Raw genomic sequence first — 112,842 nt, 5'->3', positions numbered from 1 at the left:
TGGCGGGGTGGAATGCGGCCCCGGCGTGGTGCGCGTGCGCGACAGCCTGACGCTGAAGGCCGGCCAGTGGTTCGCGGTGGTGAGCCCCGGCGCCGGCGGCTACGGCGCGCCGGCCGAGCGTGACCGCGCTGCGGTGACGCTCGACATCGCCGAGGGCGTGATCGACCTGCCCACCGCCCGCGAGATCTACGGCTACTGACGACGGCGCGGCGGCCGGTCGCCGGCCGCCGCCCACCCCTGGTTCCGTTCGTGACGGCGCGCCGCCCGCGCGCGCCCTGGGCTGCCGCCCGCGCGGCCGCGGCCCGATGCCCGCAGAGACGCCGACCTTTGTTCGCTTCCGGGCCAGCCGCGCCATGCGGCCTTGCCCCGCTCTACCGGAGACATGGACATGGCCGACCTGACCCGCCGCTCAATTCTCGCCGGCGCCGCCGCAGCGGCCATGGTGCCGATGCTGCGCATTCCCGGCGCCCAGGCCCGCACGCCGGGCATCCTCACCTTCGGCATCTCCAGCTTCCCGCCCAGCGTGCAGCCCTGGGCCAATGCCGGCACCGCCTCGGCCACCGTGAAGCTCGCCCTCTATCGCGGCCTCACCTCCTACGGCCCGGACGGCAAGATCCGCGGCGAGCTGGCGGAGAGCTGGGCGCCGGACGGCAAGAACGCCTGGGTGTTCAAGCTGCGCGACGCCAAGTTCAGCAATGGCGAGAAGGTCACGTCCGCCGACGTGAAGTGGACCATCGAGCAGGTGGCGGGCGAGAAGTCCACCGCCTTCCAGCGCACCGAGATGCAGGGGGTCGAGAAGATCGAGACCCCGGACGACAAGACCGTGCGCCTGGTGCTGAAGCAGCCGACCGTGACGCTGCCGCTGCTGATGGCCAGCTACCACATGCCGATCATGTCGAAGGCCTCCACCGCCAGCCAGCAGATCGGCGCCGGCCCGTTCATCCTGAAGGACGCCGAGCGCGGCGTGTCCATGGACCTGGAGGCGAGCCCGCACTATTACCGCCCCGGCATGCCCAAGCTGAAGGGCATCCGCATCGTCGTCTATGCCGACGAGAACCTGCGCGTGGCCGCGCTCCAGAGCGGCGACGTGGACCTGATCGAATACGTGCCGTGGCAGGCCATGGCCAGCATCGAGAAGGACCCGGCCCTGAAGCTCGACGCCGTGGACGGGCCGTTCATGTCGGTGATCTTCAACGGCTCGCGCCCGCCGTTCAACGATGCCCGCGTGCGCAAGGCGGTGGCCCACGCCATCCGCCGCGAGGAGATCGTCAAGAGCGCCTTCTTCGGCCGGGGCGCGCCGCTGGCGCACCTGCCGATCCCCAAGGAAAGCGCCTTCTTCAACCCCGACCTCGTCGAGGGCTGGGCCTATAATCCCGACCTGTCGAAGAAGCTGCTGGCCGAGGCCGGCTTCGGCGGCGGGCTGAACTGCAAGCTGCTGTCGACCGCGCAATACGGCATGCACAAGGACACGGCGGAAGTGGTGCAGCAGCATCTGGCGGCGGTCGGCATCAATGCCGAGCTGAACCTGCCGGACTGGGCGACCCGCGTGTCGCTGGGCAACCGCGGCCAGTACGACTTCGCCATCATGGGCACCTCGGCCGACAGCAACGACCCGGACGGCCTGTCCGGCTATGTGGACGGCAGCCTCTCGCCCTCCTACGTGCGCAGCTACAACCTCTCGATCCCCAAGCTCACCGAGCTGTTCCAGGCCGGGCGCGAGGAATTCGACGAGGTGAAGCGCAAGGCGATCTATCACGAGCTGGAGCAGGTGGCGATCGACCAGGTGCCGATGGTGGGCCTCGCCCTGCGCAGCCAGGGCTACGCCATGCGCAAGGAGGTGACCGGCTTCAAGAACATGCCGGGCGCGCTGACCTTCTATTCCGGCGAGACCTTCGAAACCACGACGGTCGGCTGAGCCATGGCGGAGCGGGGACGCATGCGCGCCACACGCTGTCTCCCGCCCGCGGGCGGCAACGGAGCGCGCGCCCCTCACCCCGCGCGGCTGTGCCCCCTCTACCGCGCAGTGGAGGAAGATCTGGGCCCGCAGCGGGCGGGCGGGGCGCACCTCCCTCTCCCGGGCGCGACCGTGCTCCCTCTCCCGCTTGCGGGGGAGGGTTGGGGTGGGGGCGCCGCGCCAGCGGCGGGGACGCACCGACCCCGCACGCCGGCTCCCACCGCACACCGCCCGCCTTCTCCGAAGCTGCGCTTCGGCCCCCTCCCTGCCCTCCCCCGCAAGCGGGAGAGGGTTCTGCCGCACGCCCGCAGGATGGCGTGCACGCCGCTGCCCATCCGCCTTCGCCTTGAATCCGCCGCCCCTCATCCCACGCACCCGCGCCCCCTCCCCCCTTGCGGGGGAGGGCTGGGGAGGGGGGTGACGCGCCATCCCCCCGCGACCGGCCGCAGGTCCCGCGCGGGCCAAAATCCCTTCACCCTCACCCCCGGGAGGCCGTGACTGATGCTCGCCTTCGCGCTGCGCCGCACCGGCATCGCCCTCGTGCTGGTCTGGCTGGTGGCCACACTGGTGTTCCTGGTGATCCACCTCATACCGGGCGATCCGGCCGAGCTGCTGCTGTCCCAGGGCGGCGTCGCGCCCGACCCGGCCGCCGTGGCCGAGCTGCGCGAGCGGCTCGGGCTCGACCTGCCGCTGATCCAGCAATATTTCACCTATTGGGTGGGCCTGCTGCACGGCAATTTCGGCACCTCGCTCCAGGACGACCATCCGGTTGCCGCCGAGATCGCGCTGCGCCTGCCGCGCACGCTGGAGCTGATCGGCGGCGCGGCGGTGCTGGCGCTCGCCATCGGCATGCCGTTCGGCACGGCGGCGGCGCTCAGGGTGGGCGGCCGGCTGGATCGCGTCGCCAGCGTCATCGCCGGCGTGGCGCTCTCGGTGCCGGTGTTCGTGGTGGGCACGCTCGCCATCCTGATCTTCGCCCAGAAGCTCGGCTGGGTGTCGGCCGGCGGCTACGTGCCGCTGGCGCAGAACCCCGGCCGCCATCTCGCATTGCTGCTGATGCCGGCCGGCACCATCGCCGTGGGGCTCGCCGCCGTGGTGTTCCGCGTTACCCGCTCCTCGGTGCTGGAGGTGCTGGGGCGCGACCATGTGCGGGCGGCGCAGGCGCGCGGCGTCGGGCCGCGCCTCATCATCCTGCGCCACGTGCTGCGCAACGCGCTCTCCCCCGTGCTCACCGTGGTGGCGCTGCACCTCGGCGCCCTGCTCGGCGGCACGGTGCTTGTTGAATACGTGTTCAACTGGCCCGGCCTCTCCGGCTACCTGGTGCGCTCGGTGGAGGCGCGCGATTATCCCGAAGTGCTCGGCATCGTGCTCGCCATCTCCATCCTGTTCGTGTTCCTGAACCTGGTGGTGGACCTCGCCTACGCCGCCCTCGATCCCCGGGTGCGCCACGCATGAGCGCTTCTCTCGCCTCCCCCCGCTTCCACCGCCTGGTGCTGCCCGGCGCGCTGCTCGCCTTGGTGCTGCTCACGGTCGCCGCCGCTCCGCTGCTGCCGCTGGCCGACCCGGTGAAGCAGCAGGTGTCCGAGCGCCTGTCCACGCCCTCCCTCGGCCACCTGCTGGGCCAGGACGAATACGGCCGCGACGTCTTCTCCCGCATCATCTGGGGCGGGCGGGTGTCGCTGTCCGTCTCCATCCTCGCCGCCGCCTGCGCCGGGCTGATCGGCACCCTGCTCGGCCTCGTCGGCGGCTATTTCCGCGGCGTGGTGGAGCTGATGAGCGTGCGCCTCGCCGAAGTGGTGCTGTGCTTCCCGCCCATGCTGCTGGCGCTGCTGGTGGTCACCCTGCTCGGCCCCGGCGCGGTGACGCTGGTGCTGGTGCTGACCATATTGTTCACCCCCGGCTATGCCCGCGTCGCCTATGCCGAGACCCTGTCCGCCCGCACGCTGGACTATGTGACGGCGCAGACCGCGCTCGGCGCCACCTCCGCGCGCGTGCTGTTCCGCACCGTGCTGCCCAACATCGCCCCGCCTTTGCTGGTGCAGTTCTCGCTGACGGTCGCGGCGGCCATGATGCTGGAGAGCGGGCTCTCCTTCCTCGGCCTCGGCGTGGTGCCGCCCTCCCCCTCCTGGGGGCTGATGATCCGCTCCGCCCGCTCGGTGATGGAGCAGGCGCCGCTGCTGCTGCTGTGGCCCTGCCTGGCGCTCGCCGGCACGGTGCTGCTGCTCAACGTGGTGTGCGACCGGCTGCGCGACGTGATGGACCCGCGCGGCGCGGCCATGGGGGTGATCCCCGGCTTCCTGCGCCGCGCCCGCTCCGCCGCGCTGCCGCAGGCCACCACCGAGCCCGCCCCCTCGCTGGTGCGCATCGACAACCTGACGCTCAGCCTCAAGACCCCCGCCGGGCCGCTGAACGTGGTGCGCGGCGTCTCGTTCGGCGTGGCGCCGGGCGAGACGGTGGCGCTGGTGGGCGAGAGCGGCTCGGGCAAGACGCTGACCGCGCTCGCCGTCATGGGGCTGCTGCCGCCGGTGGTGACGCCGGCGGGCGGCTCGATCCGCTTCTCGCGCCGCGACGGCACGGTGGCCGACCTGCTGCATTTGCCGGAGGGCCAGATGCGCCGGCTGCGCGGCAACGACCTGTCCATCATCTTCCAGGACCCCTCCGCCAGCCTCAACCCGGTGCACCGCTGCGGCAAGCAGGTGGCCGAAGCCATCCGCGCCCATGGCGGCGGGATGACTGGCGAGGGCTCGGCCCGCGCGGCGAAGGCCAAGGTGGTGGCGCTGTTCCGCCGCGTCGGCCTGCCCGATCCGGAGCGGCGCGCCGGCGCCTTCCCGCACGAACTGTCCGGCGGCCAGAAGCAGCGGGTGATGATCGCCGCGGCGGTCGCCAACACCCCGCGCCTGCTGATCGCCGACGAGCCCACCACCGCGCTCGACGTCACCGTGCAGGCGCAGATCCTCGACCTCCTGGCCGACCTCAAGGGCGAGAGCGGCAGCGGCCGGGGCCAGGAGGGCAAGGACACGGAGGGCAAGGACACGACGGGAATGGGCCTGCTGTTCGTCACCCACAATCTCGCCGTGGTGCGCCAGATCGCCGACAAGGTGGTGGTGATGTATGCCGGCGAGGTGGTGGAGGAAGGCCCGGTGGCCGAGGTGTTCGCCCGGCCGCGCCATCCCTACACCGCCGCTTTGCTGGCGAGCGCGCCGGAGAGCGAGGCCGAGGAGCTGACCGCCATTCCCGGCACCGTGCCGTCCCCGGCCGCGCTGCCGCCCGGCTGCCGCTTCGCCCCGCGCTGCGGCTTCGCCACCCCGGCCTGCGACAGCACCCCCCCTGCCAGCATCGAGGTGGCCCCCGGCCGCATCGCCCGCTGCATCCGCTGGATGGAGGTGGCATGACCGCCCACATCATTCCCCCGCTCAACCCGCCCTTACCCTTCCCCGACCGCGCGCCGCTGCTGCGCGCCGAGGGCCTGACCCGCGGCTTCAAGGGGCGCGGCGGCCTCTTGGGGCGCGGCCATGAGGTGCTGGCCCTGCGCGGGGTGGATTTCGCCTTGGCGCGCGGCGAGGCCGTGGGCGTGGTGGGCGAGAGCGGCTGCGGCAAGAGCACGCTCGCCCGCGTGCTGCTGCACCTCACCCCGGCCAGCGCCGGGCGGGTGCTGTTCGACGGCCAGGACCTCGCCCGGCTGCCCAGGCGCCAGCTCCGCGCCCTGCGCCGGCGCATGCAGCTGGTGTTCCAGGACCCGTTCGCCAGCCTCGACCCGCGCCGCTCCATCGGCGACCAGATCGCCGACGGCATCCTCATCCACCACCTCGCCGCCCCCGCCGAAGCGCAGGCGCGGGTGGCCGACCTGCTGGCCCAGGTGGGGCTCGACCCCGCCCATGCCGGCCGCCTGCCGCACGAATTTTCCGGCGGCCAGCGCCAGCGCATCGCCATCGCCCGCGCGCTCTCCACCGATCCCGACGTGCTGGTGGCGGACGAGCCGGTCTCGGCGCTGGACGTCTCGGTGCAGGCGCAGGTGGTGAACCTGCTCAAAGACCTGCGCACCCGGCTCGGCCTCGGGCTGATCTTCATCAGCCACGACCTGCATGTGGTGCGCCACCTCTGCGACCGGGTGGTGGTGATGTATCTTGGCCGCGTGGTGGAGGAGGCGCCCGCCGCCGCCCTGTTCGCCCAGCCGCGCCATCCCTATACCCAGGCGCTGCTGGCCGCGACGCCCTCCATGCATGCCGCCCCCGGCGCCCGCGCGGTGCTGTCGGGCGAGATGCCGAGCCCGGCCAACCCGCCCTCCGGCTGCGCCTTCCGCACCCGCTGCGCGCGGGCGCAGCCGGCCTGCGCGGAGGCGCTGCCCGAGCTGCTGCCCGCCGGCCCCGGCCGGCGCCTCGCCTGCCCGCCCGCTCTGGCGGACCTCGCGCACGGAGCCGCCCATGCTTGATCCCAAGGGCCGCGTCGCCCTCGTCTCCGGCGCCACGCGCGGCATCGGCAAGGCCATCGCCGCGCGCCTGTCGGCGGCCGGCTACCACATCAGCGCCGGCGTGCGCGATCCGAGGCGCGCCAGCCTGCCGGAGGGCGTCCACGCCGCCCGCTTCGATGCCGGCGAGCCCGACGGCGCGACAGCCTGGGTGGCCGAGGCCCATGCCGCCTTCGGCCGCATCGACGTGCTCATCAACGCCGCCGGCATCAATCCCGTGGCGCGCTTCCTGGATGCGGACGAGACCGCCTTCGACGCGCAATGGACCATCAACGCCAAGGGGCCGATGCGGGTGATCCGCGCCGCCTGGCCGCATCTCATCGCCTCCGGCAGCGGCCGGGTGGTGAACGTGGCCTCGCTGTCCGGCAAGCGCGTGCGCAACGAGAACGTGGGCTATGCCATGAGCAAGTTCGCCCTCCTCGCCCTCACCCACGGCGTGCGCCAGCAGGGCTGGGAGCACGGCATCCGCGCCACCGCGCTGTGCCCCGGCTTCGTGGACACCGACATGACCGCCCATGTCACCAAGGTGCCGCGCGCCGCCATGACCCGGCCGGAGGACATCGCCGCGCTGGTGGAGACGCTCATCGGCCTGCCCAACACGGCGAGCATCGCCGAGCTTCTGGTCAACTGCCAGAGGGAGGACATGCTGTGAGGCTGAAGCGGCTGCGCGACGCCGGCCGGGCGCCGATCGCCCTGACCCTCGACGGCGCGCCGGTCAGCGCGCAGGACGGCGACACCCTGCTCACCGCTCTGCTGGCGGGCGGCGCCGGGCATCTCAGCCCCAACCTGTTCGCCCAGGAGCCGCGCGCCGGCTTCTGCCACATGGGCGCCTGCCAGGATTGCTGGGTGGCGGTGGACGGCCTCGGCCGCGTGCGCGCCTGCGCCACGCCGGCCGCGGACGGCATGGTGGTGAGGCGCCTATGAAAGTGGCGGTGGTCGGCGCCGGGCCCGCCGGGGTCCGCGCGGTGGAGCAACTGGTGGCGGCGGGGCTCACCCCGCTCTGGCTCGACGAGGCGCCCGACGGCGGCGGCCGCATCTACCAGCGCCCGCCCGCCCAACTCTCCCGCGACGCCCGCCGCCTCTACGGCTTCGAGGCCAAGCGCGCCACCGCGCTGCACGCCACGCTCGACGCCTTGAAGGCCCACGCCGACTGGCGCCCCAATACGCTGGTCTGGCATATCGATCCGCACCGGCGGCGCCTGGAGGTGCTGAGCGCGGGCACGCAGGCCACGCTGGATTTCGACGCCGCGCTCCTCTGCACCGGCGCCATGGACCGGGTGGTGCCGGTGCCCGGCTGGACCCGGCCGGGCGTGACCACGCTCGGCGCCGCGCAGATCGCCCTGAAGACGCAGGGCTGCGCCATCGGCGACAAGGTCGTGCTGCTCGGCACCGGGCCGCTGCTGTGGCTGCTGGCCTATCAGTATCTGAAGGCCGGCGCCCGCCCGGCGGCGGTGCTGGACACCACCGCCTTCGCCCACAAGGCGCGCCACGCCCCCGGCCTGCTGGCGGGCGGCGCGGTGTTCTGGAAGGGGCTTTATTACATGGCCGCCGTGCGCGCCGCCGGCGTGCCGGTCTATGAGGGCGTGCGCCCCCGCGCCATCACCGGCGCGGGCGACCAGGTGAGCGGGCTTGCCTTCGAGACCGCGCGCGGCGCGGCGCGCACGCTGGCCTGCGATGCCGTGGCGCTGGGCTGGGGGCTGAAGCCCGAGGCGCAATTGGCCGATCTCGCCGGCGTGCCGTTCCGCTTCGATGCCGACCAGCACAATTGGCTGCCGGAGCGCGACATCGCCGGCCGCACCCCGGTGCCCGGCATTTATCTCGCCGGCGACGGCGCCGGCATCGGCGGGGCCGACGTGGCGGAGCGCGCCGGCGCCCGCGCCGCCTTGGCGCTGCTGGAGGACACCGGCCGCCCGGTGCCGCAGGACACGGTGGCCGCTCTGGACGCCGCGCTCGCCCGCCTCGCCGGCTTCCGCACCGCGCTGGAGCGGACCTTTCCGTTTCCGGCCGATCTCGCCCGCGCCGTGCCGGACGCCACCCTGGTGTGCCGCTGCGAGGCCATCACCGCCGGCGACCTGCGCGCCGCCGGCGGCACGCCGGCCACCGGCACCGCGCGCGAACTGAATCGCGCCAAGGCCTTCACCCGGCTCGGCATGGGCCGCTGCCAGGGCCGCGTGTGCGGCCCGGCGGGGGCGGAGATCCTCGCCGCCGCGCTGAACCGCGAGGTGGCCGCCATCGGCCGCCTGCGCGGCCAGCCGCCGGTCAAGCCGGTCCCGCTCGCCGAGGCGGCGGAATGAGCGGCGCACCCGACACCCTCGGACACCACCCTGCCCTTCCGAAGCTGCGCTTCGGCCCCCACCCTGCCCTCCCCCGCGAGCGGGAGAGGGTTCTGCCGCGCGACGAGGGGATGGCGCGCGCTCAACGGCCCACGCGCCGCCGCGCTCTGCCAGGCGCACCCCTGCTCCCTCTCCCGCTTGCGGGGGAGGGCTGGGGTGGGGGCGCCGCGCCAGCGGCGGGGACGCAGCACGGCAGGCGCGGATAAAATGAGCACACGCGCAACAGACGGGAGCGCGGCATGAGCGTCACCGATACCGAGGTCCTCATCATCGGCGCCGGCGGCGCGGGCACCTCCGCCGCGCTGCACCTCGCCCAACGCGGCGTGCCGTGCGTGCTGCTGGAACGCGGCCTCGTCGGCGGGCAGGCGTCGGGCGTGAACTATGGCGGCGTGCGCCAGCAGGGCCGCCACCCGGCCGAACTGCCCATCGCCCGCCGCTCCATGGCGCTGTGGCACCGCCTGGTGGAGATCGCCGGCACCGACGCCGAATTCACCGTCAGCGGACACCTGAAGCTCGCCCGCACGCCGGAGGAGGAGGCCGAGCTGGTCGCCTATCTGGACGTCGCCCGCGCCTACGACCTGCCGCTGCGCCTGGTCGGCCGCAACGCGCTGCACGTGGACTATCCCTGGCTCGGCCCCAAGGTGATCGCCGGCTCGCTGGCCCCCGAGGACGGCGCCGCCAACCCGCGCCTGCTGGTGCCCGCGCTCGCCCGCGCCGCCCGCGCCGCCGGCGCGGTGATCGAGGAGCACGCCAAGGTCACCGAGCTGGCCTTCGACGGCACGCTGTTCCAGGTGGCCGCCGGGGAGCGCCGGTGGCGCGCCGCCTGGCTCCTCAACACCGCCGGCTTCTGGGGCGGGACGGTGGCGGCGGCGTTCGACGAGGCCGTTCCTGTGCAGCCGCTCAGCCCCAACATGATGGTGACCGAGCCGATCCGCTACTTCATCGAGCCCAATCTCGGCGTGGTGGGCGGCAATGTCTACCTGCGGCAGATCCCGCGCGGCAACGTCATCATCGGCGGCGGCCACGGGGTGAGCGATCCCGCCGTTCCCTGGTCGCGCCCGGCGGCGGAGGAGACCCGCGCCGCCATGGCGCTGGCCACAGCCCTGGTGCCCAGCCTTGCCGGGGCCTGCGTCATCCGCTCCTGGTCGGGCATCGACGGCGAGATGCCGGACCATATTCCGGTGATCGGCCCGAGCCGCACCACCCCGCGCCTGATCCACGCCTTCGGCTTTTCCGGCCACGGCTTCCAGCTCGGCCCCGGGGTCGGCGCCATCCTCAGCGAGCTGGTGCTGGACGGGGCCACCGACGTGCCGCTGGCCCCGTTCGACATCGGCCGCTGGACAGCGCGGGCGGCGTAGGCGATGTAGCATGCGCAGTGGTGGGACACGGCATTCATCGAAGATGCATGGACATGTTCCGAGCAGATTATTTCATCAAATCGTCGCTGTTATTCTTGCGGCTGGCCTTTTCCTCAAGCATCCGCGGGCTCGTTTCGGGCCACGCCCGGCCACGGCCCCGGCAACGGCCGCAGCCGGGCGCCGGAGGCGTCGGCGGACGACGTCGCGACAGCTTCGAGCGCGAGCTCCATCATCTCAGAGACCAGCAACGCATCGAATTGACCGGCCGCATTCTCTCCGATACCTACCTGTTCGCCGACACGCTCCAGTACATCAGATCCGGGCATGAGCTGCGGGACGACGAGAATACCTATATCGACCCGCCCCGGAACAGCCCGATCGACTGGACGGCGGAGATCTACAGGCGGCCGATGCGGCGCATCCGGGAACGGCTGGACTTCATCGAACGGTTTCTGTCCATGGAGCCGCTGGCGGCCTTCTATCTGGGCGAGGATGCCCGGCTGACGTTCCGCAAGCTGCGCACCGCCTCCACCTGGCTGCGCACCTCGGCGACCAAGCTCTGCGACCTGCACGAGCACGGCTATGACATCCGCGCCGCCGAGAATTTCGGCATCCGGAGCATCATCCAGTACAAGGCGGACGTCTGGGCCGCCTATGCCAGGGCGCGCGATCTGGACCGGGTGGGGGATACCCTTGAGGAGGCCGTCGCCGGCATCGAGACGCTGTCCCGCGCCGTCCTGAGCGCGTGAGGGACGCCGCCGGACGGAGCCCGCGCCCGGCCGGCGCAGGCCGGGGGCATCGGCGGCCGATGTCGCAAGCGGGGAAGTCCGTGTCGATCCCGGTTCGCCACACGCGGTCGCGGGGCAGCCGCCGGGCGGGAAAATCCCTGTCGCAAGACACGGTGTCGCAAATGGGAAAGTCCGGTCCAACGGCGCACGGCGATGCGACACTCTGTCTGGAACGGGTGCGACGCCCATGGCCGGCCCGCCGCAAGGCCGGCCCCGGCGCCCCGTCAATCGAACACCCGCGTCACCGCGCCCCGTACCCCCTTGCGTCCCGCCGGGGTGGCGGTCTTGCGGAAGGCGGCGGGGGTCGCGGCGAACTTGGCCTTGAAGGCGCGGCCGAAATGCGAGCCGTCGGCAAAGCCCAGCTCGGCGGCGATCTGCGCCGCCGAGAAGGCGGTGTTGGCCAGCATCCAGCGCCCGTGCCTGAGACGCAGCGCCAGGTAGCTCTCCTGCGGCGTCTCCCCCAGCCGCTCGGCGAACAGCCGCTCCAGCTGGCGCGGGCTGAGATTGAGGCGGGCGGCGATGCGGGCGACGGAGAGCGGCTCGGCGAGGTTCTGCTCCATCAGCAGCAGCGCGCGGGAGACGCGGTCCTCCAGGCCGATGCTCTCGGCCACCGGCGGGGCGGGCTGGGCGCTCTCGGCCGGGCGCGGCCGGTCGATCAGCAGGATGTTCAGCGCCTTCTGCGCCGTGGCCGGGCCGAGGTGGCGGGCCACCAGGAAGGCGGCGAGGTCCGCCACCCCCGCCCCGCCCGAGCAGGTGATGCGCGCGCCGTCCACCACGAACAGCCGGTCGGCCACCGGCACGAGGGCGGGGAATTCCTCCAGGAAATCGCGGTAGTGGTACCAGCTGACACAGCATTTGCGCTGGCTCATGAGGCCGAGCCGGCACAGCACGAACGAGCCGGTGCATACCCCGACCAGGGTGACGCCGGCCCGCGCGGCGGCCTCCAGATAGGCGGCGAGCGCGGGCGGCAAAGGCGGCATGCCGTGCAGCAGGCCGCCCACCACGACGATATAGTCGAAGCCCTCGGGGTCGGCGAGGTCGGCGCCGGGCTGGATCTCCACCCCGCAGGAGGAGCGCGCCGGGCGGCGGCCGGGGGTCATCACCTGCCAGGAGCAGGCGATGGGCCGCGAGCGGTCGCCCTCGTCGGCAGCGAGGCGCAGCACGTCCACGAAGCTGGAGAAGGCGGTGAGAGTGAAGTTGTGCATCAGCACGAACCCCACCCGCAGCTTGGCAGCGGGCACCGCGCGGCGGGCCGGCGGGCGGGCGGCGGCGTCCGGGCTCATCGGACGGCCCCGGCGGGAACGGGAATAGGGCAAGGATGTCGCATTTGTTCCAGATCCTAGGCGCACCGGGCCGAGATGCAAGACACCCCTTCGGGCAAGGTCCATGCTGCCGAGGCGCGGCGTGCCGATCCCCGCCCTCGCGCGGGCCCTGGCCCGGGCTGCCTTATGGCCGCCCGGTTCCGGCCCTTGACAGTGGGCGGCCCGGCGTCCGGCGGAGAGGGAAGCGATGATCAGCGTGTTCGACCTGTTCAAGATCGGCGTCGGCCCCTCCTCCTCCCATACCGTCGGCCCGATGGTCGCCGGCAAGCGGTTCCGCGATGCCCTGCCGGCCGGCACCGCCCGGATCACCGCCGAGCTGTTCGGCTCGCTGGCCTGGACCGGCAAGGGCCACGCCACCGACCGGGCCGTCTGCCTGGGCCTGCTCGGCGCCGTGCCCGCCACCCTGGAGCCGGACGACGTGCCCGCCCTGATCGCCCGCCTGGCCATCGAGAAGGCGGTGGACGCGCCGGACGGCGGCCGCGCCGGGTTCGATCCGGACGCCGATTTGATCTTCGATTTCAAGACCCTGCTGCCGCGCCACACCAACGGCATGCGGTTCCGCGCCTATGACGGCGACGGCGGGATCAGCGCCGAGCGGATCTTCTATTCCATCGGCGGCGGCTTCGTGGTGGCGGACGGCGAGACCCAGGAGGTGGCCGAGCACCCGGTGCCCCACCCGTTCGACTGCGCCGCCGATCTGCTCACCGCCTGCGCCCGCACCGGCCTCTCCATCGCCGAGGTGCAGATGGCCAATGAGTGCGCCCTGAAGCCCCGCGCCGAGGTGGAGGCCGGGCTCGACGCCATCGCGGGGGCCATGTTCGCCTGCATCGACCGGGGCTTGGCGGTGGATGGCAGCCTGCCGGGGCGCCTGCGCGTGAAGCGCCGGGCCAAGGCGATCCGCGAGAAGCTGGAGGCCGACCGGGGCCTCAACCAGCGCCCGCCGCACGAGATCATGGACTGGGTCTCGGTCTTCGCCATCGCGGTGAACGAAGAGAACGCCGCCGGCGGACGGGTGGTCACCGCCCCCACCAACGGCGCCGCCGGCATCGTCCCCGCGGTGCTGCGCTATGCCAGCGACTTCTGCCAGGAGGTCGGCCCGGAGGAGGTCCGCGCCTTCCTGCTGACGGCGGCGGCGGTGGGCAGCCTGATCAAGCGCAACGCCTCCATCTCGGGCGCCGAGGTGGGCTGCCAGGGCGAGGTGGGCTCGGCCGCCTCCATGGCCGCCGCCGGGCTGGCGGCGGTGCTGGGGGCGAGCCCCGAGCAGATCGAGAACGCCGCCGAGATCGCCATGGAGCACCATCTGGGCATGACCTGCGACCCCATCGGCGGGCTGGTGCAGATCCCCTGCATCGAGCGCAACGCCTTCGGCGCCAACAAGGCCATCGCCGCCGCCTCGCTGGCGCTGCGCGGCGACGGCATCCACCACGTCTCGCTCGACCAGGTGATCGAGACCATGCGCCAGACCGGCGCCGACATGCAGTCCAAATACAAGGAGACCTCGCAGGGCGGCCTCGCCGTGAACGTGCCCGAGTGCTGATCCGCGCCGCCTGAGCCGGCCCAGGTCCCGCCCTACCCTGGTCCCGCCTGCCCCACGACCCGGCCCGCGCCGGGCCGAACGCCGTCGCTTGCCCATAACCCCTTGCCTTCCAACAAGAAGAGGACGCCCATGAACGTGCAGATGAAGCCCACGTCCGCCCCCTTCGCCGATCCGGCGGTGTTCGATGCCATCGGCGCCGAGCTGCGCCGCCAGCAGGAGCAGATCGAACTGATCGCCTCGGAGAACATCGTCTCGGAGGCCGTGCTCGCCGCGCAAGGCTCTGTTCTGACGAACAAATATGCCGAGGGCCTGCCGGGCAAACGCTACTATGGCGGCTGCGAGCATGTGGACGTGGTGGAGGAGATCGCCATCGACCGGGCGAAGCAGCTGTTCGGCTGCGGCTTCGCCAATGTGCAGCCGCACTCGGGCGCCCAGGCCAATGCCGCCGTGCTGATGGCCCTGCTCCAGCCCGGCGACACGCTGCTCGGCATGTCGCTCGCCGCCGGCGGCCACCTCACCCACGGCGCCCCGCCCACCTTGTCCGGCAAGTGGTTCAAGGCGGTCGGCTACGGGGTGAGCCCGGACACCGCGCTGATCGACTATGATGAGGTGGAGCGCCTCGCCCTGGAGCACCGGCCGAAGCTGATCATCGCCGGCGGCTCGTCCTATCCGCGCATCATCGATTTCGCCCGCTTCCGCGCCATCGCCGACCAGGTGGGCGCGCACCTGATGGTGGATGCGGCCCATTATGCCGGGCTGATCGTGGCCGGGGCCTATCCCTCCCCCTTCCCGCACGCCCACATCGTCACCACCACCACCCACAAGACCCTGCGCGGCCCGCGCGGCGGGCTGGTGCTCACCAATGACGAGGCGCTGGCGAAGAAGCTCAACTCCGCCGTCTTCCCCGGCCTCCAGGGCGGGCCGCTGATGCACGTGATCGCGGCCAAGGCGGTGGCCTTCGGCGAGGCGCTGACGCCGGAGTTCCGCACCTATGCCCTCCAGGTTGTCTCCAACGCCCGCGCGCTGGCCGCGCGGCTGACGGACAGGGGCGCGGCCATCGTCTCCGGCGGCACCGACAGCCACATGGTGCTGGTGGACCTGCGGCCCTTCAACGTCACCGGCAAGGCGGCGGAGATCGCCCTGGAGCGGGCGGGCCTCACCTGCAACAAGAACGGCATTCCGTTCGATCCGCGGAAGCCCGCTGTCACCTCCGGCATCCGCCTCGGCACCCCGGCCGGCACCACGCGCGGCTTCGGCCTCGCCGAGTTCGAGCAGGTGGGCGACATGATCGCCGAGGTGCTGCAAGGGCTTGCCCAGAGCGGCGAGGCCGGCAACAGCCTGACCGAGGCGCGGGTGCGCGATCAGGTGGGCGCCCTGTGCCGGCGCTTCCCGCTCTATCCGACGCTGTGAAACCGGGGCGCCCGGCCGACGCCGGGCGCCCGCTCAATCCGGGCGTGGCCCGGTATAGACCGCGCGCGGCCGGATCAGGGCCTGCGTCGCCCGCTGCTCGCGCGCATGGGCGATCCAGCCCACGCAGCGGCCGATGGCGAACAGCAGGAAGGCCGAGCCCTCCGGCAGGCCGAGCGCCCGCCGCAGCGCCACCAATGCGAAATCGATGGATGGCGGCTGTCCGGTGAGATCGGCCACGCAGGTGATGATCTCACCCGCCTGCGGCAGGCGCGGCAGCACCAGCGGCAGCAGCGCCTTGGCCCGCACATCGCCGTTCGGATAGAGCGGATGGTGAAAGCCGGGAAGCGGCTCGCCGCTCTCCAGCCGGCGGCGGATCCTGCCCGCCATATCCCCGCCGTCCAGGCTCCCCCAGAAGCTCTCCACCCGCGCCGTCGCCCCGCCATGGCGGAAGCCGCTGAGCGCCGCCAGCCCGCCGATCACCGCCGCCCGCAGCGAGGCGCCGGTGGAGGCAACACAGCGGGCGGTGAAGCCGGAGGCGTTGAGCTCATGGTCGGCGCACAATACCAGCGCGCGGCGGATGAGGTCGGCGCCCGCCGCATCGGTGCCGAAGGCGCGGGCCAGTTGCAGATGCACCGGCTCGGCTGACGGCGCCGCGCGCAAGGCCGCCGCCGCCAGATGGCGCACCAGCGCGCCGGCGCCGCGCGCTTCCAGCCCGGGGTCGCGCCAGGACGCGGTGGCGTCATCGTCGGTGGCGGCGGCGAACAGGGGCAGCAGCGTCTCGTTGGCCGGCTGCGGCGCGAGGCAGGGCAGCAGCGCCGCATAGGCAGGCGGGACGTCCGGCGCCCGGGAGGGAAAGGCGAGCGCCGGCTCCACATGCCAGAGCAGGCCGGCGATGTCCTCCAAGGTCGCATGTTCAGCGAGGGCAGCCGCGTCCCGGCCGCGGAAATAGAGCCGCTCGCCCTCGATCAGCGTGAGCGCGGATTCCAGCACCGGCAGGCCCCAGTCGAGGGTCGAGCGGGCGATTTCCTTGGGCCGGCGGCCGCGCCGCCGCTCCTTGGCGAGGCGCGCCACATCCTCCGCCAGATACCGGCTCTGGCGCGGGTCGGCGCCGTCATGGGCCTTCAGCAGGCCCCGGCTGACATAAGCGTAGAGCGTCTGGCGCGAGACGCCGAGCCGGGCTGCGGCCTCCTCGGCGCCGAGATAGCGGTCCATGGCGACCTTGGATATTGATTCATATTATCAACGTTGACGATATGTGGTTTCGGCCCGCATGTGAAGCGTATCCGCACCACAGGAGCGCGCCATGCCCTCTCCGCTTTCCGCCCCCACGCCCGATCCGTTCTCCGATGCCCTCGCCGCCGCCTGGGCCGGGCTCGGCGGCGATCCGGCACGGCTCGGCGCCGTGCGGCAGGCCGGTGGGCAAAGCCTGCCCTCGGCCTTCGCGGTGAGTGATCTCGCGGCCGCATCGGTGGCCACCGTTGGCTTGGCGCTGGCGGACTATGCGGCCGGGGGCGGCGCCCCGCCGGTGCTGGTGGACCGGCGCCTCGCCTCGCTCTGGTTCGGCACCTCGCTGAAGGCGCAGGGCTGGACGCCGCCGCCGGTGTGGGACCCCATCGCCGGGGACTATCCGATGGCGGACGGCTGGATCCGCCTCCACACCAATGCCCCGCACCACCGCGATGCCGCCCTCGCCGTCCTCGGCGTCGCCGCCGATCGCACGGCCGTTGCCGGGGCGGTGGCGGGATGGCGCGGCGCGGAGCTTGAGGCCGCCGTGGTGGACCGGGGCGGCTGCGCGGCCCTGATGCGCAGCCGGGCGGACTGGCTGGCCCATCCGCAGGGGCAGGCGGTGGCGGCGGAGCCCTTGTTCTGGCGCGAGGACGGGGCGGCGAGCGACCGGCCGGAGCGGGCGATCCCGGCGGGGCGGCCGCTCGCCGGGCTCAAGGTGCTCGACCTCACCCGGGTCCTCGCCGGCCCGGTCGCCACACGCGTCCTCGCCGGCTTCGGCGCCGACGTGCTGCGCATCGATCCGCCGTTCTGGGACGAGCCCGCCGTGCTGCCCGACACGACCCTCGGCAAGCGCTGCGCCCGGCTCGACCTGCGCCTGCCGGAAGGGCGCGCGCGGCTCGCGGCCCTGCTGGGGCAGGCGGACGTGATGGTGCACGGCTATCGCTCGGACGCGCTGGAGCGCCTGGGCCTCGGCCCGGCGGCACGGCAGGCGATCCGCCCCGGCCTCGTGGACGTGTCGCTGGATGCCTATGGCTGGACCGGCCCCTGGGCGCGGCGGCGGGGCTTCGACAGCCTGGTGCAGATGAGCTGCGGCATCGCGGAGGCGGGCATGCGGGCCTACGGTACCGACCGGCCCAAGCCTTTGCCGGTACAGGCGCTGGACCATGCGGCAGGCTATCTGCTGGCCGCCGCCGCGCTGCGGGGCCTCGCCCTGCGGCGGGCGACCGGCCGCGGCTCGCTCTGGCGCACCTCGCTGGCGCGGGTGGCGGAACTGCTGGTTTCCCTACCCGCCGCCGCCCCGTCCGATCAGTTAGGGGCGGCGGAGGCGCAAGACTACGCGCCGGGGCTGGAGCAGACCGGCTGGGGACCCGCCCATCGCCTCCGCCCGCCGCTGCTGATTCCGGGCCTGCCCATGGCCTGGGCCCGGCCGGCCGGGCCGCTCGGCATGACCGAGGCCGCGTGGTAGCGGCCCGCCGTCAGGAGCCGCGCCGCAGCAGGCCGCGATAGATCTCCTCGTCGTCGCACAGGCCGGCGAGGCGGCCGAGCTTGTCCACCAGCAGGATCGGATGGTCGGTCTGGCACTTGAGGGCGATGGCCGCCTTCAGCTTGAGGTCGAGCGGCGCGACGATGAGGTCGGCGGCCGGCGCCACCGCGCCGCTGTCCGGGTCCGCCGCCACCAGGCGGCCTTCCCGGCCGTTGAGGGAGACGGACACCGGCCGCCCCTCGCCGTCGATGACCACACGAACCTGCCCGTCCCGGCCGAGCAGGATCGCCCCATCGTCCCGCCGCAGCGCGCTGGCCGGCGTCATCACCGCATTGCCGCGCAACACGTTGAGCGGGTTCATGTGCTTCACGAACTCCGCCACATAGGCATCGGCCGGGCGCAGCAGGATGTCCTCCGCCGTGCCCGCCTGGACGATGCGCCCGCCCTCCATGATGGCGATGGTGTTGCCGATCTTCAGCGCTTCGTCGAGGTCGTGGCTGACGAAGACGATGGTCTTCTGGATGCGCTGCTGGAGGTCGAGCAGCTCATCCTGAAGCTTGTCTCGGATCAGCGGATCGAGCGCCGAGAACGGCTCGTCCATGAGCAGGATGTCGGCGTCGGTGGCGAAGGCGCGGGCGAGGCCGACCCGCTGCTGCATGCCGCCGGACAGCTCGTGGGCATATTTGTCCGCCCATTGCGACAGGCCGACCATGGCCAGCTTCTCGTCCACCAGGCGGTTGCGCTCCGCCGTGGGCGTGCCGCGCAGCTCCAGGCCGAAGCCGACATTCTCGCGCACCGTGCGCCAGGGCAGCAGGCCGAACTGCTGGAACACCATGGAGACGGTGCGCATGCGGATGTCGCGCAGCATGCGGGCCTCGCATCGCGCCACGTCGATCAGCGTGCCGTCGTGATGCACGAACACCTCACCGCGCGCCACGGTGTTGAGGCGGTTGACGGCGCGCAGGATGGTGCTCTTGCCGGAGCCGGACAGGCCCATGAGCACGCAGATCTCGCCCCGGCCGATGGTGAGGTTGACGTTCGCCGCGCCGAGCACGCAGCCGGTGGCGGCCAGGATGGTGTCACGGCTGGCGCCCGCGTCGATCATCGGGAAGGCCCGCGCGCGCTGGTGGCCGAACACGATGTCCACATTGCGGAATTCGACGGCGGTGGCGGCGCGGACCTGGGCCGCCTCGGGCGGCACGGTGCTGTGGGCGGTCATGGGTCAGGCCTTCCGGGAGCGGCGCGCGGCGCGGTCCGGCCGCTTGCACACGCGGTCGAGCACGATGGCGAGGATGACGATGGCCATGCCGGCCTCGAAGCCCATGGACACGTTCACGGTGTTGAGCGCCCGCACCACCGGCTTGCCGAGCCCATCCGAGCCGACCAAGGCGGCGATGACCACCATGGAGAGGCTGAGCATGATGCACTGGGTGATGCCGGCCATGATGGTGGGCAGCGCATAAGGCAGTTCCACCTTGAACAGCAGCTGCCGCCGGGTGGCGCCGAACGCCTCGCCCGCCTCCACCAGCGCCGAGGGCACGGAGGAGATACCGAGGTGGGTGAGGCGGATGGGCGCCGGCAGCGCGAAGATCACCGTGGAGATGAGGCCCGGCACCACGCCGAGGCCGAACAGCACCAGGGTGGGAATGAGATAGACGAAGGTGGGGATGGTCTGCATCAGGTCCAGCACCGGCCGGATGGCGGTGTAGAGCCAGGGCCGGTGCGCCGCGGCGATGCCCACCGGCACGCCGATCAGCACGCAGACGAAGGTGGCGCACAGCACCAGCGACAGCGTCTCGATGGTGGCGTCCCAATAGCCGAGGTTGGCCACCAGCAGCAGCGCCCCGAGGATGAAAACCGCGAGCCCGATGGAGCGGTGGACGAGATACGCCCCCATGGCGCAGAGCGCGATGAGCAGCAGCGGCGGCACGAACAGCAGCAGATCGGTGAGGCTGCCGATCATCCAGCCGAGCACAGCGGAGATGAGGTCGAACACCGCCTGGGCATGGGTGCTGAGGAAGTCCACCACCGCCTTGAGCCATTGGCCGAGCGGGATCTTGTGGTCGACGAGCCAGTCATACATGGGCCGATCTCCGCCCTGGAGAATGGGATGAACGTCCGCCGGCCGCCGCGGGGGCGACGGCCGGCGGCCCGGCTCACATCTTCAGCGATTTCTTCACCGCTTCGAGGCCCGGCTTGCCGTCGATGGTGGTGACGCCGGCGAGCCACGGCTCCCACGCCTTCGGATTGGCCTTCAGCCACTTCTCGGCCGCCTTGTCCGCGTCCATGCCGTCGAACAGGATATAGCCCATCACGGTGTTTTCGAGCGGCAGGCTGAACTTCAGGTTCTTGATCAGCGTCCCGGCATTGGGGCATTCGCCGAGCCAGCCGGCGCGCACGTTGGTGTAGATGGTGGCGCCGCCGAGATCGGGCCCGAAGATGTCGTCGCCGCCGGCCAGATACTTGATGGAATACTTGGTGTTCATCGGGTGGGGTTCCCAGCCGAGGAAGACGATGGGGTCCTTGCGCTTGGTGGCGCGCTCTACCTGCGAGAGCATGCCCTGCTCGCTGGATTCCACGATCTCGAACTTGCCGAGGCCGAACTTGTCGTCCTTGATCATGCCGATGATCAGCCGGTTGCCGTCATTGCCCGGCTCGATGCCGTAGATCTTGCCCTTCAGCTTGTCCTTGAACTTGGCGATGTCGGCGAAGCTCTTGAGGCCCGCGTCATAGAGATAGGTGGGCACGGCCAAAGTGTATTTCGCGCCTTCGAGATTGGCGTTCAACACCTCCACCGACTTGTCGTCCACATAGGGCTTGCGGTCGGCTTCCATGGTCGGCATCCAATTGCCCAGGAAGACGTCGATGTCCTTGTTCTTCATGGACGTATAGGTCACCGGCACGGCCAGAACCTGCACCTTAGGCGTATAGCCCAGTCCCTTGAGAAGGGTGGAGGCAAGGCCCGTGGTGGCGGCGATGTCGGTCCAGCCCACATCGGCGAAGCGCACCGTCTTGCAGGCCGGCGCATCGGCGGCCCGGGCCGCGCCGCCGGCAAAGGCGAACAGCGCCGCGCCCACGGCCAGCGCGGTGGTCAATGTCCTGAACACACGAATGCCAGTCATATCCATTCCCCTACGAAAAGACGGAGGGCCGGCGACGCGCGGCCCCTTCACTTCGAAAGAAGGCGGCGGCCGTGATGCTCCGGCCGTCTTGCGCGGGCCACATTGGACGGGCTCCATTGAACGAGCATTCAAGACTCATCGCGGCGGTTTGTCACGCGCATTATTTACCCGTTCAACGATGAAAAGTAAGGCACTGCAATATGCCACCGCCCAGCCGCGGGCGACTGAAGCAAAGCACTCACTGCACGTCTTTTGCGCTGGGCATGAGAATGATTGAACGTATAATCAACGCACTCACCGCAGGAGGCTTGTCATGGCAGACGCAGCGCACGCCCGCACCGAGGCCGAGGATGCGCGGCGTCAGCAACTGATCGATGCCACCATCGCCTGCCTTGCGGACATCGGCTTCGTCGCCACCACGCTGATGCAGATCGCCCGCCGGGCGAACGTCTCCCCCGGCCTCGTGGCGCATTATTTCGGCGACAAGAACGGCCTCCTGGAAGCCACCCTGCGCCACCTGGCGCGCCGCCTCGCGGAAGGCACCGCCCGCCGCCTCGCCGCCGCCCGCACCCCGCGCGAGCGGGTGCAGGCGGTGATCGAGGCCAATCTCGCGCCGGAGGAATTCGACCGCCGCACCTCCAGCGTCTGGCTCGCCTTCTGGGGCCAGGTCATCCACGAGCAGCGTTTCGCCCGGGTGCAGAACGTCTACCAGCGCCGCATGCTGTCCGACCTCGTGCATGCGCTAAAGCGGCTGGTGGCGCCGGAGGACGCCCAGCGCATCGCCATATCCATCGCCGCGGTCATCGACGGCCTGTGGCTGCGCGCCACCCTCTCCAATGCGGGCGAGCCGGACAGCGTGGTGGCCCGCACCATCGCCACCGCCTTCGCCGATTCCCAGATCGCCGCCGCCCCGCCCCGGCCGAGCACCGTGATGCTCCCGGCCGAGCCCACCGCGCAGGCCGGCCCGGTGCGCAACCAGATCGGCGGCGGCCCCGTGGCCAGCATGGACAAGGCGACCTTCGCCACCCGCAACCCGGCCACCGGCGAGCTGCTTGCCGAAATCGAGATCGCCGGCCCCGCCGAGGTGGACCGGGCGGTGGCCGCAGCGCAGGCCGGGCAGAAGACATGGGCGGCCATGACCGGGGCCGAGCGCGGCCGCATCCTGCGCCGCGCCGCCGACCTGCTGCGCGCGCGCAATGACGAGCTGGCGCGACTGGAGACGCTCGACACCGGCAAGCCGATCCAGGAAACCAGCGTCGTGGACGTGCTGTCCGGCGCCGACTGCCTGGACTATTTCGCCGGCCTCGCGCCCACCCTCACCGGCGAGCATGTGGACCTTGGCCCGGAGGCGTTCGGCTATACGCGGCGCGAGCCCCTGGGTGTCGTGGCCGGCATCGGCGCCTGGAACTATCCGCTCCAGATCGCCTGCTGGAAGGCGGCGCCGGCGCTGGCCTGCGGCAACGCCATGATCTTCAAGCCGGCGGAGCTGACCCCGCTCACCGCCGTGAAGCTGGCCGAGATCTTCACCGAGGCGGGGCTGCCCGACGGCGTGTTCAACGTGGTGCAGGGCTTCGCCGAGACCGGCCGCCTGCTCACCCGCCATCCCGGCATCGCCAAGGTGTCGCTCACCGGCGAGGCCGGCACCGGGCGGAAGGTGATGGCGGATGCCGCCGCCACGCTGAAGCACGTGACGCTGGAACTGGGCGGCAAGTCGCCGCTGATCGTGTTCGAGGATGCCGACATCACGGACGCGGTCTCCGCCGCCATGCTGGGCAATTTCTATTCCGGCGGCGAGATCTGCTCCAACGGCACCCGCGTCTTTGTCCACGCCGGCATCCACGAGGCGTTCCTGGCGCAACTGGCGGAGCGCACGGCGAAGATGATCGTCGGCGATCCGCTCGATCCCACCACCCATGTGGGCGCGCTCATTTCTGAGCCGCACATGCGCAAGGTGCTCGGCTATATCGAGGCCGCGAAGGCCGCCGGGGCGCGCCTCGTGGCGGGCGGCCACCGCGTCGAGACGGGTGTCCTGAAGCGCGGCTGGTTCGTCGCCCCCACCGTCTTCGCGGACTGCACGGACGACATGCCGAACGTGCGCGAGGAGATCTTCGGCCCGGTCATGTCCGTGCTCGGCTTCGAGGACGAGGACGAGGTGATCGCGCGGGCCAACGACACCGCCTTCGGCCTCGCGGCGGGCGTGTTCACCACCAACCTCGCCCGCGCCCACCGCGTCATCGCCCGGCTTGAGGCGGGCACCTGCTGGATCAACCAGTACAACATCACGCCCATCGAGCTGCCGTTCGGCGGCTTCAAGCAGTCAGGCCTGGGGCGCGAGAACGGCCGTGCCGCCATCGAGCACTACACCCAGATCAAGAGCGTCTACGTCAATCTCGGCCCCGTGGCCTCGCCCTATTGATGGAGCGCACTGTGGCCACCGAAACGTTCGACTATGTGATCGTGGGCTCCGGCTCGGCCGGCAGTGTCCTGGCCGACCGGCTCTCCGCGGATGGCCGGCATACGGTGCAGGTGCTGGAGTTCGGCGGCTCCGACCGCTCGGTGCTGATCCAGATGCCGGCGGCGCTGTCCATCCCCATGAACATGCCTAAGTACAATTGGGGCTTCGAGACCGAGCCCGAGCCGGGCCTCGGCGGGCGCCGCCTGGTGTGCCCGCGCGGCAAGGTGATCGGCGGTTCGTCCTCGGTCAACGGCATGGTCTATGTGCGCGGCAATCCGCACGATTTCGACCGCTGGGAGGAGGAAGGCGCGGCAGGCTGGGGCTATCGCCACGTGCTGCCCTATTTCCAGCGCGCCGAGAGCCGGCGGGAGGGGGGCGACACCTATCGCGGCGCCTCCGGCCCGCTCGCCACGCAATATGGCAAGGCGGAGAACCCGCTCTACAATGTCTTCGTGGACGCCGCCAAGCAGGCCGGCTATCCTGCCACCGCCGACATCAACGGCGCCCAGCAGGACGGCTTCGGGCGCATGGACATGACGGTGAAGGACGGCGTGCGCTGGTCCGCCGCCAATGCCTACCTGAAACCCGCCCTGAAGCGGGCGAATCTCAGCCTTGTCACCCATGCCCTCGTCTCGCAGATCCTGTTCGAGGGGCGACAGGCGGTGGGCGTGCGCTACGAGCGGGACGGGGTCGCGCATGAAGCCCGTGCGCGGCGCGAGGTGATCCTCGCCGCCGGCCCGATCAATTCGCCCAAGCTGCTCAAGCTCTCCGGCATCGGGCCCGCCAGCGAACTGCGGCTGCTGGGCATCGAGGTGCGCGCCGACCGGCCCGGCGTCGGCGAGAATTTGCAGGACCATCTGGAGTTCTACTTCCAGATGGCCTGCACCCAGCCGATCACGCTCTATTCCAGCACCGGCCTGATCCCGCGCGGCCTCGTGGGCGCGCAATGGCTGTTCACCCGCACCGGGCTCGGCGCCAGCAACCATTTCGAGACCTGCGGCTTCATCCGCTCGCGCGCCGGCATCCGCTATCCGGACATCCAGTATCATTTCATCCCGCTGGCCGTGACCTATGACGGCAAGGGCCTCGCCAGCGAGCACGGCTTCCAGGCCCATGTGGGGCCGATGCGCAGCAAGAGCCGGGGCTGGGTACGGCTGAGATCGCGCGATCCGAAGGATCATCCACGCATCTTCTTCAACTATCTCGGCCATGAGGACGACATCGCCGAGATGCGCGCCTGCGTGCGCCTCACCCGCGAGATCTTCGCCCAGGCGGCGTTCGATCCCTATCGCGGACGGGAGATCCAGCCCGGCGCGGACGTGACCTCGGACGACGCCATCGACGCCTTCATCCGCGAGAAGGTGGAGAGCGCCTTCCACCCGTCCTGCAGCTGCCGGATGGGCGAGGCGGACGACCCCATGGCGGTGGTGACGCCGGACACTAAGGTCATCGGCGTGGAGGGCCTGCGCGTGGTGGACAGTTCCATCATGCCGTCCGTCACCACAGGCAATCTCAACGCCCCCACCATCATGATCGGTGAGAAGGCGGCCGACATCATCCTCGGCAAGCCGCCGCTGGCCGCCTCCAACGCGCCCTACTACACCGCGCCGGACTGGCAGACCGCGCAGCGCTGACCCGGTGAAGGGCGCCGTCAGGCGCGTGCCTTCAGCACCCCGATGCCGCGCAGGAAGGCGATGATCTCCCGCGCCGCTTCGCCCGGCGCCGGGTTGACCAGGACCCGCCCCGTCCCCGCCCCGCCGCCGGTGACGGCGGCGAGCCGCTCGGCGGCCGTGCCGCCGGCCTGCCCCATCACCTTCGGCCGCTTGCGGTAGGACTTCTCCATCAAGCCCTCTATGGGCGCCGGCGGCGGGGTGGCGACCGCGCGGCGGATCATGCCGCCCGCCCGCGCCCGGCCGAAGGCGAAGGGCAGCGGTGCCGGGGCGCCGGGATGGACCGTCACCACGGCGGGCAGGCGGACGACGATCCGCCGCCGCGCGCCCTTGGGCAGGGCCTGCTCGATCTTCAGCGTACCCGGTTCGGTGCCGGGCTCCAGCGCCACGAGGTCGGCAACAAGCGGCCAGCCGAGCGCATGGGCGAGCGCATAGGGCACGAGCCCGGTATCGGCCCCGCCCTGCCCGCGCGGACCGGCGAGCACCAGGTCGGGAGCCGCCGCCGCGAGCGCCGCGACCAGCGCCGGCACGGGATCGGCCCCGTCCTCCATCGCCAGATGGGTGAGATGGGCGAGGCCGCGCCCCAGGGCCTCGCGCACCGCCTCCTGGCCGGGGCCGGCATGCAAGCCGGTGGGCAGGGGATCGAGCCCCGCCGCGAGCCGCGCTGCCTGCGCCTCCGGGCGCGGCAGACAGGACTTGCCGGACACCGGGTGGACACCCTGCGACAGCAGCACGATCGCCTTCATGCCCCCTCCTCCGCCAGAGCGGCGATGAGCGCGGGCATCACCTCCTGCGCGTCGGCGACGATGGCGAGCCCCGCCCGCTCGACCATCGCTGCATGGAGATCGGTATTCACCGCCACCACATACTCGCAGGCCGCTACCCCCTGGAGGTGCTGCGGCGCCCCGGCGATGCCGAGGGCGAAATAGCAGCGCGCCGCCAGCACGGTGCCGGAGGCGCCCACCTGGGCCGCGCGCGGCATCAGGCCGGCATCGCACACCATGCGGCTCGCCCCCGGCGTGGCGCCGAGCGCCCGCGCAAGCGCGCCGAAGCCGGCGAAATCCGTGACGCCATGGCCGGCCGAGACCACGAAATCCGCTTCCGCCAGCGCGACGGTCGAGGGATCGGCGGGAATGTCCTCCACGCTCAGGATGGCGCTGCCGTCGGTCGGCGGAGCGGATGCGGGAAGGTCCAGCACCCGCGCCTCGTGACGCGTGCGCCGATGCGGCGCGGCGGCGCCGTCCGCCAGGGTGACGAGGCGCGGCGGCGCCCGGCGCTGCTCCACGCGCCCGCCCTTGGCCGGGCGGGAGACGATGCTCGCGCTCACCTGCTCGGCGCCGCAGAACAGGTCCTCGCCGAGGCGCACGGCGACGCGTCGGGCAAGGTCGCCCCCGGCCCGGCTCTCGGGCCAGAGCACATGGCGCGGCCCAAGCGTCGTAATGGCGGCGACCAGCGCGTCGGCGCGCACATCCGCATCATCGGCCACCGCAAGCCGCGCACTGCGGTCGGCGCCCGCCGCGCCCGCCTCCTCCGGCAGGCTGGGGGACAGCAGCACCACCGCGCCGCCACCGGCATCCGCCAGCCCGCGCGCGGCACCAAGCACCTGGCGGTCCTGGACCGTGAGATGCCCGTCCGACGCATCCGCCACCGCGAAGACCAGGAAGGCGGGGTTGGGGATGAGGCGCAGCTCCGGTGCCGCGCCGGCCGCCGGCACGTCCGGTCGCGGTGTCGCGACGGCAGCCACCGGCCCTTGCCCGGTGGCGGCGAGATCGAACCGCCGCCGCGCCGCGCCCTCGACCTCCAGGGCGATCCGCTCCGCGCGCGGGTCACGGCGCGGCCGAACGGAACCGCCGGCCAGGCCAAGGGCCAGCCGCGGCCGCCCCTTGGACGGCACCAGGCGGGCGGCGCGCTCGGCGCGCGGATCGCGGCGCGGGCGGCTCATGCCTGAAGCTCCAGAGCGGCGCGTTTCGCCGGCGCACCCTGCCCTGCCTCCCAGGCGGCGAGCACCAGCTCGGCCACGTCGCGTACCTCGGGCCGCGCGCCGGTGACGCCTTCCAGCATGGCGGTGCAGCCGGGACAGGCCACCGCGAGCAGGGCGGCGCCCGTGGCGCGGGCCTGCTCCATGCGTAAATCGGGAATGCGGCGGTCGCCCGCGACGTCGCTCAAGGGCGCGCCGCCACCTCCGCCGCAGCAGAGCGCGCGCGCGCCGCTGCGGGCCATCTCGGTGCGGGCGAGACCCAGCGCATCCAGTAGGCGGCGCGGCGCCTCCACCTCGCCGTTGTAGCGGCCGAGATAGCAGGGGTCGTGATAGGTGACGGTCTGGCCGGAGAGCGCGCCGACCGCGAGCCGCCCCTCCGCCACCAGGGCATCCAGGAAAGCGGTGTGGTGCCACACCTCGTACCGGCCGCCGAAGGCGGGATAGTCGTTGCGCAGGCTGTTCAGCGCGTGCGGATCGGCGGTGAGGATGCGGGAGAAGCCCACGCCCGCCAGCGTCGCCACATTCTCCCGCGCGAGGCGGGCAAAGGTCGCCTCGTCGCCGAGGCGCCGGGCGATGTCGCCGCAATCCTTCTCCGCCGCGCCGAGGATGGCGAAGTCCACCCCCGCCGCCCGCAGCAGGCGGACCAGCGCCCGCAGCGTGCGCCCGTAGCGCAGGTCATAGGCCCCCTCGCCCAGCCACAGCAGCACGTCCGCCCGCCCGCCCGGCGCCAGCACCGGCACATCGAGGCCGGCGGCGAAATCGGCGCGGGCGGCGAGCCCGTGGCCGTTCGCCTCGTCCGTGTCGCGCAGGTCGTCGAGCCGGGCCGCTGCCTTCTCGGGCACGGCGCCCAGCATCAGCGTCTGGTGGCGGCGCAGGTCGATGACCGCATCCACATGCTCGATCATCATCGGGCATTCCGCGACGCAGGCCCGGCAAGTGGTGCAGGACCACAGCGTATCGGGATGGATCATCGCCCCCGCGCCGATGATGGGCGCATGCCGCCCGCCCCGGCCCGCCACCGGCCGGGCGTTGGGATAGGGGCTGCCGGCATAGGCGGGCGCTGGGCCCGGCGGCTCCAGCGCGGCCACGAGATCCTGGATCAGCCGCTTGGGGTTCAGCGGCTGACCGGCGGCGAACGCCGGGCAGGCCGTCTCGCAGCGGCCGCATTGCACGCAGGCATCGAAGCCCAGCAGCCGGTTCCAGGCGAAATCCGCCGGCGTCTCGACGCCCAGGCGCTCCGCATTCAGGTCCACCGGCTGGAGCGCCACGTCGCGCTGGCCCGCGAATCGCGCGGGACGCGGATGGGCCGCCAGATGCAGCGTCCCCGCCGCCGCGTGGCGCATGGGCCCCTTGCCGGTGAACCAGGCCAGCGCGAGGCCGCAGCCCGCGGTCACCGCCAGCACGGCGCGCCCCGCCGGCAACCCCGCCGCCGCCCCGGCGGCTAGGCAGAAGCCGCCGAGCCCATAGCCCAGCAGCAGCACGGGCAGCAGTTGGAACCGCCCGCCGGAGAGACGCGCGGGACGCACGGGAAAGCGCCGCGCGCCGACCAGGAACGCCCCCGCGAGCATGACGGCGAAGGCGAGCGCCACCACCGCCCACCAGAGCCGGGAGGCCCCGAGCGGCGGGATCACGCCGAGCGCCGCAAGGCCCGATCCCGCCAGCAGGCCCCCCGCCGCCAGCATGTGCATGCGCGCCGCCTGGGAATCGCGTGCCACCACGTGATGCACGTCCACCAGATAGCGCCTCGGCACGGCGCGCAGTCCGGCCCACCAATCGACCCGCGCCGGCCGGCCCCACTGCCAGCGCAGCGCGCGCCCGGCGACAGCGGCGGCAGCCACCGCCGCCATCAGCCAGACCAGCAACGGAAAACCGAAGGCGGGCATGGCCCTAGAGGTCCTTGCAGAGGCGCAGAGCGTCGTAGATGGCGGCGTGGATGTTGCGCCCGGCGAGCGCGTCCCCCACGCGATAGAGGGCGAAGCCCTGGGACAGGTCGTAAGGCTGCGGCTCGCCGCGCACGATGGCGCCAAGGTCGATCTGCCCGGCATTCACCGAGCCGGCCTTCAGCGCGTGGTAGACCCCGTCCACCGGCAAGGTGCCGTATTCGACGACCACGTGGTCGACAAGCCGCTCCTCCTCCGCGTCGGTGAAGGTGTTGCGCAGCGCGGCCACCAGACGGTTGCCCTCGGGATAGATCTCGATCAGGTCGAGGTTCGGCGAGAACACGACGCCGAGCTTGTAGAGCTCGCGATAATGGATCGGCTGGTTGGTGGTGCCCACCTCCTGCGCCACGTAGCGGTCGGCGGTGACGAACTCCACCAGGCAACCGCGCCTGGCCAGTTGCTCGGCGGTGGAGGCGGCATTGTGCTGGCCCATCTCGTCGAACAGCAGCACCGTGCCCGACAGCTCCACCGCACCGGACAGCACGTCCGCTGTGGTGAGCGCCCGCTCCGCCCCCTTGGCGTGGCCGTGGCTGGGCTTTCCTCCGGTGGCGATGATGACCACGTCCGGCTGCTCGGCGAGGATCGCGGCCTCGCTCGCCTCGACACCCAGCCGGAGGTCGACACCGAGCCTGGTGACCTGGCCTGCCAGCCAGCGCGGAATACCGGACAGAGCCTCGCGCCAGCCGGCCTTGGCGGCGAGGTTGATCTGGCCGCCGGCCGCCGCATTCTTCTCGAACAGCACGACGGAATGGCCGCGCTCGGCGCAGACGCGGGCGGCTTCCAGCCCGCCGGGGCCGGCGCCGACGATCACGACCCTGCGCCGCACGTCCGCCTTCGGGATGACGTGGGGCATGGTGGCCTCGCGGCCCGTGGCGGCGTTCTGGATGCACAGCGCATCGCCGCCCACATAGATGCGGTCGATGCAGTAGCCCGCCCCCACGCACTGGCGGATGTCGTCGTCCCGCCCCTCGATCAGCTTCTGCACCAGATGCGGATCGGCGATATGGGCGCGGGTCATGGCCACCATGTCCACATGGCCGTCGGCCACCGCGCGGGCGGCGGTGGCGAGATCGGTGACGCGCTGGGCATGGAACACCGGCACGTCCACCTCGCGCTTGATGGCGCTGGGCAGGTGCAGGAAGGGCGCGACGGGGAAGGACATGTTGGGCAGCGAGATGGCGTGGGCCATGTCGTCCCGCGCCTGCCCGCCCAGCACGTTGACGAAATCCACCAGCCCGTCGCGGGCATAGGTGGCGGCGATCTCCACGCAGTCCTCGTGCGAGAGGCCGTCGGCGATCATCTCGTCGCCAGACATGCGGATGCCGATGACGTAATCGTCCCCCGCCGCCCGGCGCATGGCCTCCAGCACCTCGCGGCCGAAGCGCATGCGGTTGGCAAGGCTCCCGCCATAACCGTCCGTGCGCTGATTTACGGACGGCGACCAGAACTGGTCGATGAGATGGCCATGGGCGGCGGAGACCTCGCAGCCGTCGAGCCCGCCCTCGCGGCAGCGGCGGGCGGCGGCGGCGAAGTCGGCAATGATGCGGGCGATCTCCTCCGGCTCCAGTTCCTTGGGGATGGTGCGCGAGGCCGGCTCGCGCCGGGGCGAAGACGACACGGTGGGGAACCAGTTCTCCGTGTCCCATTTGGTCCGCCGGCCCATGTGGGTGAGCTGGATCATCAGCTTCGCCCCATGCCGATGGATGCGGTCCGAGAAGGCCTGGAAGAAGGGGATGACGCTGTCGTCCGCCACCGACACCTGGTTCCAGGGCGCCGCCGGGCTGTCCAGCGCCACCGAGGACGAGCCGCCGAACATGGTCAGCCCGATGCCGCCCTTGGCCTTTTCCTCGTGATAGAGCTGGTAGCGCTCCTGCGGCTTGCCCTCCTTGCCATAGCCCGGGGCATGGCTGGTGCTCATCACCCGGTTGCGGATGGTCAGGCCCTTCAGGGTCAGCGGCTTCAGCAGCGCATCGGCATTGGCGATCATCGGGCGGCTCCAATCGCGCAAGCGGGGGCGGAAAGATCGGTCACGCGGCGCGTTCCGCCCGGGGCGGATGGCCGTAGCGCCGCCCGTAGGCGACGGAGAAATGGGCGGCGGACTGGAAGCCGCAGGCGAGCGCCACATCGGTCACCGGCAAGGGCGACAGGCGGAGCAGTTCGCGGGCGCGGGCGAGGCGCAGGTCGAGGTAGAAGGCGGCAGGCGAGGCTGCGAGATGGCGCCGGAAGAACCGTTCCATCTGGCGCTGGGAAAGCCCGGCCGCCGCCGCCACGTCAGCCACCGGCAGGGGGCGGTCGAGATGGCGCGACATCACCTCCACCGCCCTGGCGATGGCCGGCGTCCGGGCGGCGATCTCCGGGCTGACGGCGGCCTTCTGCCGCTCCGGCGTTCCGGCGCGGCGCACGATGAACTGCTCGGCCACCGCACCGGCGGTCCGCGCACCGAGCGCCGCCGCGATCATCACCAGCATCATGTCCAGCGGCGCCACACCGCCGGTGCAGGTCATCCGGTCGCGATCGATGACGAAGGCGTCCTCCTGGAAGGCGACGTCGGGAAACTCCTCGCGGATGGCGGCGAGATTCTCCCAATGGATGGCGCACCGATAGCCGTCCAGCAGGCCGGCCTCCGCCAGCGCGAACGTGCCGGTGCAGAGCGCCCCGAGCATGGCCCCCTTGCGGGCCGCGCGGCGCAGCGCCTCGCGGGTGCCGCGCGCCACCGCCTGGCGCACGTCGATGCCGCCGCACACCATCACCAGGTCCGGCGTCCGCGCGTCGGAGAGTGGGATGGTCGGGCTCAGGGAGAGGCCATTGCTGGCCTGGGCGGGCGCGCCGTCGGGCGTCAGCACCTGCCAGGAATAGATCTCCCGCCCGCTGACGTAATTGGCCATGCGGCAGGCTTCGAGCGCGTTCGACAGCGCGATCATGGAATAGTTCGGCAGGGTCAGGAAGCCGATGCGCCGCAGGCGGGCGAACGGCGCCTCGGCGGGCCGGATGGAGGCGAGGGGGGTGATGGGCATGGTGGGGGCAACGCCGCGGGCCATCTTGCCGTCCTCCCTTCAGCGTTCGATCACAAGGTCGCTGGTGGGCTTGGCGCAGCAGATCAGCGCCAGGCCCGCGTCGATCTCGCGCTGGCGGATGCCGCCGCCGTGCTTCATCTCCACGCTGCCGGAGACCAGCTTGCTCTTGCAGGTGCCGCACAGCCCCTTGGTGCAGGACGACGGCAGGCGCAGCCCGGCGCGGCGGGCCGCCTCCAGCACGTTCATGTCGGCGGGGCAATCGATGGTACGACCGCTCTTGCGGAATTCCACGCGAAAGGTGCGGGCGGGTGCCGGCTCGGCTTCCATGTGCGCCGCCGCGGCCACCGCCTCCTCGGCCACCTGCGGCTCGGCGGAGGCCAGCGCCGCGAAGTCGAAGCTCTCCTCGTGATGACGGGCCATGTCGAAGCCCGCCGCGCGCAGCATCTCGCGCACCGCCGCCATGTAGGGCGCCGGGCCGCAGACGAAGACTTCCCGCTCGCGGAAGTCCGGCGCCACCGCCTCCAGGTGCGCCGGCGCGAGGCGCCCGCGCAGGCCGTGCCACGGCTCGAACGGCGCATCCGCCTCGCAGATGGCGGCGAAGCGGAAGCGCGGCTCGTTGCGTGCCATCAGTTCCAGCTCGGCGCGGAAGATGATGTCCGCCGGCGTGCGCGCGCTGTGCAGGAAGACGATGTCGGCGCGGGTGGCGAGATCGAGATGGGCGCGGGCCATGGACATGACCGGCGTGATGCCGCTGCCGCCGGAGAGGAACAGGTACTTTTCCGCCGCGTGACGGGCGCAGGTGAAATCCCCCATGGGACCCACGGCGCGCAGCACGCTGCCCTCCCCCACCCGGTCGTGGAGGAAGCCGGACACCGGCCCGCCCGGCACGCGCTTGACGGTGATGGACACCGTGCCCGGCCGCGTCGGCGTCGAGGACAAGGTGTAGCAGCGGTTCACCCGAGCGCCGTCGATGTCGAGGTCGAGCGTGATGAACTGGCCCGGCTCATAGACGAAGCGCGCCGGAACGGCGGGTGCGAGGACGAAGGTCTTGACGTCCGGCGTCTCCTGCCGGACCTGCCGCACGATGAGCGCGTCGTCGCGCTCCGGGTCCCAGGCGGGCGGGGCCTCGCTCAAGGCCGCGAGGCGGGGATCAGGGCGGATGGCGAGAGCGTCCATGGATCAGCGCGCCGCCGGCTCAGCGCGCGTCATGGGCGCGCATGCGGCCCACGTACCAGTTGCAGAATTTCTCCACCAGCATCTCGGTGTGGGGCGAATAGGGGCCGGGCTCATAGGCCGGGCTGGCCGCGCCCTGCTGGCAGAAGCCCACCAGCTCCGAATCCTGCACATTGGTGGCCTGCCAGACGGCGGTGAGGTTCGCGACGTCGTAATCGACACCCTCCACCGCGTCCTTGTGCACCAGCCATTTGGTGCGCAGGAGGGTGCGCTCGGCATCCAGCGGGATGACCGAGAAGGTGACCACATGGTCGCTCATGAAATGATGCCAGCTGTTGGGCTGGGTCCAGAAATGCAGGGCGCCGTGCTGGGGGTCGTTGATGGCGCCGAGCAGCTTCCTGCAGGCGGCCTTGGTGTCGCCGGTATGGCTCTCGCCGGCACCGTCCAGCGGCAGGCGCTCGGTGCGATAGCCGGTGACCATGTCGTCCAGGTGCTCGATCATCTGCGAGGGAAAGCCGCAGCTTTCCCATTGTCCGTGGCTGTCCTTCACCAGCTCCGCATAGCGCTGGGCCTCCAGGCGGCCCATCTCGTCCAGTTCCTCCGGCGCAAATCCGAAGCCATAGGCGAACAGCGGCACGGTCAATTCGGGATGGTTGCCCGCGCAGTGGTAGCACTCGCGGTTGTTCTCCATGACCAGCTTCCAGTTGCCCGGCTCGATCAGCTCGCTCTCGAAGGCGACCTTGGCGTTCCGGAGGTCATGCGGCGCCAGATAGGGCGCCATGCGCGCCGCCATCGCGTCGAAATCCGCCGGCGGATCGTCGGCGAGGCAGATGAACAGCAGCCCTTCCAGCGAGCGGATATGCACCGGCTTGAGGCCATGGCAGGAAGCGTCGAACTCCTTGCCCATGTGCTCGGCGAACAGCAGCTTGCCGTCGAGATCATAGGTCCAGGCATGGTAGCGGCAGACGAGGTTGCCGACCGTGGTCTTGTAGTCCTGGAGCAGCCGCGCGCCGCGATGGCGGCAGACGTTGTGGAAGGCGCGGACCTCACCGTCGTCGTTGCGGGCGATGATGACGGAGGTCCTGCCGATATCGACGACCATGGCATCGCCCGGCTCCGGCACGTCCGGCTCCACGCCCACATAGATCCAGTGGCGGCCGAAGATGATGTCGAGGTCGGCGGCGAAGATGTCGGGGTCCGTGTAGAACGGCGCCTCCAGGCTGTAGCCCGGCCGGCGGCGGCGCAGCAAGGCCTCAAGGCGGGTATCCGTCGTGTCCAGCATGTCCATCCTCCTGCCGCGTGCCGGGGCGCCGCACGTCCACACTGGAAGTGTTCAACCTGAAACCGCGGTTCCGCTTTCTCAGGAGCGACATATTCTATCGAATTTCCGCCACATGGACGAGAGGGCGGCGGATGTCGGATTTGTTCCAGAACGGGGTCGCAAGCGGACGAACTGTCGCCGGTGCCCTGGTGCACCTTGCACGGCAGAACAAGGGGAACACTGGCCCATGCGCCGCTTCTCGCTGACCTCCCTCCTGTCGGAGGCGATGAACGCCCACCAGGGCTGGCCGCGCCAATGGCGCAAGCCGGACCCCAAGCCCGCCTACGACGCCGTGATCATCGGCGGCGGCTCGCACGGCCTCGGCGCGGCCTATTACCTCGCCAAGCAGCACGGCCTGACCAATATCGCGGTGCTGGAGAAGGGCTGGATCGGCGGCGGCAATTCGGGCCGCAACACCACCATCATCCGCTCCAACTATCTCTATGACGAGAGCGCCGCGCTCTACGAGCATGCGGTCAAGCTGTGGGAAGGGCTCTCGGAGGAACTGAACTACAACGTCATGTTCTCCCAGCGCGGCGTGCTGATGCTGGCGCACAACGTCCATGACGTGCAGAGCTTCAAGCGCCACGTCTATGCCAACCGGCTCAACGGCATCGACAATGAGTGGCTCACCCCGGAAGAGGCCAAGGCCTTCTGCCCGCCGCTGAACATCTCGCCCGACATCCGCTATCCGGTGATGGGCGCCGCCTTGCAGCGGCGCGGCGGCACCGCCCGCCATGACGCGGTGGTGTGGGGCTATGCCCGCGGTGCCGACGCCATGGGCGTGGACATCATCGAGAATTGCGAGGTCACCGCCATCCATCGCGGCCCCGACGGTGCGGTGACGGGGGTGGACACCACGCGCGGCAGCATCAAGACCAAGAAGATCGGCGTCTCCGCTTCCGGCCACACCAGCATGGTGATGGGTCTTGCCGGCGTGCGCATGCCGCTGGAGAGTTTCCCGCTCCAGGCGCTGGTGTCCGAGCCGGTGAAGCCGTGCTTTCCCTGCGTGCTCATGTCCAACGCGGTGCATGCCTACATCTCGCAGTCGGACAAGGGCGAGCTCGTCATCGGTGCCGGCACGGACCAGTATGTGTCCTACAGCCAGCAGGGCGGGCTGCACATCACCACCCACACGCTGGATGCCATCTGCGAATTGTTCCCGCAGTTCACCCGCATGAAGATGATGCGCTCCTGGGGCGGCATCGTGGACGTGACGCCGGACCGCTCGCCCATCATCGGCAAGACGCCGGTGAAGGGGCTCTATGTGAACTGCGGCTGGGGCACCGGCGGCTTCAAGGCCAGCCCCGGCTCGGCCAACGTCTTCGCCCACACCATCGCGCGCGACGAACCCCACCCCATCAACGCGCCCTTCACCCTCGACCGCTTCCGCACCGGCCGCCTCATCGACGAAGCGGCGGCGGCGGCTGTGGCGCACTGAGGTCCGCCATGCTGCTCGTGACCTGTCCCTATTGCGGCGCCCGCCCGGAAATCGAATTCCACTGCGGCGGCGAGGCCCATATCGCCCGCCCCGAGACGCCGTCCGCGCTCAGTGACGCGGATTGGGCCGCCTATCTGTTCGAACGCTCCAACCCCAAGGGCGTCCATGCGGAGCGCTGGCGCCACCTGCACGGCTGCGGCCGCTGGTTCAACGCGCTGCGCAACACCGTGAGCGACACCTTCCTCGCCAGCTACAGGATGGGCGAGCCGCGTCCCGACGTGAGCGCCCCGTCCGACACCTCGAAGGCGGGAGCCCGCTGATGCCCCAGTCGCACCGCCTGCCGCGCGGCGGCCGCATCGACCGCGCCCGTCCGCTGCACTTCACCTTCAACGGCGCCGCCGTGGAAGCCTATGCCGGCGACACCGTCGCCTCGGCCTTGCTCGCCAATGGCGTGAAGCTCGCCGGCCGCTCGTTCAAATACCACCGGCCGCGCGGCATCCTCACCCATGGCGCGGACGAGCCGAACGCCCTGCTCAGCGTCGATCGCGGGCCGGGGCGGGTCGATCCCAACAACCGCGCCACCATGGTGGAGGCCACCGCCGGCCTGAAGGTGGCCTCGCAGAACCACTGGCCCTCGCTGGAGCACGATGTCGGCGCGGTCAACGACTGGCTCTCGCCGGTGTTCGTGGCGGGCTTCTACTACAAGACCTTCATGTGGCCTCGCGCGTTCTGGGACAAATTCTACGAGCCCGCCATCCGCGCCGCCGCCGGCCTCGGCGTCGCCCCTGACGCGGCGGATCCCGACCGCTATGTCCACCGCCACGCCCATTGCGACGTGCTGGTGGTGGGCGCCGGCCCGGCGGGCCTCGCCGCCGCCCGCGCCGCCGCGCAGACCGGCGCGCGGGTGATCCTGGCCGACGAGCAGGCGGAGCTGGGCGGCAGCCTGCTGCACGAGACCACCGCCCATATCGACGGCAAGCCCGCCGCAGAATGGCTGGCCGAAAGCCGTGCCGACCTCGCCGCCCTGGCCAACGTGACGCTGCTGCCGCGCACCACGGCCTTCGGCTATTACAACCACAACCACATCGTGCTGACGGAGCGGGTGACGGACCACCTGGCCGATCCCGCGCCGGACCTGCCGCGCGAGCGGCTGTGGCAGGTGCGTGCCAAGGAGGTGGTGATCGCCACCGGCGCCCATGAGCGCCCGCTCGCCTTCGCCGACAACGACCGCCCCGGCATCATGCTGGCGGAGAGCGTGCGGGTCTATGTGAACCGCTACGGCGTCGCCCCCGGCCGGCGCATCGTGTTCGTCACCAGCGGTGCCTCCGCCTATCGCGCGGCGGCGGATGCCAAGGCGGCGGGGCTCGACGTCACGCTGGTCGACGTCCGTCCCGACAGCGCCATCGGCGCCGAGCGCGCGCTCATCGCCGGCGTCCGCCACCTCACCGGGCACACCGTCCTCGGCTCCACCGGCCGCAAGAGCGTCACCGGCCTCATCGTGGCGCCGGTGACGGCGGACGGCATCATCGGCGCGCGCACCACCCTGCCCTGCGACTGCGCCGGCCTCTCCGGCGGCTGGACGCCGAGCGTCCACCTGTTCTCCCAGTCCCGCGGCAAGCTGTCCTTCCGCACCGACCTCGACGCCTTCGTGCCCGGCAGCTCGGTGCAGAAGGAGCGCTCCGTCGGCGCCTGCGCCGGCACGTTCGACCTCGCCGCCATCCTGGCCGAGGGCTGGGCCGGCGGTGCGGCGGCGGCGCGGAGCGAGGCCGCGCGCGACTTCGCTGTCACCCCCGCGACTCCGGTCGGCTTCAAGCCGGTGCGCGTCCTGCGTTCCGATGCGGACCCGGCCAAGGTGCGGGCCTTCCTCGACTTTCAGAACGACGTGACCGCCAAGGACATCCGCCTCGCCATCCGGGAGGGGTTCGAGAGCGTCGAGCATGTGAAGCGCTACACCACCACCGGCATGGCGACCGACCAGGGCAAGACCTCCAACATGGCGGCGCTGGGCATCCTGTCCGAGGCGCTGGACCGGCCGGTGCCGCAGATCGGCACCACCACCTTCCGTCCGCCGTACACGCCGGTGACCTTCGGCGCCATCATCGGCGCCAGCCGCGACGCGCTGTTCGATCCCATCCGGCAGGCGCCGCTGCACGACTGGGCGGCGGAGCACGGCGCGGTGTTCGAGAATGTCGCGCTCTGGCGGCGGGCCTGGTACTTCCCGCAGGCCGGCGAGGACATGCACGCCGCGGTCCGGCGCGAGTGCAAGGCGGTGCGCGAGGGCGTCGGCATCTTCGATGCGTCCACGCTGGGCAAGATCGAGGTGACGGGACCGGACGCGGCCGAGTTCCTCAACCGCATCTATCCCAATGCCTGGCTGAAGCTGGAGCCCGGCAAGTGCCGCTACGGCCTGATGCTGAAGGAAGACGGCTTCGTCTTCGATGACGGCGTGGTGGCCCGCATCGCGCCCGACTGCTTCCATGTCACCACCACCACGGGCGGCGCGCCCCGCGTGCTGGCCCATATGGAGGACTATCTCCAGACCGAATGGCCGGACCTGAAGGTCTTCGCCACCTCCACCACCGAGGAATGGGCGGTGATCGCGCTCCAGGGGCCGCGCGCCCGCGACGTGCTGGCGCCGCTGGTGGACGACATCGACCTGTCGCCCGAAGCCTTTCCGCACATGGCGATCCGCACCGGCCACATCATGGGCATCCCGACCCGGCTGTTCCGTGTCTCCTTCACCGGCGAGATGGGCTTCGAGATCAACGTCCAGGCGGACCATGCCCGCGCGGTGTGGGAAGCGCTCGTGGCCCGCGGTGCGCCGTTCGGCATCACGCCCTACGGCACCGAGACGATGCACGTGCTGCGCGCCGAGCGCGGCTTCATCATCGTCGGCCAGGACACCGACGGCACGGTGACGCCGGACGACCTCGGCCTCGGCGGCATGGTGTCCAAGGCCAAGCCGGATTTCGTCGGCAAGCGCTCCCTCGCCCGCCCCGACATGACGCTGCCCGACCGCAAGCAACTGGTCGGGCTGCTCACGGAGGACGGACGGACCCTGCTGGAGGAAGGCGCGCAGATCGTCGCCGACACGCGCCAGCCGGTGCCCATGACCATGCTCGGCCACGTCACCTCGTCCTATGACAGCGCCGCCTGCGGCCGCCCCGTCGCCATGGCCCTGGTGGCCGGCGGGCGGGCCCGGATCAACGACACGCTCCACGTCACCACGCCCACCGGCTTCACCGCCGCCCGGGTGGTGCCGCCCGCCTTCTTCGACCCGGAAGGCAAGCGGGTAAACGGCATCGCAGGAACCAACACTCATGCTTGAGACGTCCCAGGCCCCCCGCCGCTGCTCCGTCCTGGCTCCCGCCCCCAAGGCCGGGCAGACCCAGGTCCAGCCCCTCGGGCCCGCCACCCGGTTCGTGCTGCGGGTCTATGATGCGGAGATCGCCCCCCTCGCCGAGGCCGGCGGCTTCGACCTGTCGGGCGCGATCAACACCTGCCGGAGCACGCAAGCCGGGATCGCCGCCCGGCTCGGCCCGGACGAATGGCTGCTGATCGCGCCGGAAGGCAGCGGCGCCCGCATCGTGGCGGCGTGCGGTGCGGCGCTGGCGGGACGGGTGTTCTCGCTGGTCGAGGTCAGCCACCGCAACGTCGCCCTGGAAGTCTCCGGCCCGCACGGGCGCGAGGTGCTCAACGCGGGCATCCCGCTCGATCTGGCCGATGCGGCCTTTCCGGCCGGCTCCGCCACGCGCACGCTGCTCGGCAAAGCGGACGTGGTGCTGGTGCGCGCTGGCGCGGCCGCTGTCTACCGGGTGGAGTGCTGGCGTTCCTTCGGCCCGTATGTGCAAGGCTTTCTTAACGACGCGGCGCGTGAATTCGCCTGAGGCAGGTGTCCGCACGCCCGCCTCCCGCCCCTTTTCCGGCCCGCCCGAAGGTTCGCCATGCCGCTGACGCCCGACGATGTCCTGCGCTACCTCGACGCCCACGGCATCGCCGCGCGCACCTATGAGCACCCCGCGGTTCACACCGTTGCCGAATCCCAAGCCCTGCGCGGCGACATCCCCGGCGCCCACACCAAGAACCTGTTCCTGCGCGACGGGAAGAAGACCTATTTCCTGGTGACGCTGGAGGAAAACACGCCGGTGGACCTGAAGGGCCTGCGGGCGAAGATCGGCGCGCGCGGCGGCCTGTCCTTCGCCTCGCCCGAGGCGCTGTTCGAGCATCTGGGCGTGCTGCCCGGCTCGGTCTCGCTGCTGGCGCTGGTGAACGATCCCGATCACCGGGTCCAGGTGGTGCTCGATGCCAGCCTGCTGGCCGCCGAGATGGTCAATTGCCATCCGCTCTCCAACGAGAAGACCACTTCGCTGACCCCGGCGCAGCTCGCCGCCTTCCTCGCGGCCACCGGACATTCATCGCTTGCGATAGACCTGGAAGCCACCGTCCCCTCGGAGTGACGTGCCGCCTTCCGCGCGGCGAAGCCTTATATCTCCACGGCGGTAGCGGGTTCGGACCCCACCGCTAGGGATGATTTCCCGCCATGCTTGCGCGACCTCCATTTGCTTCCGAAATGGAGGTATCTTTTCTTGACGCCCGTACCTCAACTGGGTCCTCTCGACCGTAGGAAGCCATAGATTCTGCATGGTCCGACATCGCGGCTTCATACGAGTTTAATTTGTTGACCAACGAATTGGCGAACATCCTCTCCATGGGCATGACGGCGTCGCAGCCTCACGCCTCGCCGTTTCCGAGGGGCGCCCGTGTGATCGATACGAGCCCGCTTCTGATCGTGGACGACGAGCCGGAATATCTCGATGAGATCCTTGAGGCGCTGGCCTTCGAGGGTGTCGTCGCCTTTTCCGCGCCCAGCGGGCTGGCGGCCGTCGAGGCCCTGCGCGCGCGTCCCGACATCCACATCGTGGTGACGGACATCCGCATGCCGGACATGGACGGCATCGCCCTGGTCGAAACCGCCCGCGCCGAATTCGGCGACCGCAACCTCCAGTTCATCGTGGTCACCGGCCACGCCAGCAGGATCGACATCGATCGCGCCAAGGCGGCGGGGGTCAGGGATTGCCTGCCCAAGCCGCTGGTCTTGGACGCATTGCATCGCGCCATCAGATCCCTGCCGGTGTGACCATGCGGTCGGCCGCGCTTCGGGAAAAGATGGGCCACACGATCGGCGGCTCTCTCAAGACAATCTTGAAGTTCCTGGCGATCGTCCTCCTGGTCGAGGCCATCCCGTTCGGCACCGCCACCGTCCTGACCGAACTCAACATCCAGGCGGAGTTCCGCGAGGCCCGGGAGAACGCCCAGAAGACCGCCTACCTCCTGCTGCACAATTTCGAGCAGACGGTGGAGCCGATCGACTCGCTCCTGGTCAACGTCGGCAACGCCCTCTCCCCCACGGCCACGCCGCTCGAAGTCTATGACTTTCTGCGAACCCTGAGCATCCCCGCGCCGATCGTCCAGCTCTCGGTTGTCGACAAACAGGGACTGGTGGTAGCAACAAACCTCTCACCGCCCAGCGGCGATCCCATCAGCGTCGCCGACCGGGAGCACATTAGCGTCCATCTTGGACCAGATCCCTATGCCGGCCTTTTCATCAGCAAGCCGGTTCTGGGCCGCATCTCCAAGCGCTGGACCATCCAGTTTTCCCGCGGCTGGTACGATCACCACGGCGAGCTGCTGGGCGTCATCGTCGCCTCTTACAACATCTTCGACTTCATCAGCTTCTACAGCCGGCTGCGGATCGATCCGAACTCCCTCATCGCCCTGATCGGCACCGACGGCATCGTCCGTGCCCGTGCCTCCGCCACCATCAGCTTCGGGGAGAATGTGGGCTCCAGCCCGTCTTACCAGACCATTCTGAAGATCCAGGAGACGCCCTACGACCAGGTGAGCGGCATCGATGGCATCGATCGCGTCGGCTATTACGTGCGCTCGGAACGCTACCCGATCGTGATGCTCGTGGCCTATGACAAGGCCTATGTCCGCTCGCTGGCCGACGACTTCCGCCTCGCCATCTGGATCACCGCGGCGGGGCTCGGGCTCATCCTGCTGGTCCTCACCTATCTGGCCCTCAACTACCACCGCCTCCAGCAGAAGCTCCGCGCCAGCGCGCTCAAGGAAAGCGCCCGCCAGCGCGAGGTCCACTTCCTCGAAGCCATGGCCGGCGTGCCCGGCGTCTGCGTGGTCCATGTCACCGCCGACGGCAGCCGGCAGATCGGCGATACCTCCGGCAGCATCCTGCCGGAGCTGATCCATGAATATGTCGCCAGCCCCCGCTTCCTCGCCGCCACGCGATCGCTCACCAGGCCGCAGGTGAGCGTCGAGTATTTCGCCAAGGACGGCGAGGAATTCGAAGTCCAGCTCATGATCGCCCCGCTGGAGGAGATCGACGGCGGCGCCCGCCAAGCGGCGACGGGCGTGCGGGACCTGGTGGTGTTCGCGGTCGACCAGACCTCGAAGCGCATCGAGGAGAACAACCTCTACCAGATGTCGAAGCTGGCCTCGCTGGGCGAGGTCGCCACCGGCCTCGCCCACGAGATCAACCAGCCGCTGGGCGTGATCCGGCTTGCCGCCACCAACGCCTTGACCGGCCTCCACAAGGGCATGCCCATCGAGCACATGGAGGCCAAGCTCAACCGCATCATCCAGCAGACGGTGCGGATGAGCCGCATCATCGACCACATGCGCATCTTCGGCCGCAAGAGCGGCATGCGGCTGGAGCCGAGCGACCCGATGGAGGCGGTGGACGGCGCGCTCCAGGTGGTCGGCGCCCAGCTGCGGCTGGAGAATGTGTCCATCTCGGTCAACGGCTCCAGCGACGACCTGCGCGTCCTCTGCCGTCAGGACCAGTTGGAGCAGGTCATCATCAACCTGTTGCAGAATGCCCGCGACGCCATCCGCGAGCGCCGCCGCTCCGTGGGCGTCGAGTATCTCGGCGCCATCTCCATCGAGATGTCGCTCCAGCACCAGGACACCCGCACGCCGCTGGTGAGCATCGCGGTGAAGGACAATGCCGGCGGCATCCCCGACCAGGTGATCGAAAAGGTGTTCCAGCCCTTCTTCACCACTAAGCCGCCCGGCCAGGGCACCGGGCTCGGCCTGTCCGTCAGCTTCGGCATCATCCGCGACCACGGCGGCACGCTGACGGTGGAGAATGCCTTCGAGGGCGCCGTCTTCACCATCCGCCTGCCGGCGCTGCACGAGGCGCAGCTCGCCGCCACCTACCAGGGGCAGGCCTCCGGCGCCTGAGCCGCCGCAGGCCAGGGGCTGTCACCCAAGCCTGACCTTCGCCTTATAGTATGGGAATTGCGTGCGTGGGCCGGCGACCGCGTGCCTGGGTCCCGAGACCAGCAGGTAATGCGGCCTCAGGGCGGAGGGCGTCGAACCGGCCGGAGGTCCCCGTCGGGGACAGGCAAGGAGGCGCGGGCCGATGACCGATGACCATGTGGTAGCCGACCAGGGCGCGGTCTTCGCCTTCCTCGCCGATCCCGCCACCCACGGCGGCACGGCGCCGGTGGTGCGCATCGACACCCATGGCGCGGCGGTCTTCCTGGTGGGAGACGACGCCTACAAGGTGAAGCGCGCCGTGGATTTCCCCTTCATGGACTTCTCGACGCTGGAGAAGCGCCGCGCCGCCTGCGAGGGGGAGATCGCCGTCAACCGGCCGAACGCGCCGGACCTCTATCTCGGCACGCTGCCGGTGGTGGAACGGGAGGGGCATCTGGCGCTCGGCGGTCCGGGCACGCCGGTGGAATGGCTGGTGCACATGCGCCGCTTCGACGAGACCCGCACCCTCGACTGCATGGCCGCGCGGGAGACCCTCGGCAAGGACATGCTGGCCGCGCTCGCCCGCGCCATTGCCGAGGCACACCACAGGGTACCGGCCGCACCGGCGGATTTCGACGTGGTGGCCGAACTGCGGGAGATCGCCGCCGACAATGCCGCCAGCTTCCTCGGCGCGCCGGACCTGTTCCCGCCCGCCGAGGCGCGGGCACTCGCCGATGCGACCACGCAAGCGCTGGCCGGCTGCGCCGACCTGCTGCGGGCGCGGGCGAGCGCCGGCTTCGTGCGGCGCTGCCACGGCGACCTGCACCTGCGCAACATCGCCCTCATCGAGAACCGGCCGGTGCTGTTCGACGCCATCGAGTTCAATCCCGCGCTGGCCACCTGCGACCTGCTCTACGACCTCGCCTTCCTGCTGATGGACCTCTGGGAACGCGGCCTGAAGAGCGAGGCGAACATGGTGTTCAACCGCTACCTCTGGGCCATGGACGACGAGCGGCACTATTCCGGCCTCGCCGCCCTGCCCCTCTTCCTCAGCCTCAGGGCCGCGATCCGCGCCAAGGTCGGTGCCGCCGCGCTGGCACGCCGGAACGGCGCCGGGCGGGCTTCGGCCGAGGCGGAGGTTCTGGCCTATTTCCGGGCCGCGTCCGACTTCCTCTCCCCTGCCCCGTCGTTGCTGGTGGCGGTGGGCGGGCTGTCCGGCACCGGCAAGAGCCGGCTTGCCGCCAGGCTCGCCCCAGGCCTCGGCCACGCGCCGGGAGCGGTCGTGCTGCGCAGCGACGTGGAGCGCAAGGCCATGCACGGCGTCGGCGAGACCGATCGGCTGCCGGCCGAAGCCTACGCCCCCGGCGCGGCCGATGCGGTTTATGCGCGGATGCGGCGGCGGGTGGATCTGGCGCTGGCGGCCGGCAGCGCCGCGGTGGCGGACGCGGTCCATGCCCGCGCGGCGGAGCGCGACGCCATCGCCGCCGTGGCCGAGGCCAGGCACGCGCCCTTCCTCGGCCTGTGGCTCACGGCCCCGGTAGAGGTCCTGCGCGCGCGGGTGGCGCGGCGCAAGAACGATGCCTCCGATGCGACGCCCGCCGTGGTGGAGCAGCAGGCGGACTATGATCTCGGCCCGATGCTTTGGCGGCAGGTCGACGTCTCGGAGGGCTCCGACGCGGCGCTCGGCACGGTCGAGGCATGGCTGCGCCAGCCAGCGGCCCGATAGCGGATCAGGTGGGTCTGCTCAGCAGGGTTTCGGCGCCCGGTCGGAGGTGCCGGGGTTCACGCCCGTGACCGTCTCCGGCTGCCGGGTGGTGGAGCCCGGCGTCTCGGCATGGTTCGAGGTTCCGACGAACGAGCCACCGTTGCCGTTGGTCCAGCCGGTGTTGCCCTGGGACCCCGGCGCCGTGCCCGAATTCGCCCCGCCCTGCGGTGGTGTCGCCGAATGGGAAGCACCGGCGGAGGTCGAGGTGTCACAAGTGGATGGGGCAGAGGCCGCCCCCTGCTCGGCCGCGCGGGCAACGGCGAGGCCGACAGGCGTCGCCGTCACCAGCCACAGCCCGATGAGCGCGAGCCCGCCCAGCCGTGCGGGCACCGCCGCCACGGACGCAAGGCGGGTGGGCGGCAGGCGGGAAAAGGGGATGATCGATGTCCGCATTGCGGGTGTCCTCCGTTAGCGGAAGAACGCCCCATCCGGACATCCGTTCCGAAGCCTCAGACCACCCGCACGCCCGCCCCGCCCGACACCACGCCGCCGATGCGCCGGGCGGCGGGATAGCCGGCGGCATGGATCTCGGCCACCAGCCGGTCCGCTTCCTCGGAGGCACACGACACCAGCAGGCCGCCGGAGGTCTGCGGGTCGGTCAGCAGATTGCGCCGCCAGTCCGGGAAATCGTCGGGCAGCGCCACCTCGGCCCCGTAGCTGGCCCAGTTGCGGATCGAGGCGCCGGTGACGAAGCCCTGGCGCACCAGCGCTTCGGCATGGGCGAAGAGCGGCAGGCGCTGCGCTTCGATCTCGATGCCGAGGCCGGAGCCGCGCGCCACTTCCAGCGCGTGGCCAAGCACGCCGAAGCCGGTCACGTCGGTCATCGCGTGCACCGCCGGGTCCTTGGCCAGAACGCTGCCCACCTTGTTGAGCAGCGTGGTGGAGGCGATCATCTCGTCATAGCCGTCGGGGGACAGCGCCTCCTTCTTGAAGGCGGCGGAATAGACGCCCACGCCCACCGCCTTGGTGAGGATGAGGGCGTCACCCGCCCTGGCGTCCGCATTGCGGCGGATGTCCGCCTTGCGCACGGTACCGATGACGGCGAGGCCGTAGATCGGCTCGACGCTGTCGATGGAATGCCCGCCCGCCACCGGAATGCCCGCCGCCGCGCACACCGCGCTGCCGCCTTGCAGGATGGCGCGCACCATCGCCGTGTCCACCTTGCCGAGCGGCATGCCGAGGATGGCCAGCGCCATGATCGGCGTGCCGCCCATGGCATAGACGTCGGAGATGGCATTGGTGGCGGCGATGCGGCCGAAATGGTCGGGATCGTCCACCACCGGCATGAAAAAATCCGTGGTGGCGACGATGCAGGTGTCGCCGTCAAGGTCCCAGACCGCGGCATCGTCGCCGGTCTCGGTCCCCACCAGGAGCTGGGCGAAAGGACCCACGGCCGGCACGCCGGCGAGCAGGTCCTGGAGCACGGCGGGCGCCAGCTTGCAGCCGCAGCCGCCGCCATGGGCGAGACTGGTCAGGCGAAAAGGCTGTTCGGTCATGAGGCCCTCGGGCATGAGGTTCGCGCGAAACGGAACCACGGGCGGCCGAGGCTACCCGTGGGATGGAGGCTCAGGCCGCGAGTTCGGCCGAGCGCAGGGTGTATTTGAACGTATCCGGATCGAGGCAATCGAGCCGGCCGGCGACGGTCTCCGCCTGCGGATACATGAGGAAGGCGATCTTCGGCCCGCTGGAGCCGGGCAGCACCACGTCATGGGCGGTGTTGTAGGCCATCCAATTGCCTTCCCAGGCGCCGAACAGCGCGGCCCGGGCCGCCTTCACCTTGGCGTCGTCGATGGGGAGCTGGCCCGGAGGCTCCTCCAGCACCACCTTGCGCACGTCGGCGGGATCGGTCGGCACCCAGCCGAAGCCGGAGAGATAGACCTCCGAGCGGCAGTGCTGCGCCTTGGTGATGATGTCGGAATTGGCCCCGAGACTCTTATAGCCGAACTTGGACGGCGCCACGCGCACGCCATAGATATCGCGGGCCGGAATGCCGGCGGCGCGCACCAGGCCCACGTAGAGCGCATTGAGGTCGGCGCACTTGCCGCCCAGTGTGCCGCTCTCCAGCATGGTCGCCACATCGCCGGTGCCGCAGCCGCGGGTAGCGGCATTGCGGAAGGTGTTTTCCACCACCCATTCATAGATCGCCCGCGCCTTGGCCAGATCGCCCTCCTTGCCGGCGGTGATCTTGTCGGAGGTGGCCTTGACGATGCCGGTGGTGGGGATGAGGTCGGTGGCGGCGAGATACTGCGCCCGCTCCCCGTCGGAGAGCGGGGCGGCGGTGCCGGGCTTGGTCAGGTCCACGGCACGGTCGCGGGTGGAGAAGCGGCTGGTCACCTCCACCACCGGCGGCACCTCGCCCGCGTTCCAGCGCACATGGAGCATCTCGGCGCCCTGGGCATCCTTCACGCTTTCCACCGAAGCGGCGTTGGTGGTCCAGCTGCTGCCCTGCGGCTTGAACCAGTCCTGCGCCGCGAACACCGGCAGCGGCACCCAGGCCTGGCTGGCGCCGCCGGCGGCCTGCACCTCAAGGCGGGTGACCACCTGGAAGCTGCGCCAGTCGCCGGGCTTGGGCGCGAAGATGGCGGCCGCGGCGGGGTTGGCGGCGCCCTGGGCATGGGCGAGGCCCGGCAGGGCGGCGGCCGCCGAGGCGGCGGCGCCGGCATAAAGGAAGTGGCGGCGGGAAATCATCGGTTCAGCCCTCCAGGCGGGTTTGGCGCGCCCGGCGCAACGGCGCCGGACGTCATCGAGATGGGTTCGGATACAAGAGCGGCGATGGCATCGCGGGCGGCAGGGCCGTCCCATGCCACCTCCCCGACGGCACGCAGGCGGGGGCGCAGCGCGCGGTCGAGCACGATGGTGGCGGGCAAAGCGGAGACGGCCCATTGCCTTGTGAAGGCGCGATCCCGGTCGAGCGCGACGGGAAAAGCGACGGGAAGATCGTCGAGAAAACGCCGCACCCGGACATCCACCTCGGCCACGTCCACGGCAATGACGGCGACACGGGACCGATTGTCGGAAGCGAAGCGCGACAAAGCGGGCAACTCCTCCCGGCACGGCTCGCACCAGGTGGCGAAGAAGTGCACGAGCACCACCCGGCCCTTCAGGTCGCGCAGGTCGAGCGAAGCGCCGTCGAGCACAGGCAGTTGGAGGGCGCCGGGAAGCGTCGCATCATAGGGCTGAAGCGTTCCATCCGGCCCCGCAGCGGCTGCTGGGGCCTGCGCGCTGGCGGGGATGGTGCCGCAGAGCACGCCGAGCACCGCCAGGACGGCGCTGCGCGCCACACCGGGGCGGGGGCGCGCACGCGGCAAAACCCGCCGGAACAGATAGGCTCCGTCGGCAAGGTCAAGAGGTGCAATGCCCCGATCCTCGGGAGCGGTGCGGGCTGTCACGGATGGAAATTACCCGCGTGCCGGGAGACTGGTCAATAACACGACAGCGTGACCGAGCGCTGTTGCAGCGCAGCATACTCGTCTCGCCACAGCGAAATTGCTTCCGCTCTTCTTTCCTTCCGATACGGAACAGTTCGACATTGACTGCTGCTCTGCGGCAGATCGCATGGCCTTGCGCCATGAAAATACGGAAGGACTTCAGTTTGACATGCTTCCAGTTCCAAAATAATTTGGCAACAAGCCGGAATGTAGGCTGAGGTGGGTTGCCTCGGCCCGTTCCCGGTCCCCCGTAGGGGGCAATCGGTCGGAGGCAGGCTTCGATGAATATGGAGCTCTCGCGGCGCCAGTTCCTAGGAACGGCGGGTGCGGGTCTCGCGGGTACAACGCTTGGAGCCCTCGGCTTCGGCGGGGTTGAGGAGGCGCACGCAGCTGCGATTCGCCCCTTCAAGCTGTTCAACACCACTGAGACGCGCAATACCTGCACCTATTGTTCCGTGGCGTGCGGTATCATCATCTACTCCAAGGGCGACCTGAAGAAGGGCGAGAAGGCCGACATCACCCATATCGAGGGCGACGTCGACCATCCGACCAACCGCGGCACCCTGTGCCCGAAGGGCGCGGCCCTTCTGGACATCGTGAAGTCCGAGACCCGGCTTCAGCACCCGATGATCCGGCGCGCCGGTTCGGACAAGTTCGAGCGCGTGTCCTGGGACGAGGCGCTGAACAAGATCGCGCGCGCCATGAAGGACGACCGCGACAAGAACTTCATTGCCAAGAACGCCGACGGCGTGACGGTGAACCGCTGGAACACCACCGGCTTCCTCGCCGCCTCGGCCACGACCAACGAGACTGCATGGGCGACCTATAAGGCCGTTCGCAGCCTCGGCATGGTGGTTTTCGACAACCAAGCGCGAGTTTGACACGGCCCCACGGTGTCCAGTTTGGGCCCAACATTTGGCCGTGGCGCGATGACCAATTCGTGGACCGACATTCGGAACACGGACCTCGTCGTGATTATGGGCGGCAATGCCGCTGAAGCGCATCCTTGTGGTTTCAAATGGGTCGTGGAGGCGAAGGCCAACCGCGGCGCGAAGCTTGTTGTGGTCGATCCGCGCTTCACGCGATCGGCGGCGGTCGCTGACTATTATGCTCCGATCCGCCAGGGCTCGGACATCGCCTTCCTGTCCGGCGTCATCAACTACTGCATCCAGAACAACAAGGTGCAGTGGGACTATGTGAAGGCCTTCACCAACGCGACCTACATCGTGAAGGAGGGCTTCGCCTATAAGGACGGCCTGTTCACCGGCTATGACGAGGAAAAGCGGGACTACAACCGCTCCACCTGGGACTATCAGATCGGCCCCGATGGCTATGCCATGGTGGACGAGACGCTCCAGGATCCCCGTTGCGTGTGGAACCTGCTGAAGGAGCACGTCTCCCAGTACACGCCCGAACTGGTGGAGCGCATCACCGGCACGCCGAAGGACAAGTTCCTGAAGGTGGCGGCGATGATCGGCGAATGCTCGACGCCGACCAAGACCATGACCTCCATGTACGCGCTTGGCTGGACCCAGCATTCCAAGGGGTCGCAGAACATCCGCACCATGGCGATGCTCCAGCTCATCCTGGGCAATATCGGCGTGCGCGGCGGCGGCATGAATGCCTTGCGCGGCCACTCCAACATCCAGGGGCTGACCGACATCGGGCTCATGTCCAACATGATCCCGGGCTATCTGACGCTGGCCACCGACAAGGAGCCGGACTTCAACACCTACATGTCGACCCGCGGCTTCAAGCCGTTGCGGCCGAACCAGATGAGCTACTGGCAGAACTACAAGAAGTTCATGGTGAGCTTCCTGAAGTCCATGTGGGGTCCGGCGGCGACGGCGGAGAACAATTTCGCCTTCGACTGGCTGCCCAAGATGGACGTGCCGGCCTACGACATCCTGCGCGCGTTCGAGCTCATGAAGCAGGGGAAGATGAACCTCTACTTCTGCCAGGGCTTCAACCCGCTCCAGGCCTTCCCCAACCGGGGCAAGCTCACGGAAGCCCTGTCGAAGCTCAAGCTGCTGGTCATCATGGACCCGCTGCAGACCGAGACGGCCCGCTTCTGGGAGAACCACGGTGTCTACAACAATGTGGACCCGGCCAAGATCCAGACCGAGGTGATCCAGCTCCCCACCACCTGCTTCGCGGAGGATGAGGGCTCGCTGGTGAATTCCGGCCGCTGGCTGCAATGGCACTGGCCCGCCGGCTCGCCTCCGGGCGAGTCCAGGACCGACGCCTGGATCATGTCGCAGATCCACCTGCGGCTGAAGGAGATGTACAAGAAGGAAGGCGGGGCCCTGCCGGACCCCATCGTCAATCTGTACTGGCCGTACAAGGACCCCAGCGAGCCGACCCCCGAGGAACTCACCCGTGAGCTCAACGGCTATGTCGTCTCCGACGTGCTGGACCCGAACGATCCCACCAAGAAGCTGCTGACCGCCAGCAAGCAGGTGCCGAACTTCGGCGTGCTGCGCGACGACGGCTCCACGGCGGCGGGGTGCTGGATCTATTCCGGCTCCTTCACCGAGGACGGCAACATGATGGCCCGCCGGGACAATTCCGATCCCGACGACACCGGCGCGTATCTGAAGTGGTCGTTCGCCTGGCCGGCGAACCGTCGCATCATCTACAATCGCGCCTCCGCCGACATCAACGGCAAGCCGTGGGATGACACCCGCAAGCTGTTGTGGTGGGACGGGGCCAAGTGGACCGGCTACGACGTCCCCGACATCGCCCCCACGGCGAAGCCGCAGGATGTGGGTCCCTTCATCATGAATCCGGAAGGCGTCTCGCGCCTGTTCGCCCGGGGCATGATGCGCGAGGGGCCGTTCCCGGTGCACTACGAGCCGTTCGAAAGCCCGATGGTCAATCTGGTCGCCCCCAAGATCCGGGGCAATCCGGTGGCCCGCGTGTTTAAGGACGACTTCGCCCAGTTCGCCGAGCCGGCGTCCAAGGAGTTCCCCTATGCGGCGACCTCCTACCGCCTGACGGAGCATTTCCACTACTGGACCAAGAACAACCATGTGAACGCGGTCCTGCAGCCGGAATTCTTCGTCGAGATCTCGGAGGAACTGGCCAAGGAGAAGTCCATCACCAATGGCGGCTGGGTGCGCGTGTGGTCGAAGCGCGGCTCGGTGTTCGCCAAGGTCTACGTGACCAAGCGCATCCGTCCGCTGATCTGCGACGGCAAGCCGGTGCACGTGGTGGGCATCCCCATCCACTGGGGCTTCGTGGGCGCGGCCAAGAAGGGCTTCCCCGCCAACGTGCTGACCCCCTTCGTGGGTGACGCGAACATCGAGACGCCGGAGTTCAAGGCGTTCCTGGTCAATATTGAGCCCTCGACCGGGCCGGTTGCGTAAGGGAGGGTCGAACAGATGTTGAAACCAGCACCAAACCCTCCCGTCGCTCCGGTCCCGGCCAAGTTCGGTGACCAGGACCTGCTGCGGAAGTCGGCTTCCACCATCAAGCCGCCGGCCGAGCGGCAGACCGAAGTCGCCAAGCTGATCGATGTCTCCAAATGCATCGGCTGCAAGGCGTGCCAGGCCGCGTGCCTGGAGTGGAACAACCTCCACGAGGAGATCGGCACCTTCAACGGCAGCTACACCAACCCGCCGGACCTCACGCCGGCGTCGTTCACGCTGATGCGGTTCACCGAGTGGGTGAACCCGGAGACCGACAATCTCGAGTGGCTGATCCGCAAGGATGGCTGCATGCACTGCGAGGATCCGGGCTGCCTCAAGGCCTGCCCGGCCCCCGGCGCCATCGTGCAGTACACCAACGGCATCGTGGATTTCGTCCACGACAACTGCATCGGCTGCGGCTACTGCGTGCGCGGTTGCCCGTTCAACATTCCGCGCATCTCCAAGGTCGACAACAAGGCGTACAAGTGCACGCTTTGCTCCGACCGCGTGGCGGTGGGCCAGTGGCCTGCCTGCGCCAAGGCATGCCCGACCCAGGCCATCGCCTTCGGCACCAAGGAGGACATGAAGAAGCACGCGGCCGAGCGCGTGACGGATCTGAAGTCCCGCGGCTACAAGAACGCAGGCCTCTACGACCCGCCCGGCGTCTCCGGCACGCACGTCATGTATGTGCTCCAGCATGCGGACAAGCCGAGCATCTATGCCGGCCTTCCGGACAATCCGCGCATCTCGCCGATCGTGGAGGCCTGGAAGGGCGTCACCAAATATGTCGGCATGGGGGTCATGGGCTTCGCCGCCGTGGCGGGGGTGTTCCATTATCTCATCGCCGGCGCCAACAAGGTGACGCCGGAAGACGAAGCCAGCGCGGAGAAGCTGACCCGGGGAGAGAAGCCATGACGGCCTATGATCTCGAACCGGGCGACGGCGTGCACCCGGGCAAGCCGGTGACGGTGGACCGTTATACGGTGGGCGCCCGCATCAACCACTGGATCACGGCCATCAGCCTCGTGCTGCTGGCCATATCCGGCCTGGCGCTGTTCACGCCCAGCCTTTACTTCCTCACCGCTTTGTTCGGCGGCGGGCAATGGACGCGCGCCATCCATCCCTGGATCGGCGTGGTGCTGTTCGTCTCCTTCTCCATCCTGTTCATCCGCTTCTGGCGGGCGAACCTGTGGAAGGGCGAGGACAACATCTGGCTCACCCGCGTGCGCGACGTGCTGCTGGGCCATGAGGAGCGGCTGCCGGAGCTCGGCAAGTACAATGCCGGCCAGAAGTTCGTCTTCTGGGGCATGTCGCTGCTGATCCTCGTGCTCATCGCCACCGGCCTCGTGGCGTGGGATCAGTACTTCTTCCGCTTCACCAGCATCGAGACGAAGCGCATCGCCATCATCGTGCATTCGCTCGCGGCGGTGGGCATCATCTGCGTGTGGATCATCCACGTATACGCCGCCATCTGGGTCAAGGGCACCATGGGCGCCATGACCAAGGGGCGCGTCACCGGCGGATGGGCGTGGCGACACCATCGCAAATGGCTGCGCGAACTGGTGGCAAGCAGGCGCTCGAACGCCGGAACGCCGCGCACGCCGGCGGAATGACCTCTCGTTCGCGCGGCCTCCCGCCGCGCGGACGATCCCGACCCGCCATCGCATCCGTCCGCTCCGCCCTCGCGGCCGGATGGGAGACGTCCCATATGCGATGGTCAGAGCCGGATCGCCGCCGGCCGGCGTGCAGCGGCCGATCCACCCGACACCCTGATGTTCCACGTGACCCGTGGGGTTCGTGAGGTTCCATGTTCAGCTTTCCCGGCGCCGTCCAGCCCGACCCGAGCGTCATCGGCGGCATCGCCCAGCCCCCGCTCGTGCAACTCCCCGATCCCGTGGGCCTGTTCGATGCGCGCGCGAAGCGCTTCGCCCACTTGGCGGAGCACAGCGACCTCAAGCCCTATCTCGGTTTCCTGTCCGCGCTTTGCGCCGTGCAGCGGGACATCCAGCCCGGCCTGCCGGAGGTGGAGCCGCTGGACGCCGATGCGCTGGCCCGCGCCCGCGCGCACGCCATGCCTCCGCTCGACCGCGGCCGTTTCACCTCCGCCCCCGCCTTCGAGACCACGTTCGAGCGGCTGCTGGCGCAGGCCAGGGCCATCCACATGCCGGAGACGGCGGCCGCCGCGCTCGACCGGGTGATCGCGGCCGATGCCGCCGCCCGCGACCAGATGGTGCGCAACGTGCTCGCCGACGCGCTGCCGATGGAGGCGCTGGCCGAACATGTGTTCGTCGCAGCCGCCTTGCAGGTGCATTTCGCCCGCCGCGCGGCTGGACTGGACGGCAAGGCGCTGGTGCCGGTGGCGGACGGCGTCTGCCCCTGCTGCGGCGGGCCGCCGGTGGCGAGCCTGATCGTCGACTGGCCGCATGCGCCGGGCGCGCGCTATTGCGGCTGCGCCCTGTGCGGCACGCTGTGGAACTATGTCCGCATCCGCTGCACCGCCTGCGGCTCCACCAAGGGTATCGGTCTGGAGGAGATCGAGGGCGGCACCGGGGCGGTGAAGGCGGAGACCTGCGAGGAGTGCCACTCCTACGGCAAGCTGTTCTACCAGAACAAGGATCTCGGCGCCGAAGTGGTGGCGGACGACGTCGCTTCGCTCGGCCTCGACATGCTGATGCGGGACCGTCCCTATCGCCGGGCCGGCTTCAATCCTTTCCTGCTGGGCTATTGAGGCCATGAGCGGTTCCAGCGCGGCGGACGCTTCCGCCCTCAGGCGCCTGCCCGCCGTGGATCAGGTGCTCAAATGCTCCCCGGCCCTTCTCGGCGCCGAGCGCCATGGGCGCGCGGCCGTCACCGAGGCGGTGCGCGCCGCGCTGGAGGCCGCACGGGCGGCCCTGCGCGCGGGCGCGCCGGCGCCGGCGGACGCGGAAGGCATCGCCGCCGCCGCTTTGGCGGCGCTGGAGGCGGAGGCCCGCCCCTCGCTGCGGCCGGTGTTCAACCTCACCGGCACGGTGCTGCACACCAATCTCGGCCGTGCCGTCCTGGCGGAGGAGGCCATCGCCGCCGCCACCGCCGCCATGCGCTCTGCCGTGGCGCTGGAATTCGACCTGGAGACCGGCAAGCGCGGCGAGCGCGACGACCATGTGCGCGACCTGCTGTGCCGCCTGACCGGCGCGCAGGACGCCACCGTCGTCAACAACAACGCCGCCGCCGTCCTGCTGGTGCTCAATACCCTGGCCGCGGGCAAGGACAGCATCGTCTCGCGCGGCGAGCTGATCGAGATCGGCGGCGCCTTCCGCATGCCGGACATCATGGCCCGCGCGGGCACCCGCCTCGTCGAGGTCGGCACCACCAACCGCACCCATCCGAAGGACTATCTCGGCGCCATCACGCCGGAGACCGGGCTGCTGGTGAAGGTCCACACTTCCAACTACCGCATCGAGGGCTTCACCGCCGAAGTGTCCCCGCGCGACCTCGCGGCGCTCGCCCATGAGGCCAAGGTGCCGCTGTTCCACGACCTCGGCTCGGGCACGCTGGCGGATCTGGCCGCCTATGGCCTGATCCATGAGCCCACCGTGCGGGAGACCGTGGCGGAGGGCGCAGACATCGTCACCTTCTCCGGCGACAAGCTGCTGGGCGGCCCGCAGGCCGGCTTCATCGTCGGCCGGCGCGACCTCATCGCGGCCATCAACAGGAACCCCATGAAGCGGGCGCTGCGGGTGGACAAGATCCGCCTCGCCGCGCTGGAAGCGACACTGAAGCTCTATGCCGATCCCGACCGCCTCGCCGCCCGCCTGCCCACCCTGCGCCTCTTGACGCGCGGCGCGGCGGACCTCGCCGCGCTGGCGCAGCGTATGGCGCCCGTGCTCGCGGCGCGGCTGGGCAAGGCCTTCGCGGTGGAGCTGCGGGCCTGCAAGAGCCAGATCGGCTCCGGTGCCCTGCCCCTGGAGACCCTGGCCAGCACGGCCCTGGCCCTGGTGCCGGCGGACGGCAGCGGCCGCCGGCTGGCGATGCTCGCCGATGCCTTGCGCCGCCTGCCCGTGCCAATCATCGGCCGCGTGGAGGACCAGGCGCTGCTGCTCGACCTGCGCTGCCTGGAAGATGAGGCCGGCTTTGCCGCCGGCCTCGCGCATCTGGAGCTGTCCGATGGGACTGTTTGACCGCTTCCGCCGCCCGGCGGCCTGCGCGGCCATGGCCGAGACCGTGGAGGCCCGTATGGGCCGCGCGCTCGATGCCGCCCAGGCGGGCGATTACGAGGAAGCCCTGGCGCTGTGGGAGCCGCTCGCCCGCGAGGGCGTGGCGCGGGCGCAGAACAATATCGGCGCCTGCTTCGCCGAAGGGCTCGGCGTGCGCCGCGACCCGGAGATGGCGCAGAAATGGCTCCGCCTCTCCGCCCAGGCGGGAGACGCGGTGGGCCAGCGCAATCTCGCCGCGCTCTATTTCAAGGGCGAGGGCGTGCCGCAGGACTATGTGCACGCAGCCGAACTCTACGGCGCCGCCGCCGCGCAGGGCGATGCGCCGGCGCAGGACATGCTGAGCTGGATGCTGCTGGAGGGCGAGGTCATCCCGCCCGATCTGGCGGAGGCCCGCCGCTGGGCCGAGGCCGCCGCCGCGCAGGGCGTCGCCTCCTCCATGACGCGCATGGGCATGCTCTATCACAACGCCCTAGGCGTGGAGCGCAACGCCGCTGAAGCCGCCCGCTGGTGGCGGCAGGGTGCGGATGCCGGCGATGCGGACGGCCAGGCCATGCTGGGCGCGGCGCACCATCTCGGCTCCGGCGTGCCACGCGATCCTTTCGCGGCCTATGAATGGCTGCTGCGCGCCACCGACGGCGGCAGCGCCCTCGCCGCCCCCTTCCTGCCCGCCGCGCGCGAAGCCCTCGGCCCCGAACGGGCGGCGGAGGCGGAACGCAGGGCCGCCCTCCCCCTGCCGGCAGCGGACGCCGCGCCATGATCATCGGCACGGCGGGACATATCGACCACGGCAAGACCTCGCTGGTGCGGGCGATCACGGGCGTCGATACCGACCGCCTGAAAGAGGAAAAGGCGCGCGGCATCACCATCGACCTCGGCTTTGCCTACATGCCGGCCGACGCGGGGGAGGTGCTGGGCTTCATCGACGTGCCGGGGCATGAGAAGTTCGTCCACACCATGCTGGCGGGCGCAGGTGGCATCGATTTCGCCTTGCTGGTGGTGGCCGCCGACGACGGGGTGATGCCGCAGACCCGCGAGCACCTCGCCATCATCGACCTGCTCGGTGTCCGTCACGGCCTCGTGGCGCTGACCAAGGTGGATCTGGTGGACAACGCCCGCCGCCAGGCGGTGACGGACGAGATCACCGCTTTGCTCGCCGGCACGGTGCTGGACGGCGCGCCCATCCTGCCCGTGTCCACCGCCACCGGTAGCGGCGTCGGCGCGGTGCGTGCGGCGCTGGAGGATGCCGCCGCGCGGATGGCGCGGCGCGCGGCGGGAGGGCGCTTTCGCCTCGCCGTGGACCGTTCTTTCAGCCTCCAGGGCACCGGCACGGTGGTCACCGGCACGGTGCTCTCCGGCCGCGTGAGTGTGGGCGACAAGGTGATGCTCAGCCCCTCCGGCCGCAGCGTCCGCGTGCGCTCGATCCGCGCCCAGGACCGCCCGGCCGAGACCGGACAGGCTGGCGACCGCTGCGGCATCAATCTCGCCGGCGAGGGCATCGGCAAGGACGACATCGCCCGCGGCGACGTTCTGCTGGACGAGAGCCTGCACGCCCCGGCGGACCATATCGACGCCCGCCTGCGGGTGCTCCCCGGCGAGCCCAAGCCCATCGGCCAGTGGTTTCCCGTGCGCTTGCATCATGCGGCCCGCGAGGTGGGCGCGCGCATCGTGCTTCTGGACGACCCGGTACAGCCCGGCGGCTCCGGCCTCGTGCAATTGGTGCTGGAGGCGCCCATCGCGGCGGCGGCCGGCGACCGCTTCGTCATCCGTGACACCTCCGCCCAGCGCACCATCGGCGGCGGCACCTTCCTCGACCTGCGCGGCCCGGCCCGCAAGCGCCGGACCCCGGAGCGCCGGGCCCAGCTCGCCGCCCATGCCGAGCCGGACCCGGCCCGGGCGGTGGCCCGGCTGCTGGAGACGGCGCCCTTCCATCTCGACCTTGGTGCCTTCACCCGCGACCGCGCGCTCTCCGCCGACACCGGGCCGGCGCTGGTGGCCGAACTCGGCCTCAGGACGCTGCCGGTCGGCGCATCGGTCGTCGTTTTGTCGGGCGCGCGCTGGGCCGGCTTCTCGTCGCAGCTGCTGGAGGCGCTGGACGCCTTCCATGCGGCCAATCCCGACCTGCCCGGTCTCGGCATCGAGCGCCTGCGCATGCAGATGCAGCTCCGCCTGCCGGCGCCGGCGTTCAGGGCCGCGCTGCAGAGCCTCGCCCAGGCGCGGGAGATCGCGCTCGCCGGCGCCTGGGTGCGGCGCGCCGGCTTCGCGGTGCGCCTGACGCCGGCGGATGAGGCCCAATGGGCCCTGGTGCAGCCGCTGCTCGCCGGGCAGGAGCGCTTCCGGCCGCCGCGCGTGCGCGACATCGCCGGAATGATCGGCGCGCCGGAGGGCGAGGTGCGGCGGCTGCTGAAACTGCTCAGCCGGCTTGCCTGCGTGGACGAGGTGGCGCACGACCACTTCTTCCTGCGCGGCACGGTGGCGGAGATGGTCGCCATCCTGGAGCACCTGTCCGTTGTGCACGGCAGCTTCACCGCCGCCCAGTTCCGCGACGCGGTGGAGAACGGGCGCAAGGTGGCGATCCAGATCCTGGAGTTCTTCGACCGCCACGGCGTGACCTTGCGCCGGGACGATCTCAGGCGCATCAACCCGCACCGGCTGGACCTGTTCCGCGCCAGCGGCGATGATGCGCCGGCTGACCAGCCGCCGGCCGAGCCGGGCGCGGCGGCACATGGAGGAGAAGCGTCCCTGGTGGGGCGTCCGGACTTCAAATCCGGGAGGGGCCGCGAGCCGGTCCCTGGTGGGTTCGACTCCCACTCTCTTCCGCCATCCTCCCCCACCCGCGGACAGGACACCCGGCAATGACCCCCGTCGACCATCTGCTCGCCGCGCTCGCGGAGGCGGCGAGCGCGGCCGGCGCGCGCGAAGACGCCTTCCGGACTGAAGCCGCGACCACCGCCCGGCGGCTGGAGGCCGAGCGCGCCGCAGCCTACCGGCGCCTCGCCTTCATGCGCGCCTTGTCGGAAGCGGTCGCGGGGGCACAGACGCCGGAGGCGGCCGTCGCCGCCGTCCACGCCCAGGTGCGGGCCGGCTTCGGCTGGGACGGCGAGAGCGAGGCGCGCACCCAGGTGCTGGAGCGCATCGCGCCGCTGGCCCTCGCCCTCCACGCGCAGGCCCATCCGGCACCGCAAGAGGATACCACCGCGCCGCCGGACGCCCCCGCCGACCCGCTCGCGGCCCTGACCGACTTCGAGGCCTGGTACGAACAGACCCGCGCAAGCTCGTTCTGGTACCTGTTCGAGCACTACATGCCGGAGACTCCCCGTGTCGATTTCTAGGGAAGGTGAAGGGCCGGGAGCCGCGACCGAATTCGAACGCTGGCTGCGCGACACCTTCGCGGCGGAAGGCGCCTTCACCGCGCTGGTGATCCTGGTGGAGATCGGCGAAACCCACGTCTCCCTGCTCGCCTCCACCTATCTCAACATCATCGGCGACGACATCGACTGGACGCAGGTGGTGACGCTGTTCGCCGGCTCGGGCCTCAAGTGGGACGGCGCGGCCTTCTTCCCCATGCTGGATGCGGATGGCCCGCTGGAGAATGAGGAGGCCCGCATGCGCCTGCGCGCGGTCGAGGCACGGGTGCGCGACAACCGCCTGGTGCTGAACGAAGGCGAGTTCTTCGATGCCTGGGGCCGCCGGCTGAAGATCGAGGAGATCATCCTCTCCTGAGGGCCGCGCCTGGCGCCGGGGCGTCAGCGGATCGGCACGTCGAAATAGGTGTCGGAAAACGGCTCGCCCTTCAGGGTGAAGTGCCACCATTCCATGAAGAAGGGCTCGAAGCCCGCCTCTGACATGGCCGCGGCGAGCCGCAGGCGGTTGGCCTTCTGCGCCTCCGAGACTGCGTTCGACTCCGGCCACGACCGGGCGCTGAACAGATCGAACGGCGTCCCCATGTCGAGTTCCGTCCCGTCGGAACGGTGGGCCAATGTGAGATCCAGCGTCGAGCCGCGCGAATGGCTGGAGCGGCCGGCGATGTAGCCGAGCGTGAACAGATCCGGCTTGTCGTGGTCGGGATAATAGTCGGCCTTGGTGGCGAGGTCCGCGCCGTCCGCCGCCCAGCGGGCGAAATGGGCCACGGCCCGGGCCGGCCGGTAGCAGTCATAAAGCTTCAGGACCAGCCCGTCGCGCGCGACATCGGCCGCGACGCGGGCCACCGCCTCGGCGGCGGGACGGGTCAGCAGCGCCTTCGCCGCATCGTAGCCATCCACCGGCGCGCCGACAAAATTGGCGGCCCCCGCATAGCGCAGATCCACGATCACGTCCGCCACCACCTCGGGCACGCAGACGAACAGATCGGGCAGCCGATCGACGGACGGGGACAGTGTGAGGTTCTCGGTCATAGCGGTCTCTGCCGGCGCAGCCTGATTCAGGCACTGCGCGATGCTACCACCGAACGGGCGGGTCGCGGGCCGCCGCCGCTCAATTCAACGGCACATCTCCGCCCGTGTCGGGGTCGTCCACCGGCGCAGGAACAGGAAACGGCTCACGACGCGGCTCGCGGGACGGGTCGCCTTCCGGCAGAGGGGGCAGGTCGGGGCCGGGCACGGGAACGTCGTCCGGATCTTCCATGGGCCCGGGCGGCAGGATGGGCGGCTCCGGGGGACGCATGGGATCGGGCTGGCCGGGAAAAGGACCCAGGCGGGCTGCCGGAGCGGGGCTGGCCGGGGAAAGAGTGGGCGCCATCAGGCTCTCCTGCTGTAGGCAACAGGAACGCCACGCGCCGGGGGGCCGTTCCGGCCGGCCTGCCTTTCGCACCGCAACAGGGCGATGCGGCATCCGCCGGGCGGACCCCTGAAAAGAAAAATGCCGGACCTCGAAAGAGGCCCGGCAAGTATCGCCGCAGAGCGGCGAACCTTCCAGAGGGGAACACCTGACTGCGCATGGCGCGATCAGGGCATGAGCAAAGTGCACTCCCCTTAGGCATAATGCAATGCAAAATGACCGCATATCAGGCATGTGCCCAACGCTTGGCTATCCGGCCGGGTTATCCCCATGCCGTCGCGCCAGTGTCACGGTCAGTAATTCCAGCGCTGGGCCTTGGAGATCAGGAAGTCACGGAACACCTGGATCCGCGCCACCGAGCGCATTTCCTGGGCATAGGTGAAATAGGCCTCCAGCTGCGGCGTCTCGCGATCGGTGAACAGCTGCACCAGCGATGGCGAGTCGTCGGACAGATAGTCCGGCAGCGTGCCGATGCCGACGCCCCGCTCCACCGCCCGCTTGAGGCCGAGCACGCTGTTCACCTCGAACGCCGGCACCCGGGGGGTCGAGCCGTCGCGCCCGGCGTGCTCCAGCCAGTTGAGGCCCTGGAAATAGCTCGGGATGGGACCGCCCAGCAGCAGGATGCGATGCTTGTCCAGCTCGTCCAGCGTGCGCGGCTGGCCGTGGCGCTTGAGATAGTCCGCCGAGGCATAAGCGTGGAAATGCACCGTGAACAGCTTGCGCTGCACCAGATCCGGCTGCACCGGCTGGCGCATGCGGATGGCGACGTCCGCCTCGCGCATGGCGAGATCCAGTTCCTCGTCGGTGAGGATGAGCTGGATGCGGATGTCCGGATAGAGCTCGACGAACTCGCCCACCCGGGCGGTGAGCCAGTGCGTTCCGAGGCCGACCGTGGTGGTCACGCGCAGTTCGCCGTTCGGCTTCTCGCGACTGTCGGTCAGCTGGGCGCGGGCCGATTCCAGCTTGAGGAACACCTCATGGGCGGTCCGGTAGAGCAGTTCGCCCTGCTCGGTCAGGATGAGGCCGCGGGCATGGCGATGGAACAGCGGAACCTTCAGCTCCTGTTCCAGCGCCGACACCTGCCGGCTCACCGCGGACTGGGACAGGCCGAGCGTCTCCCCCGCATGGGTGAAGGAGCCGGCCTCGGCGGCCACGTGAAAAACCTTCAGCTTGTCCCAGTCCATCACACCCTGCCTTCAGAGGCCTATTCGGCCGCTTCCGCCATTTCGTGCTGCGCCAGGAAGCGTTCAGCTTCCAGCGCCGCCATGCAGCCCCGGCCCGCGGCGGTCACCGCCTGCCGGAACACGTCGTCCGCCACATCCCCCGCGGCGAACACGCCGGGCACCGAGGTGGCGGTGGAATCCGGCGCCGTCCACACATAGCCGCCGGATTTGAGCCGAAGCTGACCATCCACCAGGGCGGTGGACGGGGCATGGCCGATGGCGATGAACACGCCGTCGGTGGCGATCTCGGCATGCGCGCCGCTCACCACGTCCTGGAGGCGCACGCCGGTCACCTTGGAGACGGGATCGGTCTCGCCGAGGATCTCGTCGATGGCCGCGTTCCACACCACGGAGATCTTGGGGTGCGCGAACAGCCGGTCTTGCAGGATCCGCTCGGCGCGCAGCTTGTCGCGGCGGTGGACCAGCGTGACCTTGGCGGCGAAATTGGTGAGGAACAGGGCTTCCTCCACGGCGGTGTTGCCGCCGCCGACCACCACCACGTCCTTGCCGCGATAGAAGAAGCCGTCGCAGGTGGCACAGGCGGAGACGCCGAAGCCGCGGTAGTCCTCTTCCGAGGTCAGGCCCAGCCAGCGCGCCTGGGCGCCGGTGGCGAGGATCACCACGTCGGCGGTGAAGTGCTCGCCGCCCTCGGTCACCAGGCGGAACGGCCGGTGCGCGAGATCGAGGCTCGCCACGTGCTCGGACAGGATGCGGGTGCCCACGTGCTCCGCCTGCGCCCGCATCTGCTCCATCAGCCAGGGCCCCTGGATGACGTCGGCGAAGCCCGGATAGTTTTCCACGTCCGTGGTGATGGTGAGCTGGCCGCCGGGCTGGATGCCCTCGAACAGCACCGGCTCCAGCATGGCGCGGGCCGCGTAGATGGCTGCGGTGTAGCCGGCGGGGCCGGACCCGATGATGATGACCTTGCTGTGGGAAACCATGGACGTCCTCGAACCGATTGCGACCCTCGCGGGCCGGCGCGCGCGGAACCCGGCGCGAAGCAGCCAGGGCCTCCGGCGCGAGATGCTGGCGGAGCTATGCGGGAATGTAGGGGCGGGTTGCGCCTACCACAAGGCTCAACAATCGTTGCGCTTGGCCGGCAGCGGGATGTCCCCATGATCCGGCCCCGCGGACGCTGACGTCGAGCGGAGAACGCATCAGATCCGCGCACCCCGCTTTGCGCAATATTATTTCGTTGCGCTGCGAAACGGCTTCACTAAGGTGCCAATCGCAATCGCCTGGAGGATTCCCCCTTGACCGTTCGTCTCGACGCCGTGGACTGGAAAATCCTGGCGGAGCTGCAACGGGATGGCCGCATGACCAATGTGGAGCTGTCGCGGCGCGTGGGCATCTCCGCCCCGCCCTGCCTGCGCCGGGTGCGCAGCCTGGAAGAGGACGGCATCATCCGCGGCTATCGCGCGCTGCTGGACGAAAAGCAGCTGGGCTACGACCTCATGGCCTTCGCCATGGTCCATCTCATCAGCCAGGCCGGGACGGATCTCGCCGCCTTCGAGGCGCGCATCGCCCATTGGCCGCTGGTGCGCGGCGCCTGGATGCTGTCGGGCGAGGTGGATTTCCTGATGCTGTGCGTGGCGCCCGATCTGCCGACCTTCCAGAAGTTCGTGCTGGAGATCACCTCGGCGCCGAACGTGCGCAACGTGAAGACCGCGCTGACGCTGAAGCAGTCGAAAAACGCCCCGGTGGTGCCGCTCGAGGAAGGCTCGCCGCCGCCGGAATGAAGCCGACGGAACAGCCGCCGCCGGAATAAGCAAAGGGGGCGCTGCCGCGCCCCCTGCCCGTCCCGCGTCAGCGGTCATTCAGGCCCAGCGGACCGCCACGATCTCGAACGAGCGCGCGCCCTTGGGTGTGACCACCTCGACCGAGGCGCCCTGCTTCTTGCCGATCAGCGCCCGGGCGACGGGCGAGGAAATGGAGATGCGGCCCGCCTTGGCGTCGGCTTCGCTGTCGCCGACGATCTGCCAGACCTTCTCCTCTTCCGTGTCCTCGTCCACCAGGGTGACGGTGGCGCCGAACTTCACGGTGTCGCCGGACAGCTTGGACACGTCGATCACATCGGCGCGGGAGATCTTGTCCTCCAGCTCCGCGATGCGCCCCTCGTTCAGGGACTGAAGCTCCTTGGCCGCGTGATATTCCGCATTCTCGGACAGGTCGCCATGGGCGCGCGCTTCGGAAATGGCGGAGATGATCCGGGGGCGCTCCACCTGCTGACGGAAACGCAACTCGTCCTCAAGGGCGACGAAACCCGCCCCCGTCATGGGAATCTTTTCCATGGGTCCTACCTGGAACCTCCTGATGCCGCGATGCGCGGAACCGGCCTCGCGGGCCCTTGGTTCCGACGCTCGACGTCGATCTCAACCGCAGCGGCGCCCGTGACGGATGCCGGATGCCCCGCGGAGGGAGCCCGCCCGGCCTCTGGCGTCCGGGCGCAGGGTCACCCCATCCGCGTCACATGGTCCGTAGCGCTCAACCCGCCCTGGGGGGCTGCGCGAAGCGGTCCTTCGACAATAGCCCGATCGCCCACACCGGCCTTGGGCCGATGCGGGTCGCGGGAACCTTGTCACTCAACGCCGGTCAGGCGACGTGGGAGGTGTCCCCCGCCGCAGCCGGCGCGCCATCGCAGAAATAGCTCTGCAGCGCGCGGACCTGGAGATCGCCGCCCACATAGGCCTTGATCCCCTGCGCCGCAGCGATGGCTCCGGACAGCGTGGTGTAATATGGCACTTTGTGCAAGAGGGCGGCCCGGCGCAGCGAACGGCTGTCGGACAGCGCCTGCGAGCCCTCGGTGGTGTTGAACACCAGTTGCACGCCGCCGTTCTTGATGTCGTCGACGATGTGCGGCCGGCCTTCCAGCACCTTGTTGATCTTGCCCGCCTCGACCCCGTTCTCCTCCAGGAAGCGCTGCGTCCCGGAGGTGGCGATCACCTTGAAGCCGAGGTCCACCAGCATCTTCACCGTGGGCAGGATGCGCGCCTTGTCGCTGTCCTTCACCGAGACGAACACCGTGCCGGACTTGGGCACCTTGGTGCCGCCGCCGAGCTGGCTCTTGGCGAAGGCGACGCCATAATCGGTATCGAGGCCCATGACCTCGCCGGTGGAGCGCATCTCCGGGCCGAGCACGGTGTCGACGCCGGGGAAGCGGGCGAACGGGAACACCGCTTCCTTGACCGCGATGTGCTTGAACGGGGTCTTCTTGAGGCCGAAGCTCGCCAGCTTCTCGCCCGCCATCACCCGGGCCGCGATCTTGGCGATGGGAGAGCCCACCACCTTGGCCACGAAGGGCACGGTGCGGGAGGCGCGTGGATTGACCTCCAGCACGTAGATGGTGCCGTCCTTGATGGCGTACTGCACGTTCATCAGCCCGCCGACGCCGAGCGCCAGGGCCATGGCCGCCGTCTGCTTCTCCAGCGCGGCGATCATCTCCGCGTCCAGCGAATGCGGCGGCAGGGAGCAGGCGCTGTCGCCGGAATGGATGCCGGCTTCCTCGATATGCTCCATGATGCCGGCCACGAACACCTCGGTGCCGTCGCACAGCGCGTCCACGTCCACCTCGATGGCGTCCGACAGATAGCGGTCGAACAGCAGCGGGTTCTTGCCCAGCACCGTGTTGATCTGGCCGGTCTTGTCGTTGGGATAGCGCGCCTTCACGTCCTGCGGCACGAGGCCCGGCAGGGTGTCGAGCAGATAGTCGCCGAGTTGGCCGTCGTCGCGAATGATCTGCATCGCGCGGCCGCCCAGGACGTAGGACGGGCGCACCACCAGCGGATAGCCGAGCTCGCTGGCCACCGTGCGGCCCTGCTCCACCGAATAGGCGATGCCGTTGGCCGGCTGGCGCAGCTTCAGCTTGTCCAGCAGGTGCTTGAAGCGGTCGCGGTCCTCGGCGAGGTCGATGGCGTCCGGCGAGGTGCCCAGAATCGGCACGTCCGCCTCTTCCAGGGCGCGGGCGAGCTTCAGCGGGGTCTGACCGCCGAACTGCACGATCACGCCCTTCAGCGTGCCCCTGGTGCGCTCGCGGTCGATCAGCTCCAGCACATCCTCGGAGGTCAGCGGCTCGAAATAGAGCCGGTCCGAGGTGTCGTAATCAGTGGAGACGGTCTCCGGGTTGCAGTTGACCATGATGGCTTCATAGCCCGCGTCCTTGAGGGCGAAGGCCGCATGGCAGCAGCAATAGTCGAACTCGATGCCCTGGCCGATGCGGTTTGGGCCGCCGCCCAGGATCACCACCTTCTGGCGGTCGGAGGGCTGCGATTCGTCCGCGATGGCGCCGGCGAAAGGCGCCTCGTAGGTCGAGTACATATAGGCCGTGGGCGAGGCGAACTCGGCGGCGCAGGTGTCGATGCGCTTGAACGCCGGGCGCACGTCGAGCGCATGGCGCCGCTCGCGCACCTCCGCCTCGCTCAACCCGGCGAGGGTGCCGAGGCGGGCGTCGGAGAAGCCCTGGGCCTTCAGACCGCGCAGCAGGCCGGGCGTGGTCGGCAGGCCGAACCGGCGCACCTTTGCCTCGGTGTCCACGATGGCGCGGATCTGCTCCAGGAACCAGGGATCGATCTTGCAGGCCGCGTGGATCTGCTCGTCGGTCAGCCCGAAGCGCATGGACTGCGCCACCTTGAGCAGGCGGTCGGGGGTTGGCACGCCGATGGCGGCGCGGATGGCGCTCTTGTCGTCGCCCTGGCCGAGGCCCTCGATCTCGATCTCGTCGAGGCCGGTGAGGCCGGTCTCCAGCGAGCGTAGCGCCTTCTGCAGGCTCTCCTGGAAGGTGCGGCCGATGGCCATCGCCTCGCCCACCGACTTCATGGAGGTGGTGAGCGTGTTGTCGGCGCCGGGGAACTTCTCGAAGGCGAAGCGCGGGATCTTCGTGACCACGTAGTCGATCGTGGGCTCGAACGCCGCAGGGGTGGCCCCGCCGGTGATGTCGTTGGCGATTTCGTCCAGCGTGTAGCCCACCGCGAGGCGCGCGGCGACCTTGGCGATGGGGAAGCCGGTGGCCTTGGAGGCCAGCGCCGAGGAGCGCGACACGCGCGGGTTCATCTCGATCACGATCATCCGGCCGGTGGCCGGGTCGATGGCGAACTGGACGTTGGAGCCGCCGGTCTCCACGCCGATCTCGCGCAGCACCGCCAGCGAGGCGTCGCGCATGATCTGGTATTCCTTGTCCGTCAGCGTCAGCGCCGGGGCCACGGTGATCGAATCGCCGGTGTGGACGCCCATCGGATCGAGATTCTCGATCGAGCAGATGATGATGCAGTTGTCCGCCTTGTCGCGGACCACCTCCATCTCATACTCCTTCCAGCCCAGCACGCTCTCTTCCACCAGCACCTCGTTGGTGGGGGAGGCGTCGATGCCGCGCTCGATGATCTCGATGAACTCGGCCTTGTTGTAGGCGATGCCGCCGCCGGTGCCGCCCATGGTGAAGGACGGGCGGATGATGGCGGGAAGGCCCACCACGTCCAGCGCGTCCAGCGCTTGGGCCAGCGTCTTGATCTGCACCGAGCGGGGCGTGTCGAGGCCGATCTTGGTCATGGCGTCGCGGAACAGCTCGCGATCCTCGGCCTTGTCGATGGCCTCGGCGGTGGCGCCGATCATCTCCACGTCGAACTTTTCGAGCGTGCCCATCTTCTTGAGCGACAGGGCGCAGTTCAGCGCCGTCTGGCCGCCCATGGTCGGCAGCAGGGCGAAGCCCTTGGAGCGGTCGCCGCGCTCCTTCTCGATGATCCGGGCGACGATCTCGGGCGTGATCGGCTCGATATAGGTGGCGTCCGCCATGTCCGGATCGGTCATGATGGTGGCCGGATTGGAGTTCACCAGGACGACCCGGTAGCCCTCTTCCTTCAAGGCCTTGCACGCCTGCGTGCCGGAATAGTCGAATTCGCAGGCCTGTCCGATGACAATCGGCCCGGCGCCGACAATGAGGATGGTTTCGAGGTCGGTGCGTTTCGGCATTTATCTCTGGCGCTCGACGGGCGCAAAAAAAGGGCCGCGGGTCACGCGCCCCTGAATGGCGAGGGTCCGTCTCTGGGACGGCGCTGCGCAGCAAGGGCGCAAAAATTCTTCCGCCCCTGCACGCGGATTGGGCTTCCTTAGACCATAATTCACCGCGACGGAAGACGCCTCGATCGTCTCGGCCGTCTGGAGCCTGTCCGTGTTCGCCGTTTTGTCACATCTCTCCGCCCAGCACCGTGCGTTCCTGATGCAGTTCGCGACCTTCGTGGGCGTCGGCCTGACGGCGGCCGCGGGGCATTTCACCACCCTCGCCCTGCTGGTGGAATCCCACTGGGCCGGGCCGGTGCTCGCCTCCCTGGCGGGCTTTCTGGTCGGCAGCGTGATCTCCTACTGCCTCAACCGCCGCTTCACGTTCGAATCGACCCGCTCCCATGCGGGCGCCCTGCCCCGTTTCGCCACGGTGGCGGGCATCGCCTTCGTGATGACCGGCGTGCTCATGGACATCCTGGTCCACCGGCTGGGGCTCTATTACCTGCTCGCCCAGGCCATCACGACGGGCCTGGTCATGATCTGGACCTTCAGCGCCTACCGAATCTGGGCCTTCGCCCACAAGACGGGTGCCCGCGAGGCGGCGAAATAGGCGCTCAGCCCGAATAGGCGCTCAGCCCGCCGGCACCGCGCGGAAGGCCATGCGCCGCTGGTTGTGGCCGATGTTGCGCGCCAGGCGCTCCGGCGCGTAGCCCGCCTCTTTCAGCAGCGCCAGCATCTCCGCCTCCTCATACATGGTCAGGCCGAGGTCGGCGCGCAGCTTGCGGTAGGGCGAGACCGCCGTCTTGGCGAGGCCGATCACCGCCGCCGGCAGGAAGCCGTCCCGCGCCGCGAAGGACAGCAGCGCGGCGGCATCCTGCACCGCGCTGACCCCGGGCGGGATCACGTCGGCCAGCACCAGCGCGCCGCCGGGCGCCAAAAGGCGGCGCCAGAGCCCCAGCAGGCTCTTCAGCACGTCCTTCGACAGATATTGCAGCAGCGAGTTGGCAATCACAAAGTCCAGGCTGCCGTCCGGCAGCGCCGCCGTCTCCTCGGGCGAGAGCACGGTGATTCTGGGCTCGCCCTTCAGCCGCTCCTTGAGCTTGGCGCGGACGGTGGGGGCCGCGTCGGCGAGGATGAGCGAACCGCAGGCGCGGGCCAGCCCGGGGGCGCCCAGCGCCTCGCCGCAGCCATAGTCCAGCACCCGGGCATCGGGCGCCGGCACCAGGGCGGCGATATCCGCCGTGATGCGCGCGTAATGCACCTGCTTGTGGCGGTCGTTCACATAGATGGAATGGGCACCATCCCAGAACGAGACCCAATCCATGCGTGCCTCCGGCTCAGCGTGCGGGAACCTGTCGATCGCCGGATCCCGCGCCGGGTCGGCCAGCCGTCGGATCGCGCGCCCGCAGGCCCGCGATCCTTATGATAAGCGCCGGCGGCGGATTTGCGGCCCCAACCGGACGGGAGCGTGCCGCCGGCGCGACGCCTCAGCGGCCGGCGGCGAAGGCGATGCCCTGCTCGGTCTGGGCGATGGCGCCGTTGACCAGTTCGAGGGCCCGCTCGCGATGGCCGCCCTTGTTGGGCTCGGCCTTGATCAGGTTCGCCCTGGCGGCCTGGAGCGAGCCCAGGGCCGCCTCCATGAACGGCTGGTTGGCGAGCGCCCGGCCGTCGAGAAGGGCCTGGCCGCCGATGGCCGCCGCCAGACCGAGGCCGACGCCAGCCACCAGGGACTTGTTGAAGAACGCCTGCTGCGACATGGAATCCATCCTGCCTGTTCGCGCGGCGCGCTTCACCCCCAGAGCCACCGCAGCGGCAAGTACGACCACAGGGCCATACCGCCGTCAATCGCGCGAAACGTGTCCGCTCAATTGTACAAAACCCAGAATTTGCCGACCGTCGGCTTCAGTGCCCGCACGTTGCGGTCGCTGGACGAGAAGACCCGCGGGCCGACCACCTTGGCCTGCGCGGAGGCCGGCGCCAGCGCGGAAATGGCGAGCTGGACGGTGAGGCCGCACCCGCCCTGGAGATTGGCCAGCGCACCGCCCTGCCAGTCGGTGACGATGCCGCCGCCGTCGCCGCCGAAGCCGATCAGGCGGAACGGCTTGCCGTTGGCCTTCTCCAGGTCGCCGATGCCGGCGCCGATGCCGACGCCGTTGACGCTCCAGGCGGTCTCCTCGGAGAAGTTGAAGCGGATCGGCCCGGCATAGGCGAAGCCATCGGCCCAGGCGACGGAGACGCGCAGCTTGGGATCGTTCGGCAGCACCACGCTGCCGGGGCCGGTGGTGCCGTCGGGACGCAGCACGTCGGTGGCCGTGACCACCCGGTTCATGCCGAAGATGCCCTTGAGCACGGTATCGCTGGTGTTCGGACCCCACGGGCCGGCGCACTGGAAGGCGCGCGGCGCGCCGGTGGGCGCGGGCACGTTGATCACGGTCTCATAATAGTCGCCGAAGCCGTCGGTCTCCTTGACGACCGAGGTGCCCCAGTTGCCGCCGGGGGTGGCGCAGCCGGCCGCGAACAGCCCCAGAACCACCGTTGCCGCGACCGCGCGCGCGCCGTTCACCATGCCAGCCTCCCATGCCGTTTCCCGCCGGTCATAACCGAGGCGGGGACGACTCACCAGGGGAGGCCAGGCACCACCCGTGCGGAACGGTAAAATCTTCCCTATCATGGCGGTAGGGGCATGAGGCGCGCGTCACATGGCGTTCATGCCTTCCGGTGAGGGTGCGCGGTGGAGGGCAGCATGCGGACACAGACAGGGGAGGCCCGGCCGGCGGCCGGCGCGGCGGACATCCACCAGGCGGGCGCGCTCCGCGCGGACTTCCATCGTGTCCAGGACTATATCGACGAAACCCCGATCTGGGCCGACGGCACCACCGTTCCCGCCGCGCCGATGACCGCCATGCAATGGCGGATCTGGGGCCTCGCCGCCGCCGGCAAGTTCTTCGAGGGGCTGGTGGTGTTCATCACCGGCGTGGCGCTGCCGCTGATGGGCGCCGAGTTCGCCATGACGCCGCTCCAGCACGGCCTGGTCAGCGCCGCCAGCCTGTTCGGCATCCTGGTGGGCGCCCTGCTCCTGGGCGGCCTCGCCGACCAGTTCGGGCGCAAGCCCATGTTCGTGTTCGAGATGGCGCTGTTCATCCTGTTCCTGGCCTTGCTCGCGGCGGCGCCGAGCTTCCCCTGGATGCTGGTGTTCCTGTTCGGCGTCGGCCTCGCGCTCGGCTGCGACTATCCCACCGCCCACCTCGTCATCTCCGAGAGCATCCCCAGCTCGGCGCGCGGGCGCCTGGTGCTCGCCGCCTTCTCCTTCCAGGCGCTCGGCGCCCTGACCGGCACGGCGGTCGGCTATCTGGTGCTGGTGTTCGACCCGGCGCTCGGCGCGTGGCGGCTGATGTACGGCCTTGCCATCGTTCCCGCGCTGCTGGTCCTCGCCGGGCGCTTCTTCATCACCGAGAGCAGCCATTGGCTGCTGGCCAAGGGCCGGGTGACGGAGGCGGAGACGACGCTGCGCCGCCTGCTGGAGCGCCACCCGCGCTACCCCAAGCATGTCCGCCTGAAGGGCCTGCATGAACCGGGCATCGGCCGCCCGGAGAGCCACATCGGCGTGCTGTTCCGGCGCAAGACCCTGCGGGCGACGCTGCTCGCCTCCGTGCCCTGGTTCCTCCAGGATCTGGGCACCTATGGCATCGGCATCTTCACGCCCACCATCCTGACCGTCGCGCTGGGCGCCGACATCACCGCCCAGGTGCACGGTGTGGCGGGCCTCGTCGCCGGCGACATGCGGGCGGCCGAGGGCGCGGCCTTCATCGACCTGCTGCTGGTGGCGGGCATGGTGGCGGCGGTGCTGCTGGCCGACAAGGTGGGGCGCATCCCGCTCCAGGTGTTCGGCTTCATCGGCTGCGCAGCGGGCCTGCTGCTGGCGTCCTTCTATGCGCACTTCACCGGCCCGGCGCAGACGGTGCTGATCTATGCCGGCTTCATGCTGTTCAACTTCATGTGCAACCTCGGCCCCAACGCGCAGACCTATCTGCTGGCGGGCGAGGTCTTCCCCACCCACATCCGCGGCCTGGGGGCCGGCTTCGCGGCGGCGTTCGGCAAGGTGGGAGCGGTGCTCACCGCCTTCCTCTTCCCCATCCTGCTGAGCGGGCTCGGCACCCCTGCCCTGCTCTCCATGCTGGTGGCGACCTCGCTGCTCGGCGCCTTCCTGACCTGGCAGTTGCGCATCGAGACCAAGGGCCGGCGGCTCGACGACATCGAGCTGTGAGCCGCCGGCCCGGCGGTCTCAGCCCCAGCGCGCGCCGACCGCCTGCCAGTTCACGCGGTCCTTCAGCACCGCCTCCACATGGGCGGTGCGGCGGTTCTCATAGTCGAGATAATAAGCGTGCTCCCACACGTCGATGCCCAGCAGCACGGTCTTGCCGTCCGGCAGCGGGTTGATGGCGTCCTTCAGGCCGACGATGTCGAGCTTGTCGCCGTCGCGCACCAGCCACACCCAGCCGGTGCCGAACACCTTGTCGCCCTGCTCGACCATCCGGCGCTGGAGGATGGACAGGGACTGGAATTCCTTCTCCACCTGCTGGGCGAAGGCGCCCGTGGGCGCCGCCGGGCCGCCCTTGAAGTTCGCCCAGTAGAGGTCGTGGTTCCAGGCCTGGGCGGCGTTGTTGAACACGTCCGCATCATTGGCCTTGCGGGCGGCGACGATCACCTCGGTCAGGCTCATGTCCGCATAGGGCTTGCCCTGCACCAGGACGTTCAGCTTGTCATAATAGCCCTTGTGGTGCTTGCCATAGTGCAGGCCCACGGTGCGCGCCGAGATGGTCGGCACCAGGGCGTCCTCCGCATAGGGCAGCGGCGGGAAGGCGAAGGGCGCGGCGGCGCGGGCGATGTGCGGCTTGAACACCGCCCCCGCCAGAGCGGCGGTGCCGAGGGCCAAAGCGGCGCGGCGGCTGAAGGCGGGCTGCGGGATAAGGTCCGGGCGCGTTTCCATGAGGGGTCTCCGCCAGATTGGGGCACGGCCGGCAGCCGCGCCGTCGGCAGCATAACCGCTCCTGGCCCGCGATGGGTCCGCGCCGCCCGCACGATGACAGCGAGGTGATCGCTCTCCGCCTCAGCCGGCGGCGGCTTCCAGGATGCGCTCGAAGATCGCCCGCACCCGGGCCTGGGTGTCGGCGAGATGCGCGTCCAGCGTGGCGAAGTCCGGCAGTTCGCCGGCCCGCGCCAAAAGCGCCTTCAGCGCCGGGCTGGCTTCGGCGGGCACGAACGGCCGGTCGATGGCGAGGCGCAGCACCTGCGTCAGGTCCTGGTAGAGCCGGCAGGCGTTGGAGAGCGTCTGGGCATCCTCCGGCGCCAGCAGCTCCAGCCATCCGGCGATGGCCAGGATGCGCGCCGTCGCTGTATCGACGATCTCGGGATGCTTCTGGGCATGCACCAGCACCAGGAACTGGGCGAGGAACTCCACGTCCACCTGGCCGCCGGCGGCGTGCTTCAGGTTCCAGCGGTCGCCCTCGCCCTTTTCCGCCGCGATGGCCCGGCGCATGTCGAGGATGTCGCCGGCGATGCGGCGCGGGTCGCGCGGGCGCGCCAGCACCTGGAGGATGACCTCCTCCACCCGCGCGCCGAATTCCGGGCTGGCGGAGATGACCCGCGCGCGGGTCAGCGCCATGTGCTCCCAGGTCCAGGCTTCGGTGCGCTGGTAGGCCTCGAACGAGCCGAGCCGGGTCGCCACCGGACCGGCGCGGCCGGAGGGGCGCAGCCGCAGGTCCACGTCATAGAGCTTGCCGGCATTGGTGAGGCTGGTGAGCGCGGTGACGAGGCGCTGAGTGAAGCGGGCGAAATAATGCGCCCCCTGCAACGGGCGCGGGCCGTCCGACGTGGTGTCGGCGTCGGGCGCGTAGTCGTAGAGCAGGATCAGGTCGAGGTCGGAGCCGGCGGTCATCTCCCGGCCGCCGAGCTTGCCCATGAACAGCACCGCCGTCTCGGCCCCGGCGATGGTGCCGTGGGTTTCCTGGAAGCGCGCCCAGACGCGGGCGTGCAGGGCGCGGATGATGACTTCGGCGAGCCGCGCATAGGCCTCACCGGCGCGGGCCGCGGGCAAGGTGCCGGAGGCGATGCGCACGCCGATGAGCACGTGCTGTTCCTGGCGGAAGCGCCGCGCCCGGTCGAACTGCTCCTCGTCATTGGGCGCTGCGTCCAACAGGTCGTTCAGGCGCGTGGTGAGCGCCGCCTCGTCCGGCAGCCGGTCGAAGAAGGCGGGGTCGAGCAGCGCATCCGCCAGCGAGGGGCGGCGGGCCAGCGTCTCGCCGAGGCGCGGCGCGGCGCTGACGATGGTGGCGAGCAGCCGCACCAGATCGGGATTGCGCTCCAGCGCCGCCAGCAGATGCGGCCCCGGCAAGGCGCACAGGAAATCGTCCATGGCGATCAGCGCCCCGTCCGGGTCGCCGCCATGGGACAGTTGCTCCAGGAGCAGCGGCACGATGCGGGTGAGCTGGGCGCGGGCCGCCTCGTTGCGCAGGGCGCGCGGCTTGCTGGCCATCCAGCCGCGCACCGCCCGGCTCGCCGCCGGCGGATCGCGGAAGCCCAGGCGGGAGAGCGTGGCGAGCGTGGCGCGGTCGTCGGCCTCCACCGGGAAGTTGAGCTCGCCGTGCAGGAAGGCGGGCGCCGCGCTGTCCTCGAACAATTGCGCATAATGGCCCTGCACCCGCGTCAGCCGCTCCACCAGCGCGGCGGCGAAGCTGTCGCGGTCGGCATAGCCCATGAAGCGGGCGAAGGCCTCCAGCTCCGGCCTGTGCTCGGGCAGGGTGTGGGTCTGCGCGTCCGCCACCATCTGGAGGCGGTGCTCGACCCGGCGCAGGAAGACATAGGCCTCGGCCAGGTCGTCGCGCACCTCGGGGGCGATCCAGCGGTCGGTCACCAGCGCGTCGAGCGCCTCCAGCGTGCGCGGCGAGCGCAGCGCGCGGTCGCGCCCGCCGGCGATCAGTTGCTGGGTCTGGACGAAGAATTCCACCTCGCGGATGCCGCCGCGCCCGAGCTTCACATTGTGGCCTTCCACCGCCACCACGTCGTGGCCGCGGAAGGCGTGGATCTCGCGCTTCATGGCGTGGACGTCGGCGATGGCCTGATAGTCCAGCACGCGCCGCCAGACGAAGGGCGCGAGGTCGGCGAGGAAGCCGCGTCCGACATCGATGTCGCCGGCCATGGGCCGCGCCTTGATATAAGCGGCGCGCTCCCAGGTGGCGCCCTCGCGCTCGTAATAGGCCAGAGCGGCGGTAGTGGAGAGCGCCGCCTGGGTCGAGCCGGGATCGGGCCGCAGGCGCAGGTCCACGCGCAGCACGTAGCCGTCCTCGGTGCGCTCCTGGAGCAGGCGGACCAGGCCCTTGGCAAGGCGCACGAAGGTGGGCGCGGCCTCGCCCCCCTCCCCCAGCGGCGCCACGTGCCGGTCATAGACCAGCACCAGATCCACGTCGGAGGAATAGTTGAGCTCGCCCGCGCCGTGCTTGCCCATGGCGATGACCGCAAGGCCGCAGCCCACGCCCGGCGCATCGAGGTCCGGCAGTTTCAGCCGGCCGGCATCCGCCGCCTCGCGCAGCAGGAAATCGAGGGCGCCGGCGATGGCGGTGTCGGCGACGGCGGTGAGCGCGCGGGTCACCTCCATCAGGCTGAGCACGCCGCCGATGTCGGCCAACGCGATGACCAGCGCGGCCTCGCTGCGCATCCGCCGCAGCGCGCGCATGACCACCGCCTCGTCCTGCGCCTCGTCCCGCGCCGCCTGGACTTCGGCACGGGCCGCGCCGGTCAGCGCGGCGATGCGATCGAGCGGCTGGCTCTCCAGCGCCCGCACCAGGCGCATGGGCTCGCGCCGGATCACGTCGGTGAGGAAGGGCGCGCCCTCCATGACGCCGAGCACCACGGCGCGGGCCATGGGGGCATCCGCGAACAGCGCCTCCAGCCGTGCCCGGCCCGCTTCGTCCAGCCGCTCCAGGGCCTGGGCGAGCTTGCCCGCAGCCGCGTCCGCATCGACGAGCACGGGCGCCTCCCGCATCTGCCATGCGAGACCCGATCCGAGGGCGGGAGGATGGAGCGTAGAAGCCGTCATTGCCTGACTTAAAGGCACGAGCCGCGTGCAGTGCGCAAGTCCGGAGCCGCACAATCGGGCATCCGGCCGCACATTCCGGCAAGCGGACACCGTTGAAGCGGACACCGTTTGCACCGCGATCCCGATCCCGCGCCTGCCGATTCGCTATCTGGAGTTTAGCAGACCGCCGCCGACACCCGCGCGACGTCCGCCTGCCCCCCGAATCCCGCCGGCCTCACGCGGCCTTGGCCGGCAGGCGCAGGGTGGCGCGCAGGCCGGGCGCGGCGCCGGAGAAGGCGAGCTGCCCGCCATGCAGCCGGGCGACCGCCGCCACCAGGGCAAGGCCGAGGCCGGAGCCGGGGCGCGAGCGGCTCGCCTCCAGCCGCACGAAGCGCTCGGTCACCCGGTCGCGGTCGGCCTCTGGAATGCCCACTCCGCTGTCGGCCACCTCCAGCACGGCGAAGTCGCCGTCGCGGCGCAGCGAAACCGTGATCCGGCCCCGCCCGCCGTCCGCCGGCAGGCCGTATTTGATGGCATTGTCGATCAGGTTGGAGAGCGCTTGGGCCAGCAGTTCGCGCATGCCGTGGATGGCCACCGGCGCGATCTCGGTGACGAGGTCCAGGCCCTGCTCGTCGGCCAAAGGCTCATAGAGTTCGGCCACGTTCTCGGTGATGTCGGCAAGGTCGAGGTCCACCATGGAGGCGCGCGCCTGCCCGGCCTCGGCGCGGGCGATCATCAGCAGCGCATCGAAGGTGCGGATCAGGCCGTCGCTCTCCTCGATGATGCTCTCCAGCGACTGGCGCCAGTCGTCCTCGCTGGCGGCCCCGCGCAGCGCCTCCTCGGCGCGGTTGCGCAGGCGGGTGAGCGGCGTCTTCAGGTCGTGGGCGATGTTGTCGGAGACTTCCTTCAGCCCCGCCATCAGGCTCTCGATGCGCTCCAGCATGGCGTTGAGGCTGGCGGCGAGGCGGTCGAACTCGTCCCCCGTGCCGTCCACCATCAGGCGGCCGCTGAGGTCGCCGGCCATGATGCGCTCGGCGGTGGCGTTCATGGCGTCGATGCGCTTCAGCACCCGGCGGGTGACGAAGATGCCGCCGGCGAGGCCGAGCAGCAGGATCAGCACCAGGGCGCCCTGGGCCGGGCGCACCACGAGCTGGCGCAGGGTGTCGCGGTCCTCGATGTCCTTGCCCACCAGCAGCCGGTAGCCGCCGGGCAGCATGAACACCTCCACATAGGCGAGGTTCTCCTTCGCGCCGGGCTCGTCGGAGCGCTTGTAGGTGGTGATGCGCGTGCCCTGCTGGTCGAGCAGGCCGATGGGCAGTTCCGAGACGTTGGAGGCCAGCACCTCGCCGGCGAAATTGGTCAGCAGGTAGATGGAGGAGCCGGGGCGCCGGGTGCGCCGGTCGATCACCAGCACGAGGCGCTGCACGCCGCCGATGCGGTACTGTTCGGCGAGGAAGCGCACTTCCGCTTCCACATTCTCCGACACCTGGCTCTCCACCAGCCGGCGGGTGTGCCAGGCCACGTAGCCGATCATCGATACCGCGAAGACCGCGAAGACGACCAGATAGACCGCCAGCAGCTTGAAGGCGGTGGTGCGGATGAGGCGCGAGAAGTCGCGCGGGAGGTTCATGGGGCCCGGCGCATGTCAGCGCATCCCGACCCGGACCATGTAGCCGGCGCCGCGCACGGTGTGGATCAGCGGCACGTCGAATCCCTTGTCGATCTTCGAGCGCAGGCGCGAGACGTGGACGTCGATGACGTTGGTCTGGGGATCGAAATGATAGTCCCAGACATTCTCCAGCAGCATGGTGCGCGTCACCACCTGCCCGGCGTGGCGCATGAGATATTCCAGCAGCCGGAACTCGCGCGGCTGGAGCGGGATCTCCTTGCCGCCGCGGGTGACGCGATGGGCCAGCCGGTCCAGCTCCAGGTCGCCCACGTGGTAGACGGTCTCCGCCGCCTGCGGCGCGCCGCGGCGGGACAGCGCCTCGACCCGGGCCAGCAGCTCGGTGAAGGCATAGGGCTTGGGGAGATAATCGTCGCCGCCGGCGCGCAGGCCGACCACGCGGTCGTCCACCTGCCCGAGGGCGGAGAGGATGAGCACCGGCGTCTGATCGCCCCGGCCGCGCAGCTCGGCCACCAGCGAGAGGCCATCCCTGAGCGGCAGCATGCGGTCCACCACTAGCACGTCATACTTGCCGTCGAGCGCATGGGCGAGGCCGTCCTCGCCGTCGGCGGCGTGGTCCACCACATGGCCGGCCTCGCGGAAGGCCTTGCGCAGATAGTCCGCCGCGTCTTGGTCGTCCTCGACGAGGAGCAGTCGCATGGAGAGGCTGAAGTCCGGTTCGAGATTCGCGTCCATGGCAGTCTACTCACCATCGCGGGCCGGCGCAGCAGGGCTTGACGGGTCGTGCGGCGTTCAAGCGGCGTCTTGGGGCTGAAAATGATAACGGCGCGGGAAGCTCAGGCTCCCCGCGCCGACTGGACCTCGGCGGCGGTTGGGGCGACGGAAGGTACCGCCTCGGCACCAATCTCTGGGTTCTTCACCAGTCTCTGGAATCTTCCGGCCGGACGGCCGCGTGGCACGATCCGGCCGGGCGCGCCGGTCCCCCGCAGGCGCGGCGCATGGAGCAAACGAGCCGGACGCGAGGTGCGTTCCCGCACCGGCCCCCGGAAGGCTGCGGCCGGGCCGGTGCCGGAGGGCGCCCATTGCGGCCGCCCCCCGGACGATCCGGCCCTGACCGGGCAGCTAGGCGGCGAGGATCAGCCGCGCGCCTTGGGGTCGAGGGTGATGGCGACGAAGCGCACGCCCTGCTCGCCCTTGATCCGCATCAGCACCGCCTTGCGGTTCTCGGTCTTGGCGGCGGCGAGGCCGTCGCGGACGTCGGCCGGACTGGAGACGGCCTTGCCGCCCACATCCAGGATCACGTCGCCGGACCGGATGCCGCGCGCGGCGGCCGGGCCGTTGGGGTCCACCTCGGTGACCACCACGCCGTCATTGCCGGCGCCCTGCACGCTCTTGGCCGGGGCGAGCTGGAGGCCGAGGCGCGGCACGTCGTGGCCGGCCTTGTCCTGCCCGCTGAGGGCGGCCATCTGCTTCTCACCGGGAAGCTGCTCCAGCTTCACGTCGAAGGGCAGCGTCTTGCCGTCGCGCATCACCACCAGGGCGACGGAGGTGCCGGGCTTCATCATGCCGATCTTGCGGCTGAGGTCGCGGGCATCCTTCACCGGCTCGCCATTGAGCTTGGTGACCACGTCGCCGCTCTTCAGGCCGGCCTTGGCGGCGGGCGTGTCCGCCTGCACCTGGGCCACCAGCGCGCCTTCGGCGGCGTTGAGGCCGAGGCCGGAGGCCAGATCGTCCGTCACCGGCTGGATCTGCACGCCGATATAGCCGCGCTCCACCGAGCCGTTCTGGCGGAGCTGGTCCACCACCGTCCGCACCGTCTCGGACGGGATGGCGAAGGCGATGCCCACGTTGCCGCCGGAGGGCGACACGATGGCGGTGTTCATGCCGATGACGTTGCCGGACAGATCGAAGGTCGGGCCGCCCGAGTTGCCGCGGTTGATCGGCGCGTCGATCTGCACGAAGTCGTCATAGGGGCCCGAGCCGATGTCGCGGCCGCGGGCCGAGACGATGCCGGCGGTGACCGTGCCGCCGAGGCCGAACGGATTGCCCACCGCGATCACCCAGTCGCCGACGCGCGGGGCGCCGTCCGCCAGCTTGACGAAGGGCAGGTCCGCCTTGCCGTCGATCTTCAGCAGCGCCACGTCGGTGCGCGGATCGGTGCCGATGACCTTGGCGGTATATTCCTTGCCGTCCGTGGTGGTCACGTCCACCTCGGCGGCGCCGTCCACCACGTGGTTGTTGGTCACCACATAGCCGTCGGCGGAGATGATGAAGCCGGAGCCCTGGCCGACCACGCGGCGCTCGCCGGGGGCGCCGTTGCGGGGCATGCGCTGCATCGGGCCCTGGGGACCCTGCGGGCCGTTCTCCAGGCCGAAGCGCTTCAGGAAGCGCTCGATCTGCGGAGGCACCTCGCCGCCGGGGCCGTCCTCGTCGCCCATGGCCATCTGCTGGGCCGAGCCATCCTTCTTGACCTTCACCGACACGACGGCCGGCGTCACCTTCTGCACGATGTCGGCGAAGGAGAAGGTGCTGGCAGAGAGGTTGGCGGCGGGCGCCTGGGTGGTCTGGGCGAGGGCCGGGGTGCTGGGATAGCCGAACTGGCCGACCGCGACACCGGCAACGGCCAAGCCGACGACGCCGGCCATCAGGGCAGCGCGGCGCTTGGTCAGGGAGGAGGAAGGGGAGCGGGTCATGCGCGGCAACTCTCTCTGGTTTTTCTCCGCCCCATGCGGGCGGCTCGAGAGAGAAACTAGGCCGGCGCGCCTTACGGTCCCCTGGCGGGGGCATTACGGATCCGTAACACGGGTCACGGCTGCGTGAGCCCCGGCGGTAGCCCGCAGATGCCCCGGCAACGCGGCTATTTCGCCTTGACCGCGCCGGGCTCGGGCGCCGCGTCGCCGGCGTCGGCGGCATCCTCGGCCGCGAGCAGGGCCTGCACGCGGGCTTCCTCCTCCGCCGTCCAGTTCAGCACCTCCGGCTCGGCGCGGCGGCGGAAGGTGAGAAAGGCGGCGCAGGCGCCGAGCACCAGCACCAGCAGCGGCGCGCCCCACAAGAGCGCGTTGCGCAGCGAGAAGACCGGGCGCATCAGCACGAACTCGCCATAGCGCGCCACCAGGAAGTCGAGCACCTGGCGGTCGCTGTCGCCCGCCTTCAGCCGGTCGCGCACCAGCAGGCGCAGGTCGCGGGCGAGCGGGGCGTCGCTGTCGTCGATGGACTGGTTCTGGCAGACCATGCAGCGCAATTCCCGCGACAGCTCGCGGGCGCGCGCCTCCAGCGCCGGATCGGCCAGCACCTCGTCTGGCTGCACCGCGAAGGCCGGCACGGCGCCCGACAGCAGCAGCAGGAGGACGAGGGCGATGGAGCGCAGCCGGGCCATGGCGTTCATTCCGCCGGTGCCGGTTGGGCGATGCGGCGCCGCGCCGGGCGCGGCGCGCCGACCCTGAGGCGGCGGTCGGCCAGCGACAGGCCGCCGCCGATGGCCATCACCACGGCGCCGAGCCAGATCAGCGTGACCAGCGGCTTCCAGGTGACGCGCACGGACAGGTGCCCGTCCGGCGTCTCCTCACCGATGGAGAGGTAGAGCTGGCTGAAGCCATAGGTGCGGATGCCGGATTCGGTGGTCGCCATCTGGCGTGCCGCGAACATCCGGCGCGAGGCTTCCACTGTGCCGGCGGACACCCCGCCGGAATGGATGTCGAACACCGCCGTGCGCGCGGTGAAGTTCGGCCCGGAGCGGTTTTCCAGGCGGGCGAAGGTCAAGTCGCGCGAGCCGATGGAGAGGGTGTCGCCCACCTTCACCGAGGCGATGCGCTCCAGGCTCCAGGCGCTCTCCGAAACGATGCCGATCAGGCACACGCCCACCCCGAGATGGGCGACGGCGGTGCCGAAGGCGGACAGCGGCACGCCGCGGAAGCGCGCCCAGGCCACCCGTGCCGGCACCCGGCCGATGCCGGCCCGCTCGGCGATCTCGGTGAGCGCGCCGGCGATGATGAAGATGCCGAGGCCGATCAGCACCGCGGCCATCACCGGGCCGCCGCCGGTGGCCGCCGCGGTGACCACGCCGGCGATGACGGCGAGGCCCGCCGCCAGCGTCAGGCGCTGCGCCACGCCCAGGAGGTCGCCGCGCTTCCAGGCCAGGAGCGGGCCGAACGGCATGGCCGCGACCAGCGGCAGCATCAGCCCGCCGAACGTGAGGTTGAAGAAGGGCGGGCCCACCGTGATCTTGGCGTCGGTCAGGGCTTCCAGTGCCAGGGGATAGAGCGTGCCCACGAACACCGCTGCGGTGGCGGCGGTGAGGAACAGGTTGTTGAACACCAGCGCCCCCTCCCGCGACACCGGCGCGAACAGGCCGCCCTGGCGCAGCTCGCCGGCGCGCAGCGCGAACAGCAGCAGGCCGCCGCCGATGAACACCGAAAGGATGCCGAGGATGAACACGCCGCGCGCCGGGTCCGAGGCGAAGGCATGGACCGAGGTGAGCACGCCGGAGCGCACCAGGAAGGTGCCGATCAGCGACAGCGAGAAGGCCAGGATCGCCAGCAGGATGGTCCAGATCTTCAGCGCGTCGCGCTTTTCCATCACCACGGCGGAATGCAAGAGCGCGGTGGCGGCGAGCCACGGCATCAGCGAGGCGTTCTCCACCGGGTCCCAGAACCACCAGCCGCCCCAGCCGAGCTCGTAATAGGCCCAGTAGGAGCCCATGGCGATGCCGAGCGTCAGGAACACCCAGGCGGCCAGCGTCCAGGGCCGCACCCAGCGCGCCCAGGCGGCGTCGATCCGCCCCTCGATCAGCGCCGCGATGGCGAAGGAGAAGGCGATGGAGAGGCCCACATAGCCGAGGTAGAGCAGCGGCGGGTGGATGGCGAGGCCGGGGTCCTGCAGCACCGGATTGAGGCTGCGCCCCTCGGCCGGCGGGGACACCAGCCGCGCGAACGGGTTGGAGGTGAGCAGGATGAAGCCGAGGAAGGCGGTGGCGATGGCACCCTGCACCGCCAGGGCATTGGCCTTCAGGCGGTCGGGCAGGTTGCCGCCGAACAGCGCCACGAGGCCGCCGAACGCCGCCAGCACGAACACCCAGAGCATCATGGAACCCTCATGGTTCCCCCAGGTGCTGGTGATCTTGTAGATGAGCGGCATCTGCGAATGGGAGTTCTCCACCACGTTCACCACCGAGAAGTCGGAGGTGACGTAGACCGCCACCAGCGCGGCGAAGGCGAACGAGACGAACAGCAGCAGCGCCACCGCCACCGGGCCGGCGACGCCCATCAGCACCGGATCGTCCTTGGCCGCGCCCCAGGCGGGCACCACCATCTGCACCAGCGCCAGCGCCAGCGCGAGGACCAGCGCGTACTGGCCGAGTTCCGCGATCATTGGGCACTGCTCCGGACGGCGGGGGCGGCGGCCGGCGTCACCGGCGGCAGGCCGGGGACCGGCGCCGAGGCGGCGGGTTTCGGGGGCGCGGCCTTGGCCGGCGGCGGGGGCGGCGTGGGGCCGCCCTCCTCGCCTTCCTTCCAGTGCCCGGATTTCTTCAGCGCGTCGGCCACCTCGCGCGGCATGTAGCGCTCGTCATGCTTGGCCAGAACGCTGTCGGCCTTCACCGTGCCGTCGCTCTGGAGCACGCCCTCGGCCACCACGCCCTGCCCCTCGCGGAACAGGTCCGGCAGGATGCCGGTATAGGCGACCGTCACCTGGGCATTGCCGTCGGTGACGGAGAAGCGCACGGCGGTGCCGGTCTTGGCCACGCTGCCCGGCTCCACCAGACCGCCGAGGCGCAGGCGCGAACCGGGCGCGAACTGCTGCTGCGCCACCTCGGTCGGGGTGCGGAAGAAGACGATGGTGTCGTTCAGCGCGGTGAGGATCAGGCCGGCGGCGAGCGCCAGCACGCCGAGACCGGCACCGATGAGGACGAGGCGGCGGCTCTTGCGTGTCATGGTTCCTCAGCCTCCCAGCCCGAGGTCCTGGCGCGCCGCTTCGATGCGGCGTCCGGCCTCTTCGTCGCCGGCGAAGGCGCCCTTCGCCGACTGGAGCGCCGCTTCGGCCTTGGCCTTGTCGCCCAGCACACTCCAGGCGCGGGCGAGACGCAACCAGCCGTCGAGATCCTTCGGCTCCGCCGCGAGGCGCTCCTCCAGGCGCGACACCATGCCCATAATCATGGCGGAACGCTGTTCGGGGGTCTGCTGGGCGGCGGCGGCCACGTCCGCGGACGACGGGCCCGGCGCGGCGTCCGGAGCCACCCGTGGCCCCCGCGTGGCGGCGGCCGGCGGCACCGGGGCGGCCGGAGCCTGCAACGGCGGCGTAGCGGGCTGCGGCGGCTGGACGCCGAGGCGGGCCAGCGCCGTCTCCAGCAGCGGCCGCCAGGGCGCGCCGGCGGGCGCGTCCGCGAGCATCTGGCTCCAGATGGCGGCGGCATCGGCGCGGCGGCCGTCCTGCTCGGCGGCAAGGCCGAGATAATAGCGCGCCTTCACCGCCCGGGGGTCCATGGACGCGGCGGCGGCGAAGGCCTGCGCCGCCTCCTGCGTCACCATGCCGTCGGCGGCGGCGGTGAGCACCTCGCCCAAGGCGGCCTCGCGCTCGGCGGTCGGCCCGAGGATGCGGATCGCCTGGCGATAGGCCCGCGCCGCATCGTCCAGCCGGCCGAGCCGGGCATAGACCGGGGCGAGGATCTCGTAACCCTGGCCGTCATTGGGATTGGCGGAGAGATGCTCCTCCACCCGCCGCACCAGGATGGCGATGTCGCTGCCGTCCGCCGCCGCCGAGAGGCGCTCGGCCAGCGGCGCGCCGGGGATGGCGGGCGAGCCGAGCCGGGCATAGAGCCCGACGCCCAGCAGCGGAATGAGCACCAGGGCGACCACGGCGGCGGCCCGGCGGCGGCCGGGCGAGGCGCTTTCCTTGACCGCCTGCTCGCCGCCCACGGCCAGGATGCGCCGGCTTACCTCGATCCGCGCCGCATGCGCCTGCTCCGGCGACAGCCGGCCGCCGGCCTGGTCGCGCACGATCTCCGCCAGTTGGTCGCGATAGACAGCAAGGTCCGCCTCCCGCTCGCCGCGCGCGTGGCGGGCGCGGCTCAGCGGCCACAGCACCGCCATCACCGCGACGGCGGTCATCAGCGCGAACGCGACGAAGAGCGGGACAGACGTCATCATCCTCTGCCGTTATCGGAGTGCGGATCAAAAGCAAACGCTGCTTTCGGTCGCGGCGGCGCCCCGCCGCAGCCCCTCACGCAACCGTCATCCCGCCGGACCCGGATATTGGTATTATGAAACCGCGATTCGGTCAGGTCGGCGCGCCCCAGGTCCCATCGGCGCTGCGGCAGGCCACACCGCGCGTGGTCTCCGGCTTCCCCTGCACGTAGATGGTATGGGAATAGTCGCGACACTGCGGATTGCCCGGCCGCGCATAGGCCGGGCCGGCGATGACCGTGCCATAGGCGCCGCTGTCGCCTTTCCAGCCCACCGGCGTGCCGGGCCCGCCATATTCCAGCGCCTGCACCTCGGCGGCATAGGCCCGCTGGCGGTCCTGCTCCTCGATGGCGGCGTTGGAATAGCCGGCCACGAGGCCCTGCACCGGCGTGGTGGAGACGGGAGCGGCCGACGGCGACCCGGCGGCGCTCACCTTCGGCCCATCGCCGGAGGTGCTGACGCACGCCGCGAGCGAGAGGGAGAGGAACGGGACGCAGAGGGCCTTGCGCGCGATCATGGCATTGCAGCCTTGGCTGGGTTTCCTTCCGGAGGCGGAAGCCAACGGGTCAGCCAATGATTTAGGCGAAAGGGCGGCATTTCGCACGTGGCCAAATGACCCTTCACGCAAGATAATTTGCAAAATCAAACGGCTGGCAGCACCAGCTCGGTCCGCAGGCCGCCCAGCGGGGCGGTGTTCATCTCGAACCGGCCGCCATAGAGCGCCGCCAGTTCGTGGACGATGGACAGGCCGAGGCCGGAGCCCGGCTTCGATTCGTCCAGCCGCCGCCCGCGCCGGCGCACCTCGGCCCGCTTGCCGGGGCTGAGGCCGGGGCCGTCGTCATCGATGGTGACGCGGAAATAGCTGCGGTCCCCGGCGCCGCGCGTCTCCATGACCACGCTCACCTCCACCCGCGCCGCCGCCCATTTGCAGGCATTGTCGATGAGGTTGCCGATCATTTCCTCAAGGTCATGCCGCTCGCCGCGGAAGCGGATGTCCTCGTCGCCGACCACCACGTCGATGGCCAGGTCCTTGGTGCGGTGGATCTTCTCCATGGTGCGGGCGAGGCCGGTGACGATGGGCGCCACGTCGCACACGCTCGCCACGACCGAGACGCGGGCGGCCATGCGCGCCCGCTCCAGATGGTGACCCACCTGGTCGCGCATCACCTCCGCCTGGTCGCGCACCCGCACCGCCAACGGGTCCTCGCGGTTGCCCGCCTCGTTGAGCAGGACGGAGAGCGGCGTCTTCAGCGCATGGGCGAGGTTGCCCACATGGGTGCGGGCGCGCTCGACGATCTCCTTGTTGGCGTCGATCAGAGCGTTCACCTCGCTCACCAGCGGGGCGATCTCCTCCGGATAGTCGCCTTCCAGGCGCTCCGCCTTGCCGGAGCGCACGTTCGCCAGCGCCTCCTGGATGCGGCTCAGCGGCTTCAGGCCGAAGCGGACCTGGAACAGCACGATCAGCAGGAAGGCGACGCCCAGCACGCCGAACGTGCCCACCAAGGCGAGGTTGAAATTGGTGATCTCCTCCTCGATCTCCGAGGCGTCGCCGGCCACGGTGATGAGGTAGCGTCCGTCCTGGCCGAGGTCGAGCATGCGCTCCACGAGGCGCAGGTTCTGCCGCTCCGGCCCCGGCGCATAGCCCTCGCGCACGCCGCCGGGCCGCTCCTCGACGCCGAGCGATTCCAGCGTCGGCAGGCTGCCCTCGGGCAGCGAGCGGGAACGGCGCACCACGAGGTCCGCGCTGTCCAGCCGGGCCATCTGCCAGTACCAGCCGGAGAAGGGGAAGATGAACAGCGGGTCGGTGAGCGCCTGCGGGTCGGGCAGGCCGGCGCCGGCGGACACCGCGCTGTTGGCGATGCCGCCGACGATGGTCTTCAGATAGACGTCGAGCCGCCGGTCGAACGCCCGCTCCGCCCCCGCGCGATAGAGCGAGGACAGCACCACGCCCACCACCAGCAGGACCAGCGCCGTCACCACCACCGCCGACAGGAACAGGCGGAAGGCGAGCGAACCTGGGGTCCGGGGCAGGATCATGGGGCAGGCGAACGCGTGCCGGCGGCGGTCATCTCGGGCTCTCCGGCGCGGTCAGCAGGTAGCCGAGCCCGCGCACGGTCTGGATCACGTCGCAATCGATCTTCTTGCGCAGGCGGCCGACGAACACCTCGATGGTGTTCGAATCGCGGTCGAAATCCTGCTCGTAGAGATGCTCCACCAGCTCGGCGCGGGAGACCACGCGGCCGGCATGGTGCATCAGGTAGGACAGCAGCCGGTATTCGTGGCTGGTGAGCTTCACCGGCGTGCCGCCCACCGAGACCCGGCCGGAGCGGGTGTCGAGCCGCACCGGGCCGCAGATCAGCTCGCTGGAGGCATGGCCGCTGGCCCGCCGCAGCAGGGCGCGCAGTCGCGCCAGCACCTCCTCCATATGGAAGGGCTTCGCCACATAGTCGTCGGCGCCGGCATCGAAGCCCTGCACCTTGTCGCTCCAGCGGTCGCGGGCGGTGAGGATCAGCACCGGCATGCGCCGCCCCGCCCGCCGCCAGTGCTCCAGCACCGAGATGCCGTCCAGCTTGGGCAGGCCGATGTCCAGCACCACCGCGTCATAGGGCTCGCTGTCGCCCAGGAAGTGGCCTTCCTCGCCGTCGAACGCACAGTCCACCGCGTAGCCAGCGTCCCCGAGCGCATGCACCAATTGCCGGTTCAGGTCCGGATCGTCCTCGATCACCAACAGCCGCACGTGCGTCCCTCATCCAATCACCCGCTCCGGGGCGGAGGCGCCGGTTTCACGGCCATACCTCCGCCGGAGCGGTCATGCCCTGGCGCCGGTGCGAGAATGCCAGAGCGCGCGCCGCCTGTCAGTCCCCGCGCCGCCGCAGGCCGCCGGCATCGCCGCGACCCGCAATGCCGACGCAAGGCTCAGCGCCAGCCGCACAGGGACCGACCCACCGCATTGTGGGCCTTGGCCTGGCGGATGGTCTCGTCGGTGTCGGCGGCCGACCAGCGCAGCGGCAGGGCGGCGCGGCAGAACACGTCACTCCCGCCGCCAGCCGTCGGTGTCGCGCAGCCGGCGAGCATCGCCAGCATCGCGCTCAGCATCGCGGCGCGCCCGCGCCGCGCGATCCACAGCTTCCTGCGCATCCCGCTCTCCTTTCGCTCCCTGCGCCGCCCAGCCGGCCTGGGTGCCCTTGCGATAGGCCAGCAGCGCGGCGGCCACCGCCGCCGCGCCGAGGCCCGCCCGCACGCCCGCGAGCCGCACCAGCCCCAGCACCCCGAGGAGCGCGGGGATGGCCCAGGCCCACCACGGCAGGCCGTAGGCGAGCCATTCGGCGATCGTCCTCATGCGCCGCCCTCCCCGGCCGCCGGCAGCAGGTCCAGCGCCGCCGCCTGCCGGGCCCGACGCTGCTCGGCCCGCCACAGCCAAGCGAGCGCGCCGAGCGTCACCAGCACCCCGGCCACCGTCAGGCCCGCGAACAGCAGCGCCATGGGCCGCGAGGTGCCGGCCAGCGGCTCGATCTGCCGCGCCGCCTCCGAGAGCGCCGAGGTCATCGCCCCGCCCGCCGCCGCGCCCGCGGCCGCCTGCGGGCGCGGCAGCGGCGCCGCGCTGCCGGCCGGCGCCTTGGCGCCCGCGGGGGCCAGTGCCGCCACCGCCGCCGGCGCACCCTCGCGCACCCAGGCGCGGCCGGCGCGGCGCACGTCCTCCACCCGCCGCGCCCAGCCGGCGCCGAACACCGGCCAGGTGGCGAGGCTGCGCAGCATGGCGAGGCGGCGGTCGCAGATGGCGTCCACCAAAGCGGCGGGATCGGTCGAGGCGCGGGCGGCGGCCAGCGTCACCGTCCCCACCTGACCATCGGCGACAAGGCCGAGGCCGCGCTGAAGCCATTTGGCCGACTGGCCGGGACCGGAATTCACCGCGCCGTCGAACACCACATAGTCGAGGCCGGGGGGCAGATCGTCGGCGCGCACCGCGTCCCAATATTGCGTGCGGTAGATGTCCGTCAGCTCGCGTGCCGCGATCTGCCGCACCGGCCGGACCGGCAGACCGCGCGCGCTGCGGTAGCCGTCATAGACCCGCTGGATCACCCCGCGCATGGTGGGGCCGCCGGGATCGGCGGGATGGTTGGAATATCCGCCCTCATGCTGAAGGACGCGCGCGAGCGCGGCGTCGAAACTGGACGCGGCCATGGCCCTCTCCTATTTATGTGAAGCGGGGGCGCGACAGGCTCCCCGGACTGGATGACGCGAGGCGTTGCGATGGAACGGGCATTGGCCGTCATGTTTCTCGGCCTGACCCTGGTGGTCATCACCTTCGTCTTCTATCTGCAAGCCAACGCCATCGGCCTGCTCTACTGGCGGTCATTTCAGGGCAACGAGCTGACCTGCTATTATTACGGCGGCCTTAGCCTGCATCAGGTCACCTTCCACGACAGCCAGCGCAAATGCCCGATGACGCGGGAGAGCTGGTAGCCCGTCTCAGCCCGCCGCGGGCGGCAGGGCCGGGAACAGTTCCCGCGCCACCGCCGCCACGGGCAGCGCCGCCAGCGCCGCGTGCCGCGCCGCATGGGCGGGGTCGGTCAGGGTGGCGAGCGGCAGCACGAAGGTCTCCCCGTCGGCCAGCGCCAGCGGCGCCAGTTCCGCCCCGTCCGCCGTGGGGCCGCCGAGGCTGGCGGCCTCGGCCGCGGTCAGGATGAGGAAGTCGGGCGCGGTGTCCGGCGCGATGTCCATGTCAGGCTCCGTGTCCATGTCAGGCTCCGATGGCTGAGAGATAGGCGCGCAGCGCCGCGTCGAACGCGGCCATCTGCGCCGGGGTGAGGCTGCCGCCCATGAAGGCGGCGGCGAGCCGGCCGGTGCTGTTGATGAGCGGCCCGCCGAGATTGGTGCCGAGCAGATAGAATTCCAGGCCCGAGCTGGCGGTGGAGGTCGCCGTCGCGCTCTCCAGCACGACGCCGTTCTTGTAGCGCGCCTGCGCCGCCGGACCGCTGCGCACGGCGGCATAGAAGCCGGTGTCGAGGAAATTGGTGTAGGTGCCGACGGCCGTGATGCCGGTCTCGGTGACGGTCAGCGCGCAATAGCCGCCGTCCGCCGCCGCATAGCGGGCGATGTGGCTGCCGTGATAGGTCGGCGGCAGCAGCACGCCCATGGCGAGGCCCCGCCGCCCGTTCTCCTGCACCCACACGCCGAGGCTCGCCGCGTCCGTCTGGAACTGCGTCGCCGCGCCCGGCACGAAGCCGGTGCGCAGATAGGAGGCGGCGCCGTCCGACGCATAGCCGCGATCGGCCGCGAAGCCCGGACTGTTCACCTCGGTGAGGCCGTAGGCCGGCGCGATCCAGTTGAGTCGCGCCGCCTGCCCGTCGGCCGCCGCCAGCAGATAGAGCGCGTCGAGCTTCTGCCACACGCCGGCCGCCACCAGCGCGCCCACCAGCCGGTCGATCAGCCAGCGCCGCGAGGTGGGCGGCGGGCTGGCCATGCGCGCCACCAGCGCCTCCGCCTCCGGCCGCGCGAAGCCGTAGGCCGGCAGCGTCGCGCCGGGCACCTCGCAGGTGACATAATGGATCGCCACCCGCACCATGCCGCCGGTGAACGCGCCGCCCTGCGCGGTGAGGACCACCGGCGTATCGGCATAGACGGCGCGCGGGCCGATCACGCCGGCATTCACATTGCCAGCCGCCGCGCCGAGGTAGCCGCCGAACGCCTGCGGCTCGCCGGCGATGCCGCAATGATAGGCGGCGGCGCCGGTGACATTCTCCAGCGTGCGCGTGGACACGCCGAGCACGATGCCCCGGTCGGGGATGGCGATGGCGGTGGAAACGCTCGCGCCGAACAGGAACACGTCCTCCTCGCGCACATGAGCCGACAGCATGCCGCCGCGCGGCGCCGCCGCCAGCGGCGAGACCCAGGCGGCGCCGTCGTAAAGCGCCAGCCGGTGAGTGTCCGCCACATAGGCCAGCATGCCCGCCGCGCACGGCAGGAAATCCCACGCCCCGCTCTCATAGGCGGCGATCGTGCCCGCCTGCCCGGCGAAGGCGCCCGTCGCGCCTGCCGGCACGAACCAGCGCGCGCCCTCCCCCGGCGCCGCCGGCGGGGCGGTGGCGGTGAGGCTTTCGAGCCGCAGGTGCACCAGCGCGTCGAGCGTGCGCAGCGCCTCGTTATGGGTGACGTGCTTCTGCGACTGCGCGGCCGCGAGATAGGGCAGCGCGAGATTGGCGCTCGTCATGGCGGCCATGGGCAGGTCCTCGGTTGAAGGCGAAGGGAGGTCAGAGGGAGAAGGTGGCGGTGGCCGGCGCGCCGGCGCCGAGCACGGCGGAGAGCTGCGCCACGCGCACGGTGAGCGCCGCCTGCGGCGCGCCGAAATCGGCCAGTTCGGCGGCGGCCGGATAGAGGCAGGACGGCGCGGCCGCCTCCAGCACGCGCACCACGCCGCCGCCGGCGAGGATCTCCACGCGATAGAGCTCGCTCGCCTCGCCAAGCGGCACCTCCACCGGCGCCCAATTGTCGCCGTCGATGCGGGTGCGGCGGACCCAGGCGAAGGTGACGCCCGCCGCCGTGCGCGCGGCGGACAGGTGCACCGGCGCATAGGGCGCGAGCGCGGTGCCGGCGGCGGTGGCGGTGATCTCGCGCACCATGGCGTCGCCCTGGTCGCGGTCGGCGCGGCCGATGCGGTAGAGCACCGTGCGGCCAAGGTCCGACAGCCCTGCCGTGAGCGGGACGAGGGCCGCGTCGAGCAGCACCGCGCGGGTGCCGGACGGCCACGGCACGGCGCCCGCCGCCTCGGTGCCCGCCTGCCCGCGCAGCAGGCCGGAGAGCCGGTAGACGCCGCTCTCCAGCAGCGCCGCCTCGGTGAACTGGAGGATCTCCGGCGCCCGCCCGTCCGCCACCAGGGCGAGGGCATTGGCGCGCTCCAGCACCTCCGCCTCGCTGCGTCCGACCAGCGCCCCGGAGACGAGGCGCACGCGCAGCCGCGTCGAGCGGTCGAAACGCCACAGCGGACCCGGCGCCAGGTCGTCCAGGAGGGTGGCGACGGTGGCCGGCGCGCGCACCGCCGCCACGGCGGAGAAGCTCGCCCCGTCGCTGGAGCGCCACACCGCCAGCGTGCTCGGCCAGGGCGTGGCGCCGGCGGCGAGATACTGGAGGATCGGCGGATCGGTGCCGTCCAGCGCCGGCAGGTCGAGCACCTGCGCGAACGGCGGGCCGAAGGCGGCGGGCAGGGCCACCGCGCCGCGCGTTGCGGTGCCGAGCGGCGCGCGGAACACGGAGGGGTCGATGGAGCGCGCGGTCACCGCGCGGCCCGCGCCGTCGCTGATCTCGGTGATCTCCAGCCGGCGCGTGCGGCCGTCGCAGGTCAGGTCCACCATGTCGCCCGGCTGCAAGGCGAGGCGCGAAAGCGGCAGCGCGAAGCGCGCCTGCTCGCGCCCCGCCCACAGGTCCTGCAACCAGGTATCGGCGGCGCGCACCATCACCGCGTCGGAGGCCATCACCGCCACCTCCGCCCGCGCCACATGCCGGCTCGCGCCGGCGAGGCGGCGGGAGGAGACGGTGCTACGGCGGAAGTCGGCGCCGCCGTCGCCGAAGGTGATCTGCACCTCCAGCGGCAGTTCGCTCTCCTGCGCACGGGTCAGGCTGAGCGGCGCGGCATCCTCCTGCATCAGCAGATCGTCCTCGGTGAGGCTCGCCGCCAGCTCCGCGCCGCGCGGGCGGAACAGCAGGCGCGCGCCCTCCTCCGCCGCGTCGAAGGCGAAGGCGCGGGCCAAGGGCTCGATGGCGGCGCGGGCCGACATGGGCTGGTCCACCACATAGCCGTCCACGACGCCTTCGAGGCGGTCGGTCTCGATGTCGGCGAGGCCGTGGTCGGCGCAGATGGCGGCGACGAGGCCGTCCAGCGGCGCGGTGGCGAGCCGGCCGGTGAGCCAGTGGCCGGTCTCCCAGTTCGCCCCATCCGCCCACACGGCGGTGGCGAGGGGAAAGTGCGGGAAGGGCCGCGCGTCCCAGGTCCACAGATAGATGCCGATGGGGTCCACCATGTAGCCGCCCGCCACGCCCGCCGGCGGGTTGTCGGCCGCCGAGGCGCCGAAGGCCGGATCGAACGCGGCGGTCACCGCCTCCAGCATGCGGCGCTGGGCGAGGTCATCGCGGCTGCGGTTGGAGAAAGGCGGGAAGCCGCCCTCCGAGGACTTCGCATCGGGAAAGGTGCTGGGCCGGTTCGGCCCCTTGTCCACCGCGCCGCAGCCGGTCTCCATCAGCCGGATGGGCTTGGAGCCCGGCACCCAGGCGGTGGGGCTCGCCGCGCGCACGCCGCCGGGGCGCGGAAAATGCCCGAGGCCCCACCACGACCACAGGTCCTTCTGGCGGAACACCCAGGGCTCGCCATAGGCGCCGTCGGTGATCGGCGTGCGCGCCTGCGCGGCGCGGGCGGCCTCGCTGGCATAATACCAGTCGTAATTCTCGCCGCCGCGCAGGTTGCCCTTCAGATAGGCCCGGTCGTAGATGCTCCTCGCCCGCGCCAGATCGAGATGGCCGGCGCCGTCGCGCCAGTCGGCCAGCGGGGCGTAATGGTCGATGCCGACGAAGTCCACGGCGGGCGCGGCCCACAGTTCGTCGAGCGGAAAAGCCACCGTGCCGTCGGCGAACGCCTGCGCGCCATACTCGTCCCAATTGGCGCCGTAGGACACCTTGGTGCCGGCGCCCACCACCGCCTTGGCGTCAGCCGCCAGCGCGGCGAGGCGCGCGGCGGCGGGGAAGCTGCCGCCCGGCCCGCGCACCCGCGTCAGCGCCGCCAGCTCCGAGCCGATGAGCAGCGCCTCGACGCCGCCCACGTCGCGCGCCAGCACCGCATAATGCAGCACCATGCGGCGCAGGCTCCATTCGTCCGGCCCGGCATAGAGGATCATCGTGCCGAAGCGCGTGAAGTCGCCGGCCTGGGCGTGGCCGAACAGCGCGTCCACCTGCGCCTCCGCCTCGGCCGTGCCGTCCGGCGAGCCGGCGACGCCCGGCGCGGGATGGCAGGTGATGCGCCCGCGCCAGGGATAGGCCGCCTGCGTGATGCCGCCGCTCCACGGATCGGGCAGCGTGTTGCCGGCCGGGATGTCCATCATGACGAAGGGGTTCAGCGTCACCTCCAGGCCGCGCGCCTGGAGCGTCTGGATGGCGCCGATGATGCTCTCGTCCGAGGGCGTGCCGCCATAGGCCGCCGAGCCGCCATACCAGGAGACGGTGGCGGCGTCCGCGCGGGTGAGGCTGCCCACCATCCAGGTGGCGCCGCTGGTCTCCTTGTCCGCACGCTCCACCTTGGGCTCGATGCGGCAGGCGCCGGCGCGCAGGTCCGAGCCGAACCAGGTGATGACCAGGGAGACGCGCCGCACCCTCGGGCATTGCGCCTGGAGCTGGTCGAGCGCGGCGGCGAGATCGGTGGGCGCGGTGGCGGCGTGGCGGTTCTCCGGCGCATAGGCGCCGAGCCCGGTCACCCGCTGCACCAGGCGCGGCTCATAGCCGAACTCCGTCGCGCCGGGGATCAGCGTGACCGCGCGCACCTGCTGCTCCAGCTGGCCGACGGCGCGCTCCACCTCCACCGTGATCTGCGGCAGGCGGTTGCCGTAGTTCGCCAGCGGCAGGCGCTCGAACACCACATAGGCGAGGCCGCGATAGGCCGGCGTGTTGCCCGCGCCCTGCTTGGCCTCGATCCACGGATCGGGCGGCTGGTCGCCCCAGCCGTGATAGGTGCGCACGGTGATGCCGGTGAGGTCCAGCGGCTTGCCGTCGGCCCACATGCGGCCGATGCGCGAGACCGGCCCCTCGCACAAGGCGAGGGCGAAACTGGCGTAATAGAGATAGGTGATGGTGGTGGTCTTGGCCGCGCCCTGGCTGGTGCTCTTGCCGCCGCTCTGCGTGGTGGAGACGGAGGCCACCTCCTCCAGCTGCGTCGCCCAGATCACCTGCCCGCCGAGGCGCGCGCGGCCATAGACGCGCGGCACCCCGCCGCCGGCGCTCGACGTCATCACGTCGAGATCGGCGAGGCGCGCGCCGGTGACGGTGGTGCCCGAGCGCGCGCCGCCGATCAGCGTCTGGTCCAGCACCGCGCCGCCGAGCGCGCCGAGCGCGCGGCCGGCGATGGCGCCGATGGGGCCGAACAGCGCGCCGCCGATGACGCCGCCCGCCGCGCCGAGAAGGAGCGTCGCCATGGATGGTTCTCCGATGCTGGAGGGGAATGCGCGATGGGGCGCGCGGCCCCGGTCAGTCCGCGCCGGGGAAGGCGAAGACGAAGGCGAGATGGCGCCGCCACCAGGGCGTCAGGTGGCCCTCGCACACCGCCGCGCCGTCATAGGCGTGGACCATGCGCGCGGGCGTGGCGAGGATGGCGCAGTGCTTGGCCGGCAGGTGGGCGCGGAAGCGGAACAGCAGCACGTCGCCCGGCGCCATGGCCTCCGGCGCGACGGCGACCAGATGGCGCCGCGCGGCGGCCGCCAGCGTCTCCGCCCGCAGCGCCTCGGCCCAGTCCGGCGCATAGGGCGGCAGCGCCTCCGGCTCGGCGCCGTTGAGCGCGCGCCACACCCCGCGCACCAGGCCGAGGCAGTCGGCCCCATGCCCCTTGGCCGAGGCGCGATGATGATAGGGCGTGCCGATCCAGCCGCGCGCCTCGGCGACGATGCGCGCGCGCAGGACGGCGCCGGCGGGCGCGCTCATGCCAGCGTGCCGCCGTCATAGCCGCCCTCGCCGGGCACGGCGATGGCGAGCACGAAGTCGTTGCCCGGCATGTGCGGGCAGCCGCGGAAATTCAGCGCGTTGGCGAAGCGGTCGCGGCAGGTGGCAAAGCGCTTGTCGCAGCCGGCGGTGAGGCCGAACGGATCGCCCGCCGCCACCCCTTCCGGCGGCGCCTGCCAGAGGTCGAGCACCACGCCGCCGGCCTCCGCCGCATGCGCCTTCACCTCGCAGGCGAAGCCCGCCGCCGCCCCGCCCACGAGGGCGAAGCGGCCGCGCGTGAACCAGCCGTCCTGCTGCCACGGCCCGGCGACGCGCAGCCGCCCGCCGGCCTCGCGCGCCAGCACGACGCCATCGGCGCGATAGGTGCCCTGGGCGAGATCGACGCCGCAGCGGGCATCGCCGAGGTCGGCGTCGCACAGCGCGGCGAACACCCGGCCGCGGGTCTGGTTCAGCGCGTCGGCGAGGCCGCGCAGCTCGGCGGTGAAGGCGAGGCCCTGGCGGCGCACCTCGCCCAGCGTGCCCCGGCGCAGCAGCACGGACACGCCGGGGTCGCTCCAGTCGATGAGCAGCAGGTCGACGGTGGCCCCGTCATAGAGGCCGGCTGCGAGGGCGGCCTCGTCCAGCGTATCGGCGCTGAGCGCGCCGGAGACCTCCGCGCCGGTGACGCCGAGGCCCTGGGCGAGCGTGCTCTCGCTGCCGGCGATGCCGCTCGCCGCGCGGAAGGCGAGGCCCTCCACCACGAGGTCGCGGTCATGGTCGGTGAAGCCCTGCACCAGGCCGTCGCGGCGGGTCAGCCGCCAGCCGGTGCAGAGCGTGGTGGCGCCGCGCGCGAGGGCGGCGGTCATGGCATCGGGCAGCGTGCGCATGGCGGCCTCTCAGGGCTGGATCTCGACGATGGGGATGCGCGGGATCTCGCCCGCCGCGAAATGGGAGAGATTGATCTCCAGATAATCGGTGTCGAAGCGCACCGGCACGTCGAACACGAAGCCCGCCGAGACGGTGGCGCCGGCGGCCGGCGCGCGGCCGGCCGCGAAGATCACCGTGCCGGTGGAGAGGTCGCAGGTGAATGCGTCCTCCCCCTGCTCGGCGCCGCCGACGGCGACGCGCACGGTGCCCGGCGCGGGCTTGGCGATGCGCCGCACGTAGGGCGCCACCAGCCCGCCATAGGTCTTGGTCAGGGCGAACATGCGCGTGGCGCCGTCGCCGCTGCCGATGACCTGGTCGTGCGGCGTCACGGGGCTGCCCGGCGGGCTGGATGCGGGGTCCATCGGGTCGCGCCAGCGGAAGCCGTAAAGGCGTCCGCGGCGCTCCTCGAAAAAGGCCAGGACGGCGTGCAGCGCGGCGAGCGATTTCACCCCGTATCCGGCGTCCCACCGGCGGCGCGAATCAGCGCGTCGCGTGTTGCGCTCCTCGCGCCCGGTGGCGGTTGTGACGATCTCCGTCACGCGTTCCGGGCCGCCTGCGGCACCGCGCGCCACGTCGATCGGAAACAAAACCTCATGAAAGGAGGGCATCTTATGTCTAATCCCTTCAATTCTGGCGTTCCGTTAATAAAATCAGTCTTGACATAGTTGAGTGCGACGCTTTGACTTCAGGCCCGTCGTAAAGGATGGAGCCGCGTGATGGCCACGAAGACCCGGAAGACGACCGTCGCCGCCAAGGCGCCGGCTGCGAAAAAGACCGAAGCTGCGCCCCCGGCTGCACCCACGCCGGTCGCCGCGAAAGCCCCTGCCAAGGCGCCCGCCAAAGCGGCTGCGAAGGCACCCGCCAAGGCCGCTGCCAAAGCCCCGGCGAAGGCCCCCGCGAAGGCGGCTGCCAAACCGGCCGCGAAGCCTGCCGTGAAGGCCGCTGCCAAGAGCGCGCCGAAGGCTGCCGCCAAGGCCGCCGCGAAGCCCGCCGAGGCGGCGCCCGCGAAGGCCGCCCCCAAGGCCGCGAAGGCCCCGGCGAAGGCCGCGGCTCCGAAGGCCGCCGCCGCGAAGGCGCCGGCCAAGGCCGCCGCGCCGAAGGCCGCGAAGGCCCCGGCGAAGGCCGCCGCCGCGCCCAAGACCGCCGAGAAGGCCCCGGCCGTGAAGGCCGCGCCGAAGGCCAAGGCGCCCGCCAAGGCGGCTGCCAAGCCCGCCGCGAAGGCGGCTCCCGCGCCCAAGGCCCCGGCCGCGCCCAAGGCCGCCCCGAAGGCCGCCGCCAAGAAGAAGTGACCCCTCCGCGCGCCGCGCTCCCATGGGGCGCGGCGTGCCGGCGGCGGGGCGGCGGAGCCGCCGTCCCTCGCCCCCGCTTCCCGCCCGCCGCCCCTCGTGGGGCGCACGTCATGGGCAGCGCGTCTTGAGGCGCACGTCATGGGGCGCATGTCTTGGGGCGTATGTCTTGGGGCGCATGTCACAGATCGCGCGTCATGGATCGCCGGTCCCGCCGCCCGCCATCGGCCTGCCGCTTGGGCATCTGCCCTGCCGGTGCCTGTCTGACAGCCCCTGGCTGGCCGATCTCTCCCTTGCCGACCACTCCCCTTGCCGACGTCCGCCTCGCCGCGTTCGCCATACCGGCCTGCGCCTGGCGCGTCGGCATGCAGCCTCCGCCCCGTTCCGGGCCGGACCAGCCGCCGGACGGCGTGCGTCTGGTAGGGGAACGATCAATAGGTGCGCGCCCAAGAGGTGCGCACCGCCGCGACGCCTCCCCGCTCTCTCCATGCCGCCCCGCAGTCCCGCAGTCCCGCAGTCCCGCAGTCCCGCAGTCCCGCCTCCGGCGCGTCGCGCGTGATCGCGCCGCGCCGGCCGGGGGGCTTTGCACCGGGCGCCGCCTGCCCTACCCTGCCGTCCTGCGGCCGCCGGACGGCCGCGCGGGAGAAACTGGCATGCCCCGGATGCCCGAACGCCACAGGCACGGCCGCGCCGCCGGCCGCATCGCCTTCATCGCCGCCCTCCTCGCCGCCACGGCGGCGGTGGCGGGAGAGGCGCCCGCGCGCCCAGATGCCGCCTGCGCGGCCATGGGCGCCGGCTTCCGGCGCGTGCCGGGCTCGGACACCTGCGTGCAGATCAGCGGCAGCGCGGACGTGACCGTGGGGCGCGGCGCCGCCGCCAGCAACGCGCCGAACCAGGGCCTGCAGAACACGCCCTCCGCCGGAGCCACCACCGCGACCCCCGACCCCTGGCAGCGCACGCGCTAGGCTGGATCGACAGTCAGACCCGATGCCTCTGTAACAGCGAGTTCTCACCCCCAATCCCGCACGCCGCCCCCCCTTGCGGGGGAGGGTTGGACAGGGGGGTGAAACGCGCGCCGATCACAACCGCTGTGTGATCCGGGGTGCGCCCGCTTAGGTGCCCGTGCGCCGATGCGCAAGACGGCAGGCCGGGGTGAAAGGGGATGGCGTTTCACCCCCCTCCCTGCCCTCCCCCGCAAGGGGGGAGGTGCCCCGACCTGTGCTTGCGCCGGCCCGCCCCGCACGAGCACCCCCTCATAGGTGGGCGGGCACCAGCAAGCGCCTGGCGTCGCCACAGGGTCTCGGCCACAAGAACCTTGAGGCACAAGGGTGTTGGCAACAGGAGTGTTGGTCCCGAGACCCGCGGTCGGATGAATGTCGATCGGCGCCAGAGCCGGCCGGCCCGTGCCCGGCCACGGCGCGCGGAGTGCGCGCCGGCTGTCTTGGCTGCTTCCGTCTGGACTGTCGATCCGCCCCGCCCCGGGCCGGTTCCACGCTGGGGCCGGCGCGAATACTGTCCGGCCGCCCGCCCCTCACAGGCTGCGCTGACCCCGCGCCACAGCGCGGGCGATGAGGCCGGAGAGATAGGCGTCCGAGCGGCGGAAGGCGCCGGGGTCCGGCGTCGCCACGGTGACGTTCACTTGCGTGCGGCCGGCCTCGCCCTGGGTGCGCACGCCGAGCGCGCCGTCGGCGCCGCGGCTGAGCGGCAGGATGGCCTCCGCCCCCGCCTCGCCCATCAGGCCGGTGCCGGAGCTCATGGGGAAATAGGTCGGCGCGGACACGACGCCGCCGTCGGCGAAGGCGCGCACGCCCCCGCCCTGGAGCACGCCGCCATCGGCAAAGGCGGTGCCGAGGATCTGGCTGATGGTGCCGCCGATCCCCTGCTCCAGCGGCTTCAGTGCTGCGTTGAGCGCCAGGTTGGAGAGCCGCTGGCCGAGGCCGGAGATGACGTCGTCGAGGTCGCGGCCCTTCACCGCGACGCCGGTGAAGGCGTCGGTGAGCGCGCTGCCGAACGAGCGCGCCGGCGCCTGCGCGGCGGTCAGCGCCGCCGAGACGCTGGTGCCGAGGGCGCGCGCGGAGGCTTCCGCCTCCGCCACCCCGGCGGTGAAGGCGGAGGTGTCGGCGGTGATCGCCACCGCCACGCTGTCGATGGTGTCCATGGGTCTGCCTCAGCCTCGCGAAGGAGCATCGGGAAAGCGCGCCATCAGCGCGGCGAGCCCGCTGCGGTCGAGCGCCGCGCCGGCGGGCGGCGCGCCGCCGAGCGCCCGCGCGGCGGCGGCCAGTTCGCGCGGCGTCATCGCCCAGAAGGCGCACGGGGACAGCCGCAGGTGGCCGAGGCCGAACCCCATGGCCGCGTCCCAGGGAAAGGGACGCGCCGGGGCCGCGCTCACGGCGCCTGCGGCGGCGGAGGGCGGGCGGGGTCCGCAGCCTCCGGCGCGCCGAAGGTGGCGGCGAGCAGCGCCGAGACGATGCGCGCGAAGCCGGCCGCGCCGCCCTCCGCGCGCAGCCCCGCCACCTCGGCGTCGGAGATCGCCGCGCCCGCGCCGCGCAGGCCGGCGCCGATGACCCGCGCCATGTCTGCGGCGGCGAGCCGGCCGCGCCCGAAGCGCTCGGCCAGCGCCACCAGGTCGTCCACAGCGAAGGCGGCTTCCAGTTCCGCCAGCGCGCCCAGCGTCAGCACGAGGGTGCGGCTCTCGCCGTCGAGCACGGCGCAGATCTCGCCGCGATGCCTGTTGGCCATCTCCGCCCTCCTCACAGCGCGGCGAAGGCGAGGACGCCCGCGCTCTCCAGCGTGAGGTCGAAGGTCACCGCGCCGTCATGCGCGGCGGCCAGCTCCAGCGCCGAGACCTGGAACGGGCCGGAGACGGTGCCGAAATCCGGGATCACCACCTGGCAGTCGCGCAGCTCGCCCTCGAAGAAGGCGGTGCGCACCAGCGCGTCGGAGGCGGCGTCCTTGAACACGCCGGAGCCGGAGATGCTGGCGCGCTTCACCCCCGCCCCGGCCAGCAGCTCGCGCCAGCGGCCGGCGCTCTCCGCATGGGTCACGTCCACGGTCTGGGCGTTGAAGGCGAGCGTGCGCGAGCGCAGGCCCGCGACCGTCACGTAGGTCGCCCCGTCATACATCTTCAGCAGCAGGTCCTTGCCCTTCTGCGCGGCCATCGCATCCTCCTTGCGGGTCGAGAGATCAGAGCGGCTCGGTGAGCGCGCGGAAGCGCACCAGGCCGTGGAAGGTCCGCCCGTCGCCGTCGCGGCGCACCTCGGCGGTGGTGGCGCGCAGCAGCGCCAGCGCGTGGCCGGGCAGCGCCAGCGGCGCCTCGTGCAGCGCCTCCTGCACGGCGGCGGCGAGCGCCATCGCCTCGGCCCGCCCGCCCGCGCGGGAGAAGACGTGCAGCGTGAGCGCCTGATCGCTGCCGCCCTCGGTGGCGGTGGACCAGTCGGACACCACCGCCTCGCCCAGCGTCACGAAGGGAAAGGCCGCGTCCTTGGGCGGCACGTCATGGATGCGCCCGGCGAGCAGCGCGTCGAGCGGCCCGTCGGCGGCGAGGCGGGCCTGGATGGCACCGCGCAGGGCGCGGGCGGCGGAGAGCGGCGCGCTCATGCCCCGCCTCCCCGCCGGACGGCGGCGACGGCGGCCAGCGCCGGCGCCAGCCACGGGTCGGCGGGCGTGGCGAGGCCGCCGGTCTCGCGCGCCACAGCGGCGGGATCCGCGCTGCCCACGGTGCGGCGGCCGGGCGCGGCCTCCACCTGCGGCGGGGCGCCGAGGCGGGCGGCGGCGGCACCGGCGAGGGCGGCGGCGGCCGCGTCGAGCGCGGCCTCCACGCGATCCTGCGACAGGCGGGCCTGAAGCCGCGCGGCGAGCCCGTCGAGCCCGGACAGGCGGGCGGTGGCGATCAGCGCGGGCGTGGTTGTGGTGGCGGTCACGGCTGTTCCTCCCGGCAATGGACGCGTGTGAAGCGGCCCCGCCCGTCGGGGTCGGAGGTGGCCTCCACCGCGAGGCGGCGGGCGCCGAGGCGCAGCAGGTCGCCGGCGGCGATGCTGTTGGGCGCGCGCACCGTCACCCGCACGGTGGCGAGGCCGAAGCGGCGTTCCTCGGCGAAGGCGCCGGCCGCGCTCTCCTCCACCGCCGCCCACAGGCGATCCACGGTGACGAAGCTGACGGTGACGCCGCCGATGCCGTCCGGCGTCTCCACCGGCGCCTGATGGTCGATGCGGTGGCGCAGCGCGCCGATGCCGCTCACAGCCGCACCATCCGGTAGGGCGCCAGCAGCGTCGTGACGGTGGCCGGCAGGCGCATGGTATCGCCCGGCGCGTCGCGATGCTCGTGGAAGTGGGCCAGCACCAGCCGCACCGCCTGGACGAGATCCTCCGGCACGTCGGCGGCGGCGGGGCCGTAGCCGGCCAGGATGTCGATCTCGATGCCGCCCGGCGCTGGCCCGGGCGCGGGCACCCGGGCGAGGTTCACATGCACCAGCGCCGGGGCACGCCCGGCGGCGAGGCTCAGCGCGCCGTCCACAACCTCCAGCACGGTCCCGCCGGCGCCGCGCACCCGCGCGGCGGAAATGGCCGCCACCGGCGCCACCGGCAGCGGGAAAACGCCGCTGGGCGGCCAGACGTCGCGCACCACGCGCCAGCTCTGGTGGATGAGCGCGCGGCCGGTGGCCGCCTCCACCATGCGCCGGGCGGCGGCGACCAGCGCCGCCACCAGAGCGTCGGCATCGTCCGCGTCGAGGCGCAGATAGGCCTTGGCCTCGGCGAGCGTCAGCGGCTCGGCGGCGGGGCCGGCGATACGTTGGGACATGGCGTGCTCCATGGCGGGCGGCGGGGAAAAAGGTCGCGGGCGGACGGGAACACGCGGCGCGGGGCCGCTTGCCGGTGCGGCAGCGGGTTGACCCGGCGCGGCCCGGCGGGCCACAAATGCCTGCGCTCGAAGTGAGGGGTCCGTTTGCCTGGTGTTTCGTTGATCGGTCGCGGCGCCATCTGCGCCGTGCTTCTGGGGGCGGGAGCGCTTCTGCTCCAGGCGCCGCCGGCTCAGGCCATCGTCTCCGGGCGCTCCGGCGGCGGCGTGGCCGGGCCGCATACGGTGATGATCGTCTCGACGCGGGGCGCCTCGTGCTCGGGCACGGCGATCGCGCCCGACCTCGTGCTGACCGCCGCCCATTGCGTGGCGCCGCCGGGCAATTACGCCGTGGCCCTGGTGGGGGCGGCGACGCCGCGCCTCATCCCGGCGCTGCGCATCTCAGTGCACCCGCGCTTCGATCCCGACCAGTATCGCAACCGCCACCCGACGCCGGACCTGGCATTGGTGAAGCTGGCCGAGGCGCTGCCGTCGAGCATCCGGCCGGCGCCGCTCTCCGACGACGCCAACCTGCCGGCGCGGGGCACCGAATTCCTGGTCGCCGGCTTCGGCATGTCGTCGGACGGGGCGGACGCCACCGCCGGCACGCTGCGCTGCGTCTCGCTGCCGAGCGTGGGCACCACGGGCGGCATCATGGCGCGGCTGTCGCCGACCCTCGGCCTTGCCGGCGCCTGCACCGGCGACAGCGGCGGCCCGGCCTTCCTCGGCAACACGCTGGCCGGCGTGATCGGCTGGGCCACCGGCCCCGGCGGCGCGCGCGGCTGCGGCGGCGTCACCGGCATTACCTTGGTGGGCCTCCACCGCGACTGGATCGACGCCACCGCCGGCAAGCTCGGCAGCCCGCTGAAGGAGTGAGGCGAGCAAAGCCCTCTCCCGCGTGCGGGAGAGGGAGCGTGGTGCCCCCGGTAGGGCGGCCCTTCTTCAGCTCGCCGCGAACTTCAGCAGCTTGATGGCGTCGAAGTCCTGGATGCCGCCGCCCACCCTTTTGGTGGTGTAGAACAGCACGTAGGGCTTGGCGGAATAGGGATCGCGCAGCACCCGCACCCCGGCCCGGTCCACCACCAGATAGCCGCGGCGGAAATCGCCGAAGGCGATGGGGAAGGCGCCGTCCGCCACGTCGGGCATGGCCTCGGCCTCCTGCACCGGAAAGCCCAGCAGGCTGGCCGGCTGCCCGGCCACCGCCGGCGGCGCCCAGAGATAGGCGCCGGAGGCATCCTTCAATTTGCGCACCGCCGCCTGGGTGCGGCGGTTCATCACGAAGCCGGCGTTCTGCCGGTAGCCGCCCTTCAGCGCGTAGACCAGATCCAGCAGTACGTCGGAGGCATTGGCGGCGGGAAAGGCCCCGGCCGCGCCGGTGGCGACATAGCCGGTCTTGCCCCAGCTCCAGGCGCTCTCCGCCGCCTTGGGATAGCTCAGGAAGCCGGTGGGCTTGGCGATGCCGTCGCCGCTGACGAAGGCGGTGCCCTCCTGCTCGGCGAAGGCGCTGTCCACTTCGCCGGCGATCCACTCCTCGATGTTCACCTGCCCGTCGTCCAGCAGCGCCTGGGTGGCGGCGGGCATGGCATAGAGCTCCATGGCCGGGAACGACAGCTCGGCCAGCACCGGGCTGTCGGTCTGCGGCCGCGCGGCGGTCTCCGCCGCCCAGCCCACCGCCGGGCCGGAGGTCATGAACGGCTTGCGATAGGTGCCGGCGCCGATGGTGCGCACCGTGGCCAGCGCCCGGATCGGCGACAGCGCGAGGAGGCGCCGGCCGATCTCCTGCTCGGTCTCATAGGGCACCAGATAGCCGCCGTCGGCGCCGGAGCCGGCGGACAGCGCCTTCGCCTCCAGCGCCTTCAGCCCGTCCGCCTCGCCATGGCGCGCATAGCTGAGGAAGGCCGCGCCATGTTCGCGGGCGCCGGCGCCCGGCAGGGGTCCGCCGCCCAGCGGCGGGCGCAGGGTCTTGGTCTCCACCCGGTCCATGCGGCCGGACATGGCCTCCATGGCCGCGTCGATGCGGGCGAGGCGATCGGTGGAGACCGGGTCGGCGGCACCGCGCCGCTCCAGGTCCGCGAGGCGGATCTCGTTGGCCTCCTTGTAGGTCTCGAACGTATGCATCAGCGTGTCGAGGGCCGAGCGGCTCTCGGGCACGGCCACCTTGGTTTCGGGCGCGGACAGAGACGAGGTCATGGCTGTTCCTGGGCTGGAGAAAGGGGAGGTTCAGACGAGGGCGAGGTGCGGCCGCAGCCGCGCCGCGGCGCGGGTGACGGCGGCGGCCGCCTGCCGGGTGGTGAGCGGCGCGGGCGGCGGCGCCGCTGGCAGCGCGAGGGCGTCCGGGCGGCGGATGCGCGCGCCGGGCTGCATGGGGAAGGTGACGATGGACACCTCCCACAGGTCGATGCGGGTGATGCGGCGGACGCGGGTGCGCGGATCGGTGCGCGCCTCCACCGCCTTGAAGCCGATGGACAGGCCATCGAGCGCGCCGGCGGCGATGAGCGCCGCCGCCTCCCGCGCCCGCGCCACGTCGAGCGTGAGCCGGCCTTCCACCTTGAGGCCGAGGGCATCCTCGGCGAGGCGCGCCCACACGCCGATGGGCTCGGCCGGATCGTGCTGGTAGAGCAGCCGGACGCCGGCCGCGCCGCGCCGGGCCAGCGTGTCGGCGAAGGCGCCGGGGGCGATGGCGTCGCGGCCCAGGTCCACCTGGTCGAACAGGCAGGCATAGCCCTCGAAGGCGGCCATGGGCACCGCCTGCGGCGGCGGCAGGGACAGCGCCGCCATCACGGCGCCTTCCCGCCGGCGCGGGGCTTGCGGCGCTTGGCCTTCTCCAGGCGCTCCAGCGTGGCGACGAAATCGCGGAACACGCCGCCGGAGGGCGGCGCGGGCTGGCGCGCGGGACCGGGCGTCAGCGCCCGGATGCGCGGCGCCGGCGCCTTGACGAGAAAGGGGGCTCGCATGGCTGGGACGTCTCCTGGTGGGGAATGGATGCGGCGGGGGTGGCGCGTGCGTGCCCGCGCTGCGCGCGGCCCTTCCTGCGGAGGAGGACGGCACGGGCACATCCGCGCTGCGCGCGGCCCCCACCCCGGCCCTCCCCCGCAAGCGGGAGAGGGAGCGGCGGCGCGCCGGCGGGAGGCGGTTCGCCTCATGCCCGCCAGCGGCACCCGCAACGCCCACCCCCGCGCGCCATACCCCCTCCCCCCTTGCGGGGGAGGGTTGGGGAGGGGGGTGAAACCGCTAGGGAAGAACGCGCCGCTGGCGAAGACGAACACGCGAGCGCCGGCAAAGAGCCGCGCCGGACTGCCCGCATCGGGCACGAACGGAGAGCGCGTCACCCCCCTCCCTGCCCTCCCCCGCAAGGGGGGAGGTGCCCCCGCTTGTTCTGAGCGGGAGCACAGGCGGACGGAGACGCTGTCCGACAGCCCGAGCCCGCGTGCCGAAAAGGCCCTCTGCCGCGCGGGAAGGGGAGCCGGAACTGAGCCCGCGCGCCGGAAAAGCCCTCTCCCGCTTGCGGGGGAGGGTTGGGTGGGGGCCGCCGCAGGCGGAATGACCTTCTGCTCAAGATAACGGCGCCGCCCGCGCGCCCGCTCACTCCTCGCCGTGGCGAGCGTTGAAGCGGGCCAGCTCGCGCACGAAATCGTCCATGCGCTGGTGCGCGCGGGTGAGCGCGCCCACCGCCGCCAGCGCCACGCCGGAGGCGCTCACCGCCCAGGCCACCAGGGCCAGATGGGCGAGGTCGCCGCGCTCGGCGAAGACGCGGATCACGCTGTCCATGCGGCGCCCTCCCCGGGCTAGATCGAACAATGGGTCGGCCGGTCGGCCGGTCAGGAGCCGGCGGGGCCGTAGCCCACCGCCGCGCGCTTCTCCGCGTCGGAAAGGAAGCCGGCGGCGCCGATGCGGCTCCACAGTTCGGTGCGCTCGGCGGCGAGCGCCTCCACCTGGTCGAGGTCCGGCACCAAGGCGAGGCCGCCGCCATAGGCCGGCGCCAGCCAGGCGCTGAGCGCCGCCGCCACGCGCTTGACCAGGGGCAGCACGCTCTGGCGCCACAGCACCCGGTTGGCCTCGGCATAATTGGCATAGGTGTTGTCGCCGGGGATGCCCAGCAGCATGGGCGGCACGCCCAGCGCCAAAGCGATCTCCCGCGCCGCGCCGTCGCGCGCCGCCTCGAAATCCATGTCCTTGGGGCTGAGGCCGAGCGGCTTCCAGTCGAGCCCGCCCTCCAGCAGCATGGGCCGCCCGGCGTTGGCCGCGCCCTGGAAGCTCGCCTCCAGCTCGCCCTTCAGCCGCTCGAACTGGTCCTCCGAGAGGCTGCCGGTGCCGCCGTAGATCAGCGCGCCGGAGGGCCGCGCCGCATTGTCCAGCAGCGCCTTGTTCCAGGCCCCCGCCGCATTGTGCAGGTCGAGCGCCTGGGCGGCGGCCTCCAGCGGGGCGAAGCCGTAGAGGTCATCCAGCGGGTTGAACAAGGCGAGGTGCAGGATGGGCGGCACTTCGGCGCCGGGCAGCAGGCTGTCCTGTGGGATGCGCAGGGTGCGCCCGTCCAGCGTATAGTCGAACGCCTCCGGCCAGCCGCTCGGGCCGGGCACCACGCGCATGCGGTCCGGCCGCAAGGCGTGCAGCTCGCGCACCGCGCCGCCCGCCGCCACCGCCTCCACATAGGCGTTGCCGGCCACCAGCAGGTGGCCGTAGACCGCCTCCAGCAAGTCCGCCCCCACCGCGCGCGGATTGGGCCGGGCCAGGAGGTCCAGCAGCGGGTGGGCGTCGATCTCGCGCGGGCCGTCCATCAGGAGCAGCGGCACGCTGGCGGCGGCTTCCGCGATCAGCCGCACCGCGCGATAGGCCACCGCGTTGCGGGCGAAGCCCTCGCGGGCGAGGCCGGCATAATCGCGCGGCGTCCAGCGCGCCCGCCCGGTGGTGAGCAGCGCGACCAGCGCCGCCGTGCGGCTCGCCTTGGCCTCGGCGGGCCGGGGGCGCAAAGCGTTGAGGACGGATGCGAGCATGGACGGCTCCGATCGGCGGCTGGGACGGGGATGGGGTGGGAGCGGCGGCGGGGACGATGGCGGGCGTCCACCCTGCGCTTGCGCTCATTGATCTTTTATTCAACATGCGGGCAGGCGTCGGGCCGCGCCTCCCGCGCGGGCGGCGGAGGGAGCGTGTGGGTCGTCGGCGCCAAGCGACGACGTGGGAGGCCGCCGGCCGAGGACGCGGGCCTGCCCCGCCGGACGGCATAGCCCTTTCCGGCCGGCGCGTGCGGCGCAGCACGGTGCCTTCGCACCCGCACAGCGACCCCGTTGACGCCCCAACCTCTCATCTCTAGTCCTATAGATGACCAATCAACTGGCGAATGCCTGATGACCGCTGACGACCAGCTCGACGCGCTGCTGCCCGACACCGGGGACGCCCGCCTGCCGCTCTACCAGCGGCTGCGCGACGCCATGATCGGCCGCATCGTCGCCGGCGACTGGGCGCCGGGCACGGCGATCCCCGCCGAGGCTGAGATCGCCCGCGCCAACGGCGTCGCGGTGGGCACCGTGCGCAAGGCGCTCGACACGCTGGTCGCCGAGGGCGTGCTGGACAAGGTGCAGGGGCGCGGCACCTTCGTGCGCCGCCCCTCGCTGGACCGCTCGCTGTTCCGCTTCTTCCGCGCCGAGGACGCCAGCGGCGCGCGCACCCTGCCGGAGGGCCGGATCCTCGCCCGCAAGGTGGCGCCCTGCCCCGCCGAACCCGCCGCCGCGCTGGGCCTTGCCCCGCGCACGCCGGCGCTGCGCATCGACCGCCTGCGCCTCATCGACGGCACGCCGGTGTTCGCCGAGGAAATCTGGCTGCCGCGCGAACGCTTCGCGCCGCTGGAGGAGCTCGCGCTCACCGGCTTCGGCGACCTGCTCTATCCGCTCTACGAACGCCTGTGCGGCGAGGTGGTGGCGCTCGCCGACGAGACCCTCACCGTCGATCTAGCCACCGCCGCCGATGCGCGCCTGCTCGATATCGCCAAGGGCGCGCCGGTGGTGGTGGTGGACCGCATCGCCCGCGGCTTCGACCGCCACGCCATCGAATGGCGCCGCTCGCGCGGGCCGGCGGACCGCTTCCGCTACCGCATCGAAATCCGCTGAGCGGCATCGCCGCACCTTATCCGCCGCATCTCAACCCATATCGCCGCAAGCGGCCGCAAGAGCCGCGCGACGCCGGGAGGACACGCCATGTTCAGTTGGTTCCGGGACATCACCCCGCCCGAGCGCAAGACGTTCTGGGCCTGCTTCGGCGGCTGGGCGCTCGACGCGCTCGACGTGCAATTGTTCTCGCTGGTCATCCCCACCCTGCTCGGCCTCTGGCACATCAGCAAGGCGGATGCCGGCCTCATCACCTCCACCACGCTCATCGCCTCGGCGGTGGGCGGCTGGGTGGGCGGGGCGATCTCCGACCGCATCGGCCGGGTGCGCGCCCTGCAACTGATGATCCTGTGGTTCGCCCTCGCCACCTTCCTCTCCGCCTTCGCCCAGGACTATTCCCAGCTCCTGGTGCTCAAAGCCTTGCAGGGGCTCGGCTTCGGCGGCGAATGGGCGGCCGGCGTGGCGCTGATGAGCGAGGCCATCCGCCCCGCCCACCGCGGCAAGGCGCTCGGCACGGTGCAGAGCGCCTGGGCGGTCGGCTGGGGCGCCGCCGTGCTCATGCAGACCGCGATCTATTCCTTCGTGCCGCCGGAGATCGCCTGGCGCGTGCTGTTCGGCATCGGCCTGCTGCCGGCGCTGCTGGTCATCTTCGTGCGCCGCCACGTGCCCGAGCCCGAGGCCTCCCCGGCCCGTGCCCCGCGCGCCGCCGGCCAGAGCCGCACGCCGCTGCTCGGCATCTTCTCGCCCGACGTGCTGCGGGTGACGCTGGTCGGCCTGCTGCTCGGCACCGGCGCGCACGGCGGCTATTATGCCGTCACCAGCTGGCTGCCCACCTATCTGAAGACCGAGCGCCACCTCTCCACGCTGGGCACCGGCGGCTATCTGGCGGTGATCATCATCGCCTTCTTCTGCGGCTGCATCGCCGCCGCGCACCTGCTCGACCGCATCGGCCGGCGGCGCACGGTGGGGCTGTTCGCGGTGTCCTGCGTCATCGTCGTGCTGGCCTATGTGTTCCTGCCGTTCGGCGACACCGCCATGCTGCTGCTCGGCTTTCCGCTGGGCTTCTGCTCGGCCGGCATCCCGGCCAGCATGGGCGCGCTGTTCTCCGAACTCTATCCCGGCGGCATTCGCGGCACCGGGGTGGGCTTCTGCTACAATGCCGGGCGCATCGTCTCGGCGATCTTCCCCTTCCTGGTGGGCCATATGAGCGAAACCATCCCGCTGGGCGCCGCCATCGGCATCGACGCCGCAGTGGCCTACGGCCTCGTGGTGGTGGCGGTCCTCCTGCTGCCCGAAACCAAGGCGGTGCGGCTCGATGCGGCGCCGGCCGCCGCGCCCTCCACCATGCCCGGCCTTGCCGCGCGCGCCGGCGAATGACGCCGCAACCGGGACGGAAACGGCACGGATGAGCGACGACATGCACTGCGGCGGGCGCGCGGGCGCCCCCCGCCCGCCGGCGCGGGCCACCGGCGGTCCCGCCGCCTCCGGCCCCATCACCGGGTGCCGCGCCATCGACAGCCACGCCCACGTGTTCCGCCGCGGCCTGCCGCCGAGCCCGGATGCCCGCTACGTGCCGGCCTATGACGCCGTGCCCGAGGCCCATGCCGCCATGCTGGCGGCGCACGGGCTCTGCGGCGGCGTGCTGGTGCAGCCGAGTTTCCTCGGCACCGACAACAGCTATCTCCTCGCCGCCCTCGCCGCCGACCGGCCGCTCCGGCGCGGCATCGCCGTGGTGCCGCCCGACTGCCCGCAGGACGAGATGCGCGCGCTGGCCGCCCAGGGCATCGCCGGCCTGCGGCTCAACCTCGTCGGCCGGCCCGACCCGGACCTCGCGGCGCCCGGCTGGCGCGACTTCCTCGCCCGTGCCGCGCGCTGCGGCTTCCAGGTCGAGGTGCAGGCGCCGGCGGCGCGGCTGCCGCGCCTGCTCGCCGGGCTGCTGGCCAGCGACGTGCCCGCCGTGGTGGTCGATCATTTCGGCCTGCCGACGCGCGATCTCGGCGCCGCCGATCCGGGCTTCCAGGGCCTCATGGACCTGGCGGCGCACGAGCCGCGCCTGTTCCTGAAGCTGTCCGCGCCCTACCGCCTGGACGGCGGCGACCCGCTGCCCCTGGCCCAGGCCGCGCGCGCCGCCTTCGGCGCCGGGCGGCTGATGTTCGGCACGGACTGGCCGCATACCCAGCACGAGGCCGGGGCCGACACCGCCGACCTGCTGGCGCTGCTGGCGCGGGTGTTTCCGGCGGCGGAGCTGCGGCAGGTGCTGCTGGACACCCCCGCGCGCCTGTTCGGCTTCACCCTGCCGCAGATGGCCGAGCCGGCCTGACGGCGCGATCCCGCGCCGTCGGCGCGCGCTAGAACCGCCGCACGCGCGGCACCGGGGCCTTCGGGCCCAGCGCCAGATGGGTGATGGCCCATACCAGAGCGTCGAGCCGGTCCGGCGAGCGGCCGGAGGAGAGGCCGTCCGGGCCGAAGTCGCACATCTCGTCCTCCAGCGCGGCGAAGGCGCCGGCATGGCGCACGCGGCCCTGCTCGTAGAGCGCGGCCACCGGCTCGGCGCGCAGGTATTTGCCGCGCGTCGCCCGCACGCTGACCACCGGCACGCCGGCATCCACCTCGGCCAGCACGGCGCGCACCATCTCCCCGCCCTGGTTCACCTCCGCCACCACCGCGTCGGCCTCGCGGGCGCGGTAGAGGGCGATGGCGCGCGCCGCCCATTGGGCCGGGCGCAGGCCGGCGGCGCTGTCGTCGGCCAGCACGTGCAGCGCGCCGGCGGGGTCGATACCGGCGGCGACGATGCCGCAGGCATCCGCCCCGGCGCGGGAGGAGGCGGGCGGGTCCACCGCCACCACCACGCGGGCGAGCGGCGGCGCCTCGGCCTCGCGCGCCGCTTCCAGCGCGGCGCGGGACCACAAAGCGTCGGGGCGGTCGTCGATGATCTCGCCGTCCAGCTCCTGCCGGCCGAGCCGGGTGCCGCCATAGCGGCCGAGCACGGTGTCCAGGAAAGCGGGGGCGAGGTGGAAGGCGTTCTGCGCCGTGCGCGCGCGGCTGACCGCCGTGGCGGGGTCGGCCAGCAGGCGGCGCAGCAGCGCGCTGGGACGCGGCGTCGTCGTCACCATCTGGCGCGGCCGCGCGCCGAGGCGCAGGCCGAATTGCAGCATGTCGAACGTGGCCTCGCCCCGGCGCCACTTGGCCAGCTCGTCGAGCCAGGCGGCCTCGAACTGCGGGCCGCGCAGGCTCTCGGGGTCCTCGGCCGAGAAGCCCTGCGCCACCGCGCCATTGGGCCAGACCAGGCGGCGCCGGGTCGGCTCGAAGGTGGGGCGCTCAGAGGCGGGGTGGATGGCGAGCAGGCCGGAGACGCCCTCCACCATCACCTCGCGCACGTCGCTCATGGTCTCGGCGACGAGCGCGATGCGGCCCACCGGCCGGTCGGCGAAAGGCGGGCGCCCCAGCGCCAGCCCGCGCACCCATTCCGCCCCCGCCCGCGTCTTGCCCGCCCCGCGCCCGCCCAGCACCAGCCAGGTGGTCCAGGGCCGGCCGTCGGCGGCGGCGGCGGGCGGCAATTGGTCGGGCCGCGCCCATAGCTCCCAGTCGCTGAGCAGATGCTCGGCGGTGCCCTCGTCGATGGCGGCGAGGAAGGCCTTGGCCTTGCGCGGATCGCCCATCAGGGCGGCGAGCGCGGCGCGGATCTCCGCCGCCACGGGGGCCGCAGCGGCGGCGGCACGGCCTCTCGGCTGTCGCATGGGCGCTCCTGCGGTGGAGGGGGCGGGAACGAAGCCGGCACGCCCACGGCGCGCCGATTCGGACGGGGTTTGATCGCGGGTTGTTCCTAGGGGATGGGACATGTGTGCCGGTTCGGGACAGGCGGGCGGCACGGCCGCCGCGCTGCCGCGCGGCCCCCACCCCGGCCCTCCCCGCAAGCGGGAGAGGGAGCGGCCGGGCGCGGGCGAAATCCGATCGCCATCCCCGGCGGCGGGGCGCCGCGTCTCAGCCCGGCGCGGGTGGTTCCGCCGGCGCCGGGCCCTCGGCCGCGCCCTCGCCCCGCTCCGCCTTGACCCCGGCCCGCAGGCGCTCCAGGCGGCGGGCGAGCTCGGCGCGGAAGGCGGACGGGTCG

100 protein-coding genes, 1 tRNA gene and 1 pseudogene (2 of these 102 only partly in view) are annotated in these 112,842 nt (G+C 71.4%); 43 read left to right on the top strand and 59 right to left on the bottom strand.

All coding sequences use genetic code 11. The features are described 5' to 3' along the window. From YU1_RS0108985 to YU1_RS0108935, 10 genes are all read left to right on the top strand, one after another. A protein-coding gene (locus YU1_RS0108985) for a hydantoinase B/oxoprolinase family protein (RefSeq protein ID WP_035714561.1) crosses the window boundary here: on the top strand, positions 1-199 show its 3' portion. The gene continues 1,454 nt to the left of window position 1, outside the view; 199 of the gene's 1,653 nt are visible here — the last part of the coding sequence; its start codon lies off the left edge, out of view; its stop codon occupies positions 197-199. Between the two features lie 189 nt (positions 200-388). Next, positions 389-1,915 (top strand): ABC transporter substrate-binding protein, encoded by a 1,527-nt coding sequence (locus YU1_RS0108980; RefSeq protein ID WP_029003776.1) that lies wholly within the window; start codon positions 389-391, stop codon positions 1,913-1,915. Between the two features lie 540 nt (positions 1,916-2,455). Next, positions 2,456-3,409, top strand: coding sequence for an ABC transporter permease (locus tag YU1_RS0108975; RefSeq protein ID WP_029003775.1), 954 nt, complete (start codon positions 2,456-2,458; stop codon positions 3,407-3,409). After that, the gene (locus YU1_RS0108970; protein WP_029003774.1) at positions 3,406-5,346 is read left to right on the top strand and encodes a dipeptide/oligopeptide/nickel ABC transporter permease/ATP-binding protein; all 1,941 of its coding nucleotides are present in this window, start codon (positions 3,406-3,408) and stop codon (positions 5,344-5,346) included. Before YU1_RS0108975 ends, YU1_RS0108970 begins: the two co-directional genes overlap by 4 nt. Beyond that, positions 5,343-6,383 carry an ABC transporter ATP-binding protein gene (locus YU1_RS0108965; RefSeq protein ID WP_051356665.1) on the top strand — a complete coding sequence of 347 codons (1,041 nt, stop codon included), beginning with the start codon at positions 5,343-5,345 and terminating at the stop codon, positions 6,381-6,383. The genes YU1_RS0108970 and YU1_RS0108965 overlap by 4 nt, the downstream gene beginning before the upstream one ends. Then, positions 6,376-7,071 carry an SDR family NAD(P)-dependent oxidoreductase gene (locus YU1_RS0108960; RefSeq protein ID WP_029003772.1) on the top strand — a complete coding sequence of 232 codons (696 nt, stop codon included), beginning with the start codon at positions 6,376-6,378 and terminating at the stop codon, positions 7,069-7,071. The genes YU1_RS0108965 and YU1_RS0108960 overlap by 8 nt, the downstream gene beginning before the upstream one ends. Further along, positions 7,068-7,343 (top strand): (2Fe-2S)-binding protein, encoded by a 276-nt coding sequence (locus YU1_RS0108955; RefSeq protein ID WP_035714559.1) that lies wholly within the window; start codon positions 7,068-7,070, stop codon positions 7,341-7,343. Before YU1_RS0108960 ends, YU1_RS0108955 begins: the two co-directional genes overlap by 4 nt. Then, positions 7,340-8,713 carry an FAD/NAD(P)-dependent oxidoreductase gene (locus tag YU1_RS0108950; RefSeq protein ID WP_029003770.1) on the top strand — a complete coding sequence of 458 codons (1,374 nt, stop codon included), beginning with the start codon at positions 7,340-7,342 and terminating at the stop codon, positions 8,711-8,713. Before YU1_RS0108955 ends, YU1_RS0108950 begins: the two co-directional genes overlap by 4 nt. Positions 8,714-8,991: 278 nt before the next feature. Then, positions 8,992-10,110 (top strand): NAD(P)/FAD-dependent oxidoreductase, encoded by a 1,119-nt coding sequence (locus YU1_RS0108945; protein WP_029003769.1) that lies wholly within the window; start codon positions 8,992-8,994, stop codon positions 10,108-10,110. A 257-nt stretch (positions 10,111-10,367) separates the two neighbouring features. Further along, on the top strand, positions 10,368-10,859 hold the full coding sequence (locus YU1_RS0108935) for a hypothetical protein (protein WP_029003768.1): 492 nt from the start codon (positions 10,368-10,370) through the stop codon (positions 10,857-10,859). Between the two features lie 263 nt (positions 10,860-11,122). Here YU1_RS0108935 and YU1_RS28705 read toward each other — a convergent pair whose 3' ends face one another. Further along, the gene (locus YU1_RS28705) at positions 11,123-12,181 is read right to left on the bottom strand and encodes a GlxA family transcriptional regulator (RefSeq protein ID WP_051356664.1); all 1,059 of its coding nucleotides are present in this window, start codon (positions 12,179-12,181) and stop codon (positions 11,123-11,125) included. A gap of 226 nt (positions 12,182-12,407) precedes the next feature. On the opposite strand from YU1_RS28705, the gene YU1_RS0108925 reads away from it, so the two are divergent. Next, positions 12,408-13,757, top strand: coding sequence for an L-serine ammonia-lyase (locus tag YU1_RS0108925; protein WP_029003767.1), 1,350 nt, complete (start codon positions 12,408-12,410; stop codon positions 13,755-13,757). Between the two features lie 129 nt (positions 13,758-13,886). Beyond that, positions 13,887-15,167, top strand: coding sequence for a serine hydroxymethyltransferase (glyA, locus tag YU1_RS0108920; protein ID WP_051356663.1), 1,281 nt, complete (start codon positions 13,887-13,889; stop codon positions 15,165-15,167). A 33-nt stretch (positions 15,168-15,200) separates the two neighbouring features. On the opposite strand, the gene YU1_RS0108915 is transcribed toward glyA, so the two are convergent. Continuing rightward, positions 15,201-16,379, bottom strand: coding sequence for a citrate synthase family protein (locus tag YU1_RS0108915; protein WP_029003765.1), 1,179 nt, complete (start codon positions 16,377-16,379; stop codon positions 15,201-15,203). Positions 16,380-16,470: 91 nt separating this feature from the next. Between YU1_RS0108915 and YU1_RS0108910 the strand changes: the two genes are divergently transcribed. Then, the gene (locus tag YU1_RS0108910) at positions 16,471-17,859 is read left to right on the top strand and encodes a CoA transferase (protein ID WP_029003764.1); all 1,389 of its coding nucleotides are present in this window, start codon (positions 16,471-16,473) and stop codon (positions 17,857-17,859) included. 10 nt (positions 17,860-17,869) lie between these two features. Here the strand turns inward: YU1_RS0108910 and choV are convergent, their stop codons facing one another. The 3 genes from choV to YU1_RS0108895 form a co-directional block, all read right to left on the bottom strand. Beyond that, positions 17,870-19,096 carry a choline ABC transporter ATP-binding protein gene (gene choV / locus YU1_RS0108905; RefSeq protein WP_051356662.1) on the bottom strand — a complete coding sequence of 409 codons (1,227 nt, stop codon included), beginning with the start codon at positions 19,094-19,096 and terminating at the stop codon, positions 17,870-17,872. 3 nt (positions 19,097-19,099) lie between these two features. Next, the gene (choW, locus tag YU1_RS0108900) at positions 19,100-19,960 is read right to left on the bottom strand and encodes a choline ABC transporter permease subunit (RefSeq protein ID WP_029003762.1); all 861 of its coding nucleotides are present in this window, start codon (positions 19,958-19,960) and stop codon (positions 19,100-19,102) included. Positions 19,961-20,033: 73 nt separating this feature from the next. Beyond that, positions 20,034-20,999 carry a choline ABC transporter substrate-binding protein gene (locus YU1_RS0108895; protein WP_035714557.1) on the bottom strand — a complete coding sequence of 322 codons (966 nt, stop codon included), beginning with the start codon at positions 20,997-20,999 and terminating at the stop codon, positions 20,034-20,036. 313 nt (positions 21,000-21,312) lie between these two features. Here YU1_RS0108895 and betB point away from each other — a divergent pair, with 313 nt between their 5' ends. Then, positions 21,313-23,415, top strand: coding sequence for a betaine-aldehyde dehydrogenase (gene betB / locus YU1_RS0108890; RefSeq protein WP_084539757.1), 2,103 nt, complete (start codon positions 21,313-21,315; stop codon positions 23,413-23,415). An 11-nt stretch (positions 23,416-23,426) separates the two neighbouring features. After that, a complete protein-coding gene (gene betA, locus YU1_RS0108885; protein WP_425339143.1) occupies positions 23,427-25,088 on the top strand; it encodes a choline dehydrogenase in 1,662 nt (553 codons plus the stop codon). A 17-nt stretch (positions 25,089-25,105) separates the two neighbouring features. Here the strand turns inward: betA and YU1_RS0108880 are convergent, their stop codons facing one another. The 7 genes from YU1_RS0108880 to YU1_RS0108850 are packed head-to-tail and all read right to left on the bottom strand — an operon-like array spanning position 25,106 to position 34,511. After that, on the bottom strand, positions 25,106-25,870 hold the full coding sequence (locus YU1_RS0108880; protein WP_029003758.1) for an electron transfer flavoprotein subunit beta: 765 nt from the start codon (positions 25,868-25,870) through the stop codon (positions 25,106-25,108). Further along, a complete protein-coding gene (locus YU1_RS0108875) occupies positions 25,867-27,066 on the bottom strand; it encodes an electron transfer flavoprotein subunit alpha/FixB family protein (protein ID WP_029003757.1) in 1,200 nt (399 codons plus the stop codon). The genes YU1_RS0108880 and YU1_RS0108875 overlap by 4 nt, the downstream gene beginning before the upstream one ends. Continuing rightward, on the bottom strand, positions 27,063-28,985 hold the full coding sequence (locus tag YU1_RS0108870) for a DUF3483 domain-containing protein (protein WP_029003756.1): 1,923 nt from the start codon (positions 28,983-28,985) through the stop codon (positions 27,063-27,065). The genes YU1_RS0108875 and YU1_RS0108870 overlap by 4 nt, the downstream gene beginning before the upstream one ends. A 4-nt stretch (positions 28,986-28,989) precedes the next feature. Next, positions 28,990-31,029: an NADH:flavin oxidoreductase gene (locus YU1_RS0108865; protein WP_029003755.1), complete on the bottom strand. Its 2,040-nt coding sequence runs from the start codon at positions 31,027-31,029 to the stop codon at positions 28,990-28,992. Between the two features lie 40 nt (positions 31,030-31,069). Beyond that, a complete protein-coding gene (locus YU1_RS0108860; RefSeq protein ID WP_245263270.1) occupies positions 31,070-32,080 on the bottom strand; it encodes a GlxA family transcriptional regulator in 1,011 nt (336 codons plus the stop codon). A 15-nt stretch (positions 32,081-32,095) separates the two neighbouring features. Then, on the bottom strand, positions 32,096-33,232 hold the full coding sequence (locus YU1_RS0108855; RefSeq protein WP_029003753.1) for an FAD-binding oxidoreductase: 1,137 nt from the start codon (positions 33,230-33,232) through the stop codon (positions 32,096-32,098). A 19-nt stretch (positions 33,233-33,251) separates the two neighbouring features. Continuing rightward, positions 33,252-34,511: an aromatic ring-hydroxylating oxygenase subunit alpha gene (locus YU1_RS0108850; RefSeq protein ID WP_029003752.1), complete on the bottom strand. Its 1,260-nt coding sequence runs from the start codon at positions 34,509-34,511 to the stop codon at positions 33,252-33,254. Between the two features lie 226 nt (positions 34,512-34,737). Here YU1_RS0108850 and YU1_RS0108845 point away from each other — a divergent pair, with 226 nt between their 5' ends. From YU1_RS0108845 to YU1_RS28685, 8 genes are all read left to right on the top strand, one after another. After that, the gene (locus tag YU1_RS0108845) at positions 34,738-35,991 is read left to right on the top strand and encodes a sarcosine oxidase subunit beta family protein (protein WP_029003751.1); all 1,254 of its coding nucleotides are present in this window, start codon (positions 34,738-34,740) and stop codon (positions 35,989-35,991) included. Between the two features lie 8 nt (positions 35,992-35,999). Beyond that, on the top strand, positions 36,000-36,311 hold the full coding sequence (locus YU1_RS0108840; protein WP_029003750.1) for a sarcosine oxidase subunit delta: 312 nt from the start codon (positions 36,000-36,002) through the stop codon (positions 36,309-36,311). After that, entirely contained in the window at positions 36,311-39,319 is a 3,009-nt protein-coding gene (locus YU1_RS0108835; RefSeq protein ID WP_029003749.1) for a sarcosine oxidase subunit alpha family protein, read from the top strand. The genes YU1_RS0108840 and YU1_RS0108835 overlap by 1 nt, the downstream gene beginning before the upstream one ends. Next, on the top strand, positions 39,312-39,878 hold the full coding sequence (locus YU1_RS28700; RefSeq protein WP_051356660.1) for a sarcosine oxidase subunit gamma: 567 nt from the start codon (positions 39,312-39,314) through the stop codon (positions 39,876-39,878). The genes YU1_RS0108835 and YU1_RS28700 overlap by 8 nt, the downstream gene beginning before the upstream one ends. A 57-nt stretch (positions 39,879-39,935) precedes the next feature. Then, entirely contained in the window at positions 39,936-40,448 is a 513-nt protein-coding gene (locus YU1_RS0108825) for a prolyl-tRNA synthetase associated domain-containing protein (protein ID WP_029003748.1), read from the top strand. A gap of 305 nt (positions 40,449-40,753) precedes the next feature. Beyond that, entirely contained in the window at positions 40,754-41,128 is a 375-nt protein-coding gene (locus tag YU1_RS31895; RefSeq protein WP_198018873.1) for a response regulator, read from the top strand. 65 nt (positions 41,129-41,193) lie between these two features. Beyond that, positions 41,194-43,251, top strand: a complete 2,058-nt coding sequence (locus YU1_RS28690) for an ATP-binding protein (protein WP_198018872.1) — start codon at positions 41,194-41,196, stop codon at positions 43,249-43,251. 181 nt (positions 43,252-43,432) lie between these two features. Beyond that, positions 43,433-44,995, top strand: coding sequence for a bifunctional aminoglycoside phosphotransferase/ATP-binding protein (locus YU1_RS28685; RefSeq protein ID WP_035714550.1), 1,563 nt, complete (start codon positions 43,433-43,435; stop codon positions 44,993-44,995). Between the two features lie 18 nt (positions 44,996-45,013). Here YU1_RS28685 and YU1_RS31890 read toward each other — a convergent pair whose 3' ends face one another. The 4 genes from YU1_RS31890 to YU1_RS28675 all read right to left on the bottom strand — a co-directional run bounded on the left by YU1_RS31890 (position 45,014) and on the right by YU1_RS28675 (position 48,315). Then, positions 45,014-45,427, bottom strand: coding sequence for a hypothetical protein (locus tag YU1_RS31890; RefSeq protein WP_051356657.1), 414 nt, complete (start codon positions 45,425-45,427; stop codon positions 45,014-45,016). A 56-nt stretch (positions 45,428-45,483) separates the two neighbouring features. Continuing rightward, complete coding sequence (selD, locus tag YU1_RS0108800; protein ID WP_029003747.1) at positions 45,484-46,530, bottom strand: selenide, water dikinase SelD; 1,047 nt, start codon at positions 46,528-46,530, stop codon at positions 45,484-45,486. Between the two features lie 70 nt (positions 46,531-46,600). Further along, on the bottom strand, positions 46,601-47,722 hold the full coding sequence (locus YU1_RS0108795) for a transglutaminase-like domain-containing protein (RefSeq protein ID WP_084539755.1): 1,122 nt from the start codon (positions 47,720-47,722) through the stop codon (positions 46,601-46,603). Continuing rightward, positions 47,719-48,315, bottom strand: coding sequence for a TlpA disulfide reductase family protein (locus YU1_RS28675; RefSeq protein WP_051356656.1), 597 nt, complete (start codon positions 48,313-48,315; stop codon positions 47,719-47,721). Before YU1_RS28675 ends, YU1_RS0108795 begins: the two co-directional genes overlap by 4 nt. Positions 48,316-48,743: 428 nt before the next feature. Between YU1_RS28675 and fdnG the strand changes: the two genes are divergently transcribed. The 10 genes and pseudogenes from fdnG to YU1_RS0108735 all read left to right on the top strand — a co-directional run bounded on the left by fdnG (position 48,744) and on the right by YU1_RS0108735 (position 59,785). Further along, complete coding sequence (fdnG, locus tag YU1_RS0108780) at positions 48,744-51,830, top strand: formate dehydrogenase-N subunit alpha (protein ID WP_084539753.1); 3,087 nt, start codon at positions 48,744-48,746, stop codon at positions 51,828-51,830. Between the two features lie 15 nt (positions 51,831-51,845). Then, positions 51,846-52,787, top strand: a complete 942-nt coding sequence (fdxH, locus tag YU1_RS0108775; RefSeq protein WP_029003743.1) for a formate dehydrogenase subunit beta — start codon at positions 51,846-51,848, stop codon at positions 52,785-52,787. Beyond that, the gene (locus tag YU1_RS0108770; protein ID WP_029003742.1) at positions 52,784-53,485 is read left to right on the top strand and encodes a formate dehydrogenase subunit gamma; all 702 of its coding nucleotides are present in this window, start codon (positions 52,784-52,786) and stop codon (positions 53,483-53,485) included. Before fdxH ends, YU1_RS0108770 begins: the two co-directional genes overlap by 4 nt. A gap of 194 nt (positions 53,486-53,679) precedes the next feature. After that, a complete protein-coding gene (gene fdhE, locus YU1_RS0108765; protein WP_029003741.1) occupies positions 53,680-54,600 on the top strand; it encodes a formate dehydrogenase accessory protein FdhE in 921 nt (306 codons plus the stop codon). A gap of 4 nt (positions 54,601-54,604) precedes the next feature. After that, positions 54,605-56,029, top strand: a complete 1,425-nt coding sequence (selA, locus tag YU1_RS0108760) for an L-seryl-tRNA(Sec) selenium transferase (RefSeq protein WP_029003740.1) — start codon at positions 54,605-54,607, stop codon at positions 56,027-56,029. 31 nt (positions 56,030-56,060) lie between these two features. Further along, positions 56,061-56,822, top strand: a complete 762-nt coding sequence (locus YU1_RS28670) for a tetratricopeptide repeat protein (protein ID WP_035714641.1) — start codon at positions 56,061-56,063, stop codon at positions 56,820-56,822. Further along, positions 56,819-58,642 (top strand): annotated as a pseudogene (gene selB, locus YU1_RS32600) (selenocysteine-specific translation elongation factor); the annotation flags it as partial. The gene YU1_RS28670 and the pseudogene selB, both read left to right, overlap by 4 nt. Before the next feature lie 147 nt (positions 58,643-58,789). Further along, positions 58,790-58,885, top strand: a tRNA-Sec gene (locus YU1_RS0108745). Positions 58,886-58,917: 32 nt separating this feature from the next. Beyond that, complete coding sequence (locus YU1_RS0108740; protein ID WP_029003738.1) at positions 58,918-59,394, top strand: hypothetical protein; 477 nt, start codon at positions 58,918-58,920, stop codon at positions 59,392-59,394. Then, positions 59,381-59,785: a hypothetical protein gene (locus YU1_RS0108735; protein WP_245263269.1), complete on the top strand. Its 405-nt coding sequence runs from the start codon at positions 59,381-59,383 to the stop codon at positions 59,783-59,785. The genes YU1_RS0108740 and YU1_RS0108735 overlap by 14 nt, the downstream gene beginning before the upstream one ends. Before the next feature lie 23 nt (positions 59,786-59,808). Here YU1_RS0108735 and YU1_RS0108730 read toward each other — a convergent pair whose 3' ends face one another. From YU1_RS0108730 to trxB, 3 genes are all read right to left on the bottom strand, one after another. Next, positions 59,809-60,456, bottom strand: coding sequence for a M15 family metallopeptidase (locus YU1_RS0108730; RefSeq protein ID WP_029003736.1), 648 nt, complete (start codon positions 60,454-60,456; stop codon positions 59,809-59,811). 675 nt (positions 60,457-61,131) lie between these two features. After that, positions 61,132-62,022, bottom strand: coding sequence for a LysR family transcriptional regulator (locus YU1_RS0108725; protein ID WP_029003735.1), 891 nt, complete (start codon positions 62,020-62,022; stop codon positions 61,132-61,134). Positions 62,023-62,042: 20 nt separating this feature from the next. After that, entirely contained in the window at positions 62,043-63,002 is a 960-nt protein-coding gene (gene trxB, locus YU1_RS0108720; protein WP_029003734.1) for a thioredoxin-disulfide reductase, read from the bottom strand. A 312-nt stretch (positions 63,003-63,314) separates the two neighbouring features. On the opposite strand from trxB, the gene YU1_RS0108710 reads away from it, so the two are divergent. Then, positions 63,315-63,800, top strand: coding sequence for an Lrp/AsnC family transcriptional regulator (locus tag YU1_RS0108710; protein ID WP_029003732.1), 486 nt, complete (start codon positions 63,315-63,317; stop codon positions 63,798-63,800). Between the two features lie 78 nt (positions 63,801-63,878). Here the strand turns inward: YU1_RS0108710 and greA are convergent, their stop codons facing one another. Then, a complete protein-coding gene (greA, locus tag YU1_RS0108705; RefSeq protein WP_029003731.1) occupies positions 63,879-64,352 on the bottom strand; it encodes a transcription elongation factor GreA in 474 nt (157 codons plus the stop codon). Positions 64,353-64,653: 301 nt separating this feature from the next. Then, positions 64,654-68,019: a carbamoyl-phosphate synthase large subunit gene (carB, locus tag YU1_RS0108700; protein ID WP_029003730.1), complete on the bottom strand. Its 3,366-nt coding sequence runs from the start codon at positions 68,017-68,019 to the stop codon at positions 64,654-64,656. 199 nt (positions 68,020-68,218) lie between these two features. On the opposite strand from carB, the gene YU1_RS28665 reads away from it, so the two are divergent. Then, positions 68,219-68,659: a GtrA family protein gene (locus YU1_RS28665; protein WP_051356654.1), complete on the top strand. Its 441-nt coding sequence runs from the start codon at positions 68,219-68,221 to the stop codon at positions 68,657-68,659. 21 nt (positions 68,660-68,680) lie between these two features. On the opposite strand, the gene YU1_RS0108690 is transcribed toward YU1_RS28665, so the two are convergent. From YU1_RS0108690 to YU1_RS31885, 3 genes are all read right to left on the bottom strand, one after another. Next, the gene (locus YU1_RS0108690) at positions 68,681-69,373 is read right to left on the bottom strand and encodes a class I SAM-dependent methyltransferase (protein WP_029003729.1); all 693 of its coding nucleotides are present in this window, start codon (positions 69,371-69,373) and stop codon (positions 68,681-68,683) included. Between the two features lie 163 nt (positions 69,374-69,536). Continuing rightward, positions 69,537-69,806, bottom strand: a complete 270-nt coding sequence (locus YU1_RS0108685) for a hypothetical protein (RefSeq protein ID WP_051356653.1) — start codon at positions 69,804-69,806, stop codon at positions 69,537-69,539. 107 nt (positions 69,807-69,913) lie between these two features. Continuing rightward, a complete protein-coding gene (locus tag YU1_RS31885) occupies positions 69,914-70,615 on the bottom strand; it encodes a hypothetical protein (RefSeq protein ID WP_051356652.1) in 702 nt (233 codons plus the stop codon). A 177-nt stretch (positions 70,616-70,792) separates the two neighbouring features. On the opposite strand from YU1_RS31885, the gene YU1_RS28655 reads away from it, so the two are divergent. Next, complete coding sequence (locus YU1_RS28655; protein ID WP_245263268.1) at positions 70,793-72,313, top strand: MFS transporter; 1,521 nt, start codon at positions 70,793-70,795, stop codon at positions 72,311-72,313. Positions 72,314-72,331: 18 nt separating this feature from the next. On the opposite strand, the gene YU1_RS0108670 is transcribed toward YU1_RS28655, so the two are convergent. From YU1_RS0108670 to YU1_RS0108605, 14 genes are all read right to left on the bottom strand, one after another. Next, positions 72,332-73,036 carry a superoxide dismutase gene (locus tag YU1_RS0108670; RefSeq protein WP_051356651.1) on the bottom strand — a complete coding sequence of 235 codons (705 nt, stop codon included), beginning with the start codon at positions 73,034-73,036 and terminating at the stop codon, positions 72,332-72,334. Positions 73,037-73,156: 120 nt separating this feature from the next. After that, positions 73,157-76,141, bottom strand: a complete 2,985-nt coding sequence (locus YU1_RS0108665) for a bifunctional [glutamine synthetase] adenylyltransferase/[glutamine synthetase]-adenylyl-L-tyrosine phosphorylase (RefSeq protein WP_029003726.1) — start codon at positions 76,139-76,141, stop codon at positions 73,157-73,159. Positions 76,142-76,355: 214 nt separating this feature from the next. Then, entirely contained in the window at positions 76,356-77,750 is a 1,395-nt protein-coding gene (locus YU1_RS0108660) for a sensor histidine kinase (protein ID WP_029003725.1), read from the bottom strand. A gap of 15 nt (positions 77,751-77,765) precedes the next feature. Further along, on the bottom strand, positions 77,766-78,482 hold the full coding sequence (locus YU1_RS0108655; protein WP_029003724.1) for a response regulator transcription factor: 717 nt from the start codon (positions 78,480-78,482) through the stop codon (positions 77,766-77,768). A gap of 401 nt (positions 78,483-78,883) precedes the next feature. Continuing rightward, positions 78,884-80,440, bottom strand: coding sequence for a Do family serine endopeptidase (locus tag YU1_RS0108650; RefSeq protein ID WP_035714546.1), 1,557 nt, complete (start codon positions 80,438-80,440; stop codon positions 78,884-78,886). Between the two features lie 164 nt (positions 80,441-80,604). Continuing rightward, a complete protein-coding gene (locus YU1_RS28650) occupies positions 80,605-81,123 on the bottom strand; it encodes a cytochrome c-type biogenesis protein (RefSeq protein ID WP_425339142.1) in 519 nt (172 codons plus the stop codon). 5 nt (positions 81,124-81,128) lie between these two features. Continuing rightward, a complete protein-coding gene (locus YU1_RS0108640; protein ID WP_029003722.1) occupies positions 81,129-83,114 on the bottom strand; it encodes a heme lyase CcmF/NrfE family subunit in 1,986 nt (661 codons plus the stop codon). After that, positions 83,111-83,674, bottom strand: coding sequence for a cytochrome c maturation protein CcmE (ccmE, locus tag YU1_RS28645; RefSeq protein WP_051356649.1), 564 nt, complete (start codon positions 83,672-83,674; stop codon positions 83,111-83,113). Before ccmE ends, YU1_RS0108640 begins: the two co-directional genes overlap by 4 nt. 6 nt (positions 83,675-83,680) lie before the next feature. Beyond that, the gene (gene ccmI, locus YU1_RS0108630; protein WP_035714626.1) at positions 83,681-84,883 is read right to left on the bottom strand and encodes a c-type cytochrome biogenesis protein CcmI; all 1,203 of its coding nucleotides are present in this window, start codon (positions 84,881-84,883) and stop codon (positions 83,681-83,683) included. 133 nt (positions 84,884-85,016) lie between these two features. After that, on the bottom strand, positions 85,017-85,439 hold the full coding sequence (locus YU1_RS28640) for a hypothetical protein (RefSeq protein ID WP_035714543.1): 423 nt from the start codon (positions 85,437-85,439) through the stop codon (positions 85,017-85,019). 125 nt (positions 85,440-85,564) lie between these two features. Beyond that, positions 85,565-86,959, bottom strand: coding sequence for an ATP-binding protein (locus tag YU1_RS0108620; RefSeq protein WP_035714541.1), 1,395 nt, complete (start codon positions 86,957-86,959; stop codon positions 85,565-85,567). A gap of 28 nt (positions 86,960-86,987) precedes the next feature. Next, on the bottom strand, positions 86,988-87,659 hold the full coding sequence (locus YU1_RS0108615) for a response regulator transcription factor (protein WP_029003719.1): 672 nt from the start codon (positions 87,657-87,659) through the stop codon (positions 86,988-86,990). A 294-nt stretch (positions 87,660-87,953) separates the two neighbouring features. Beyond that, positions 87,954-88,262: a hypothetical protein gene (locus YU1_RS28635; protein WP_084539752.1), complete on the bottom strand. Its 309-nt coding sequence runs from the start codon at positions 88,260-88,262 to the stop codon at positions 87,954-87,956. Further along, entirely contained in the window at positions 88,259-89,104 is an 846-nt protein-coding gene (locus YU1_RS0108605) for a glycoside hydrolase family 108 protein (protein ID WP_029003717.1), read from the bottom strand. Before YU1_RS0108605 ends, YU1_RS28635 begins: the two co-directional genes overlap by 4 nt. 81 nt (positions 89,105-89,185) lie before the next feature. On the opposite strand from YU1_RS0108605, the gene YU1_RS0108600 reads away from it, so the two are divergent. Further along, positions 89,186-89,386: a hypothetical protein gene (locus tag YU1_RS0108600; protein ID WP_029003716.1), complete on the top strand. Its 201-nt coding sequence runs from the start codon at positions 89,186-89,188 to the stop codon at positions 89,384-89,386. 6 nt (positions 89,387-89,392) lie between these two features. On the opposite strand, the gene YU1_RS0108595 is transcribed toward YU1_RS0108600, so the two are convergent. From YU1_RS0108595 to YU1_RS0108570, 6 genes are read right to left on the bottom strand one after another with little or no spacing between them, the layout of a single operon-like run. Further along, positions 89,393-89,662: a hypothetical protein gene (locus YU1_RS0108595; protein ID WP_029003715.1), complete on the bottom strand. Its 270-nt coding sequence runs from the start codon at positions 89,660-89,662 to the stop codon at positions 89,393-89,395. Position 89,663: 1 nt separating this feature from the next. Further along, complete coding sequence (locus tag YU1_RS34830; RefSeq protein WP_342446987.1) at positions 89,664-91,142, bottom strand: DUF2793 domain-containing protein; 1,479 nt, start codon at positions 91,140-91,142, stop codon at positions 89,664-89,666. Between the two features lie 31 nt (positions 91,143-91,173). Next, the gene (locus YU1_RS0108585) at positions 91,174-95,091 is read right to left on the bottom strand and encodes a baseplate multidomain protein megatron (RefSeq protein ID WP_029003714.1); all 3,918 of its coding nucleotides are present in this window, start codon (positions 95,089-95,091) and stop codon (positions 91,174-91,176) included. Positions 95,092-95,143: 52 nt separating this feature from the next. Continuing rightward, complete coding sequence (locus YU1_RS0108580; protein WP_029003713.1) at positions 95,144-95,593, bottom strand: NlpC/P60 family protein; 450 nt, start codon at positions 95,591-95,593, stop codon at positions 95,144-95,146. Next, on the bottom strand, positions 95,590-96,477 hold the full coding sequence (locus YU1_RS0108575; RefSeq protein WP_029003712.1) for a DUF2163 domain-containing protein: 888 nt from the start codon (positions 96,475-96,477) through the stop codon (positions 95,590-95,592). Before YU1_RS0108575 ends, YU1_RS0108580 begins: the two co-directional genes overlap by 4 nt. Positions 96,478-96,486: 9 nt before the next feature. Then, positions 96,487-97,125, bottom strand: a complete 639-nt coding sequence (locus YU1_RS0108570) for a DUF2460 domain-containing protein (protein WP_029003711.1) — start codon at positions 97,123-97,125, stop codon at positions 96,487-96,489. Positions 97,126-97,449: 324 nt separating this feature from the next. On the opposite strand from YU1_RS0108570, the gene YU1_RS33960 reads away from it, so the two are divergent. Continuing rightward, on the top strand, positions 97,450-97,806 hold the full coding sequence (locus tag YU1_RS33960; protein WP_198018870.1) for a hypothetical protein: 357 nt from the start codon (positions 97,450-97,452) through the stop codon (positions 97,804-97,806). Between the two features lie 650 nt (positions 97,807-98,456). Then, positions 98,457-98,768 (top strand): hypothetical protein, encoded by a 312-nt coding sequence (locus YU1_RS28620; RefSeq protein WP_035714538.1) that lies wholly within the window; start codon positions 98,457-98,459, stop codon positions 98,766-98,768. Positions 98,769-99,334: 566 nt separating this feature from the next. Here the strand turns inward: YU1_RS28620 and YU1_RS0108555 are convergent. Genes YU1_RS0108555 through YU1_RS0108520 form a run of 8 tightly spaced genes read right to left on the bottom strand, consistent with a single transcriptional unit; the run spans position 99,335 to position 102,600 of the window. After that, positions 99,335-99,961 carry a phage tail tape measure protein gene (locus tag YU1_RS0108555; protein ID WP_029003710.1) on the bottom strand — a complete coding sequence of 209 codons (627 nt, stop codon included), beginning with the start codon at positions 99,959-99,961 and terminating at the stop codon, positions 99,335-99,337. Between the two features lie 9 nt (positions 99,962-99,970). Continuing rightward, positions 99,971-100,192: a rcc01693 family protein gene (locus YU1_RS0108550; protein WP_084539751.1), complete on the bottom strand. Its 222-nt coding sequence runs from the start codon at positions 100,190-100,192 to the stop codon at positions 99,971-99,973. Beyond that, positions 100,189-100,542 (bottom strand): GTA-gp10 family protein, encoded by a 354-nt coding sequence (locus YU1_RS0108545; RefSeq protein WP_029003708.1) that lies wholly within the window; start codon positions 100,540-100,542, stop codon positions 100,189-100,191. Before YU1_RS0108545 ends, YU1_RS0108550 begins: the two co-directional genes overlap by 4 nt. Before the next feature lie 11 nt (positions 100,543-100,553). Then, positions 100,554-100,961, bottom strand: a complete 408-nt coding sequence (locus YU1_RS0108540; protein WP_029003707.1) for a phage major tail protein, TP901-1 family — start codon at positions 100,959-100,961, stop codon at positions 100,554-100,556. A gap of 25 nt (positions 100,962-100,986) precedes the next feature. Continuing rightward, positions 100,987-101,400: a DUF3168 domain-containing protein gene (locus YU1_RS0108535; protein ID WP_029003706.1), complete on the bottom strand. Its 414-nt coding sequence runs from the start codon at positions 101,398-101,400 to the stop codon at positions 100,987-100,989. Further along, on the bottom strand, positions 101,397-101,723 hold the full coding sequence (locus tag YU1_RS0108530) for a hypothetical protein (protein ID WP_029003705.1): 327 nt from the start codon (positions 101,721-101,723) through the stop codon (positions 101,397-101,399). The genes YU1_RS0108535 and YU1_RS0108530 overlap by 4 nt, the downstream gene beginning before the upstream one ends. Then, positions 101,720-102,040 (bottom strand): phage head closure protein, encoded by a 321-nt coding sequence (locus YU1_RS0108525; protein ID WP_029003704.1) that lies wholly within the window; start codon positions 102,038-102,040, stop codon positions 101,720-101,722. Before YU1_RS0108525 ends, YU1_RS0108530 begins: the two co-directional genes overlap by 4 nt. Further along, positions 102,037-102,600 (bottom strand): head-tail connector protein, encoded by a 564-nt coding sequence (locus YU1_RS0108520; RefSeq protein WP_029003703.1) that lies wholly within the window; start codon positions 102,598-102,600, stop codon positions 102,037-102,039. Before YU1_RS0108520 ends, YU1_RS0108525 begins: the two co-directional genes overlap by 4 nt. A 159-nt stretch (positions 102,601-102,759) precedes the next feature. Between YU1_RS0108520 and YU1_RS0108515 the strand changes: the two genes are divergently transcribed. Continuing rightward, positions 102,760-103,512 carry a S1 family peptidase gene (locus tag YU1_RS0108515; RefSeq protein ID WP_029003702.1) on the top strand — a complete coding sequence of 251 codons (753 nt, stop codon included), beginning with the start codon at positions 102,760-102,762 and terminating at the stop codon, positions 103,510-103,512. A gap of 66 nt (positions 103,513-103,578) precedes the next feature. On the opposite strand, the gene YU1_RS0108510 is transcribed toward YU1_RS0108515, so the two are convergent. The 5 genes from YU1_RS0108510 to YU1_RS0108490 form a co-directional block, all read right to left on the bottom strand. Beyond that, positions 103,579-104,826 carry a phage major capsid protein gene (locus tag YU1_RS0108510; protein ID WP_029003701.1) on the bottom strand — a complete coding sequence of 416 codons (1,248 nt, stop codon included), beginning with the start codon at positions 104,824-104,826 and terminating at the stop codon, positions 103,579-103,581. 30 nt (positions 104,827-104,856) lie between these two features. Then, on the bottom strand, positions 104,857-105,414 hold the full coding sequence (locus YU1_RS28615; RefSeq protein WP_156922010.1) for an HK97 family phage prohead protease: 558 nt from the start codon (positions 105,412-105,414) through the stop codon (positions 104,857-104,859). Beyond that, the gene (locus tag YU1_RS33405) at positions 105,414-105,590 is read right to left on the bottom strand and encodes a hypothetical protein (RefSeq protein WP_156922009.1); all 177 of its coding nucleotides are present in this window, start codon (positions 105,588-105,590) and stop codon (positions 105,414-105,416) included. The genes YU1_RS28615 and YU1_RS33405 overlap by 1 nt, the downstream gene beginning before the upstream one ends. Positions 105,591-106,218: 628 nt before the next feature. Continuing rightward, positions 106,219-106,404, bottom strand: a complete 186-nt coding sequence (locus tag YU1_RS0108495) for a hypothetical protein (protein ID WP_029003700.1) — start codon at positions 106,402-106,404, stop codon at positions 106,219-106,221. A gap of 50 nt (positions 106,405-106,454) precedes the next feature. After that, positions 106,455-107,627: a phage portal protein gene (locus YU1_RS0108490; protein WP_035714533.1), complete on the bottom strand. Its 1,173-nt coding sequence runs from the start codon at positions 107,625-107,627 to the stop codon at positions 106,455-106,457. 351 nt (positions 107,628-107,978) lie between these two features. On the opposite strand from YU1_RS0108490, the gene YU1_RS0108485 reads away from it, so the two are divergent. From YU1_RS0108485 to YU1_RS28605, 3 genes are all read left to right on the top strand, one after another. After that, a complete protein-coding gene (locus tag YU1_RS0108485) occupies positions 107,979-108,737 on the top strand; it encodes a GntR family transcriptional regulator (protein WP_051356647.1) in 759 nt (252 codons plus the stop codon). Between the two features lie 87 nt (positions 108,738-108,824). Continuing rightward, entirely contained in the window at positions 108,825-110,111 is a 1,287-nt protein-coding gene (locus YU1_RS28610) for an MFS transporter (RefSeq protein WP_051356646.1), read from the top strand. Positions 110,112-110,139: 28 nt separating this feature from the next. Then, a complete protein-coding gene (locus YU1_RS28605; RefSeq protein ID WP_051356645.1) occupies positions 110,140-111,054 on the top strand; it encodes an amidohydrolase family protein in 915 nt (304 codons plus the stop codon). A gap of 28 nt (positions 111,055-111,082) precedes the next feature. Here the strand turns inward: YU1_RS28605 and YU1_RS0108470 are convergent, their stop codons facing one another. After that, positions 111,083-112,393, bottom strand: coding sequence for a DNA-packaging protein (locus YU1_RS0108470; RefSeq protein ID WP_035714599.1), 1,311 nt, complete (start codon positions 112,391-112,393; stop codon positions 111,083-111,085). A 322-nt stretch (positions 112,394-112,715) separates the two neighbouring features. Then, positions 112,716-112,842, bottom strand: partial view of a helix-turn-helix domain-containing protein gene (locus YU1_RS0108465; protein WP_029003696.1) — the 3' end only. Its footprint extends 461 nt past the window's final position; only the last 127 of its 588 coding nucleotides appear in the window; its start codon lies beyond the right edge, outside the window; its stop codon occupies positions 112,716-112,718.

This window comes from Azorhizobium doebereinerae UFLA1-100, assembly GCF_000473085.1.
Taxonomy (GTDB): Bacteria; Pseudomonadota; Alphaproteobacteria; order Rhizobiales; family Xanthobacteraceae; genus Azorhizobium; species Azorhizobium doebereinerae.
The sequence above is the reverse complement of the archived record's forward strand: the minus strand, read 5'-3'. Positions and strand labels throughout refer to the sequence as shown.

What these genes read in the sequence shown, in the direction of transcription:
- YU1_RS0108980 (WP_029003776.1), top strand. Translation starts at nt 389, where the DNA reads ATGGCCGACCTGACCCGCCGCTCAATTCTCGCCGGCGCCGCCGCAGCG.
- YU1_RS0108975 (WP_029003775.1), top strand. Translation starts at nt 2,456, where the DNA reads ATGCTCGCCTTCGCGCTGCGCCGCACCGGCATCGCCCTCGTGCTGGTC.
- YU1_RS0108970 (WP_029003774.1), top strand. Translation starts at nt 3,406, where the DNA reads ATGAGCGCTTCTCTCGCCTCCCCCCGCTTCCACCGCCTGGTGCTGCCC.
- YU1_RS0108965 (WP_051356665.1), top strand. Translation starts at nt 5,343, where the DNA reads ATGACCGCCCACATCATTCCCCCGCTCAACCCGCCCTTACCCTTCCCC.
- YU1_RS0108960 (WP_029003772.1), top strand. Translation starts at nt 6,376, where the DNA reads ATGCTTGATCCCAAGGGCCGCGTCGCCCTCGTCTCCGGCGCCACGCGC.
- YU1_RS0108950 (WP_029003770.1), top strand. Translation starts at nt 7,340, where the DNA reads ATGAAAGTGGCGGTGGTCGGCGCCGGGCCCGCCGGGGTCCGCGCGGTG.
- YU1_RS0108945 (WP_029003769.1), top strand. Translation starts at nt 8,992, where the DNA reads ATGAGCGTCACCGATACCGAGGTCCTCATCATCGGCGCCGGCGGCGCG.
- YU1_RS28705 (WP_051356664.1), bottom strand. Translation starts at nt 12,181, where the DNA reads ATGAGCCCGGACGCCGCCGCCCGCCCGCCGGCCCGCCGCGCGGTGCCC.
- YU1_RS0108925 (WP_029003767.1), top strand. Translation starts at nt 12,408, where the DNA reads ATGATCAGCGTGTTCGACCTGTTCAAGATCGGCGTCGGCCCCTCCTCC.
- glyA (WP_051356663.1), top strand. Translation starts at nt 13,887, where the DNA reads ATGAACGTGCAGATGAAGCCCACGTCCGCCCCCTTCGCCGATCCGGCG.
- YU1_RS0108915 (WP_029003765.1), bottom strand. Translation starts at nt 16,379, where the DNA reads ATGGACCGCTATCTCGGCGCCGAGGAGGCCGCAGCCCGGCTCGGCGTC.
- YU1_RS0108910 (WP_029003764.1), top strand. Translation starts at nt 16,471, where the DNA reads ATGCCCTCTCCGCTTTCCGCCCCCACGCCCGATCCGTTCTCCGATGCC.
- choV (WP_051356662.1), bottom strand. Translation starts at nt 19,096, where the DNA reads ATGACCGCCCACAGCACCGTGCCGCCCGAGGCGGCCCAGGTCCGCGCC.
- choW (WP_029003762.1), bottom strand. Translation starts at nt 19,960, where the DNA reads ATGTATGACTGGCTCGTCGACCACAAGATCCCGCTCGGCCAATGGCTC.
- YU1_RS0108895 (WP_035714557.1), bottom strand. Translation starts at nt 20,999, where the DNA reads ATGACTGGCATTCGTGTGTTCAGGACATTGACCACCGCGCTGGCCGTG.
- betB (WP_084539757.1), top strand. Translation starts at nt 21,313, where the DNA reads ATGGCAGACGCAGCGCACGCCCGCACCGAGGCCGAGGATGCGCGGCGT.
- YU1_RS0108880 (WP_029003758.1), bottom strand. Translation starts at nt 25,870, where the DNA reads ATGAAGGCGATCGTGCTGCTGTCGCAGGGTGTCCACCCGGTGTCCGGC.
- YU1_RS0108875 (WP_029003757.1), bottom strand. Translation starts at nt 27,066, where the DNA reads ATGAGCCGCCCGCGCCGCGATCCGCGCGCCGAGCGCGCCGCCCGCCTG.
- YU1_RS0108870 (WP_029003756.1), bottom strand. Translation starts at nt 28,985, where the DNA reads ATGCCCGCCTTCGGTTTTCCGTTGCTGGTCTGGCTGATGGCGGCGGTG.
- YU1_RS0108865 (WP_029003755.1), bottom strand. Translation starts at nt 31,029, where the DNA reads ATGATCGCCAATGCCGATGCGCTGCTGAAGCCGCTGACCCTGAAGGGC.
- YU1_RS0108860 (WP_245263270.1), bottom strand. Translation starts at nt 32,080, where the DNA reads ATGGCCCGCGGCGTTGCCCCCACCATGCCCATCACCCCCCTCGCCTCC.
- YU1_RS0108855 (WP_029003753.1), bottom strand. Translation starts at nt 33,232, where the DNA reads ATGGACGCTCTCGCCATCCGCCCTGATCCCCGCCTCGCGGCCTTGAGC.
- YU1_RS0108850 (WP_029003752.1), bottom strand. Translation starts at nt 34,511, where the DNA reads ATGCTGGACACGACGGATACCCGCCTTGAGGCCTTGCTGCGCCGCCGC.
- YU1_RS0108845 (WP_029003751.1), top strand. Translation starts at nt 34,738, where the DNA reads ATGCGCCGCTTCTCGCTGACCTCCCTCCTGTCGGAGGCGATGAACGCC.
- YU1_RS0108840 (WP_029003750.1), top strand. Translation starts at nt 36,000, where the DNA reads ATGCTGCTCGTGACCTGTCCCTATTGCGGCGCCCGCCCGGAAATCGAA.
- YU1_RS0108835 (WP_029003749.1), top strand. Translation starts at nt 36,311, where the DNA reads ATGCCCCAGTCGCACCGCCTGCCGCGCGGCGGCCGCATCGACCGCGCC.
- YU1_RS28700 (WP_051356660.1), top strand. Translation starts at nt 39,312, where the DNA reads ATGCTTGAGACGTCCCAGGCCCCCCGCCGCTGCTCCGTCCTGGCTCCC.
- YU1_RS0108825 (WP_029003748.1), top strand. Translation starts at nt 39,936, where the DNA reads ATGCCGCTGACGCCCGACGATGTCCTGCGCTACCTCGACGCCCACGGC.
- YU1_RS28685 (WP_035714550.1), top strand. Translation starts at nt 43,433, where the DNA reads ATGACCGATGACCATGTGGTAGCCGACCAGGGCGCGGTCTTCGCCTTC.
- YU1_RS31890 (WP_051356657.1), bottom strand. Translation starts at nt 45,427, where the DNA reads ATGCGGACATCGATCATCCCCTTTTCCCGCCTGCCGCCCACCCGCCTT.
- selD (WP_029003747.1), bottom strand. Translation starts at nt 46,530, where the DNA reads ATGACCGAACAGCCTTTTCGCCTGACCAGTCTCGCCCATGGCGGCGGC.
- YU1_RS0108795 (WP_084539755.1), bottom strand. Translation starts at nt 47,722, where the DNA reads ATGATTTCCCGCCGCCACTTCCTTTATGCCGGCGCCGCCGCCTCGGCG.
- fdxH (WP_029003743.1), top strand. Translation starts at nt 51,846, where the DNA reads ATGTTGAAACCAGCACCAAACCCTCCCGTCGCTCCGGTCCCGGCCAAG.
- YU1_RS0108770 (WP_029003742.1), top strand. Translation starts at nt 52,784, where the DNA reads ATGACGGCCTATGATCTCGAACCGGGCGACGGCGTGCACCCGGGCAAG.
- fdhE (WP_029003741.1), top strand. Translation starts at nt 53,680, where the DNA reads ATGTTCAGCTTTCCCGGCGCCGTCCAGCCCGACCCGAGCGTCATCGGC.
- selA (WP_029003740.1), top strand. Translation starts at nt 54,605, where the DNA reads ATGAGCGGTTCCAGCGCGGCGGACGCTTCCGCCCTCAGGCGCCTGCCC.
- YU1_RS28670 (WP_035714641.1), top strand. Translation starts at nt 56,061, where the DNA reads ATGGCCGAGACCGTGGAGGCCCGTATGGGCCGCGCGCTCGATGCCGCC.
- YU1_RS0108740 (WP_029003738.1), top strand. Translation starts at nt 58,918, where the DNA reads ATGACCCCCGTCGACCATCTGCTCGCCGCGCTCGCGGAGGCGGCGAGC.
- YU1_RS0108730 (WP_029003736.1), bottom strand. Translation starts at nt 60,456, where the DNA reads ATGACCGAGAACCTCACACTGTCCCCGTCCGTCGATCGGCTGCCCGAT.
- YU1_RS0108725 (WP_029003735.1), bottom strand. Translation starts at nt 62,022, where the DNA reads ATGGACTGGGACAAGCTGAAGGTTTTTCACGTGGCCGCCGAGGCCGGC.
- trxB (WP_029003734.1), bottom strand. Translation starts at nt 63,002, where the DNA reads ATGGTTTCCCACAGCAAGGTCATCATCATCGGGTCCGGCCCCGCCGGC.
- greA (WP_029003731.1), bottom strand. Translation starts at nt 64,352, where the DNA reads ATGGAAAAGATTCCCATGACGGGGGCGGGTTTCGTCGCCCTTGAGGAC.
- carB (WP_029003730.1), bottom strand. Translation starts at nt 68,019, where the DNA reads ATGCCGAAACGCACCGACCTCGAAACCATCCTCATTGTCGGCGCCGGG.
- YU1_RS0108690 (WP_029003729.1), bottom strand. Translation starts at nt 69,373, where the DNA reads ATGGATTGGGTCTCGTTCTGGGATGGTGCCCATTCCATCTATGTGAAC.
- YU1_RS0108685 (WP_051356653.1), bottom strand. Translation starts at nt 69,806, where the DNA reads ATGTCGCAGCAGGCGTTCTTCAACAAGTCCCTGGTGGCTGGCGTCGGC.
- YU1_RS31885 (WP_051356652.1), bottom strand. Translation starts at nt 70,615, where the DNA reads ATGGTGAACGGCGCGCGCGCGGTCGCGGCAACGGTGGTTCTGGGGCTG.
- YU1_RS28655 (WP_245263268.1), top strand. Translation starts at nt 70,793, where the DNA reads ATGCGGACACAGACAGGGGAGGCCCGGCCGGCGGCCGGCGCGGCGGAC.
- YU1_RS0108670 (WP_051356651.1), bottom strand. Translation starts at nt 73,036, where the DNA reads ATGGAAACGCGCCCGGACCTTATCCCGCAGCCCGCCTTCAGCCGCCGC.
- YU1_RS0108665 (WP_029003726.1), bottom strand. Translation starts at nt 76,141, where the DNA reads ATGACGGCTTCTACGCTCCATCCTCCCGCCCTCGGATCGGGTCTCGCA.
- YU1_RS0108660 (WP_029003725.1), bottom strand. Translation starts at nt 77,750, where the DNA reads ATGAACCTCCCGCGCGACTTCTCGCGCCTCATCCGCACCACCGCCTTC.
- YU1_RS0108655 (WP_029003724.1), bottom strand. Translation starts at nt 78,482, where the DNA reads ATGGACGCGAATCTCGAACCGGACTTCAGCCTCTCCATGCGACTGCTC.
- YU1_RS0108650 (WP_035714546.1), bottom strand. Translation starts at nt 80,440, where the DNA reads ATGACCCGCTCCCCTTCCTCCTCCCTGACCAAGCGCCGCGCTGCCCTG.
- YU1_RS28650 (WP_425339142.1), bottom strand. Translation starts at nt 81,123, where the DNA reads ATGGCCCGGCTGCGCTCCATCGCCCTCGTCCTCCTGCTGCTGCTGTCG.
- YU1_RS0108640 (WP_029003722.1), bottom strand. Translation starts at nt 83,114, where the DNA reads ATGATCGCGGAACTCGGCCAGTACGCGCTGGTCCTCGCGCTGGCGCTG.
- ccmE (WP_051356649.1), bottom strand. Translation starts at nt 83,674, where the DNA reads ATGACACGCAAGAGCCGCCGCCTCGTCCTCATCGGTGCCGGTCTCGGC.
- ccmI (WP_035714626.1), bottom strand. Translation starts at nt 84,883, where the DNA reads ATGACGTCTGTCCCGCTCTTCGTCGCGTTCGCGCTGATGACCGCCGTC.
- YU1_RS28640 (WP_035714543.1), bottom strand. Translation starts at nt 85,439, where the DNA reads ATGATCGCGCGCAAGGCCCTCTGCGTCCCGTTCCTCTCCCTCTCGCTC.
- YU1_RS0108620 (WP_035714541.1), bottom strand. Translation starts at nt 86,959, where the DNA reads ATGATCCTGCCCCGGACCCCAGGTTCGCTCGCCTTCCGCCTGTTCCTG.
- YU1_RS28635 (WP_084539752.1), bottom strand. Translation starts at nt 88,262, where the DNA reads ATGAGGACGATCGCCGAATGGCTCGCCTACGGCCTGCCGTGGTGGGCC.
- YU1_RS0108605 (WP_029003717.1), bottom strand. Translation starts at nt 89,104, where the DNA reads ATGGCCGCGTCCAGTTTCGACGCCGCGCTCGCGCGCGTCCTTCAGCAT.
- YU1_RS0108595 (WP_029003715.1), bottom strand. Translation starts at nt 89,662, where the DNA reads ATGGACACGGAGCCTGACATGGACATCGCGCCGGACACCGCGCCCGAC.
- YU1_RS34830 (WP_342446987.1), bottom strand. Translation starts at nt 91,142, where the DNA reads ATGGCCGCCATGACGAGCGCCAATCTCGCGCTGCCCTATCTCGCGGCC.
- YU1_RS0108585 (WP_029003714.1), bottom strand. Translation starts at nt 95,091, where the DNA reads ATGGCGACGCTCCTTCTCGGCGCGGCGGGCGGCGTCATCGGCGGCGCG.
- YU1_RS0108580 (WP_029003713.1), bottom strand. Translation starts at nt 95,593, where the DNA reads ATGAGCGCGCCCGCCGGCGCCGTCCTGCGCGCGCGCATCGTCGCCGAG.
- YU1_RS0108575 (WP_029003712.1), bottom strand. Translation starts at nt 96,477, where the DNA reads ATGCGCACGCTGCCCGATGCCATGACCGCCGCCCTCGCGCGCGGCGCC.
- YU1_RS0108570 (WP_029003711.1), bottom strand. Translation starts at nt 97,125, where the DNA reads ATGCCCTCCTTTCATGAGGTTTTGTTTCCGATCGACGTGGCGCGCGGT.
- YU1_RS28620 (WP_035714538.1), top strand. Translation starts at nt 98,457, where the DNA reads ATGCCCCGGATGCCCGAACGCCACAGGCACGGCCGCGCCGCCGGCCGC.
- YU1_RS0108555 (WP_029003710.1), bottom strand. Translation starts at nt 99,961, where the DNA reads ATGGACACCATCGACAGCGTGGCGGTGGCGATCACCGCCGACACCTCC.
- YU1_RS0108545 (WP_029003708.1), bottom strand. Translation starts at nt 100,542, where the DNA reads ATGGCCAACAGGCATCGCGGCGAGATCTGCGCCGTGCTCGACGGCGAG.
- YU1_RS0108540 (WP_029003707.1), bottom strand. Translation starts at nt 100,961, where the DNA reads ATGGCCGCGCAGAAGGGCAAGGACCTGCTGCTGAAGATGTATGACGGG.
- YU1_RS0108535 (WP_029003706.1), bottom strand. Translation starts at nt 101,400, where the DNA reads ATGAGCGCGCCGCTCTCCGCCGCCCGCGCCCTGCGCGGTGCCATCCAG.
- YU1_RS0108520 (WP_029003703.1), bottom strand. Translation starts at nt 102,600, where the DNA reads ATGTCCCAACGTATCGCCGGCCCCGCCGCCGAGCCGCTGACGCTCGCC.
- YU1_RS0108510 (WP_029003701.1), bottom strand. Translation starts at nt 104,826, where the DNA reads ATGACCTCGTCTCTGTCCGCGCCCGAAACCAAGGTGGCCGTGCCCGAG.
- YU1_RS28615 (WP_156922010.1), bottom strand. Translation starts at nt 105,414, where the DNA reads ATGGCGGCGCTGTCCCTGCCGCCGCCGCAGGCGGTGCCCATGGCCGCC.
- YU1_RS33405 (WP_156922009.1), bottom strand. Translation starts at nt 105,590, where the DNA reads ATGCGAGCCCCCTTTCTCGTCAAGGCGCCGGCGCCGCGCATCCGGGCG.
- YU1_RS0108495 (WP_029003700.1), bottom strand. Translation starts at nt 106,404, where the DNA reads ATGGACAGCGTGATCCGCGTCTTCGCCGAGCGCGGCGACCTCGCCCAT.
- YU1_RS0108490 (WP_035714533.1), bottom strand. Translation starts at nt 107,627, where the DNA reads ATGCTCGCATCCGTCCTCAACGCTTTGCGCCCCCGGCCCGCCGAGGCC.
- YU1_RS0108485 (WP_051356647.1), top strand. Translation starts at nt 107,979, where the DNA reads ATGACCGCTGACGACCAGCTCGACGCGCTGCTGCCCGACACCGGGGAC.
- YU1_RS28610 (WP_051356646.1), top strand. Translation starts at nt 108,825, where the DNA reads ATGTTCAGTTGGTTCCGGGACATCACCCCGCCCGAGCGCAAGACGTTC.
- YU1_RS28605 (WP_051356645.1), top strand. Translation starts at nt 110,140, where the DNA reads ATGAGCGACGACATGCACTGCGGCGGGCGCGCGGGCGCCCCCCGCCCG.
- YU1_RS0108470 (WP_035714599.1), bottom strand. Translation starts at nt 112,393, where the DNA reads ATGGGCGATCCGCGCAAGGCCAAGGCCTTCCTCGCCGCCATCGACGAG.